Annotated in this window: 86 protein-coding genes, 1 rRNA gene, 2 pseudogenes and 2 riboswitches; of the genes and pseudogenes, 23 read left to right on the top strand and 66 right to left on the bottom strand. The window is 49.3% G+C overall.

Going from position 1 to position 81,616, the window contains the following annotated elements; genetic code table 11:
- The 26 genes from L9W92_RS09440 to tilS form a co-directional block, all read right to left on the bottom strand.
- Positions 1–92, bottom strand: a 16S ribosomal RNA gene (locus L9W92_RS09440); the annotation flags it as partial.
- Between the two features lie 328 nt (positions 93–420).
- Entirely contained in the window at positions 421–1,941 is a 1,521-nt protein-coding gene (gene lysS / locus L9W92_RS09445; RefSeq protein WP_240083511.1) for a lysine--tRNA ligase, read from the bottom strand.
- A gap of 25 nt (positions 1,942–1,966) precedes the next feature.
- Positions 1,967–2,443, bottom strand: a complete 477-nt coding sequence (gene greA, locus L9W92_RS09450) for a transcription elongation factor GreA (RefSeq protein ID WP_240083512.1) — start codon at positions 2,441–2,443, stop codon at positions 1,967–1,969.
- Positions 2,444–2,677: 234 nt separating this feature from the next.
- Positions 2,678–3,757, bottom strand: a complete 1,080-nt coding sequence (locus L9W92_RS09455; RefSeq protein WP_240083513.1) for a saccharopine dehydrogenase NADP-binding domain-containing protein — start codon at positions 3,755–3,757, stop codon at positions 2,678–2,680.
- A 12-nt stretch (positions 3,758–3,769) separates the two neighbouring features.
- Positions 3,770–4,303, bottom strand: a complete 534-nt coding sequence (locus L9W92_RS09460) for a helix-turn-helix transcriptional regulator (protein WP_312038084.1) — start codon at positions 4,301–4,303, stop codon at positions 3,770–3,772.
- A 133-nt stretch (positions 4,304–4,436) separates the two neighbouring features.
- Entirely contained in the window at positions 4,437–5,411 is a 975-nt protein-coding gene (gene dusB / locus L9W92_RS09465) for a tRNA dihydrouridine synthase DusB (RefSeq protein ID WP_240083515.1), read from the bottom strand.
- Positions 5,408–6,178 (bottom strand): type III pantothenate kinase, encoded by a 771-nt coding sequence (locus tag L9W92_RS09470; protein WP_240083516.1) that lies wholly within the window; start codon positions 6,176–6,178, stop codon positions 5,408–5,410. Before L9W92_RS09470 ends, dusB begins: the two co-directional genes overlap by 4 nt.
- Before the next feature lie 103 nt (positions 6,179–6,281).
- Positions 6,282–6,563 carry a late competence development ComFB family protein gene (locus L9W92_RS09475; protein ID WP_240083590.1) on the bottom strand — a complete coding sequence of 94 codons (282 nt, stop codon included), beginning with the start codon at positions 6,561–6,563 and terminating at the stop codon, positions 6,282–6,284.
- Positions 6,564–6,689: 126 nt separating this feature from the next.
- On the bottom strand, positions 6,690–7,268 hold the full coding sequence (locus L9W92_RS09480) for a biotin transporter BioY (protein ID WP_240083517.1): 579 nt from the start codon (positions 7,266–7,268) through the stop codon (positions 6,690–6,692).
- A 258-nt stretch (positions 7,269–7,526) separates the two neighbouring features.
- Entirely contained in the window at positions 7,527–8,507 is a 981-nt protein-coding gene (locus L9W92_RS09485) for a biotin--[acetyl-CoA-carboxylase] ligase (protein ID WP_240083518.1), read from the bottom strand.
- 84 nt (positions 8,508–8,591) lie between these two features.
- A complete protein-coding gene (nadC, locus tag L9W92_RS09490) occupies positions 8,592–9,446 on the bottom strand; it encodes a carboxylating nicotinate-nucleotide diphosphorylase (RefSeq protein WP_240083591.1) in 855 nt (284 codons plus the stop codon).
- 22 nt (positions 9,447–9,468) lie between these two features.
- Entirely contained in the window at positions 9,469–10,536 is a 1,068-nt protein-coding gene (locus L9W92_RS09495; RefSeq protein ID WP_240083519.1) for a hypothetical protein, read from the bottom strand.
- Between the two features lie 52 nt (positions 10,537–10,588).
- Positions 10,589–12,169, bottom strand: coding sequence for an L-aspartate oxidase (gene nadB / locus L9W92_RS09500; RefSeq protein ID WP_240083520.1), 1,581 nt, complete (start codon positions 12,167–12,169; stop codon positions 10,589–10,591).
- 28 nt (positions 12,170–12,197) lie between these two features.
- Positions 12,198–13,100 (bottom strand): quinolinate synthase NadA, encoded by a 903-nt coding sequence (nadA, locus tag L9W92_RS09505; protein ID WP_240083521.1) that lies wholly within the window; start codon positions 13,098–13,100, stop codon positions 12,198–12,200.
- 145 nt (positions 13,101–13,245) lie between these two features.
- On the bottom strand, positions 13,246–13,629 hold the full coding sequence (gene panD / locus L9W92_RS09510; RefSeq protein WP_240083522.1) for an aspartate 1-decarboxylase: 384 nt from the start codon (positions 13,627–13,629) through the stop codon (positions 13,246–13,248).
- Positions 13,610–14,479 (bottom strand): pantoate--beta-alanine ligase, encoded by an 870-nt coding sequence (gene panC / locus L9W92_RS09515; RefSeq protein ID WP_240083523.1) that lies wholly within the window; start codon positions 14,477–14,479, stop codon positions 13,610–13,612. Before panC ends, panD begins: the two co-directional genes overlap by 20 nt.
- A gap of 235 nt (positions 14,480–14,714) precedes the next feature.
- A complete protein-coding gene (gene panB / locus L9W92_RS09520) occupies positions 14,715–15,551 on the bottom strand; it encodes a 3-methyl-2-oxobutanoate hydroxymethyltransferase (protein WP_240083524.1) in 837 nt (278 codons plus the stop codon).
- Positions 15,548–16,483, bottom strand: a complete 936-nt coding sequence (locus tag L9W92_RS09525; RefSeq protein ID WP_240083525.1) for a Rossmann-like and DUF2520 domain-containing protein — start codon at positions 16,481–16,483, stop codon at positions 15,548–15,550. Before L9W92_RS09525 ends, panB begins: the two co-directional genes overlap by 4 nt.
- Positions 16,484–16,745: 262 nt before the next feature.
- Positions 16,746–17,252 (bottom strand): 2-amino-4-hydroxy-6-hydroxymethyldihydropteridine diphosphokinase, encoded by a 507-nt coding sequence (folK, locus tag L9W92_RS09530; protein WP_240083526.1) that lies wholly within the window; start codon positions 17,250–17,252, stop codon positions 16,746–16,748.
- A complete protein-coding gene (gene folB / locus L9W92_RS09535; RefSeq protein WP_240083527.1) occupies positions 17,245–17,604 on the bottom strand; it encodes a dihydroneopterin aldolase in 360 nt (119 codons plus the stop codon). The genes folK and folB overlap by 8 nt, the downstream gene beginning before the upstream one ends.
- Positions 17,597–18,802, bottom strand: coding sequence for a dihydropteroate synthase (folP, locus tag L9W92_RS09540; protein ID WP_240083528.1), 1,206 nt, complete (start codon positions 18,800–18,802; stop codon positions 17,597–17,599). Before folP ends, folB begins: the two co-directional genes overlap by 8 nt.
- Before the next feature lie 128 nt (positions 18,803–18,930).
- On the bottom strand, positions 18,931–19,347 hold the full coding sequence (locus L9W92_RS09545; RefSeq protein ID WP_240083529.1) for a universal stress protein: 417 nt from the start codon (positions 19,345–19,347) through the stop codon (positions 18,931–18,933).
- Between the two features lie 67 nt (positions 19,348–19,414).
- Entirely contained in the window at positions 19,415–21,175 is a 1,761-nt protein-coding gene (locus tag L9W92_RS09550) for a formate--tetrahydrofolate ligase (RefSeq protein WP_240083530.1), read from the bottom strand.
- Between the two features lie 53 nt (positions 21,176–21,228).
- Positions 21,229–21,684 carry a nucleoside-diphosphate kinase gene (gene ndk / locus L9W92_RS09555; protein ID WP_240083531.1) on the bottom strand — a complete coding sequence of 152 codons (456 nt, stop codon included), beginning with the start codon at positions 21,682–21,684 and terminating at the stop codon, positions 21,229–21,231.
- A 118-nt stretch (positions 21,685–21,802) separates the two neighbouring features.
- A complete protein-coding gene (ftsH, locus tag L9W92_RS09560) occupies positions 21,803–23,632 on the bottom strand; it encodes an ATP-dependent zinc metalloprotease FtsH (protein WP_240083532.1) in 1,830 nt (609 codons plus the stop codon).
- Positions 23,633–23,916: 284 nt separating this feature from the next.
- The gene (gene tilS / locus L9W92_RS09565; protein ID WP_240083533.1) at positions 23,917–25,350 is read right to left on the bottom strand and encodes a tRNA lysidine(34) synthetase TilS; all 1,434 of its coding nucleotides are present in this window, start codon (positions 25,348–25,350) and stop codon (positions 23,917–23,919) included.
- A 166-nt stretch (positions 25,351–25,516) separates the two neighbouring features.
- Between tilS and L9W92_RS09570 the strand changes: the two genes are divergently transcribed.
- Positions 25,517–25,678, top strand: a complete 162-nt coding sequence (locus L9W92_RS09570; RefSeq protein ID WP_240083534.1) for a hypothetical protein — start codon at positions 25,517–25,519, stop codon at positions 25,676–25,678.
- A 79-nt stretch (positions 25,679–25,757) separates the two neighbouring features.
- Here L9W92_RS09570 and spoIIE read toward each other — a convergent pair whose 3' ends face one another.
- The 5 genes from spoIIE to L9W92_RS09595 form a co-directional block, all read right to left on the bottom strand.
- Positions 25,758–28,241: a stage II sporulation protein E gene (spoIIE, locus tag L9W92_RS09575; protein ID WP_240083535.1), complete on the bottom strand. Its 2,484-nt coding sequence runs from the start codon at positions 28,239–28,241 to the stop codon at positions 25,758–25,760.
- A 90-nt stretch (positions 28,242–28,331) separates the two neighbouring features.
- Positions 28,332–29,207: a Ppx/GppA phosphatase family protein gene (locus tag L9W92_RS09580; protein WP_240083536.1), complete on the bottom strand. Its 876-nt coding sequence runs from the start codon at positions 29,205–29,207 to the stop codon at positions 28,332–28,334.
- An 87-nt stretch (positions 29,208–29,294) separates the two neighbouring features.
- Entirely contained in the window at positions 29,295–29,672 is a 378-nt protein-coding gene (locus L9W92_RS09585) for a S1 RNA-binding domain-containing protein (RefSeq protein WP_240083537.1), read from the bottom strand.
- Between the two features lie 208 nt (positions 29,673–29,880).
- Positions 29,881–30,294 carry an FtsB family cell division protein gene (locus tag L9W92_RS09590; RefSeq protein ID WP_240083538.1) on the bottom strand — a complete coding sequence of 138 codons (414 nt, stop codon included), beginning with the start codon at positions 30,292–30,294 and terminating at the stop codon, positions 29,881–29,883.
- Positions 30,291–30,539, bottom strand: a complete 249-nt coding sequence (locus L9W92_RS09595; RefSeq protein ID WP_240083539.1) for a helix-turn-helix transcriptional regulator — start codon at positions 30,537–30,539, stop codon at positions 30,291–30,293. The genes L9W92_RS09590 and L9W92_RS09595 overlap by 4 nt, the downstream gene beginning before the upstream one ends.
- A gap of 212 nt (positions 30,540–30,751) precedes the next feature.
- Here L9W92_RS09595 and spoIIR point away from each other — a divergent pair, with 212 nt between their 5' ends.
- Positions 30,752–31,462, top strand: a complete 711-nt coding sequence (spoIIR, locus tag L9W92_RS09600) for a stage II sporulation protein R (protein ID WP_240083540.1) — start codon at positions 30,752–30,754, stop codon at positions 31,460–31,462.
- 53 nt (positions 31,463–31,515) lie between these two features.
- Here spoIIR and yabQ read toward each other — a convergent pair whose 3' ends face one another.
- From yabQ to L9W92_RS09635, 7 genes are all read right to left on the bottom strand, one after another.
- Positions 31,516–32,070 carry a spore cortex biosynthesis protein YabQ gene (yabQ, locus tag L9W92_RS09605; RefSeq protein WP_240083541.1) on the bottom strand — a complete coding sequence of 185 codons (555 nt, stop codon included), beginning with the start codon at positions 32,068–32,070 and terminating at the stop codon, positions 31,516–31,518.
- Between the two features lie 79 nt (positions 32,071–32,149).
- Complete coding sequence (yabP, locus tag L9W92_RS09610; protein WP_240083542.1) at positions 32,150–32,428, bottom strand: sporulation protein YabP; 279 nt, start codon at positions 32,426–32,428, stop codon at positions 32,150–32,152.
- A gap of 172 nt (positions 32,429–32,600) precedes the next feature.
- Positions 32,601–33,554: a SpoIID/LytB domain-containing protein gene (locus L9W92_RS09615; protein ID WP_240083543.1), complete on the bottom strand. Its 954-nt coding sequence runs from the start codon at positions 33,552–33,554 to the stop codon at positions 32,601–32,603.
- A gap of 62 nt (positions 33,555–33,616) precedes the next feature.
- Positions 33,617–34,063: a MarR family winged helix-turn-helix transcriptional regulator gene (locus L9W92_RS09620; protein WP_240083544.1), complete on the bottom strand. Its 447-nt coding sequence runs from the start codon at positions 34,061–34,063 to the stop codon at positions 33,617–33,619.
- 268 nt (positions 34,064–34,331) lie between these two features.
- The gene (locus tag L9W92_RS09625; RefSeq protein ID WP_240083592.1) at positions 34,332–35,708 is read right to left on the bottom strand and encodes a phosphomannomutase/phosphoglucomutase; all 1,377 of its coding nucleotides are present in this window, start codon (positions 35,706–35,708) and stop codon (positions 34,332–34,334) included.
- 95 nt (positions 35,709–35,803) lie between these two features.
- Positions 35,804–36,799 carry a UDP-glucose 4-epimerase GalE gene (galE, locus tag L9W92_RS09630; protein ID WP_240083545.1) on the bottom strand — a complete coding sequence of 332 codons (996 nt, stop codon included), beginning with the start codon at positions 36,797–36,799 and terminating at the stop codon, positions 35,804–35,806.
- A gap of 107 nt (positions 36,800–36,906) precedes the next feature.
- Positions 36,907–37,086, bottom strand: a complete 180-nt coding sequence (locus tag L9W92_RS09635; RefSeq protein ID WP_240083546.1) for a hypothetical protein — start codon at positions 37,084–37,086, stop codon at positions 36,907–36,909.
- A 256-nt stretch (positions 37,087–37,342) separates the two neighbouring features.
- On the opposite strand from L9W92_RS09635, the gene L9W92_RS09640 reads away from it, so the two are divergent.
- The 4 genes from L9W92_RS09640 to L9W92_RS09655 all read left to right on the top strand — a co-directional run bounded on the left by L9W92_RS09640 (position 37,343) and on the right by L9W92_RS09655 (position 41,371).
- The gene (locus L9W92_RS09640) at positions 37,343–38,650 is read left to right on the top strand and encodes a BaiN/RdsA family NAD(P)/FAD-dependent oxidoreductase (RefSeq protein WP_240083547.1); all 1,308 of its coding nucleotides are present in this window, start codon (positions 37,343–37,345) and stop codon (positions 38,648–38,650) included.
- 47 nt (positions 38,651–38,697) lie between these two features.
- Entirely contained in the window at positions 38,698–39,903 is a 1,206-nt protein-coding gene (locus tag L9W92_RS09645) for a THUMP domain-containing class I SAM-dependent RNA methyltransferase (RefSeq protein WP_240083548.1), read from the top strand.
- Entirely contained in the window at positions 39,896–40,816 is a 921-nt protein-coding gene (locus tag L9W92_RS09650) for a radical SAM protein (RefSeq protein ID WP_240083549.1), read from the top strand. Before L9W92_RS09645 ends, L9W92_RS09650 begins: the two co-directional genes overlap by 8 nt.
- Before the next feature lie 384 nt (positions 40,817–41,200).
- A complete protein-coding gene (locus L9W92_RS09655; protein WP_240083550.1) occupies positions 41,201–41,371 on the top strand; it encodes a YegP family protein in 171 nt (56 codons plus the stop codon).
- Here the strand turns inward: L9W92_RS09655 and L9W92_RS19320 are convergent.
- Both L9W92_RS19320 and L9W92_RS09660 read right to left on the bottom strand, forming a co-directional pair.
- Positions 41,368–41,520, bottom strand: a pseudogene (locus L9W92_RS19320) (toxin-antitoxin system HicB family antitoxin); the annotation flags it as partial. The gene L9W92_RS09655 and the pseudogene L9W92_RS19320 overlap by 4 nt on opposite strands.
- Before the next feature lie 44 nt (positions 41,521–41,564).
- A complete protein-coding gene (locus L9W92_RS09660) occupies positions 41,565–42,830 on the bottom strand; it encodes a hypothetical protein (protein ID WP_240083551.1) in 1,266 nt (421 codons plus the stop codon).
- A 482-nt stretch (positions 42,831–43,312) separates the two neighbouring features.
- Here L9W92_RS09660 and L9W92_RS09665 point away from each other — a divergent pair, with 482 nt between their 5' ends.
- The 5 genes and pseudogenes from L9W92_RS09665 to L9W92_RS09685 all read left to right on the top strand — a co-directional run bounded on the left by L9W92_RS09665 (position 43,313) and on the right by L9W92_RS09685 (position 44,932).
- A complete protein-coding gene (locus tag L9W92_RS09665; RefSeq protein ID WP_240083552.1) occupies positions 43,313–43,498 on the top strand; it encodes a hypothetical protein in 186 nt (61 codons plus the stop codon).
- Positions 43,499–43,511: 13 nt separating this feature from the next.
- Positions 43,512–43,751 (top strand): annotated as a pseudogene (locus L9W92_RS09670) (spore coat protein); the annotation flags it as partial.
- A 273-nt stretch (positions 43,752–44,024) separates the two neighbouring features.
- Entirely contained in the window at positions 44,025–44,249 is a 225-nt protein-coding gene (locus tag L9W92_RS09675) for a DUF1659 domain-containing protein (RefSeq protein ID WP_240083554.1), read from the top strand.
- Between the two features lie 214 nt (positions 44,250–44,463).
- Positions 44,464–44,700 (top strand): DUF2922 domain-containing protein, encoded by a 237-nt coding sequence (locus L9W92_RS09680; RefSeq protein ID WP_240083555.1) that lies wholly within the window; start codon positions 44,464–44,466, stop codon positions 44,698–44,700.
- A gap of 70 nt (positions 44,701–44,770) precedes the next feature.
- Positions 44,771–44,932 (top strand): YvrJ family protein, encoded by a 162-nt coding sequence (locus L9W92_RS09685; RefSeq protein WP_240083593.1) that lies wholly within the window; start codon positions 44,771–44,773, stop codon positions 44,930–44,932.
- Positions 44,933–44,965: 33 nt separating this feature from the next.
- On the opposite strand, the gene L9W92_RS09690 is transcribed toward L9W92_RS09685, so the two are convergent.
- From L9W92_RS09690 to L9W92_RS09735, 12 genes are all read right to left on the bottom strand, one after another.
- Complete coding sequence (locus L9W92_RS09690; RefSeq protein WP_240083556.1) at positions 44,966–46,030, bottom strand: amidohydrolase family protein; 1,065 nt, start codon at positions 46,028–46,030, stop codon at positions 44,966–44,968.
- Positions 46,031–46,362: 332 nt separating this feature from the next.
- Positions 46,363–46,497: a hypothetical protein gene (locus L9W92_RS18855; protein WP_282442330.1), complete on the bottom strand. Its 135-nt coding sequence runs from the start codon at positions 46,495–46,497 to the stop codon at positions 46,363–46,365.
- 28 nt (positions 46,498–46,525) lie between these two features.
- A complete protein-coding gene (locus L9W92_RS18860) occupies positions 46,526–46,648 on the bottom strand; it encodes a hypothetical protein (protein ID WP_282442331.1) in 123 nt (40 codons plus the stop codon).
- A 124-nt stretch (positions 46,649–46,772) separates the two neighbouring features.
- Entirely contained in the window at positions 46,773–49,286 is a 2,514-nt protein-coding gene (locus L9W92_RS09695; protein ID WP_240083557.1) for a CHASE4 domain-containing protein, read from the bottom strand.
- Positions 49,287–49,648: 362 nt separating this feature from the next.
- Complete coding sequence (pstA, locus tag L9W92_RS09700) at positions 49,649–50,533, bottom strand: phosphate ABC transporter permease PstA (RefSeq protein WP_240083558.1); 885 nt, start codon at positions 50,531–50,533, stop codon at positions 49,649–49,651.
- The gene (pstC, locus tag L9W92_RS09705) at positions 50,530–51,432 is read right to left on the bottom strand and encodes a phosphate ABC transporter permease subunit PstC (protein ID WP_240083559.1); all 903 of its coding nucleotides are present in this window, start codon (positions 51,430–51,432) and stop codon (positions 50,530–50,532) included. Before pstC ends, pstA begins: the two co-directional genes overlap by 4 nt.
- A 50-nt stretch (positions 51,433–51,482) precedes the next feature.
- Positions 51,483–52,139: a phosphate signaling complex protein PhoU gene (gene phoU, locus L9W92_RS09710; protein ID WP_240083560.1), complete on the bottom strand. Its 657-nt coding sequence runs from the start codon at positions 52,137–52,139 to the stop codon at positions 51,483–51,485.
- A gap of 22 nt (positions 52,140–52,161) precedes the next feature.
- Positions 52,162–52,920 carry a phosphate ABC transporter ATP-binding protein PstB gene (gene pstB, locus L9W92_RS09715; RefSeq protein ID WP_240083561.1) on the bottom strand — a complete coding sequence of 253 codons (759 nt, stop codon included), beginning with the start codon at positions 52,918–52,920 and terminating at the stop codon, positions 52,162–52,164.
- A 235-nt stretch (positions 52,921–53,155) separates the two neighbouring features.
- Complete coding sequence (locus L9W92_RS09720; RefSeq protein WP_240083562.1) at positions 53,156–53,863, bottom strand: response regulator; 708 nt, start codon at positions 53,861–53,863, stop codon at positions 53,156–53,158.
- 18 nt (positions 53,864–53,881) lie between these two features.
- Complete coding sequence (locus L9W92_RS09725) at positions 53,882–55,552, bottom strand: GAF domain-containing sensor histidine kinase (protein WP_240083563.1); 1,671 nt, start codon at positions 55,550–55,552, stop codon at positions 53,882–53,884.
- Between the two features lie 146 nt (positions 55,553–55,698).
- Entirely contained in the window at positions 55,699–57,933 is a 2,235-nt protein-coding gene (locus L9W92_RS09730; protein WP_240083564.1) for an S-layer homology domain-containing protein, read from the bottom strand.
- 192 nt (positions 57,934–58,125) lie between these two features.
- The gene (locus L9W92_RS09735) at positions 58,126–58,341 is read right to left on the bottom strand and encodes a transcriptional regulator (RefSeq protein WP_376741799.1); all 216 of its coding nucleotides are present in this window, start codon (positions 58,339–58,341) and stop codon (positions 58,126–58,128) included.
- 616 nt (positions 58,342–58,957) lie between these two features.
- Between L9W92_RS09735 and L9W92_RS09740 the strand changes: the two genes are divergently transcribed.
- Positions 58,958–59,209, top strand: coding sequence for a hypothetical protein (locus L9W92_RS09740; protein ID WP_240083565.1), 252 nt, complete (start codon positions 58,958–58,960; stop codon positions 59,207–59,209).
- 256 nt (positions 59,210–59,465) lie between these two features.
- Here the strand turns inward: L9W92_RS09740 and L9W92_RS09745 are convergent, their stop codons facing one another.
- The 3 genes from L9W92_RS09745 to L9W92_RS18865 all read right to left on the bottom strand — a co-directional run bounded on the left by L9W92_RS09745 (position 59,466) and on the right by L9W92_RS18865 (position 61,492).
- A complete protein-coding gene (locus L9W92_RS09745) occupies positions 59,466–60,317 on the bottom strand; it encodes a copper amine oxidase N-terminal domain-containing protein (protein ID WP_240083566.1) in 852 nt (283 codons plus the stop codon).
- Positions 60,318–60,560: 243 nt separating this feature from the next.
- A complete protein-coding gene (locus L9W92_RS09750) occupies positions 60,561–60,944 on the bottom strand; it encodes a hypothetical protein (RefSeq protein ID WP_240083567.1) in 384 nt (127 codons plus the stop codon).
- A gap of 170 nt (positions 60,945–61,114) precedes the next feature.
- Positions 61,115–61,492, bottom strand: a complete 378-nt coding sequence (locus L9W92_RS18865) for a helix-turn-helix transcriptional regulator (RefSeq protein ID WP_240083568.1) — start codon at positions 61,490–61,492, stop codon at positions 61,115–61,117.
- 69 nt (positions 61,493–61,561) lie between these two features.
- Here L9W92_RS18865 and L9W92_RS18870 point away from each other — a divergent pair, with 69 nt between their 5' ends.
- Entirely contained in the window at positions 61,562–61,684 is a 123-nt protein-coding gene (locus L9W92_RS18870; RefSeq protein WP_282442332.1) for a hypothetical protein, read from the top strand.
- A gap of 181 nt (positions 61,685–61,865) precedes the next feature.
- On the opposite strand, the gene rlmH is transcribed toward L9W92_RS18870, so the two are convergent.
- The 6 genes from rlmH to scfA form a co-directional block, all read right to left on the bottom strand.
- Positions 61,866–62,348 carry a 23S rRNA (pseudouridine(1915)-N(3))-methyltransferase RlmH gene (gene rlmH / locus L9W92_RS09760; RefSeq protein ID WP_240083569.1) on the bottom strand — a complete coding sequence of 161 codons (483 nt, stop codon included), beginning with the start codon at positions 62,346–62,348 and terminating at the stop codon, positions 61,866–61,868.
- 4 nt (positions 62,349–62,352) lie between these two features.
- Complete coding sequence (murA, locus tag L9W92_RS09765) at positions 62,353–63,609, bottom strand: UDP-N-acetylglucosamine 1-carboxyvinyltransferase (RefSeq protein ID WP_240083570.1); 1,257 nt, start codon at positions 63,607–63,609, stop codon at positions 62,353–62,355.
- Positions 63,610–63,703: 94 nt separating this feature from the next.
- Positions 63,704–64,555 carry a peptidase MA family metallohydrolase gene (locus L9W92_RS09770; RefSeq protein ID WP_240083571.1) on the bottom strand — a complete coding sequence of 284 codons (852 nt, stop codon included), beginning with the start codon at positions 64,553–64,555 and terminating at the stop codon, positions 63,704–63,706.
- A gap of 190 nt (positions 64,556–64,745) precedes the next feature.
- Positions 64,746–65,336 carry a tetratricopeptide repeat protein gene (locus L9W92_RS09775; protein WP_240083572.1) on the bottom strand — a complete coding sequence of 197 codons (591 nt, stop codon included), beginning with the start codon at positions 65,334–65,336 and terminating at the stop codon, positions 64,746–64,748.
- A 126-nt stretch (positions 65,337–65,462) separates the two neighbouring features.
- Complete coding sequence (locus L9W92_RS09780) at positions 65,463–66,860, bottom strand: peptidoglycan DD-metalloendopeptidase family protein (RefSeq protein WP_240083573.1); 1,398 nt, start codon at positions 66,858–66,860, stop codon at positions 65,463–65,465.
- 339 nt (positions 66,861–67,199) lie between these two features.
- Positions 67,200–67,352 (bottom strand): six-cysteine ranthipeptide SCIFF, encoded by a 153-nt coding sequence (gene scfA, locus L9W92_RS09785; protein ID WP_240083574.1) that lies wholly within the window; start codon positions 67,350–67,352, stop codon positions 67,200–67,202.
- 341 nt (positions 67,353–67,693) lie between these two features.
- Here scfA and L9W92_RS09790 point away from each other — a divergent pair, with 341 nt between their 5' ends.
- From L9W92_RS09790 to L9W92_RS09800, 3 genes are read left to right on the top strand one after another with little or no spacing between them, the layout of a single operon-like run.
- Entirely contained in the window at positions 67,694–67,951 is a 258-nt protein-coding gene (locus L9W92_RS09790) for a hypothetical protein (protein ID WP_240083575.1), read from the top strand.
- Entirely contained in the window at positions 67,948–69,180 is a 1,233-nt protein-coding gene (locus L9W92_RS09795; protein ID WP_240083576.1) for a glutathionylspermidine synthase family protein, read from the top strand. The genes L9W92_RS09790 and L9W92_RS09795 overlap by 4 nt, the downstream gene beginning before the upstream one ends.
- Positions 69,181–69,216: 36 nt before the next feature.
- Positions 69,217–69,615, top strand: a complete 399-nt coding sequence (locus L9W92_RS09800; RefSeq protein WP_240083577.1) for a DUF350 domain-containing protein — start codon at positions 69,217–69,219, stop codon at positions 69,613–69,615.
- 115 nt (positions 69,616–69,730) lie between these two features.
- Here L9W92_RS09800 and L9W92_RS09805 read toward each other — a convergent pair whose 3' ends face one another.
- The gene (locus L9W92_RS09805) at positions 69,731–69,958 is read right to left on the bottom strand and encodes a hypothetical protein (RefSeq protein ID WP_240083578.1); all 228 of its coding nucleotides are present in this window, start codon (positions 69,956–69,958) and stop codon (positions 69,731–69,733) included.
- A 233-nt stretch (positions 69,959–70,191) separates the two neighbouring features.
- A riboswitch (cyclic di-GMP riboswitch) is annotated at positions 70,192–70,274 on the top strand.
- Between the two features lie 148 nt (positions 70,275–70,422).
- On the opposite strand from L9W92_RS09805, the gene L9W92_RS09810 reads away from it, so the two are divergent.
- Complete coding sequence (locus L9W92_RS09810) at positions 70,423–70,797, top strand: response regulator (protein WP_240083579.1); 375 nt, start codon at positions 70,423–70,425, stop codon at positions 70,795–70,797.
- A gap of 137 nt (positions 70,798–70,934) precedes the next feature.
- On the opposite strand, the gene L9W92_RS09815 is transcribed toward L9W92_RS09810, so the two are convergent.
- Positions 70,935–71,135 carry a hypothetical protein gene (locus L9W92_RS09815; RefSeq protein ID WP_240083580.1) on the bottom strand — a complete coding sequence of 67 codons (201 nt, stop codon included), beginning with the start codon at positions 71,133–71,135 and terminating at the stop codon, positions 70,935–70,937.
- A gap of 58 nt (positions 71,136–71,193) precedes the next feature.
- The gene (locus L9W92_RS09820) at positions 71,194–71,562 is read right to left on the bottom strand and encodes a response regulator (protein ID WP_240083581.1); all 369 of its coding nucleotides are present in this window, start codon (positions 71,560–71,562) and stop codon (positions 71,194–71,196) included.
- 188 nt (positions 71,563–71,750) lie between these two features.
- On the opposite strand from L9W92_RS09820, the gene L9W92_RS09825 reads away from it, so the two are divergent.
- From L9W92_RS09825 to L9W92_RS09845, 5 genes are all read left to right on the top strand, one after another.
- Positions 71,751–72,062 carry a hypothetical protein gene (locus tag L9W92_RS09825; protein WP_240083582.1) on the top strand — a complete coding sequence of 104 codons (312 nt, stop codon included), beginning with the start codon at positions 71,751–71,753 and terminating at the stop codon, positions 72,060–72,062.
- 33 nt (positions 72,063–72,095) lie between these two features.
- Positions 72,096–74,315 carry an ATP-binding protein gene (locus L9W92_RS09830; protein WP_240083583.1) on the top strand — a complete coding sequence of 740 codons (2,220 nt, stop codon included), beginning with the start codon at positions 72,096–72,098 and terminating at the stop codon, positions 74,313–74,315.
- A 149-nt stretch (positions 74,316–74,464) separates the two neighbouring features.
- A riboswitch (cyclic di-AMP (ydaO/yuaA leader) is annotated at positions 74,465–74,600 on the top strand.
- 127 nt (positions 74,601–74,727) lie between these two features.
- A complete protein-coding gene (gene kamA, locus L9W92_RS09835) occupies positions 74,728–76,011 on the top strand; it encodes a lysine 2,3-aminomutase (protein WP_240083584.1) in 1,284 nt (427 codons plus the stop codon).
- Entirely contained in the window at positions 76,001–76,894 is an 894-nt protein-coding gene (ablB, locus tag L9W92_RS09840) for a putative beta-lysine N-acetyltransferase (RefSeq protein WP_240083585.1), read from the top strand. Before kamA ends, ablB begins: the two co-directional genes overlap by 11 nt.
- A gap of 45 nt (positions 76,895–76,939) precedes the next feature.
- Positions 76,940–78,055 (top strand): mechanosensitive ion channel family protein, encoded by a 1,116-nt coding sequence (locus L9W92_RS09845; RefSeq protein ID WP_240083586.1) that lies wholly within the window; start codon positions 76,940–76,942, stop codon positions 78,053–78,055.
- A 68-nt stretch (positions 78,056–78,123) separates the two neighbouring features.
- Here the strand turns inward: L9W92_RS09845 and modD are convergent, their stop codons facing one another.
- A complete protein-coding gene (modD, locus tag L9W92_RS09850) occupies positions 78,124–78,972 on the bottom strand; it encodes a ModD protein (protein WP_240083587.1) in 849 nt (282 codons plus the stop codon).
- A gap of 874 nt (positions 78,973–79,846) precedes the next feature.
- On the bottom strand, positions 79,847–80,425 hold the full coding sequence (locus L9W92_RS09855) for a TetR/AcrR family transcriptional regulator (protein WP_240083588.1): 579 nt from the start codon (positions 80,423–80,425) through the stop codon (positions 79,847–79,849).
- Positions 80,426–80,700: 275 nt separating this feature from the next.
- Between L9W92_RS09855 and L9W92_RS09860 the strand changes: the two genes are divergently transcribed.
- Positions 80,701–81,027, top strand: coding sequence for a hypothetical protein (locus tag L9W92_RS09860; protein ID WP_240083589.1), 327 nt, complete (start codon positions 80,701–80,703; stop codon positions 81,025–81,027).
- Positions 81,028–81,616: the final 589 nt, after the last annotated feature.

The following is an 81,616-nucleotide window of genomic DNA, read 5'->3' on the forward strand; positions in this document are numbered from 1 at the left end:
ATTCGCAAGCTTCCTCGTAACCTCCGTTCGACTTGCATGTGTTAAGCACGCCGCCAGCGTTCGTCCTGAGCCAGGATCAAACTCTCCATTTAATATAGAAAATTTGATTTGCTAGCTCGCTTTTTTTCCTCGGAATGTACTGCTCGCTTCTTGCTTTCGCTTCGACGAGAGTTCATGTGTTTCTTGATTTCCATCCATCCACTGTTTAGTTTTCAAAGACCTGTTTGTCGCATATTGTCGCGAAGATTTTCGCAGCACATTTGCTACTTTACCACTTTCAATTTCTCTTGTCAAGAAACTTTTATCCTGTCAAGAAAACTTTTATCCCGGAGCATAACCATAAAATGTCCCGGGTGATTATATTATCATAAAGCGATAACCATGTCAACATCTCTTACCCATCATTATACTTATAATTTATCAATCACGCGGCCTCATCAACGGGAATAATATGACATCCCGGATCGAGGGCGAGTTCGTCAACAGCATTACCAGCCGGTCGATTCCGATGCCCAACCCGCCGGCCGGCGGCATACCGTACTCCAGGGCGGTGATATAATCTTCATCCATCATATGCGCCTCTTCATCCCCGGCGCTTCTTTTTTCAACTTGTTTCAGGAAACGCCCTTTCTGATCAATGGGATCGTTTAGCTCCGAAAACGCGTTGGCCATCTCACGGCCGTAGATAAATAATTCAAACCGGTAGGTTAATTCAGGATTTTCAGCTTTGCGCTTGGCCAGCGGCGATATTTCCACCGGGTAGTCCATTATGAAGGTGGGCTGAATCAGCCTGGGTTCCACCACTTCTTCAAAAACTTTATTTAAAATGGAGCCCCATGATTCGGCGGGATCGATTTCCAGTCCGATTTTCGCCTGCTTCACAGCGTTTTTAGCTTCCTCAGCGGTTTTTATCACGCCAAAGTCAATCCCGGAGTGCAGTTTGACCGCGTCAAGCATGGGCAGTCTTGTCCATTTTGGGGACAAATCAATTTGGGTGCCCTGGTATTCTATCTTCGTAGTTCCGAACACTTCAAAGGCAACATTAGCAACCAGTTCCTCGGTCAAATTCATCATATCGTCATAATCAGCGTAAGCCTGGTATAATTCCAGCATGGTAAACTCGGGGTTATGTTTTGTGGAAATTCCTTCATTACGGAAATTCCGGTTAATCTCATACACTTTTTCAAAACCGCCCACAATCAGCCTTTTCAAATAAAGCTCCGGGGCGATTCTTAAAAACAGCTTCATATCCAGGGTGTTATGGTATGTGATAAACGGCCTGGCTGCGGCGCCGCCGGCAATGGCATGCATCATCGGCGTTTCCACTTCCAGGAAACCGCGGTTATCCAGATAACTGCGCACGGCGCGGACAATTTTACTTCTGGCTTCGAAAACTACCTTTACTTCCGGATTAACGATGAGGTCTACATAGCGCTGCCGGTAACGGAGTTCTACATCCTTCAATCCATGCCATTTTTCAGGCAGGGGGCGCAATGATTTCGACAGCAGTTTTAAGTCTTCCGTCGCCACAGTAATCTCACCCATGCGAGTTTTAAAGACCTTACCGGTCACACCAATAATGTCGCCTATGTCCAATTTGCCGAACAATTCATATGCCGGCTGGCCGATATCATTTAACCGGGCGTAAATTTGAATTTGGCCGGTGGCATCCTGGATATGAGCGAACGACGCTTTGCCCATCCCCCGCTTGGACATAATTCTGCCCGCCACTACAACATGCTCATTTTCCAATTTCTCAAAATTAGCTAAAATATCGCCGGCCATGTAAGTGCGCTCATAACGCCCGCCGTACGGCTCAATACCTTTGTCCCGCAGTTCGGTGAGTTTTTCCCTGCGCACAAGCATTAAATCATTAAGTTCCTCTTCAGGCGAAATTTGTTCCTTCCCATTTGCAACGGTTTTTTTTCCCTGTTCAGACATAAATACAATTACCTCCGGTACTTACTTACCTCAAGATATCCACAATCTGGTACTTCAACACTCCCACCGGCACTTGAACCTCCACCACACTGCCCTTGGCCATGCCAAGAATTGCCTTGCCCACCGGCGATTCATTCGAAATTTTATTTGCCGCGGGGTCGGCTTCGGCGGAGCCTACTATAGTGTACTTAAACTCGTCGTCAATCTCCAGATCCTTTAACAAAACCACCGAACCAATGGAAACAACTTCAGTGCCCAAGTTCTCATCATCTATTATTTTAGCATTGCGAAGCATCTTTTCTAAAGTTAAAATGCGGCCCTCTATAAAAGCCTGCTCGTTTTTCGCGTCTTCATACTCAGAATTCTCGCTAATGTCGCCAAAAGCAATGGCCTGCCTGATTCTCTCAGCCACCTCCCGCCGCTTCACCGACTTAAGCTGTTCAAGCTCCTCTTCCAAGTTTTTAAGACCGTCAACTGTCAAGATTACTTCTTTTTCTTTCATTAAGCACTGTCTCCTTATCTCTGGAATCCTTTCAAAACAATATATGTGCCATGCCTTCAATTCATACAGGTAGAAAAAGCCCCCATACTACACTTAAGCACTGCAAAAAGCGATTTCTCCGCAGTGCTCCATGAAACTGTGATTTATTTATTACAGCCAGGACTTTAGTGACATTATAAGAAGATGCCTCTAATTTGTCAAGGCTATCTTGACTCTTGATGTAATTGCAAGTGATTATTTCGCCGTTGCACCGCTCCTGGCGCGGCTCTTGATCATTTCGATTTCCTGCGGGGGTATCGCCCTGCCGAAGCTGCGGAAACCGGCCAGTTTAAAACCGTGTTTTTTAGCCAGCGCGGCAATTTCTTCAACCTTTTCTACGCACAAATCCCGGCCGAGAGTAAAGCTTTCGTAGCGTTTTTCCAGGGCCAATACCATTGTCTCGGCCATACAGGCGTAAGCCGTCCCCGGCGGAAAACCGAAGTTCAGGTTGAATTCAACCTCGCCGGGCACTTCCACAACCCCTCCCTCAATAACCAGGACATCGTCGCGCACTTCAGCAACCCGCCGTGATACATCACGCGGCCGGGCCACATCACAGACAACCGCGCCTGGCCGTAAATCCTCCGGTTCAATGACCGTGTCCAGGGCGCTGGTCACCGTGATCACGATATCGCCGGTGCGAAGCGCTTTCTTATTGTCGGATGTAACCTTGACAGCCAATCCGGTGTCATAAAGCACTTTCGCGGCCAGTTCTTCCAATTTGCGCTCTTCCCTGGCCACCAAGGTCATACTGCGTACTTCCCTGGCCAGGATCAAGGCGCAAACCCGGCCGATGGAACCGGTGGCGCCGAGAATCACCACCGCCGCCTTCTTCAGGTCATGCCCCATTGCCTTGGCAGCCTCCCTGACCGATTCGACAGCCGTGGCCACTGTGTAACTATTCCCCGTGGTAACAGGTATTTTTAAACTCCTGGCGACCGTAACACCGGCATCGCCCACAATTTTCGTAAAGGCGCCAAGGCCAAGTATCTTGGCGCCAAGCTTCTCAGCCATGCGTCCGCCTTGAATGATTTTGTTCATAACATATGCCTGCGGCATGCTCATGATTAAGCTGGCTGTCAGCGGACAGGCGATAAACCACCCTTCCGCCTCTCCGTACCGGGAACGAATCCCGGTGATTTGAGACGCCTTTATCGGGGGCAACAGAGCAAACGCCCGCTCTATTATGCTATCCGGTATAAATTTAGCAAACTTGAATTTCATGGCCACATCCCCGGCAGACATGGGGTGCAGCATGAAGGCGAACCTATGCAAACTTTTTACCTCCTATTCTTTGATAGCCCTGACCAAATCCACTAATTCGTCCGGGTCGACATACTTATCTTCTTGAATTGGCGACTCACCAATCTCAAACCCCACCACATCTTTGTCCAATACCGCCTCAAAAATTTTGATCCGTTGATTTGAACCGAGCACAAGCACCTGATCAAAAGAGTGGGCTTTCGCAATCAAGTCCATGATGGCATCAAATAAATCGACACCACTTTTTTGTTTCACAAATTCCCAACGCTCTTCTTCGGACATCAGGAAAATAAAGTCCACGCCTTCCCGCTCCAGGACTTCCTGAATCTCTACTTTATTCAGAACAGGGAAGCCGAAGACAGCCAGCCGGCGGCCTTTCCTGATTTCACCCAGATTTTCCAAACGGCAGACCAGAGTCCGGTCAACACCCAGCCTGGAAGCTACTTCAGTCTGTGAAAGACCCTTCCTCCTCAAACTTAACATATTGTTAAGAACTTGATTAATTTTTCTTTTGCTTATGATCTTTTCCCCAAGACGGATTAATTCCAAGATACACACCTTCAATTACAGGTATTCAGAAACCAGAAGTCAGCATTCAGAATATTTCAAGACTATAAAATTCTGACTCCTGTCTGACTCCTGGCTCCTGCTCATGTGCACACATTTGTGTACATAAAAATATTAACAAAGCTTACCTTTCTTCGCAAGTACCACATAGGATTATTTTTAAAATCTTTTCCAGTTCCTCTTTACTGCCGGCTTTATTGATTCTGTCCCTCAACTTCGCCGCGCCGCGCACCCCCTTGGTGTACCAGGCGGCATGCTTGCGCATCTCCCGCACGGCCACCTTTTCCCCCTTGTTCTCGATAAGCAAGTTCAAGTGCCGCAGGGCCGCCATCACCCGCTCTGCGGGCGCGGGTTCAGGTAAAACCACGCCGGTTTTCAGAAAATGCGCCGTCCTTGAAAACATCCAGGGGTTGCCCAGGGCGGCCCGGCCAATCATAACCCCGTCACAGCCGGTCTGCTCCATCATCAGTAAAGCATCTTCCGGACACCTGATGTCGCCGTTGCCAATCACCGGCACGTTTACAGCCTTTTTTACCGCCGCGATGATTTCCCAATCCGCTTCCCCCGTATAAAATTGTGAGCGGGTGCGGCCATGTACGGTTAATGCGGCGACACCCTCACCGGTTAACAGTTTCGCCATTTCGACAGCGTTTATTGATTTTTCATCCCAACCTTTACGCATTTTAACCGTTACCGGAACCCTGACCCGCTCAACCACCGCCCTGACAATTTTAACGGCTAACCCCGGATTCTTCATCAGGGCGGCCCCTTCTCCGTTTTTCACAATTTTTGGCGTAGGACATCCCATATTGATGTCAATAAGATCAGCACCGCGGCTCTCCGCGATTTCCGCCGCCATAGCCATATACGCCGGGTTGGAACCAAAAATCTGCACGCTTAACGGGCTGCTTTCACCAGCCAAGTTCAGCATGCCGCAGGTCTTCGGATTACCATATAAAAGGGCCTGGTCGCTCACCATTTCAGTGCAAACCAGGCCGCATCCAGCCTCTTTGGCCAATATCCGGTAGGCCTTGTCGGTAATGCCCGCCATCGGAGCGGATATCACCGGATTGGCCAGTTTAATTTGTCCGATTTTCATCTCGGTGAATTCCTCTCGTATATCAAACGCAGCCCGGTCAGGGTCAGGAAAGGGTCCACCCGGTCAATTCCCGTGCTTTCCTGGGCAATCAGTCTGGCCAGCCCGCCTGTGGCAATAGCCTTAGCATTTTCACCCAGTTCTTTTTTCATCCGCCTGATAATCTCATCAACTTGCCCGACATACCCGTAAAAAATACCGGACTGCATACTTGTGACAGTGTTTTTTCCGATAACAGAAGGCGGTTTGACAAGTTCAACCCTGGGCAGCTTGGCTGCCCGCGCAAAAAGAGCTTCCGTGGAAATGCCGATACCGGGCGCGATCGCCCCGCCCAGGTATTCGCCCCTGGAGTTAATAGCGCAATAGGTTGTAGCTGTTCCGAAATCAATTATGATCAGCGGACAGCCGTATAATTCAATACCGGCGACAGCATTGACGATACGGTCGGCGCCTACCTCCCTGGGATTCTCGTAATTAACCGGAAGGCCCGTTTTGATGCCGGGGCCTACGATCAGTGGAGTAAGACGAAAATACTTCTGACAGGTTCTTTCCAAGGTGAACGTCAGTGGCGGAACCACTGTGGAAATAACCGTGGCTTTAATTGCACTCATCTCAATCTGCGAGATAGTAAACAACTCTTTAAGCATGATCCCATATTCGTCAGCCGTACGGTCACGTCTTGTGGATATTCGCCAGTCTGCCACCAATTCGCTGCCGCTGTATACTCCAAGCACAATATTCGTATTGCCGACATCAAAGACTAGGATCATTCCCGTCCCCGCTTTCATGTGAAATGGCACTATAAAAAATATCACCTTCCATTTTACCAAAGAGTTTGCCCAGGTGCAACCCGTCAAGAAGAATATTCAAATCCTAGCTGTCTTCTCTTGAATGGTGCGGTTTTTTGCCTACAATATCAATCGCCTCAGTTACAACCCTGATAATATCTACCTTGTTCTGTTGTTTTAAGGAACCTACCCTCAGCAAAACTTCACCCTCCGCGGTAACCACATAGGAAGGAGACAGTTTGTTCAGTGCAATCGCCGCCATGTCAAGCTTACAGCGTTCACACTTGCATAATTCCTGGCAATTCTTCAGGATGTCTTCAATCGTCTCCTTTACAAGTATTTCCATTACATTTATCAGACGGAGCATCTGCAAATCAATCCCCTCTTCTCAGTCTGGTAAATTAATTCTTCATGATCTTAATTATTCCTTTTACTAAGAAAAAAAACAGCTAATTAGTCTATACAAACCTTTGGACATACAACGCGGTTCGCCTCAGACCTGACCTTTATTAACACCATACGCGTCCAGCCGCCGGTAGACCGCCCTGGACAGTACCGAGGCGGCAACTGCCTTAATCAAGTCCAGGAGAATAAAAGGAGTAAAACCAATAGTCAACAACTTCGCTAAAGAAATGTTTTGCCCCATATAAAATGTCAAGATAGCATAAAGGTAAGACAACCCTATCAGATCGTAAACCGCCACACCGGCGAGCATGGCAAAGAAATAGCGGGTGATACTGCTATTTTCCCTGTCTTTAAGCAATAAGCCGATCACATACGCGCTCCCGATAAATCCAATTAAAAACCCGAAGGTTGGTTGAATCACGTAAGAAGGTCCTCCGAAAGGAGCGGTAGCAAACACCGGCACCCCCACCAAACCAATTAAAATGTAAACAACTATGCTTAGCGCCCCCAGGCGGGGGCCCAACAAACCGCCCGCAAGCATTACCACAAACGGCAGAAGGCTAAAAGGCACAATAGAACCGGCATAGCGGACCAACATGGCGGCGACTACCGCCATGGCGGCGAAAACCGCGGTCATAGTGATGTCACGCGCTGAAAACCTGGACATAAAAACCCCCCTTAATAAAAGTAGTCAGGAGTCAGAATAATATATAAAACATTAAACAACTCTTAACCATTCTTTTATTCTTATTCCTTAGCTCCAAACTCCTTAGTCCTTACTTCCTGAAAATAAAATTTTCATCTGCTGCTGGTGCCACCTCTGGCGGCATGAATATCTGACTCCTGACTCCTGAGCATTATACTGCTTGGGCAATTAATGCGTAAACCATTGCTTGCAACAAAGTTGACATTTAAAGCAAAATTTTTACACCCGCAAAGAAACGTCTCCTACTATCAGCCGCTGCAATCCGCCGTCCGGGAGCCGCAGCAACAGCGCTCCGTCATAATCGACATCTTCGGCCCAACCCTCCCAGGATTTATTCAAGGTATGGACTCGTACCGGACAATGCAAAGAAACGGATAACTCCTTCCATTTCGCCAGGACTACCGGAAAGCCCTGCTCAAGCCAAAGCTGGTACCATTGTTCATACTCCTCCAGCATAGCCTGCAGCAAATCGACCCTGGCTAGCTCCGCGCCAGTTTCCACCTTCAGGGAGGTGGCGATATCGCGCACTTCTTCAGGCAATTCAATAAGTTCCTGGTTGACGTTCAGACCGGCGCCCACCACCAGATAATCAATTCTGTCCAATTCGGCGCTCATTTCAGTGAGGATGCCGCAAATCTTCCTGCCGCCCACGAACAGATCGTTCGGCCACTTGATGCCCACAGGCACGCCTGTTTTTTTTCTAACCGCCAGGGCCAGGGCTACCGCCGTCACCATAGTCATTTGCGACGCCTCGGAAGGATTGACGGACGGATATAGAATCACGGAAAAACAGACATTTTTGTACTTCGGCGAATGCCATTTCCTGCCCAGCCGGCCCTTGCCGCCGGTCTGCTCCTCGGCAACCACAATCGAGCCGTCACGCGCGCCTTGACGGACTAATTCCTTAGCCATGTCGTTCGTGGAAGAAACGCTATCGTAATAATAAACCTGCTGACCGAAAAATTTACTGTTCAGACCGTCCAGAATCTCCTCGGCATAAAGTCTGTCCGGAACACGGACCAGTGAATAGCCCGCGCGCGGACGCGCGTCGATTCCATACCCATCCTCCCGCAAGGTCTGGATGTGCTTCCAGACCGCGGTCCGGGTTACGTCAAGTTTTTTGCATATGTCTTCACCGGATACGAATTCGGGCTGGAACTCTTTTAAAAGCCGGAGAACAGCTCTTTTCAAAATAACCACTCCCGAAAGTTATTCTAATCGTTTGCCACTAAAACGTCAACATTTATTATCATTATAAGTTAACGTTGACGTCAGAGCACTTTTTTAATAATCAGCTTTTATTTCTGCCAAGTCCAGGCTGATATCAAGTGATTCAACCGAATGAGTCAACGCTCCGACCGAGATCAGGTCTACGCCCGCCGCCGCGATTGCCCGGATATTTTCGCCGGTGACATTACCGGAGGCCTCCACCAGCGCCCGGCCCGCCACAAGCGCCACGGCCTCGCGCATCATCTCCACAGCCATGTTGTCCAGCATAATAATATCAGCCTTTACTTCCAGCGCCTCCCCCACCTGCGCCATGCTCTCCACTTCAACTTCAATTTTCGCGGTGTGAGGGCTGGCCCGCCTGGCCGCCTGCACAGCCTTGGCGATACCACCCGCTGCTTTTATATGATTGTCCTTAATCAGTACGGCGTCATACAAGCCGAAGCGATGATTATATCCACCACCCACCCTGACGGCGTACTTTTCCAGCATTCTCAACCCCGGTGTGGTTTTTCTGGTATCTATGACATGCGCCTTTTGACCGGCTACTAATTCTACCAGTTGGGCTGTTTTTGTGGCAATCCCTGAAAGACGCTGGAGAAAATTCAGCGCCAGCCGCTCACCGGTCAGGATTGCCCGCGCGTTGCCGCCGACCTCGGCCAGCACCCGGCCACGCTCGACAAATTCACCGTCAACAGCCCGCGCTTGAAACAGCAGCGCCGGGTCAAGACAACGAAAAATCTCCTCCGCCACCGGCATCCCCGCCAACATGCCTTTTTCTTTAGCAACAATATAGCCGTTTGAAACCGCGCCCGCGGGAACAATACTATTTGTGGTCAAATCTCCGGCGCCGATATCTTCATTTAAGCAATCCCTAATCAGTTTGCGCAATGCCAACACGTTAAAATCCATGGCCGTCCCCCGTTCCGTCAGCTCAGATATCATAAGTTTTCTTCAAATAATTTACAGTAAACTCCTTCAAAGAGGTTTTCTGGGGATTAAAACTACTAACAAGCGCCTGGGCATATTCCCTGTCAAAAACATAAGACCCTTCTCCCAAATCCTTGGTTATCCCTTTGCGGACAATCAGATATCTGGCAAAGCCTTCGGTTAAATTTTCTTTTACCCACCCTTCCCAGGTATAGGGAATATCTTCCTCATACCTGGCCGCAAGCTTTTCATCTTTTTTCAGCTTCCGGGCCAGGTACTTGAACGACCAGCCGTCAGTAAAAGTTTCGTAAATTGGCGCGCTGAATTCATTAAAGACCGCAGTCCAGATCTTTTCCGGAGTCTTGTTCCACTGGACTGTTGTTATCGTGTCCTTATTCCGTGAAAAAACCGACATGCCGATAATTCTCATATTTAACTGCAGTTCAACGTTGCGCTGTTTTTTCTTTTGCTGAATACCGGTTTCCTTTTCTATAAAGCCGACAATATCGAAGCTTTTATCGACTATGGACATTGTTTTATCGACCTTCCGCTGCAGAAGCGGCTTAATCTGCTCATAATGCGGCAGGGCGTAATTAGCGCCGTACCAGGAATAAAAGTCCAGCAGCAAATCTCTTTGATTTCTAAAACACCGTTCCTCACGGATAAACTTGACGATTTCGTCAAAGCTCGCCCCTTGTTTGCCGTCCTGAATCAAACATTCAATCATATACTGCGCGTCATAATTAGCCAGTATGGTTTTTAACTGGGCGCGGCGGTGTTCGTCCCAACCGCCGTAAGAATTATAGAGCCAGTTATAATGCACGGCGTATTCCGCGTCACTGATGGCTTTCTCCTTTAGCCCCGCCCACATTGCCTGATCTTTTACGTTCGCCCGGTAAATTTCCTCAGAAGATTCAAAAAGAAAAACGCTAAAATCTTCCACTTTTATCACCAGAGGGCCGCCTGCTTGATCAACCCCGGCAGTCCATAATGAACAGCCTGATAATATAAACGTTGCCGCCGCGAACAAACATACATAAGGCGCTAAAACCTTAATAAATCTGTTTTTCAACTACTGCCCCACTCCCAACACGACATAATAGCCCGTCCTTTTCCCGCCGCGTTTACCGTCTGAAGATAATATGTTTCTGCCAGCGCCGGGAGCTGTCGGGATAATCCACCCGGTAGTGGCCGCCGCGGCTTTCGCGCCGCGCCAGGGCCGCTTCAGCCACCAGTTCGCCAACCTGCAGCATGTTCTTCACTTCCATTTGTTCGGCATTTTCAGCACTGTGTCGCCCCAGGTACCCCCAGGAATCAAAAAAGTTCAGCGACTCCTTTAACCCCTGACCGCTCCTCACCGGACCAACCTTGCTGCCCATCAGGACTTCCAGCTTTTTGCGCAACTCCCCGAAATCTATTTTCAACGGCTCCAGCAGCCAGTCGCAGGCAAACTCCGGACGGCGCGGGTGGTAGGTTTTTAAGAACTGCCTGGTTTCATCTACAATTCGGCCGCCGAACACCAGCCCGTCCAGCAAAGAATTGCTTGCCAGGCGATTGGCTCCGTGTACTCCCTGACAGGCGACTTCGCCGCAGGCGTAAAGACCCTTGATGCTGGTTTCTCCCACAAGATTGGTTTTCACCCCGCCCATCATGTAATGGGCGGCGGGAGCCACTGGAATCTTGTCGACATATATATCCAAACCGTATGCCGCACAGGTTTTAGTAATATTAGGAAAGCGTTTTTTAATCACTTCAGGATCAAGATGGGTCAAATCGAGGTATACTTTATTAGCGCCGGTCGCGACCATTTCCTTCAAAATCGCCCGCACGACGATATCCCGCGGCGCCAGTTCCAGCAGGTCATGGTAGCGGGGCATAAAACGCACACAATCGCTGTTGCGCAGGTAGGCGCCCTCGCCGCGCACCGCTTCAGAAATTAAAAATGGCGGCGCGCCCGGCAGGTTCAGCACAGTGGGGTGAAACTGGATAAACTCCATGTCCATTACTTCAGCCCCGGCCCGGAAGGCTATCGCTATACCGTCGCCGGTAGCGATTTCCGGATTGGTGTTGAACTCAAACAAACGGCCCAGCCCACCGGTGGCCAGGACTACCACTTTACCGCGATAGATTTTCAAACTATTGTTATCCCGGTCAAAAGCCAACACGCCATAACAGGTGTTATCCCAGACCAGCAGGTCCACCACGAAGTGGTTTTCCCGCACACGTATATTCTTTTCCCTGATGCGCTCAGTCAGCACCCTTTGGATTTCAGCGCCTGTGGCGTCACCACTGGCGTGCAGGATGCGCCTCTGACTGTGGGCACCCTCTCTCGTCAGGGCCAGCCCGTGACTGTCATAATCAAAAATAGCGCCCATCTCGATCAATTCTTTGACCCGCTTCGGCCCCTCGTTGACCAGTGCCGACACTGCCTCGTCATCGCACAGGCCGGCACCCGCCACAATGGTATCCTCTCTGTGTAAAGACGGTGAGTCACTGTCACCGAGAGCGGCGGCAATGCCACCCTGGGCTTTGTCCGTGCTGGTGTCCATCATGTTGTACTTGGTCAGCACGGTAACCGAGCCCCCCGCTCCGTAAGCAGCCAAAGCAGTATACAACCCGGCAATTCCGCTACCCAGGATAATATATTCATCTTCCTCCTGGAGCAGTTCCCTGGAGTCGAAATTCACCATATACTTATCCGGCAAAAGGAAACCCCCTCAATTAAGCGGCGCGTCAGACCGCCAGCATCTTGTCCAGGCAACGGACAGCCCTCTCCCTTATCTCCCGGGGAACATCCACCCTGGGTGCGAGACTGATTAGCGCCTGGCGGACCTTTTCTAAAGTAGTTTTCTTCATATTCGGGCAAACCAACTTGTCTGAGGCCAGGTAAAACTGCTTGTCCGGGCAATGTTTACGCAGCGGGTGCAGGATACCCATTTCAGTGCCGACAATAAATTCATGTGCGCTGCTTGCCCGGGCAAAATTAATCATGCCGGTAGTGCTGGCAACCACGTCGGCCAGGGCAACCGCTTCCGGGCGGCACTCGGGGTGAACCATAATCAGGGCGGCGGGGTGCGACGCCCTGGCCGCCAGAAGGTCATCGGCGGCAAGCCGGTCATGAGTGTTGCAGCAGCCCTCCCAGACAGTCATTGCACGCCCGGTTTTTGAGGCCACATAACGCCCCAGGTTCTTATCCGGAACGAACAGGATCGGCTTGTCCTCCGGCAGGGAATTAATCACTCTCTCAGCATTGGCGGAAGTACAGGCAATATCGCATTCCGCTTTCACTTCTGCGGAAGTATTCACGTAACAGACCACGACAGCGTCCGGCATCTCCTGTTTTTTCCGCGCCAGCGCCACTTCGTCGACCATGTCCGCCATCGGGCAGCCGGCATGTTCGTCCGGCAGGACCACAATCTTTTCCGGTGATAGAATGGACGCGCTTTCTGCCATAAAATGCACTCCGCAAAAAATAATCACATCGGCATCCGTTCCGGCCGCTTGTTGGGCAAGCCCCAGGGAATCACCGACAAAATCAGCTATATCCTGGACTTCCGGGCGCTGGTAGAGATGGCTTAAAATAACCGCGTTGCGCTCTTTTTTCAACCTGATAATCTCTTCGGACAAATCTTGCATAAATTCACTCCCTGACACAAAATTCAATCCTCTCCAGTAAAAATACAGTAATAATAAAATTACAAAAAAACGTTGCCAAACCACCTCTGTTTTAACAACGCCTATTTATCAACATCCCCAGTCAGGAGGTTAAATAAGAATTATATCAGCCGATTTCACCAGGGGCCTCTCCGTGTCTTATCCCGACAACTTTATTTTTTTCATCAACATTGACGATAACAGGCTGAAAAACTTGCGCCTCGGCACGGTCTAAGATGACATATGAAATAATGATGACAGTATCGCCAGGCTGCACCAGCCGTGCCGCCGCGCCGTTCAGACAGATCACGCCCGACCCGCGGGAACCCTTGATCACATATGTTTCAAACCGGGCGCCATTATTATTATTAACAATCTGCACTTTTTCATTAACCAGGATGTCGGCCGCTTCCATCAGGTCTTCGTCGATAGTAATACTGCCCATATAGTTCAGGTTGGCATCGGTAACAGTGGCCCGGTGAATCTTTGACTTAAACAATGTTAGAAACATGATCCCGTACCCCCAAAATAATGTTGTCAATCAGCCGCGTCCGCCCAATTTTCACAGCCAGCGCCAAGAGAGCGGGTCCGTTTAATGTGGCAACAGGCTCCAGGTCCGGGTGACTGTAAATTTCCACATAGTCAATCTCCGCCAGCGGCTCCGCTCTGATCGTGCCGACAACCAGTTGGCGAATAGTTGACACGTCCCGCCGGCCTGCCGCCACCGCTTCCGCCGCGGCTTGCAAGCTCCTGAACAGGACCAGGGCGGCCTGCCGCTGCGCCGCGTCCAAATATACATTGCGCGAACTCATGGCTAGGCCGTCTGCTTCGCGTACAGTCGGCACCGTCACTACCTCCAGATCCATATTCAGGTCGGCAGCCATTCTCTTGATGACCAGAACCTGTTGGGCGTCTTTTTGCCCGAAAAAAGCCTGGTCGGGGCAAACGATGTTGAACAGTTTGGCCACCACCGTAGCCACTCCGCGAAAGTGTCCCGGCCGGGATAGCCCGCATAGCCTTTCCGTAATCCGCTCTACTTCAACATAAGTGCAATAGCCCGCCGGGTAGATCTCCTCGACAGGAGGGTTGAATACGGCATCCACGCCCACTTCCCCGGCCATCTCGACATCCCGCTCCAGGTCTCTGGGATACCTGGCAAAATCCTCTTGCGGACCGAATTGAGTCGGGTTGACAAAAATGCTGATCACTACGATATCACAGCTTTTTTTGGCCTGGCGCATCAGTTCCAGATGCCCCTGGTGCAGATAGCCCATGGTAGGCACAAAGCCGACGGTCTGGCCCCGATTTTTGGCTTCGCGGACATACTTGCGTATTTCAGCTACGGTGTGGCAAATAAACATGTCCAACCTCCATCTGGTAGTTGGTTGTTGGTCGTTAGATTGCTTGTTGGGATTCGCTTCCGGCGAATCCCTTCCACCCCCAACCACCTGCCGCTAATTTGGTCGTCAGTCGTTGGTCATTGGTTGCAGTAAGCGAGTATTATTATTCAGGCACCCAGAATTCAGAATACTCCGGGCCGACCAATCCTTCCTTCATTCCGACTCCTGATTATTGACCCGTAAGCATCGCTTTCTTTTAGTACAATTTCTCCAGCACTTCCTCCGACATGCCGAAACAGTGCTCGGGGGCCGGGAAGGCGCGCGCTTCCACTTCTTCTTTATATTGCTTGACGGCAGCGGCCGCCTGCTCATGCAGGTTGGCGTACTGCTTGACGAATTTCGGTGTAAAGCCCGGGTAAAGGCCCAGGATATCGTGAATCACCAGCACCTGCCCGTCACAGTACGGACTCGCGCCTATCCCGATGGTGGCCACTCCGATTGATTCAGTAATTAATTTTGCCAGGGGAGCGGGCACACACTCCAGCACAACAGAGAAGACCCCCGCTTCTTCCAGGGCTTTGGCGTCGGCAATCATTTTTTTAGCCACCCGCTCATCTTTCCCCTGCACCTTAAAACCGCCCAACTGGTTGATGGATTGCGGCGTCAGTCCCAAATGGCCCATTACCGGGATACCGGCGTTAACAATTTTGCGGACCACTCCCACAACTTCCGCACCGCCCTCCAGCTTAACCGCCTGCGCCCCCGCCTCTTTTAAAAAACGCCCGGCGTTCCGCACCGCTTCTTCTTCAGAAGCCTGGTATGAGAGAAAAGGCATATCCGCGACAATCATTGCTCTACGCGCGCCGCGGCATACCGCCTTAACATGGTGGACCATATCATCCATGGTCACCGGTATGGTGGAGTCATAACCCAAAACCACGTTGCCCATTGAGTCGCCTACCAGGATTATGTCGATCCCGGCTTCGTCCACTATTTTCGCCATGGGGAAGTCATAGGCGGTGAGCACGGTGATCGGCCTGCCTTCCGCCTTTTTTTGTTTAACGATCGCGGTGGTGATCTTTTCTTGTTTCACTTCACATATGCCTCCTTGAAGATCTCTTTCAGCCTTTCCTCCTGGTCCTGATTAATGCTTCCTTTCTCCAACGCCACTTTAATAGTATAAAGACCGAGTACGCAGTAGAGATCCATCTCTTGCTTCCCCACTTCTCTCAGCGTGGCCAGATGCCCCTCCAGGGTCGTTCCGTCACCCCGCGCTATGGGACCGGTCAACGCCGGGGCGGGACTCACTTGGGCAATATTGCTTACCGTCCCTTGCACCAAGGGCAACAACGCTTGAAAAGCCTCCTCCCGGGAAAGCCCGAAACGGCTGAATAATCCCGTGGCCAAATGCATCAGAGAAACAAGGTAGTTGGACGCGATACACGCCGCTGCGTGATACAATGGCTTGTCCTTGGCGGCTATGGTAAAACTCCTGCCCCCAAGGTCCCTGACGATTTGTTCAGCCACAAGCAGCGCGCCGGCATCCCCTTCCAGCGCGAAATATGAGCCTTCCAGGTTTTCCATGGCCATTTTCACATCGGCGAAGGACTGGAGCGGGTGCAGCGACGCCGCCAACGCTCCTGAACGCCGGACCGCCCCCACCGCTCCAGCGGGATGAGCCCCGCTGGTGTGGAACACAACCTGTCCGGCTTTGAACCCTTTCTTTTTACTTATCTCCTCAGCAACCGGGGCTATTATCCGGTCGGGCGTTGTGATAAAAACTATGTCCGCACCACTGGTAATCTCCTCCGGCTTGCCGGTGGCGGGCACTTTTAATTGCCCTGCCAGACGTTCGGCTGCTGAGAAGCTTTCATCGGCTACTCCCGTCACCAAATAGCCCCGCCGGCTCAAAAGCAGCGCCAGCGCAGACCCGACTTTACCCGCTCCCACCACTGCTATTGACGGTTTATTAAAGGGTATCATCTCCTTTAAACGGAATAGCCAAAAGAACACAACACACATCATTTGTTAAAATTCATGAAAAAAATAAAAATCTTCCGGGGGACCCCGAAAGACTTCGTAAAATCAACCTCCCGTCTCGGTCCATCCGGCTCCAAGCGATAAGTTGTCACTTATAAGCAAGGTATTTGGTCAAATTGTCTAAAATACGCTGAACACGCCAGGTACGGCTCCTAAATGGATACCACCCTTGTCCGCTACCATTTTAACACAGGCATAACAAACAGGCAATTAATTTTTAACAAAATATTTAGTAATTTAAGACAATTTATATATTATTAGCCATCCGTTCTATTAACTGTGCTTTTGCCAGTGACAACGCCAGTCCCTCTGCCTTTCCCCGGCCCGGTATGACCAGACCGGGCGCCAGATCGGCCAGGGGCGCCATCACAAAAGCGCGCTCGTGCATGCGCGGGTGCGGGATTACCAGTTCAGGGGTATCGATTGCCACCTTGTCATATACAAGTAAATCGAGATCTATTGTCCGCGGCCCCCAGCGCCTGCCGCGCACCCGCCCAAGGCGGTCTTCCAAGGCAAGCAGCAATCTGAGCAGATCCAGCGGCGGCAAATCCGTCTCAACTTCCGCAACGGTGTTGATAAACCAGTCCTGCCCGGCATAGCCGATGGGAGCGGTGCGGTAGCAAGGCGCGACCCGGACCACCCGCAGCCCCGGCGCAGCGCCGAGCAGATTTAACGCTTTGCTTATATTGGCTGCCTTATCGCCCACATTGCTCCCCAAGCCCACATAGGCGACAACAAGCAAGGAATTATTCATTTTTTCGCCTGATCTCCACTGCCATCCAGTTAAATTTGAAAGGCAGGGGCGCCTGGGGTTTTTTTACCCGGACCAGCACTTCCCGCACCGGAAAGTGTTCAAGAATACCGGACGCGACGCTTTCCGCCACCGACTCAATCAATTTGCGGGGGCGGCCTTCCACGATCGCCCTGACCAATTCGGAAACACCGGCATAGTCTACGGTGCATTCCGGCTCGTCAAAGCAGCCCGCCTGCCTGAGGTTTAAAAAAAGCTCCACATCGACAATAAACCTCTGTCCCAAAGTCTGTTCTTGAGGGGATAACCCGTGGTGACCATAAAATTCCATTCCTTCCATAATTATTTTATCCATCCGCAAAGGCTCCTCGCTCCCGCACGATAGCGTCCGTCATTCTGGCCACCCGCGCCATTTCCTTCACGTCGTGCACACGGACAATATCCGCGCCGTTGACAATGCCCACCGCCACGGTCGCCGCCGTGCCTTCCACCCGCTGCTCCACAGGCAGGCCGAGCACCTTGCCGATAGTTGACTTGCGGGAAGTGCCGATCAATACCGGGAGTCCCAGACAGCGCAGTTCTCTAAGCCGCCGCAGCACTTCCAAATTTTGTCCGGCTGTTTTGCCAAACCCGATGCCCGGATCAATAATGATTTTATCCCTGACCATGCCCGCTTCCAGGGCAAAACCAATGCTTTCTTGAAAATACGCGATCATATCGCCGGTCAAATCGCCGTATCCGGTCCCCTCCTGATTGTGCATCAGCACCACCGGCGCGCCGTATTCCGCGGCCAGCCCGGCCATGGCCGGATCAGCGCGCAAGGCCCATTGATCGTTCAGCATGTGGGCGCCTGATTCCAAAGCCTGCCGCGCTACCGCGGCCTTAGAAGTATCAATTGAAATGGGAACCGGCAACTCTTTAACCAGTTCTTTCAGCACCGGGATCACCCGCGCCGCTTCTTCACCCGCGTCCACCGGCGTGTGTCCCGGCCGGGTAGACTCGCCGCCCAGGTCAATGATATCGGCCCCGTCGGCTACCATTTGTTTTGCCCGGACAACAGCCGAACTGCAGTCGAGGTATCTTCCCCCGTCCGAAAAGGAATCCGGCGTGACATTCAGAATTCCCATAACAAGGGTTCTCTCGCCCACACGGACAGTTATGCCCCGGCAGTCCAGATCGCCGGGCAGCCTTCCCTCCCGGCCGGCCAGGACCGCCCCAATCCGGGCGGCCAATGCGGACAAACCGTAAGGCTGCAGGCGGAGCTTGGCCATAAAGGCGCTATATTGTTTCAACGTACCCATCAAAAGCACTTTGGTTTCACTCACTGAACAGTTTACAGCACCTCTGGCGACAGCGGCTTCCCCACCTTTGCCGAGCATTTCCTGTTTAATGATATTAGCCTGCTCCGGCCGCACCCCTTCCAGCATCACCAGGCGGTGCACCATTTTGGGGGCCATCCACCTGCAGCCGGCTTGATCGGCGCCGACTGATTCCAGGATTCGCATCGCCTGCTTCTGATTATCAACCTCGATGCCGAAAACCTTGATGGCCAATCCGCCACCTCCATCTTCTGAAGTCTGATTATATTTTTCTTCAATGTGGGAAATATTATATCACGATAGGCTAGACGGCAGCTGCCTGTTGGTCTTTCAGGTAATGAGATTATCATCAAACCAGGCTCTCAGTCGGCGGTGACGTGAATAACAATAACAGGACAGACGGCCCCGGAACATACTTTATTGCTGACACTGCCCATCAGCAGGCCGGGAATTTTCCCCAGGCCCCTGCTGCCCATGATAATCACATCATAGCTCTCTATTTTTGCCTTTTTAAGAATTTCCTTGGAAGGATTGCCGAGCGCCACGGCGGTATCGATTTTTACGTCATTGCCGCTGATTTCTTCCCTCAACTGCTCAAGCATTAGCTGTGCGTTTGTCCTCAGCACTTTAATCTTTTCTTCAGAATGATTCGCAATATCCTGCACTATATGGAAGAGCGTAACTGTTGACTTAGACACCAGGGCGAGCTTAACAGCATGCTGCGCGGCTGAAATAGCCTGCCTGGAATTATCGAAAGGTACTAGGATCTTTTTATACATTACACATGCCTCCCGCAATATTCGCCGGTAACTATCGTTCTTGACAATACTGTCTGAGGCGGATATCCTAAAATAGACCTGTCACCTTCCCGGTATTTACATTTACGTCAATTCTTCTAAACGCCGGATTAGAGCCGGTACCAGGCATCAGGCTGATTGAACCGGTTACTGGACACAGAAACCTCGCCCCGGCAAAAACTAAAATATCATGCACCGGCAGAACCCAATCCTTGGGCACTCCCTTTAGTTCCGGATCATGAGACAAACTCAGATGTGTTTTTACCATTACGGTTGCGTAATCACTCATCACGGGATCAGCTTCCAGCTTTTTGGCTTTGGCTTCAGCTTCCGCGGCCCAGGCGACACCTTCAGCTCCGTACACTTCCCTGGCAATTGCTTCCACCCTCTGCCGCAACGGCATTTCCCGCGGGTAGAGGAATTTAAAGTCAACTTCTTCATTACAGGCGTCAATAACCGCGTCTGCCAGCTCAAGAGCGCCTTCCCCGCCGGCCCGCCAATGTCTGGAAAGCGCACAGCGGGCGCCGGCCTGCTCCGCATACCGGCGCACCATGTTAAACTCCTCTTTGGTATCCGTGCCGTAAGCGTTAATGCAGACAACCGGCTTGATCCCCGCTTTTTTAACGGTGTTTATATGATGCAGCAGGTTCGGAATACCTTTTTCCAAAAGACTCAGGTTCTCTTTCCGGTACTCTTCAGCCAGCGGCCGGCCCGGCACAACCCTGGGTCCGCCGCCGTGCATCTTCAAAGCCCTGATGGTAGCAGTGACAACTGAAACGCTGGGCACAAGCCCGCTTAACCGGCATTTTACATTCCAAAATTTTTCAAAACCGATGTCCGCCCCGAAACCGCTCTCGGTTACGTGATAATCGAACATCTTCAAGCCGATGCGATCGGCGATAATGGAAGACTGTCCCACGGCAATATTGGCGAAAGGTCCGGCGTGCACCATGCAGGGCTGGTGCTCTACCGTCGACATCAGAGTCGGGTTAATGCTGTTGCTCATCCAGGCGCACATGGCGCCGGCAACTTCCAGGTCGGCAGTGGTAACCGCGTTGCCCCGCTTATCGTAAGCCACAACGATTTCGCCCAGTCTTTCCCGCAAATCCCGCAAGTCACGGACAATAGCGAGAATAGCCATGATCTCGGAACTGCCGGCGATGTGGAATTTGGACGACATCATGAAGCCGTCCATTTTGCCGCCTATGCCCATAACAATATTACGCAGGCCCTGAGCGCAAAAATCAATGACCCAGCCCATTTCCACCCGTTTCGGATCGATGTCCAGGCGTCTTAGATTCCGGCTTGCCAGTTCCCCGTCACTGTAGTTCGCCTCGTGCTGCATCCGGGCGTTAAGGGCTACCATGGCCAGATTATGCGCATTCATGAGGTCGTTTATATCACCGGTAAGCCCCATGGAAAACTCGGTCATGGGAACAAGCAAGGCGTTGCCGCCGCCGGCGGCCGTACCTTTGATATTCATGGTAGGTCCGCCCGACGGCTGCCTGACACAGCCGCCCGCATTCTGGTGCCTTTTGCCCAGCCCCTCCAGCAAACCCACGGTGGTAGTCGTCTTCCCCTCACCCAACGGAGTGGGCGTGATCGCGGTAACTTCAATATACTTGCCGTCCCGCCTGTTCTTTAAGCGGTTGATAATCTTCAGGAAATCAAGCTTGCACACTCTTCCGTAAGGGATAACCTCGTCTTTTTCTAAAAAAAGCCTGTCCCGCCATTGCTCCGGCGTAGGCATATGTTTTTCCGCTTCTTCGGCAATCTGCCAATCAGCCATTCTTGTCGCGTCATACGGCATAAAATGTTCCTCTTATGAATGTTCCTCTTAATATCTTCTTGTATCTTCGGGGATTATTCGTAGATCCACCGGTCGAGATCCCGGTCGTATACAACTAATTCCTCTTCTTTGAAAAACAGGCCGATTTCCCTGGCGGCGCTGGCAGGCGAATCTGATCCGTGGATTACGTTTCTCCCCATATCAATCCCAAAGCTGTTTCTAATCGTTCCCGGCGCGGCTTTCAAAGGATCGGTCGCCCCCATCATCTCTCTGGCGGCGCTGATCGCGTTTTTCCCCTCAATTACCATGGCCACAACCGGCCCGGAAGTAATGAAATCCACCAGTGGCTCAAAAAAGGGCTTGCCGGCATGTTCACCATAGTGTTTTTCTGCCAATTCCCTGGTTATTTTAAACATTTTCAGGCCGATAATTTTAAATCCCTTTTTCTCAAACCTGGAGATAATTTCTCCCGCCAGATTGCGCTGCACGCCGTCGGGCTTAACCATAAGATATGTGCGTTCCTTTTGCATTCCTGTAATTACCTCCTGTGACTATTCAGCAGTCTCCGGCTCCGCACCGGCATCAATTACACCGCGCGACCCGGGAAATGATCAAAAAAACAGGGCCTGAATCGGCCACGAATATACTTTAATTAACTCTGTCCAGCCGCTCCGCCTCGCCGGCTTGCTTCATCAACTCCGCAAATTCATCAGCTTCAACAGTCTCTTTGGCAAAAAGCGTTTTCGCCACCAGATGCAGGGTTTCCAGGTGTTCCTCCAGGACTTGCTTCGCTTTGTTGTATGAACTGTCAATCATTTCCCGCACCTGCACGTCAATGGCGTTTGCCACCTCTTCACTGTAGTTGCGGTCCCTGGACAAATCCCGCCCAAGGAACGGGGTATCCTGTTTATGCCCGAAAGTCATCGATCCCAGGTCGCTCATCCCGTATTCCATGACCATTTTCCGAACTATAGCGGTGGAGCGCTCCAGGTCGTTTTGCGCGCCGGTGCTGATTTCTTTCAGCACCACGGCCTCGGCCACACGCCCGCCCAGCAGCATGGTTACCTGATCGATGAGCTGTGATTTGGTGGCGTAATAGCGGTCCTCTTTGGGCAGGAGCAGAGTGTAACCGCCGGCGCGGCCCCTCGGTATTATTGAAACCTTGTGCACCGGATCGGTATTAGGCAGCAGGTAGCCCATCACGGCATGGCCGGCCTCGTGGTAGCAAACCAGCCACTTTTCTTTTTCGCTGATTACCTTGGATTTCTTTTCAGGTCCCGCGATCACTCTCTCAATGGAATTCTCCAGGTCGGCCATCGTCACCTTTTTGCGGTTTTGCCGCGCCGCCAGAAGCGCCGCCTCGTTGGTCAGGTTGGCCAGGTCGGCGCCGGTGAACCCCGGGGTCCGGCGCGCGATAATCTCCAAATTTACCGCTGTATCCAGAGGTTTGCCGCGCACATGCACTTTGAGAATTTCTTTACGCCCGTTGACATCCGGCGCGTCTACCACTACCTGACGGTCGAATCGCCCCGGCCTTAAGAGCGCCGGGTCAAGAATATCCGGACGGTTGGTGGCCGCCAAAATAATTATGCCCTCGTTCGGCGAAAATCCGTCCATTTCCACCAGAAGCTGGTTCAAGGTCTGCTCGCGCTCGTCGTGGCCGCCGCCGAGGCCCGCGCCCCGCTGCCGCCCCACAGCGTCTATTTCATCCACAAAAACGATGCAGGGAGCGTTTTTCTTTGCTTGCTCAAAGAGATCCCGCACCCGCGAAGCGCCTACGCCCACGAACATTTCCACAAAGTCCGAACCGCTGATGCTGAAAAAGGGAACACCCGCCTCGCCTGCCACCGCCCGGGCCAGAAGAGTCTTGCCGGTGCCGGGCGGCCCAAAGAGAAGCACCCCTTTAGGTATCTTGGCGCCAAGCTCGTGAAACTTCCGCGGACTTTTCAAAAATTCGACTATTTCCTCCAGTTCTTCCTTTACTTCATCCGCCCCGGCCACATCAGTGAAGGTGACTTTCTTCTTTTCGTCATTCTGCAGCCTGGCGCGGCTCTTGCCGAAAGACATAACCCGGTTGCCGCCCCCCTGGGTCTGCTGCATCAGGAAAAAGAACAGCACCACAAACAAGAGAATCGGCAGCAGCGTTGTCAGCAGCCCGGTCCACCAGCCGGGTTGGGCCGGCTCTTCTGTTCTCCAGTCAACCTTTTTTTCTTTGAGGGACTCGTACAGGACAGTATCCATGGCGGGCCCTATGGTCTCAAACTTGCTCCCGTCTATTCTCTCCCCGGTGATTATATTAGTATAATTCTCCGGCTGGATTACAACAATTTTAATCTGGCCGTTGGCCAATTCATCTAAAAATTTGCTATAACCCTCCACCTCGGCGGGATTCTTGGGTGGCACCGCATATTTAAGCAAAAAGATAATAACGACTACGATCAACAAATATATGCTAAGGTTTTTTACAACCTTATTCAAATATGCCACTTCCTCTCCAAAAGTCGGGACAGAAAAACCCACAATTATAATTATACCATGATGCGCAAAATATTAAAGGTTATTTTTGTTACTCTCTCAGAAGCCGGAAGTCAGGAGTCAGCATTCAAAATAATTCAAAGAAGAATAAACTGTTTCTCTCATTCTGCCCCGAAAATAAATCTTTACCATTTTCTATTTTTCAGATGGTGAAGTGAAGCTTCACGTACGTTTGGCTCCTATTCCCAACTCTTCACTCCTGTCTCCTGATTCCTATCTACTGACTACTAACTTCTGTCTCCTGACTCCTGAGAGTCAGGCGCGCCCCGCACCAGTTCCAAATGCAGTATTTTCGCAGTGTCATTATCAATTTTCCACTTTTCCCCCACCCGTATACCCCCAATCCAGATTATTTCTTCCGGCGTGCAAACCAGTGGCAGGCAGTCTCTTTGCGCCTGGGGAACCTTCTGTTTGATTAAAAAATCTTTTAATTTTACCGCGGACCTGTGCCCGTAGGGACAAAAAACATCCCCTTTCAAACGCCGCCGCACGAATATTTGCGGCGGCAGCTTGGCAAAATCCAACAATGCTTCCGTAGCCGGCAAAAAACGCGGCTCCGGGGCGTCCTCAACAGCTGTCAAGGAAGCGCGCACAGTGCGGTCCAACTCAGGTATGTAGGTTGAACCAGGCACTTTCAGCGGGTAAAGGTAATGGCCGGGCTCCGGGTTTTTCCGCTCCGCGCGCAGCTCGAGAGCCGCATAAGACCGGATTGCCGCAATACCCGCCGGCAGGGACGCGCTCAAGCCGGTTGCTTCACTGTCCAGCAAATCCAGCACGGCTTTTGTGTGCGTAAAAGACAGATCACGCCCTGAACCGGTCAAATCGCGCCAGGCCAGCCTGACCACCCTGCGCACGACGGCCTTGGGCATCTCCCGCAAGCGGGCTAGAGACAATCTGATTACCCCGTCGCCGTCATTTAGCCCGGCTTGCCGGTACGCTTTCAGCGCCTGTTCCTCCAGGTAGCCGTCCTCCTCCCGGCAAATCTCGCCCAGCCTGAGCAAAGAGGCAGTCAGACCCGGGTTATACGCGTTTTTCAGCAGAGGAATCAGTTCCCTTCTGACCCTGTTCCGCAAGTATACAGGCTTCAAATTTGAGGAATCATTGCGAAAGGGCAGGTTCATTTCCGCGCAGTAGCGTTCGATTTGAGACCGCCGTATCGCCAACAGCGGCCTGATAATATAATTATCCCGCACCGGCATGATGCCCTTTAGCCCCGTTGTGCCCGCGCCCCGCAGAAAATTGATTAAAATAGTCTCGGCCTGGTCATCGGCCTGGTGGGCCAGCGCTATTTTACCCGCCCCGTTTTTTTTCGCCACCTCTTCAAGAAAGCGATAACGCACCTCCCGCGCGGCTACCTGGGCGGGAAGTCCTCTTGCGCTCCGGTACGCCGGTACGTCAACAGCTTCAACTGTGGCGGGCAACTGGTAGCGCCCGGCCACCCCGGCCACAAACAAAGCGTCGGCCTCTGATTCAGCCCCGCGGAACATGTGGTTAAGATGAGCCACGTGCAGGGAAATCTCCAGATCGCGCGTTAAACAGTGCAGCAAATGCAGCAGCGCGACTGAGTCGGGGCCGCCGGAAACCGCCACCACCACCCGGTCACCCCGCTCCACCATCCGGCAGCGTTCAATATATGCGCGAACCTCGCGGAGCAGATCCATCAGGCTCCAACCTCTCCACAAAATACTTCACACGATAGTTCATTGATATTCAACAATGATGAAAGTTTTTCCTGCAAATAACGGAAAATAAGACCTTTGGGCTGTCATGCGCGGCTCATGTTCGGGGATCCATAATTGTTCGGGCTCTTTCGCCTCTAAGAGACAATTGGGAATACAGGCTATTAAACGTGCCGTTGGCCTCGGTCTGCAGCTTTCTTTACGTGACGGTTTAGCTGCGGAAGCAGAATTATTAGGACAATTGTGTAAAGGTGAAGATATCAGTGAAGGTGTTAAAGCTTTTTTTGAAAAACGATCACCTGCATTTTGAAGCTAATCTTCTTCATATAAAGAGGACTGTAATTCGATCAAGGTTTTTTGGCATTAGCTCTCTGAACTATTGTGCCGGGCTAATTAGGCCCGGCTTGTCGCTTTACAGTCTCTTTTTGTTTCTCCAGCCTTGCCACCACTACGGTCATATCGTCCGGCACCCTGGCGGCGCCGCCCGAGCCTGTTTGGGCCAGCTTCAACAGCAACTCGGCCATCTCCTGGGGCGGCAGGCCGGCCGCATCCTCCAGCACACCGGTAATCCATTCCCCGTGCTCGCCCCCGCTTTTGCAGGCTTCGAGCATGCCGTCCGTGAGCATCACCAGCATGTCCCCTGGTTCCAGCAATCTGGCCTGGGATACTATTTCAAACTCCTCAATAATCCCCACCGGCAGGGAACTGGCCTTGATTTGGCTTACCTGCCCGTCACGCAGCAGATACGTCGGCACAGCGCCAATTTTTAAAAAATCCGCCTGGCCGTTGTACAGGTCAATCATGGCCAGATCCACCGTGGCGAAGCTTTCTCCGGGTGAGCGCAGCACCAGGATGGAGTTAACCGTCTTGATCGCCAACTCCTGGCCAAATCCCAATTCCAGCAAGTGCCGCAGGAGAGAGAGCGTGGTGCCGCTTTCCAGGGCCGCTCTTGGCCCAACCCCCATGCCGTCACTCAGAGCCAGGCCAAATCTCCCTCCCTTCAGATAAAAGAAGGCATAGTTGTCTCCCGAAACCAAACTCCCGCCCTTGCCCATGCCGGAAACGCCCAAAACAAGACGGTAATTCAAGTCACTATAGAACCTCAGCCGGCAAACCGAACCGTCCTCATTAACGGCGCATCCGGCTGCTGCGGGGAAAAAAGCACGCTCCAGCGCCGCGGACAAGAGCGGGGCGATTGTGCTGCGGCACCGCATCTTGCCGCCGCAGGCGGGATGGGTCAGCGAAACTTCAATCCTGTCTTGACCCTGGCCGCTGATCGATAAACTCTCCACCCTCACACCGGCATTCTTTAACTTCTTGCGCAGGTAGAACCCCAAGTCTCCCGCTTCCACATTGAATTCCAACTCGCCGGGCAGTCCGGCGACCACTTCCCCTATTCCTCTAAGCTGCTCCGATACTATTTCCCTGCTTTCCAGCAGCCGTCCGGACCAGTAGCGGTTAATCTGATAAGTTTCATAGAGGCAGTTGACAGCGACGGCAAGCTCCTTTGTTCTTGCGCACCGCTTCTTGATCTCCTCCGGGAGGTCGTCCCGGGTGATGCTGCCGTACACCTCCACCTGAGCAAGAAGATCTATCAGAGACTGGTAAGTCCTGTAAAACTCCCTCTCCCAGCAAGTACGGCAGAAAGAACAGCCGTCACAAACTTTTTGCCCAATCTGATTGATCAATCCTTGTATTTTCTGTTCCTCGCGTGATCCGGCGGTAGATGAAAGCTGTTCAAAAGTTTGAGACAATTCCTGAAAAACCAGGGTCCAATTCCTTATCTTTTCTTTAAAAGCCTCTTTCAATAATAACTTCCCCGACGGATTTTCCTTATCGTCAGCCACCTCCAGACCCACGGACGAAATTGCTTCTTTAATGATAAAAGGCGGGACCAGCAGGAAAAGCATTGTGGAAAGGCCGCTCTCGACCAGGGTTGAAACGATATTTCCGTAACCGGTTACGTAAACCGTTAAGATGATATTAGCCAGCAGAAACCCGGTGGCGACTCCGGCCTTGCCGAAGCTCCTGCAAAAGCCGGCTAAAAACCCGGCGAAGGAGTAAGCGGGCGCCAGCGTTGGGATCGCAGTATAAGCGAGCCCCGGGATCACTCCCAGCACCGCGCCGGCCGCGGCGCCGGCCCCGGCGCCTCCCACCAGGGACGCCAATAAAATAGCCAACCGGCTCAGCGTGCCTTTCACACTGGCCAGTTCATTCCCCAGGTCGCCGGTTCCCGCGATCAATCCCCCAAACACAAGCAACACGCAAAACACATCTTCACTGTTCAAGATGTGTCCGCTCCTGGCCCTTTTCTTCAACGCCGCGAGACCCTTCATCGTTACAAGGGTGAGCAGCGCCGCGAATATCGCTTCGAACAACACACAAAAATAACTGTAAGAAGCCGCTAACGGGTTGGCAATAACCAGCAGCGAGGTTTTAATAATTATCGTCACAGCCAGGACGAGGCAGGGCAGGATTAACCACCGCCTTCCCGGCTCAAAAGGGATCACCCTCATTAACAGCAACGCGCAAACCACTGCCAGCACAGAACCGGCCAGGGGCATGCCCCTGCTGATTGTCATCAAACCGGCGATTACAGCCGGCGCCGATACCAGCCCGGACCGCCCGAAAACTTGAACGGCGGCGACGGCAAAGGCGATTCCGAAGGGCACCAGATCACCCAGCAAAACCGCCCGCCCCAGAAAAAAACCTGCGCAACAAAAACAAAGCCCGCCGGCTAACGTTAGCTTCCCAAGTTTAACGCGGGGGAAATGGTGACGTTTTTCCGCATTTTTTGAGCGGAAAAACGTCCGCCGTTTATACCCGTCTTCTCCGGTCCTCCGGTATGGATAGATTTTGAAATTTTCGAGCACCAAGTCCACCCCTTGTACTTTTCACCAATAGGGTTATTATAGTACAACAGGCAGGAAATATTTGTCATTTAGAGTAGATGCAAAATAACTTTATATCGACTTTTCCAGGACCAATCCGTGAAGAATGTCACACTCGCTGACAAGCAAGCTATCCAGCCCGATCCCATCCAGCACCGCTTTAACAATGGCAACACCGGCGGCAATGATATCCGCCCTTTCCGGCTGGAGGCCGGGCAGCCGCTTGCGTTCATTAATATTCATAGATTTCAGCATGTCGTAAATACGTTGAACAGATTCCGCGGTTAAGCGATACCCGTGGATAAGCAGCGGGTCATAGACCGCTAATTCCAGATCCACCGCCGCCAGAGTGGTAACGGTTCCCCCAACTCCCGCCAGACAACTTGCCCGGCACCCCTGCAGCATATCCAAAGCCGGCTTTAAAACTTCTGCTATAAGCTGTTCGCTCCACCCGGAACCGCTCATCCGCACCGCCCCGGCCTTCACGCTGACACATTCCGGCCGGCCGTTTCCGTTCCAAATCAGTTCGGTACTGCCGCCTCCCACATCCACAACTACGGTAGAGCGCGGGTCGACAGGCAGCCCGGAAAGAACTCCCCGGTAGCTCAAAGCAGCCTCCTCCGGCCCGCTGAGCACCCGCACCGGAAGGTCAAAACGCTGTTTAACCAATTCCAAAAACGCCGACTGGTTGGCCGCGTCACGCACCGCGCTGGTGGCGGCTGCAACCACTCGCTCCGCCCCTAATTGCAAAGATGCTTCATAGCATGCGCCAATCGCCTCAAGCGTTCTCTCCATAGCCGCGGGCAACAGCGCGCCTGCGTTAATACCTTCCCCCAGCCGTGTTGTCATGAGTTTTTTCTCTACTGCCCGCGCGCTCCCGCCGGATACGTCCGCGACCAGCAGTCTGGTCGAGTTGGTACCTATATCAATAGCCGCGACCCGGACCATTTAATTTACCCCCCTTAACAATAAAAAAAGCCGCTTTACGGCAAGTAATGTCAATAACTCAATTTGTTGTCAATAATCCCCTAATACTTACCGGCAAGAGCCGCGCCCTCCTCTTTTGGACTCGTTGCCCCGTTTCAAAACCTGCTGACGCTCTTCGCTTTCTTTCAGAAATTTCGCTAATTTATCTTCAAAAGAAGCCTGTATCTTCTTCTTTGGCACACGGTTCGGCGCCGGATTTGCTTTTTTTATTGAAAGACCTACTTTTCCTTTTGGATCTACTGAAATTACCTTTACTTTTACTTTATCGCTTGTTTTTAAAAAATCATTTACATCCTTCACATAAACCTCGGCAATTTCCGAGATATGAACCAGTCCTGTTTCACCCCCGGGCAATTCGATGAACGCGCCGAAATTGGTTATTCCGGTAACAGTGCCTTCCACGACGCTCCCCAGTTCGATCGGCATAATGAACCAAATTCCTCCCCTTAATCACAGCAAGAAACAATCAAAATAACCTAGAGCAATTATATGCGAACTAAACAGAAAGTGTCAAGAAGCACCTGCGTTTTTCAAAATCTTATACTACTAAAAAAACTTAACAAATAAACATAAACAAGTTAGTATTTATGGAAATAGCAGATAATAGCAATAAACATTTTAATACCTGCCGTCCCTAATGAGCCGGGCCGCTATCATCGGCGGGAGGCTCTATCTTTTTGATCTCGGTTCCCTCAGGCACGGGAATCACCCTGGTCTCACCGGCCTTAACCAGCCCGAGTTTCTCACGGGCCGCTTTTTCGATAAAAGAATCGCTTTGCACCTGCTGCAACTCGTTGCGCAAATCTTCATTTCTTTGTTTCAAATCCTGCACTTGCTGTTCAATACTGCTCACATCTCTCCGCATGGACGCGAGTGAGCTAAACTGGCTGCCGAAGGTAAATGCCAAATAAGTCATCAGCAGCACAATTACCAGAGCCGGGAGCCTGCTCCTGGATAAATTGAAAGTTACCTGTTTTTTAGGGCGTTCAGCCTGCCTTGCAGGAACGGAAACATACATTTCCTGTTCTTTTCTCGCTGATTGATTCAATCCTCATTCTCCCCTTTGGCTTCGTTTTCATCATCAACTCCGAATAAACCCAGGTTGTTGCCGGGAATTACTATTACCACCTCGTAGCCCTTGGTTCTGGCACGACTAAACAGAGTGTTCACTGTACTGGCGCTTAAGCCCAGCTGCTTGGCAATCCGGTTGGAGGAGTAACCCATTTCCTTTAGCGTTACTACCTGCCGCTCCCGAAAGCTTAATCTCTCCACTCCTCTTATTTCGATCTTCATACTACACGCCCCAGCACCTTTTCAACCTGGTTGTCCACAAAATAAGTACAAATAAATTACATATTTTCTACATTGGTTATGATATTCCTGCTTGCAAATGAAAATTTTTTACAGTAAGTATAATTTTATTAACCAACAATATGGTTAAATATCAATAAATTGGCAATGATATTATTAACAATAAACCCGGGCATGGAATGGGGTGGATTACTTTGAATTTGAGCAGGAAGCAAAAACTCATACCGTTGGGCCTGATCATTCTAACAGCAACTCTCTCTGTAGCTGCCTGGCATAATAAAACTTCGGATACGACATATCCGCCCGATCGTTTAATCCGCCTGCATGTTGTGGCTAACAGCGACTGCGCGGCCGACCAGGAACTAAAAAGAAAAGTGCGCGACGAAATAATCCGGAGTGTTTCACCGGAATTTCTTAAAGCGCAAAATATTCTCGCGGCCAGGGAAATCGCCGCGGCCAACCTGGGCAACATCAAAGAAATCGCTTCCAGGGAAATCAACGCTGCAGGAAAAGATTATTCAGTGGAGGTCAGGCTTGAGAATTTCACTTTCCCAACCAAGCACTACGGTCCTTTTGTGCTCCCGGCGGGTGATTACGAGTCGGTGCGGGTAGTCATCGGTTCGGGCGGCGGGGCTAATTGGTGGTGCGTTCTCTTTCCACCCCTTTGTTTTGTGGATATGCCAAGAGAAACGGCGGTGGATTTACCGGAAAACTTCAATTCAGCCTCATCTATACCCGCGCCCGCCGGAAACGCCGCGGCAGAACGAACACCGGCCGGCACGGCAGTGGAAAAAATCGCCACGGCCGAAGAAAACGTTAATGACGCGGCATCCATCGATAATCATGTTCAGGTGGAATTTCGATTCAGGATATTGGATTTACTAAATAAATTTTTCACCTCCTAGTCGTCTGATCCTGTTTTCTTAGGAGAACAGGATCAGTTTTTCCTAAAGCTTAGCTAATCTTTTTTTCTTTTCCAAAAAACCATGGCGGACAATCTCGGCTTCAGTTTAATAATTATTATATTCAATCGTTTCCCCACAAGGTTGGAGAATATCCTTTTGAGCCCGCGTCCGGGTTTTTTTAAAAGGAACCACATAAAATTCAACGGGTAAGATAAAACAAGAATTACCAGCCGGACAGGCAATAGGATGATTTTCCATAAGAACAGCGTTATTCTTACTACCGACTTCCAGGCTTCGTGAAACACGTAAAATTTAAACCTGAGCAACCGCCTGATCACACCGCTGAGAAACTGGAAATAAAAGAAAGCGCCCAGACCGAGACCGATAAAAACATACAAACGGACAACTCCCCAGTTTCCCAAAACGAGCAGAAAAAACACCAAGGCGGTGGTAACCAGCCAGAAAACCATATCTCCCAGGCAGGTACCCACTTTTTTCAGCTTGAATACTCCTCTGACCACCCGGTAATAATCGTAGCAAAAGCCGGCCACCATCCCGATCACCAAGGTAGCCGCGAAAGCGCATACCTGATTTGCAAGCGGTTCCATGGCAATACTCCTTTAGACAAACCAGCAGATATACAACACCAGCTTATGCAATGAAGTGAAGAAAAAGCGCCTCAGCGCTTTATTTTAATATTCTGCCCAGCAATCTTTTCCCTTTGCCTTTGCCTTTTCCCTTACCTTCCACATACTGAAGAGAAGCAAAAAACCCTTCCGCTTCAATGGAGCCGGTTTCCAGGTTGAGTTGGGTAATATGCAGCCCTTCACCTTTTAGAATCACCATACCCATGTTGGTTTCCAGGGTTATCTCCGACTCGTTGAAGCTGTCAACGTGCTGGACGCCTTCCATGATCAACTGTTTGCGCCCGTAAATGGCCGCGCTGTGACCAACCTGTTCATTCATTTTCCATCACTCCTTATTAATCATTGAGCTGGCAAGGTCTCATTTCCTTCAAGCCGCCCGCTTTCGCGCGGGTGGCTTGCAAAGTGATGGAGAAACCTACTTCAATCATATGCCGGGTCAACTCATTTATGCCAAAAAAAAGAAGGCGTTTCGCCTTCTTTACTTCCCTTTTTTATTTCCACTGTTTTTGAATTTCAATGTCTTTAAAATAAGTTTTTATTATATCTTCCGGGGATTTGCCCTGCTCCGCCAGCAGCCTGGCCCCCCACTGGCACATGCCGACTCCGTGTCCGAAGCCCTTCCCCGTCAGAACCAGCTCGCCGCCTTCCACCCGGATGTCCGAGAGAAGCATGGACCGTACCTTTTCACTGCCCAGGGCCAGTCTCAAAGCAGGACCGCCTACGGTTTCACTGCCTATTTTGAGCCGCTCCGCCCGTCCGGAAGGCCCCTTTTGCGCTATGGAAGCCGAGGTGACCGGGCCGGGGTCCTTGCCGGTTGTTTTCTGCACCGCCGTCCTGACCTGGCTGACGGGGATTCTCACTTCCCAGGACTTGTTTTTCGGGTCGGTGATAGCCAGGCAGCCGTCCTGGACGCCCTCCTTCACGTAAGGGGTGGGTTCTTTTGTATAGGCCAGTCCTTCTTCCGCGGTGGCTGAAATCCCGCCGTCACATGCCGAAAACCAGGCATGAATAAAGCTGCCGCCGTAAGTAACCACCTTGCCCCGCGTCCGCTCTACCGCCTGGCGGACATTATCGTTGATTTTGGACGGATCATAAGCCTGAAACTCTTCCACACTGGTGGAGGCATCTGTGCCATGCAGCTGTTTAACCCGGCCGGCCTTAATATTTTCCATGGTAAAAGTACGGGCCAGAATCGCCTGGGCGGCAAGGGCGTTAACCGGCCACTTGGTGTCCATTTCCGCCGCAACCACTCCCTGGACGTATTCCTCCAGCTTAATGTTTTTTCGCTCGCCAGTCTTGTTGTCGAAAAGGGAAATCGTCGGCTCGTCACCTTGCGGTACCTGGTCGGGCGCCGGTTTGGGCGCCGGCCCGGCGGCGCAACCCGCGGCGAGTATCATGGTGACAAGCAGGAGCAAGAGCATTCTGGTTAAAGGGTGCCGGAACATATGAACCCCTCCGCTTTTTTATTTTATTTTAAGCCAAGGGGCAGCAATTTATGTACCTATACTCATTTACCTTCAGCCCTCATAATGGCCAAGATTTTCTCGTATATCTGAATAAGCCTTTCAAGATCTTCTTCCGGCAACTGGCCCACGTATTTTTCAACCACCTTCGCGCGGGATTTCCGGCAGTTCGCAACAGTATTTTCCCCTTCTTCGGTTAACGTAAGCCATACCAGGCGCCGGTCCTGTTCATCGCGGCTCCTGTCCACCAGACCCGCTTTATGCAGCCGGTCGGCCAGAGCGGTAATGGCGCTCAAAGAAACGTTCAAATCTTCGGCAACTTCAGAAACGGTGACTCTTCCCTTGTCTCTGAGCTTTTTCAACACAACAAACTGACTCATAGTTATGCCGCTAATCATATTTTGAGCCAGTTCGGCATGCAACCGCCGGGCTATGTGTTGAAAAACTTCATCCAGTCGCTCCAAATAAAGGATTAGTTTTTCTGAATTCATATCTGTCCCTCATTTAAAAAATAGTTAATATTTTGAATGTTTCATGAGTTAAAGTATATCTCTCATTTTTTACCGTTGTCAAGGATTAACTTTAAATATATTAACGAATCTAACAATTATATTAACAAGACAAACAATTACCGCTCATATTCAATAACATGAATTAACCTTCCGGCACTTTCGGGCATATAACGCGGCTAAACAATAAAAAAGCCGACTTTTACAGATCGGCTTTTCCCGGGCATATTATATATATCTACAAATAAACTTAGTAATCCCACTCAAATTGCTCAACCTGCGGAAACTTCTCCAGCGCTTCCCGCATAACCGAGCAGATCCGCTGCAGGCCTTCCGGTGATTTCGCCTCACAGCGGGCTACTAAAACCGGCTGGGTGTTAGACGCGCGCACCAGTCCCCACCCGTCGCCGAACAGTACCCGCACCCCGTCGACGTCAATTACCTCATATTCTTTTCTGAACTGCTCCACCAGCCCCTGCACCACCGTAAATTTATCTTGATCGGCACAGGGAACCCTGGTTTCCGCCGTGGAATAATATTTAGGCAGGCCCGCCAGCATTTGCGAGAGCCTTTCATCAGCACGTGACAAAATTCTCAGCAGACGCCCGGCGGCATAAAAAGCGTCGTCGAAACCATAATACTCGTCGGCAAAGAACATGTGCCCGGACATTTCACCGGTAAAAACAGACCCGACTTCTTTCATTTTCGCCTTGATCAAAGAGTGTCCCGTTTTATAAAAGAAAGGTTTTCCGCCCAACCGGACAACCTCGTCCACCAGGGCCTGGGAGCATTTTACCTCGATAATCGCCTGCGCCCCGGGATGCTTAGCCATAATCTCCCGCCAGTAAAGACACATCAGCAGATCGCCCCAGATAATCCCCCCGGACTCGTCCACCACCCCGATCCGGTCCGCGTCACCGTCAAAGGCCACTCCCAGGTCCGCCCCCTGCTCCGCCACAACCTTCCTGAGTTCAACCAGATTCGCGGTCTTGACCGGGTCAGGCTGATGGTTCGGGAAGGCTCCGTCTGATGTACAATACAATGGGACAACCTCACAGCCCCAATCGTGTAAAACCTGTTCGGCAAACAAAGCGGCCGTCCCGTTGCCGCAATCCACCGCTACTTTTAACCGGCGCGGTCCAAGATGGATTTTTTCCTTCATTATGGCCTGGTAAGGCAGTACCCCATCACGCCGCTCCAGTCCGCCTGAACCCGAAATAAAGTCTTTTTCGTCCATTAGAGATTTCAGCTTTTGAATATCCGCGCCATATATGGTACCGCTGCCGAGAGCAAGCTTGAACCCGTTTTCATCGGGCGGATTGTGGCTTCCGGTAATCATTACCGCGCCGTCAATCCCGTAATGAACCCTGGCGTAGTATAGCATCGGCGTTACTACCAGGCCGATGTCGATTACGTCACACCCGGTAGAGCGCAGGCCGTTGATAATGGCGCTGCGCAACCGTTCAGAGCTGAGGCGGTTATCCCTGCCGACCAAAACCTTGCCGGTGCCGGATGCCCTGACATATGTGCCGAAGGCTTTTCCCAGCAGCTCAACAGTGTCGTCCGTCAGATCACGCCCTGCCACTCCCCGGACATCATATTGGCGAAATATTTGCGGGTTGACCATAGCCGCCACCCAACCTCCTCTAAATAGTTTGAACTAATTATAACATAGTTGCTCCTCTTTATCCATTTTTTAACTCTATGCTTACACGTCTCAAATCAGGATTCAGGAATCGCATATCCCCCGGGATGACTGCCGTGCCACCGCCAGGCTGTCGCAATAATATCCTGCAGGCCGGGAAAAGATGGCCGCCATCCCAATTCATTCTTGATTTTTTCCGCTCCCGCCACCAGCACGGCCGGATCACCCGCCCGCCGCGCCGCGTATTTTACCGGAATGGGTTTGCCGGCCACTGCCTCGGCCGTCTTGATTACCTCCAGGACAGAGTAGCCGTTGCCATTGCCCAGATTGTAGATCTGCGAAGCGGCGCCGCCCGCCATTGCCTCCAGGGCCAGAACATGAGCATCCGCCAGATCGTTGACGTGAATATAGTCCCTGACACAAGTGCCGTCAGGAGTGGGATAATCCGTGCCAAACACATCCAACCGCGGGATCAGCCCGAGGGCCGCTTTCAGCACCAGGGGAATCAAATGGGTTTCGGGTTCGTGGTCCTCACCGATATCCCCGGCGGGGTCGGCTCCCGCGGCGTTAAAATAGCGCAGGGAAGCGTAGCGCAGGCCGTAGGCCTCCCCGTACCAGCGCATGGCTCCCTCCAGAGCCAGCTTGGTCGCCCCGTAAGGATTTAACGGAGCGGCCGGGTGGTTTTCCGTTATCGGCACTTCCATCGGCTCGCCATACACCGCCGCGGTTGAAGAAAACACAAAATAAGGTACTCCGGCCTCAACAACGGCGTCCAGAAGCGTCAGCCCGTTTACCACATTGTTCCGGTAGTAATCAGACGGCAGGCGAACCGATTCGCCCACCAGGCTGCTGGCGGCAAAGTGCATTACCGCTCCAATATCATACCCGGCGAGAAGACGCTTCAGCAATTGCTTGTCGGATGTATCCCCCCGCACAAATTCCAAGTCCTTGACAGCCGCCTGGTGCCCTTTGGTGAGGTTATCCAGCACCACCACCCGGTGTTTTTTATTTACCAGCACACGGGCGGTGTGGCTGCCGATATAGCCTGCGCCGCCTGTTACCAGAATATTCATTGCTCCACCCTCTTTTTCAATTATCCCGATCAATTGACCAGGCGATCGGGTTCTTCAAACAGATTATAGCTTATGTTTTTTTCCGGAATATGTCGGGCAGGGAGCAATCAATAATCGGCTTCCTGGTTATATAATGGTAAACCGGTCAAATTTGACAAATCCTTTGCTTGTTCAACCGCTTCCTCCTTCGTAGCGGCGGTCCCCATCACCGGACCGTCCTGCTCCGTGGAAATGGCGATACGCTGGCCTGCGGAAGTTATGACGAGAATAATAAACCATTCAGGCATTTGTCTTACCACCTTTCTTGTCCACCAATAGTTGTAAGCAACTGGTATAGTTCGGCACAGCTGAAACAATTTCCTTTTCACATGGGGCAACTTTTTTTGCTCACTATTATTGTCAACAACTTGTGTTTTTTTGTTTTATAGATTAAGATCCCTTAAAAGAAAGCGCCTTTTTGCCCTGATAATTTCCGGCCTTACTTATAAATGCAATTTCTGCGCCAACTTTATTCACGAATCTATAAATGATGAGGATCAATTAATGGGCGGACCAAAAAACAACCCGGCCCAGGCGGACGTCCTGGTGATCGGCGGCGGCCCGGCAGGCATGTTCGCGGCGGCGGCCGCCGTGATGTCGGGGGCAAAAGTGACTTTACTGGAGAAGAATGATCGCTTGGGACGCAAAATGAGCATCACCGGAGGCGGCCGGGGCAATTTGACCAATACCGCGTCGCTGCATGATTTTATTAACAACGTTCCGGGAAACGGAAGTTTCCTGTTCAGTGCTTTAACCCGCTTTTCCAGCGCGGACTGCAGAAAATTTTTCAAAAACCTGGGGGTGCCCACAAAAGAAGAGGAATGCGGACGGGTTTTCCCGGTTCGTGAACGAGCCGGCGAGGTCGTGGACACGCTGGCGGAATATCTGGCGGCCTCGGGCGTGCAGGTAATTTATCAAGTCAGGGCGGCTGGCTTGTTGCTGGCGAATCGCCGCTGTCAGGGAATAATTACCGGCGGGCGGCGCGTATTTTCCGGCAAAACAGTGGTTATCGCCACCGGCGGGGCTTCCTATCCGCAAACCGGCTCAACGGGAGACGGTTATTTGCTGGCGAGCCAGGCCGGCCACCAGGTTGCCCCGCGGCATCCCGGCCTGGTACCGCTATGCCTCGCCGAACAGCATTTATGCAGACATTTGCAAGGGCTGTCCATTACAGATGCCTCTCTCACATTAGCTACCGCCGCGGGGAAAACAATCGCCGCCGAACGGGGAGATGTTCTTTTCACCCATTTCGGCATTTCCGGGCCGGCCGCGCTCAGGTTAAGCCGGGCGGTTGCCCCAAAAACCGCTGCCGCCGGCGCTGGCGGTCTGCGCCTGCTAATGGACGTTTTACCCGATATAAGCGAGGAAAACCTGGCCGCGTCGCTGCTTTCCATGGCTGCGGAACAGCCGCGAAAAGCGGTCATCAATATTATCAAACAAATACTGCCCGGCCGTCTCGCAGCCGCGTGCGCCAAAATGCTCCAGGGAAGCGAACATCAAAAATCCGGTGAAACAAGCAAAGGAGCCTGGCGTGAAGCCGCCCGGCTGTTCAAAAACCTGCCTTTCACCGTAACGGGAACACGGCCGCTTGCCGAGGCGATGATCACCATCGGCGGGGTAAGCGTGCGGGAGATTGACCCCCGCACCATGGCTTCACACCTGGTCGACGGCCTTTATTTCGCCGGCGAGGTGATCGACGTGGACGCGCACACCGGCGGTTATAACATGCAAGTCGCTTTTTCCACCGGCTGGTCGGCCGGACTGGCGGCGGCGGAAGAAGCAGGCTTTCCGGCAGCAGCAATACCCAGGTAATTACCGCATCATTTTAGAAATTTAATGACTGAAGCAGGTGATCATCAATGGCTGAAATTGAATTAATCGCCACCGCCGCTTTCGGCCTGGAAGCGGTAGCGGCACGGGAAATCCGTGCGTTGGGCTATGAGCGGACCGTTGTGGAAAACGGCCGGGTGACCTTCCAGGCCGACGAACGCGCCATCTGCCGGGCCAACCTGTGGCTGCGCAGCGCGGACCGGGTGCTCGTCAAAATGGGCGAGTTCCAGGCCCTTTCGTTTGAAGAACTTTTTGAAAAAACCAAGGCCCTGCCCTGGCCGGACTGGATTCCGGAAAACGCCGCCTTCCCCGTGCAGGGCAAGTCGATAAATTCCAAGCTGTTCAGCGTTCCCGACTGTCAGGCCATCGTCAAAAAAGCGGTAGTTGAGAAAATGAAACAGCGGTACCGCAGGCAGTGGTTTGAAGAAACCGGCTCCCGGTATACGATTGAAGTCGCTCTGTTGAAAGACATGGCCACCCTGACCATCGACACCAGCGGCGCGGGCCTGCACAAGCGCGGCTACCGCAAACTGACGGGCGCCGCCCCGCTCAAGGAAACCCTGGCCGCCGCCATGCTCAGCTTAAGCCGCTGGAAACCTGAGCGCGTACTGATTGACCCCATGTGCGGCTCGGGCACGATCCCCATAGAGGCGGCGCTAATCGGCCTGAACCGGGCGCCCGGCTTGAGGCGGGAATTTGACGCCGAAAAGTGGCCGGCCGTGCCCGCCCGGCTATGGCGCGAAGCGCGCCAGGAGGCGGAAGACGCGATCCGCCGCGAGCGGCAGTTAACTATCCGGGGAACGGACATGGACAAAGATGTCTTAAGTCTGGCCCGTTACCACGCCCGCCTTGCGGGAGTGGAAGACCGGATCCACTGGCAGCAGTCGCCGGTGGCCGGGTTGCGGGCGCGGCAGAAATACGGGTACATTATCTGCAACCCTCCTTACGGGCAGCGCCTGGAAGACCTGCCGACCGTCAGCCGTCTCTACCGGGAAATGGGGCAGGTTTTCCAAACCCTGGACACCTGGTCATTCTATATATTGACCGCTCACCGCGACTTCGAGAAGCTGTTCGGCAGGCGGGCCGATAAAAAGCGCAAGCTGTACAACGGCCGGATTCAGTGCAACTATTACCAGTTTTTCGGGCCCCGGCCGCCGCGCCGGGATTCCGCGGCTGCCCGGGAACCAGGCGCGGAACCGGATTATATGGAAAGGAGGACCATAAAAGATGGTTGACCAGGCAATGGCGGCCTTACGCCGCTGCAGCCTTTGCCCGCGCCGGTGCATGGCGGACCGGCTGCGCGGCGAAACCGGCTTTTGCGGCGCGGGAGCCGCCGCCACAGTCGCCCTCGCCGCGCAGCACCACGGGGAAGAACCGTGCCTCAGCGGCAGCCGCGGCTCAGGCACAGTCTTTTTCTCCCGCTGCAACCTGCGCTGCGTATACTGCCAGAACCACGAGATCAGCTGGGGAAGCGCCGGAAAAGACCTGTCAGCAACTGAGCTGGCGGATGTATTCATGCGGCGGCAAACCGCCGGGGCGCACAATTTGAACCTGGTCTCCCCCACCCCATACATACCCGTCATTGCCGCCGCCCTGCGCCGGGCGAAAAACCGGGGGCTGAAAATACCTGTCGTATACAACTCCAACGCCTACGAAAACGTGGCAGCCCTGCGGCTGCTGGAAGGATTGGTGGACATCTACCTGCCCGATCTGAAATATTTCACGGAAGAAGCGGCCTTCCGCTACAGCGGGGTAAAAGACTACTTCGCAGTCGCCGCAGCCGCTGTTTTAGAAATGCACCGCCAGGCGGGAAACCTGACCTTCAATAAAGAAGGTCTGGCCCGGCGAGGCCTGCTGATCCGCCACCTCGTCCTGCCCGGCCAACACGACGCCGCCTGCCGCGTTCTGGATTGGATACACTTCAACCTGCCTGCCGCCACCCACGTCAGCATCATGAGCCAGTACGTGCCGCTCTGGCGGGCCCGCCGGTATCCGGAAATCAACCGCCGCCTCTCCCCCCGGGAGTACCGGGCCGTACTCGAGCACTTTGCTCAAACCGGCCTGCAAAACGGTTACATGCAAGATTTAGCGGCGGCAACGGAGGAATACGTGCCCCGGTTCGACCTCAGCGGTCTCAGCGGGCATTGAATATACTGAAAGCGGGACGTTCTCATTTTTATTGTTGGATTTTCCAAGAAAAAATTAGTCATCCGGAAGGATGGCTTTTAGCTTTGCCCAAAAGCATTATTCGGATATAAATTGCTGCATTGCATTTAACGTGGCCGATTGGAAAAAGTGGAGGTATAAAACAAAAAAACGCAAAATAACGCCATAAAACAGGTTAAATAATTATATACAGAGATTTTTGAGCTTGACAACGAAAAATCAGAAATTTTAAATTATAATTGATTTTACACCCTCCCCTTGGAAGGGCGCTATTGATAAGCCAAAAAGCAGGTGGCGTGTATTTATGTCTGAATGTTTGTTCACCTGTTTTTTGCCAAGACTTGATGGTGGAAAGGGGGTGAGCAATTGGATAAGTGGGAAGATAAGTGGGAGTTTTATAAAGATAAAAGGGGATTTTGGCAATGGATGCGCAAAATATCAGATGGAACAACTATTGCTTCATCTACTCGAGGATATGAAAACAAGGATGACTGTATTGAAAATGCCAGATCGCGCGGGTATACTGATAATGATTAAAAATTAGAGCCTCCGGGCTCTTTTTTTTTTGTAAAAAATACGCTCACCATCCGCATTCCTGGCCAGAGCCAAGGTGTTAAATCCCAGGGAGTTGCGACAAGGGCACGGTGAAAAGACTTAGGTATACGAATATTAAACTTGCCGGAGCAGCAAAACTGTCACCGGTTATATACCTAGTTGAAGACCGGCGAAGTCAGTCGTTAATCTGGCAGTCTGATTTTCCCGCATTTAGATAATTACATATTTTTGTCCAAACACGTTGCGTCTCAAGGAATTCTTCGTAATGCTTTTTTACATCATTATGATAACGTTCTAATTCGGTTACTATATTCATAAATTCCTTTCTTTTAAAGTAATTACAAAGCTTAGGCAGTGTTTCGGCCAATTGCTGCCTCATCTGTTTGATTCTCTCATCGTAAATATTTCGTTGCGCTATATATAAAAGAAGTGGTTTATATCGAATCCAGCCAATACAAGCGTTATAGAAGCGGGTGATAATTTGCTCAGAGTCAATCTTAACATATTTGAGATTAATAGGAAGTACCCCGTCAAGCAAATGATTATAGGTAGAAAAACCATCATGGAATGTATAACATGGTATGCGCATCACCCGGTGTTCGCCAAGACAGGTGCTTAAAAAAGTGTCTTCACCACGCGCATCCGGTGGATTGTAAAACGGTCTGACCCGTCTGGGATTGGTTAGATTAATACAAAGGTTCCCGCCCGAGATGAATTTGCAATGATTAATTTCCTTTACTTCCTCCACCGTGTCGCTGGTGAGTACGTTTGTATCGGCATAAGTAACTCCGCCGTTGTCCATAACCGCTCGTATCGAATCCCAGTTAATGATATCATTGCTTATAGCTTCTATGAATAAGCGAAAATCCCTTTCGGTCAGGATATCGTTGAACTCGATATACGGAATAGGTGAAACATACCCGCAATGGTATCCGTGAGTGATATCAGCTTGATCAATATAACGCAAATGAGTACCCAAAACATGCTGACCACCCCATATAACGTTGGAGCGTGTCTTGGTTACTGCCATGGGATATTCGTCATCGTCCAAGAAAATAAGATAGTCAAGGTTGTTTTTAATAGCAATGTATAGAATGGCATTACGCTGAGATGCATATCCGGTACCAAAGAAACGAGCTTCTTTTTCATTAATAACATTGTCGCGAATAAGCTGTTTAATTTCTGCTCTCATCTCTTTTTTACCAATAAAATAGGCATTATCAATCAAATCAAGCACTTCTTGTCTTATTTCAGTATAATCACTTGGTTTGGTATTTGAATATTTCAGATCATACGCAATTAAAAGGTTTAGACTGATTCCTTCTCTTTCAGTCAAGCCATTTTCTCTCCAGTTGTATACATAGGTTTTTAAAACCTTTCGAAAACTCTTACGCCCTGTTGCGAAACCTATTCCCACCTGAATATTTCTGTATTTCCCCATTATGAAACCTCCTTTACCATTCTTACAACAGCGTAATAGTAACAAAGGCTCATTTCACCTAGTATGAACCAGTTGGAAAAACTGCCAGCAATCTTTAACGTTCCCACCCCCCGTAAAGGTGATATTAAATTCAGAATATATTCCGCATTCTATTACCTGGTATAATTTATCAAAAAATATTTAATTTAGGATACCAAAATCAATAGATATTAGTCAATTCCAGGGATAGAAGCCTAAAGATAAATAAGCGCGATTATTTGTGCTTTTTAAGGTATTTTTCAACGATCGGCCGGGGTTTGCTTTAGTTCGACAACTATACTGAAAAGCAATAAATCTAAATTTAAGCGAATCCAAATACTGTTAATAGGTTTGCAGAGCTTTCCGGCTTTCAAGCGGAAATTTTTGTTTTTCATACGAATAGTAAAAAACCAAACGGAAAAAATAATACCGCTATAAAATAATCCGTGAAAGGAGCAATATCTGTGGCACATTTAAATCAACTTGAGCTTCAAAACTTAAGGCACCTGATCGGCTCCCACGAAACAGCTCATCAAAAACTGCAGGCGTATTCCCAGCAGGCCAGCGATCCCCAGGTCAAGCAAATTTTTGAAAAGTCTGCGCAGGACGCCAGAAACACCAAGCAAAAACTAATGTCATTCTTAAGTTAAGGAGGAAAAATTCATGCGCGAAAAAGACATGGTAAACGACGTGCTGTCCATGGTTAACAGCAGTCTGACCGGTTACGCCAGTGTCATTTCCCAGACAGCAGACCAGCAGTTAAGACAAACCATCCAGCAAATCAGGGATAACGACGAAAAATTCCAATACGATCTTTTTAAACTGGCGGAACAAAAGGGGTTTTATCAGCCCGCGCAGCAGGCTGACCCGAAAGATATCCAGCAAATCAAGTCCCAGTTGAGCGGCGACATGGGCGGCATCAGCGGAACAGGCGCTGAAATGAGCGGCAGAGGCCGGATGGACTGGTAGCAAAATTAGTTTCCAGAAAACTAAAATTTGGTATTGACACCATAATTATCGCTCGTTATAATAATATCGAACGTAAGTTCGGGGGCAGGGCAAATGGTCAAACATTTTACCTGCCCAAAATGTTTTGTGCCATAGCCCTCCTCATTTTAATCAAAAACAACACTGAAGGCGCTTTCAACAGGCCTTCCCGGAGAGGAGGTGAACCATATGGCTGTAAACAAGGTCCCCGCCGCTTCAACACTCAGGCTGGAACTCCGCGTGGGTGTCAGCGCCAGCGGCAACCCGGTTATCCGCAACAAGAATCTGGCCAACGTCAAATCCACGGCGTCCGACCAGGATCTGTACGACGTCGCGGCAGCGCTGGCCGCCCTGCAACAGTACCCGTTGAACGGCATCTCGCGCGTCGACAACGCCCAACTGGTTCAGGTTTAGATAAACCGAAACAGTATCCGGCAATTGTGATCGATTGATAATCATCACACAATTGACCAACAAAATAACGAAGAAAGGAGAAGGTTTCCGGCAGTTGCTTGTCAAAAGAGCGTCCTAGTGTCGCCGGCATGTTTAACTGCCTCCCGTGTAGTCGGACGGGGGATATATTTGAGCGGTTAACGGCTCAGGTATTTTTAGGAAACCGGTAAACGGATTGGCTACTACGACTGAGCAAACTTTGCGCATGGTTTTCCGCAACCAGGAAGGCAAAAACGTTACCATTACTCTGGGTAATCCCAAGGAAAACTTGACAGCGGCAGAGATCGAGACAGCCATGGACTTGGTTGTCGCCCGGAACATTTTTGCCAGCGCGGGCGGAGACATTGTCGCCAAGCAGGACATCAGGGTAATCAGCAACACCACAAACGATATGTATGACCCGTCCGCCTAGAATCCGGGCGTTCATATAAAGGCGGGGGGCCAGAGGCCCCCGCCGCATCTGATTTAAAGGGGTGATTGGACTGGAAAATATCCTGCAGGCAGTGGGCAACGTTGGCTTTCCCATAGCCGTGGCCGCATACCTGCTGGTGCGCATCGAGGGCAAGCTGGAGACTCTGGCCGCCAGTATTGCCAGATTGGCCGAAGCGGTAGCCGGTGAGCGGCGGCAGGAAGAGAAAAATTAACGAAGAAAGTGAGTCAGGGGACGGTTCCCTGACTCACTGACAGTGCCGCCGACTATGTTCTACCGGGCCAATCGAAAATTTCAAACCTTTAAACAAAGTTTTATCTGGAGTTTGTTCGAAAATCTTTTTCATTTCTTTTTTAGTTAAAGGAAAATTCTCTGAAAAAGCCTCGATATAATCATCTGTAGAATTATATAGTGGAGTATCCGAACCAAAAACAATTTTATCCAGACCAAAATCTCTTATTAATGCAGCTGCTTTCTGATAATCGCCAGCAGTAGGAGTAGGGACCCCTTCAGCTAATGCAGGGTTGGCCTGATCAGTCAAAACAACCCCTGATAAATCCAAATAAACATTTTTAATTTCCGGGTGTGCTTTCAATTCTTGAACTAATGTCTGCAAGTATTCATAGGAAGCATGGTCAAATCCCCCCCAACCACCAAGATGTGCTAATTGGATTTTCAGTTCCGGATATTGTGCCAGCAATCCAACAAGCTTTTTAGCATCTGCTGAGCCATAAGGTTCTTCAACATTTCTTTGATGCACCAATAATGGGATTTTATTTTTAGAAGCATACGCGAAGATTTTTCTAATCTTATTAAAATGTTCGGGATTTTTCAGGTCTACGCCGGAATTAGCGAAATGCATTTTTAACCCTTTCAAATTTAATTCCTCACGGCATCTTTCAATCTCCTCAAATGCGTAATCCTTTAAAGGATTGATACTTCCATATGGAATCAACTTATTAGAGTAAACTGCACATTGGACAGATACATAATTATTAGACCTTTTAACAGTCTCATACTCATCCGAAATTAATCCGTAGTCTGCAAGCCTTGAAACCATGTAGGCATCAGATAGAACAATTGCTTTACTTCCATGGGGAACATTATTTATGATATCTTCACCAGTCATTATATTAAGTGGAATCCCTAACATTCGAAGTGCATTGCCAACATCCGGGCTGATAATGTGTTTGTGGAAATCTGTTCTCAACTTTAATGAATTAGAATCGCATTGTTCTGCATTCACAGTAACAACCATCAATGGGAACATAAGAACAACTGTTAAAATACCGATAAATGTTTTCTTTAACAAGTGATATTCCTCCTTTGTAATTTAAGTAAGTCTTCTCGGATCGGGATGGCACCGGGCCCACTATTTTTGTCGAACTTTAATAAAATTGTTGAATATTTAGATGTATATTGTCGAAATACGCTCAAACAACAACGACCGCCGTTTTACGGGCGGTCATCTACCTGTACTTATTATATTATCAAAACATTCGACAATGTTTCAGTAATCCCTGCTTAAATTCTTAAATTAATATTTACCCCTGTTACCCGTTTTCGACTGACTGCCTGCCGCACATAGCAAAACCACCGGCATGATGAGGACCGGTGGTTACAACCTTAGATTTAGGTTTTAGCTTAAATGCAGCCTCCGAAACACCCCACGCCAAAAACGAGAAGGATCAGAATCAAAAAGATAATGAACGCCGGGTTGCCAAAACCGAAACCACAGGCTTCTTCAGCTTTAATCTCTTGAGATTGAATATCTGCCATGGAATTACCTCCTTATAAGACTTTGAGCTTATATACAGCCACACAAACCCACACCAAAGATGAGCAGGATGAAGATCAGGAAAATAATAAAACCAAAGTTGCCAAATCCAGTTCCACAACCCGTGCCGCATCCACCTGCGCCGAATGCCATATTATTAACCCCCTTTTTGATTTTTTATATAATATGCGGCCGATGATAAAAGTGTTAAACAATGGGTATTCACCCATGTTAAGGGGATATATTTTGAGAGTTGTTTAATCCGGTAATTCGCCGATCACTGCAACACGGTATTCACCTTAAACCTGACAAAGAATGAGGTTCCCGAGGTGCTGGTTTCAAAATAAATTTTAGCTTTATGTCTGGCCGCAATACTGTAACAGACCGACAAACCCAGGCCGGTCCCATGGTCTTTAGTCGTAAAAAACGGGGTGCCTATCTTATCTGCTATTTCAGAAGGAATGCCGCTACCCTGGTCCTCCACCGTCATAACCACTTCTCCATCTTCCGCATACGTTTTTATCCTTAAGGTTTTGCCATTAGGCATTGCCTGGTAGCCGTTGTGCACAAGATTAAGAATTAGCTGGCGAATTTCTTTCTCATCCAGAAGCAATTCCGGAATTTCCGCCAGTTCCAATTCGATATACTTGTCTGAGTTCATAGCGTCTGCCTGTATTAGCGGAAATAGGGTTTGGATCAAATGATTAAGATTCTGTGATTTTAAATCAACCGGCTTGTTCTTAGCCATGGAAAGATATTCTGTAATAATTGAATTCGCCCTGTCAAGTTCCTCGATCATCAGACTAAAGTACCTCTTGTGATTATCGTATTCCTGCTTCTTATAAAGCATCTGCAGGAAACCACGCACTGTAGTCATTGGATTTCTTACTTCATGCCCGATCCCGGCCGCCATCTCACCGATCAAGTTCAGGCGGTCGAGCCTGGCTATTTCGGTTTCCATCTTCCTTTCATTGGTTATGTCTTTCATCATAACAACACGGCAGTTTTCACCATTTAGATTAATACGTTCGGATGATAATAATATATTTATTACCTTACCTGATTTATTTTTTACTTTTAGATCAAGGTTTTGCAATCTTCCCGTTTCCTTAACCGCAGCAAAAGAAGACTTTATTACATCGTTCTGTTCACTTAAAAAATTCAATTCTTGATATGTGCGGCCCAACACCTCTTCCCGGGTATACTCTGAAACATCCAGGAATCTCTGGTTTACTTCCACAAACCTGTTATCTTTCACCCTGATGATAGCGATCAGGTCCGGGCTGTTTTGAAAAATCTTTTGAAAACGCTCTTCTGATTGGCGCAGGTCCACCTCCCGCAGCTTTTTAGCAAGGTTGCGGTAGCGCTCTTCACCCCGCTTGCGTGCGGTGATATCTAAAAGAGCCATCACAACCTTTTTCGTGCGTGGAATAACGGCGGCAGTTGTATAAATGTCCTTAATGTTTCCCTCCCTGTCTATAAACCGGAATTCATAGTTGCGGGGAGCGGCATTCTTATTAATTCTTATCAAATAATAGTCATTTATCCTATCCAAATCCTCTTTTGCAACAAATTCAGTTATTCTTTTCTTGTTTTCCACTTCCTTTTTACTACAACCAGATAGTTTTTCAAATTCTGTGTTCACCAGAGATATTACTTTATTTTCCTCCAAGATTAATATCGCGGTTCCGGTATTTTCAAAAATCGTCCGGTAATTGTCTTCGCTTTCCTGAAGCTTGTATTGAGACCTCTCAAGCGATGACAACATCTGGTTGATTTGACCCGCCAAGGTGGATAACTCGTCTCTTCCCGTCATTGACACACGGCCCGCGAGGTCACCGTTCGTACTGATCTCCAAAACACTGGTGCTCAGCCGGGCCAACCGGTACAACACCACTTTTTCCAAGAGCAACAGGGCGATCACAGCAAACAACAGGCCGACCACAAAAAGCGACAAGATAAAATACTTTATGCTGGCCTGGCCCTGCTTATAAATCTCCCTGGACATGTCGGTTCTTAAAATAAGCGCCGGCTTGCCGTAGATATCATCCAGTAAAGCATATCCCTCAATAGAATCCGGACTTAGCGGTTGAACAAATATCGGCGACTCTGCCGATAAAAAGGAACGGGCGGCCTGGGTGTCGGGGAACATCTGAGCATCATTCAACCGGCATATAGCCAGAGACAGATGCGCTGTATCAGCCAAACGATTGATTTCAGATGAATTCAGATAGCGTCCCATAATGAGCGTGCCCTTGGCCGGCCCACTTTTTTCACTTGTCAAGATAGGCCGCGAAGCAATAAGCATGGGCCCTTCCGGAAGAATAATAATTCCTGCCATGCCGTCTTTTTGTTCGCGATGATTTAATAGATCATCGCTTAATGAAAGATGCTCTATTATACTGCCGGGAACAGGCGCTTCATTGCTTTTTTCCGGATCAAAACCTTTGCCGTAGACAATCCGGCCGGAGGAGTCGATATATAAAATCAGGTTCAATTTAAGCGAGACGAAAGTATTTTTAGTAAGATTCATATTGATATACTCGTTGCTTGCGTCTTCAATAAATTTATACGTGCTGTCCCATTCAGCCCAGTCGCCGGCCAGACAGTTCAATGTGTCAATATCGTTTAATAAGGCGTCCCGCGCTCTTTCCACGTTCACAGTGACACTTTGTTTCTCAAGATTGGCAAAGCTGGCTGTCAATATGCATTTAGAGATAATGAATAAAATCACAATCAAGCAGACAAGTATCGCACTAAAAGTAATTATTGTTTTTTTACGCAGCGTCATTCGTTTACCACCACACATTAATCACCTGGAAAAACTGATCACATAAAGCGGTATAGCCGAAATAAACATGCACCCATGACCTTGCGCATGCTTAAATCATCCCTGTGCTTCGTCTTGTTGATTTTTGTCGATAATTATCGAACAATAATTTTAATTCTGTATACATCTTCAATATCCTGCGCTCTTAAAAAAAACTACCCGCAAAAATCCATATAATATTAATATTGGCTGATTAACCAAAGCGAGGGACTTTGAGCCGCAACAATTGTTTTAGAGGCTGGAGGGGAACTATATGGCGATGAAGAGGCCGTGCGAGGATGAAAAGACAAGGTCCGGGAAGCGGCGCGGCGACGACAGAAATGCTACGCCGCCGTCATTTGCCGGTATATTTTTCTGCCCAGCCAGCGGGCTGCCAAGTTGAAGCCAAGCACCACCAGGATCAGCACCGCCGCGGAACCGTCCGCCACTCTTCTCAAGTCGGGGATGAGGCCCTCCGTGTTGACCTTCCAAATATGCACCGCCAGGGTTTCCGCCGGGCGGAACGGATTCAGCGGCGAAGCCGGGTGGAAGATGTTCCACTGGCTGAAGTCCAGGGCCGGGCTGGACATGCCGGCGGTAAACAGCAGGGCGGCCGCCTCGCCGAACACTCTGCCGGAAGTGATGATGGCGCCGCTGATCAGCCCGGGGAAGGCGCTGGGCAACACCACCCGGTAGATCGTCTGCCAATGGTTTGCGCCCAGGGCCAAGCTCGCTTCGCGCAGGCTGTCCGGCACGCCGCGAATAGATTCCTCAGAGATTCGCACCATCAGCGGCAGATTGATCACAGCCAAGGCAAGCGCCCCGGAAATAAGCGTGTAACCCCAGCCGGTCATGTTGACGAATACCAGCAGCCCGAAAAGGCCGACCACTATTGAAGGCAACGAATTCAACGTTTCGATGGACAGTCTGATTGCTTCCGTCAGCTTGTTGTTCCGGGCGTATTCAGCCAGGTAAACCCCGCCAAGCAAGCCCACGGGCACGGTAAAAACCATGGATAAAAAGAGCAGGTAGAACGAGTTGAAAATCTGCGGTCCAATCCCGCCTCCGGCGCGAACCACTTGCGGGGGTTTGGTCAAGAAATCCCAGCTGATGTATTTTCCCCCGTGGTAGAGGATATACACGATCATCGCGCCAAGAACCGTAATCACCAACAGTGCGCCGGTCCAGAATATAAAAGTGGCGATTCTGTCGGCAAGGCGGGAATTCATCTGCTTATCCCTCCTTTTCGCACTCCGTAGCGAACTACCAGGATGAAAAAGAACGACATTAACAGGAGAAACAGACCCATGGACCAGAGGGTGTTGTTCCAAAGGGAACCCATGGGGGTGTTGCCCATGTCCATGGTGATCGCGCTGGTTAAGGTGATCACCGGATCAAGAATGGACGTTGGAATTTTTCTGGTATTGCCGATAACCATCTGGACGGCCAGCGCCTCGCCGAAAGCCCTGGCCAGGCCAAGCACGACACCGGTGACCAGGCCGGAACGAGCGGCCGGAATGAGCACCAGGCGGATAGCCTGCCAGCGCGTGGAGCCCAGGGCCAAGGCCGCCTCCTTGTACTCACGCGGCAGGGATTTCAGACTGTCGGTCAGGATGCTGACTATCGTGGGCAGGATCATCACGGACAGCACCAGAAAGCCCGCCAGAACACTAAAGCCCAGGCCTCCGATGTTGTCGCGGATAAAGGGAACCAGGACGCTTAAACCGATATACCCGTAAACAACCGAAGGGATGCCTGCCAGCAATTCGATAGCCGGCTGCAGGAAGCGCTGTCCCCAGAAAGGCGCGATTTCCACAATGAACACGGCGCAAGTGACACTGAGCGGCGCGCTTAATAAGACAGCCAGCATGGAAACAATTACCGAACCGAAGATGAAGGCCAGCACACCAACTTGCGGGCCGCCTTCCCCCGGCGGACGGTCCGGCAGCCAATTGGCTGAAAACAAAAACTCCTTGATACTCACACCGTATGCTGTAAAGGTTGACAAACCTTTTATGGAAATAAAAATAACAATGGTGATCGTGGAAACAATGGCTATCAGCGCCGCCCCGGTAGCCAGACTCTTGCCCAGCAACTCACTGCCGGCCGGATTAATTGACTTTAACATTCCTTACTACCTCGTTTCACAATTCCGGGACTATGATTTTCGACATTTGTTTAGTTTAATTCTTTGCGTTCACCGGTCACAAGGTAGACGATCCGCTCGCCAATGTTGGTGGCATGGTCGGCTATCCGCTCCAGATGACGGCTGGCGAACAAGAGAGCGGTAGCTTGATTGATGACCTTGGGATTCTCCATCATTAACACCAGCAGTTCCCGGAAAACCTGGTTGTGCAGGTCGTCTACCAGTTCATCGTCCGCCGCCATTTTCAAAGCAAGCTGGACGTCCCCACGCACATAAGCGTCCAGCGCCTCTTTTACCATTATCTGGGCCAACTGAGCCATCCGGGGGATGTCGATCAGCGGCTTGATCAGGGGCTCGTTCGCTATCCGCCTGGCTGACTTGGCAATGTCACAAGCCAAGTCACCCATCCGCTCCAGGTCGGTGATAATCATAAGCCCCACCGCGATACGGCGCAGGTCCTTTGCCAACGGCTGCTGGGTGGCAATCAGCTTCAAACACTTGTCCTCGATTAGCATTTCCTGATCGTCGATCAGAACATCTCCGTCGATAACACTCTGAGCCAAACCCAGATCTTGTTTAACCAGTGACTCCACCGCCCGGGAGACTGATTCTTCAACGTAAAAGCCCATGCGTAAAATTTCCTGCTTAAGCTCGCTCAAAGCCTGGTCAAAAGTCGTTCTGGTAGCCATATAGTTTCCCCTCTTTTTTTTCCTAGCCGAAGCGGCCGGTGATATAATCTTCCGTGCGCTTGTCCGTGGGCTTGGTAAATATTGATTCCGTAACGCCGTATTCAATCAGGTCGCCGTTCAGGAAAAAAGCGGTGACGCCTGAGACACGGGCGGCTTGCTGCATGTTGTGGGTCACAATGATTATCGTGTAGTCCTTTTTCAATACTTGAATCAATTCTTCAATTTTCATTGTAGCCAGGGGATCCAAGGCTGAAGTAGGCTCATCCATCAGCAACACTTCCGGTTCCACCGCCAGCAGCCGTGCTATGCAGACACGCTGCTGCTGACCGCCGGAAAGACCCAGGGCGGACTTGTACAACCTGTCCTGGACCTCATCCCAAAGAACCGCGGCGCGCAGGCTCTTTTCCACAATTTCATCAAGCTTGCGCTTGTTTTTTGTACCGTGAATGCGCGGCCCGTAGGCTATGTTATCGTAAACCGACATCGGAAAAGGATTGGGGCGCTGAAAGACCATGCCTATCCTCTTGCGCAGGCTGACCACGTCTTCTTCCTGGCGGTAGATATTCTGGCCGTCAAGGAGAATCTCCCCATCAACCTTTACTCCCTCGATCAGGTCGTTCATCCGGTTCAACGTGCGTAAAAACGTCGATTTGCCGCAGCCGGACGGTCCGATTAGCGCTGTAACCTGGTTTTCTTCAACTTCCAGGTTGACATTTTTCAGCGCGTGGAAATCGCCGTAATGCAAGTTTAAATTGCTCACAGAAATCTTGACCTGTGCCACTTTGTTTGCCCCCTCAAGGAGGTATTCTAACCAAATTAAATTCAAAAAACCTCTTATTGCGCGCCTTGATAATTACCCATTCATATCATAGCAAGGCCAGGTTAGATTAATGTTATAGAATTGTTAAGATTCGATTAAGTAACAAAAACGCAAATACCAATCCCTACCACTTCAATAGTAATCCGGGATTGGTATTTTGCATCAAACGCCGGCTGACAAGTAACTCTCAATTCCGTCATTCTTCTTTAAAACGGTAACCGACTCCCCGCACGGTCTCCACAAGACGCGCCCCGCCCGGCAGTTGTTCAAGCTTTTGCCTGATATGGCGAATATGAACATCAACAGTGCGCGAATCACCAACATAATCGTAGCCCCAAACACTTTCAAGCAACTGCTCCCGCGAAAACACTTTTCCCGGCCGACGGGCCATAAAACGCAGGAGTTCAAATTCTTTTAATGTGAAATCCTGTTTCAGGCCATCGATATAAACATCAAAACGGTCTTCATCAATGACCAATCGTCCGAAATCCATCAGGTTTTTTTTCGTTGATTCCTTACCACGCTCTTTTTCAAAACGGACATTGCGAAGCCTGGCCTTAATCCTGGCCACCAATTCCCTGGGACTGAAAGGCTTGGTGACATAATCGTCAGCGCCTATTTCCAGCCCGAGAACGCGGTCCAATTCCTCTGCCTTGGCGCTCAACATGATTATTGGAATGTTTCTTGTCTGGTTATTCTTGCGCAATTCCCGGCATACTTCCAGGCCGTCAATTTCCGGCAGCATGACATCGAGCACAATTAAATCAGGCGCCTGAGTCCGGGCCAGTTCAAGGCACTGAGCGCCGTCAACGGCTGATATCACCCGGTAGCCTTCGCGTTCCAGGTTAAAACGAACCAATTCCAAGATATTTTTTTCGTCATCCACTATCATAATTACGGGCATTTTACCACCCTTTCTCCCTCACAGCCTGAAGCGGACATAAAAGGTGGTTCCCGTGGCACAGGTATCCACCTTTATCGCAGCTTTGTGCCTGGCGGCAATACCATAACAAACCGCCAGCCCCAAGCCTGTCCCGTTATCCTTGGTAGTAAAAAAAGGAGTGCCTATCTTTTCCAGTATATCCGGCTCGATCCCGCTGCCCTGATCCCGCAATGATAAAACCACTTCTTGGTCATCCGTATATGTTCTGACAGTAAGACTGCCGCCGGACGACATCGCTTCCAGCCCGTTGCGAACCAGGTTGAGGATGAGCTGGCGAATTTCTTTCTCGTCCATAAGCAAGTCCGGGATTTCTCCCAGTTCAATTTCAACAGATTTATTCATGTTCATGGCGTCGGCGGCGAGTATCGGAGACAGCGACTTAATAATGGAATTGAGATTCCGCGCCTTCAATTCTACCGCCTTGTCTCTCGCCAGGGAGAGAAATTCCGTAATTATTGAATTAGCCCTGTCCAGCTCTTCGATCATGATGCTGAAATATTCCTTGCTTTTATCATCCTTATTATTTCTTTTTAACAATTGCAGAAAACCGCGCACCGCGGTGATCGGGTTTCTGATTTCATGGCCGATACAGGCGGCCATTTCTCCCACCAGGTGCAGCCGGTCGAGGCGGACCATTTCTCCTTCTACTTTTTTACGCTCGGTGATGTCATTTATAATGCCCAATATACATCGTTGACCCGCTATGCTTATTATTTCCCCGGAAAACAACCCCACCCGCACTTCGCCCGTTTTCGCGCGGAAACAGGTCTCCATATTGTTAATCCTGCCTTGTTCACTTAACATCCGGATGATTCTGTCGCCTTCTTCCGGCTTTGCCAAGGTGTCCAGCTCAAATATCGTATGACCCAGGACTTCCTCACGCCGATAACCGGTAAAACGTAGAAAGCTGTCGTTTACATCAATAAAGCGCCCCTCGAATGTACTGATTGCCATCAAAGTAGGATTGAAATTAAAAGCTTTATAGAAACGTTCCTCTGACAAATGCAGCGCTTCCTCCGCCCGCCGGCGTTCCAGCGCACCCCCGAAGCTCGCCGCCACTGCCGTCAAGATTGATTCTTCGTTTTTTGACCACCGGCGCTCCGAGCGGCAATCATCAAAGCCGATAAAACCCCAGTATTTATCGTCAACGATTACAGGCACTGCTAACAGCGAGACGATCTCCTGCCGCTCCAATAATTCACGCTCAGCCATCGGAAACTCTTTGACAGGACCGCTAATCGATCCTCCGGCTGAGAACACTTCATACCACCGGGCCATACCTTGGGCATCATATGAAGCGTTTTGCAAATAGGGGTTGTCAATTTGCGGTTCAACGGAATCACGCGACCACTCAAAACGCTGGCTGACAACTTTTTTCCCGGTTATGGGGTGCAGGTGATGCTCAAAAATATAAACCCGGTCGACATTTACCGCTTCGCCCAGGATTGCCAGAGCGTCGGTTATTGCTAAAATATTATTGTCGGCCGCTAAAAGACGCTTTGTTGAATCGGCAACCCCTTTTAGCAATTTATCCAGTTTACGGAGCTCGTCCTCCGCCCGCCGGCACCGGTCTTCCATAGCGCCGAGCTTTTGCCGCGTTTCCAACAATTCATTGATGAGCCGCTCTCCCGGCTTATCTTCATCGCTCATTTTGGTCCTCCCCAAAATCAGAACAATCCACAAAACATAAGTTCCGGCACCAGGCAAAAAAAAACCTTAACAATAACACGTTACGGTTGTAAGTTGCGGAAGGCATATCTCATGCCTCCCGCCGGTCCGGCATCGAAACGCCAAACTTATTCCTGGGTCAACCGGCTAATCTTGCCTCCCGCCAGTTTCAGCTCCACTTCCCAGTCTTCTTCAACGTCATAAAGGTCGATGCTGCGGTTGCTGCTATCCTTCAGGACGGCGCCGCTCGACAGGTAATAGCTGAATTCATTGCCGCTTATTTGCTCAATGGTTATTTTTTTGCTGCTGGTGCTGACTTTGGTCACCGTACCCGACACCGTGATATCCTCGTCGTCGACAACCTCGATTTTTTTCACTTTCCCACTTCCGACCCGTACCTTAACCTCGCTGCCGATTACTATATCCCTCAAGCGGAGGCTTTCATCGTCCTTCTCAATAGCAACGCTGTCCGCTATATTGTACCGTTTCTTATCGCCGCCGCTTTTCTTAATAATGATCTTGGGAGAGTCGCCGGTGATCAGATCCGCTACCTCGCCGCTGACAGTGGATTCATCTTCGTCAACAACCTCAATATAATCCACATGGTCCTTGCTGTTCAGTTCCAGCTTGACCCAATCGCCTATACTGAGTTCATCGAAATCAATATGGGAGCCATCCTGTAAAACTTCCACATCGCTTTCCACCACGTAGTCAAGAGTATCCCTGTCATCATTGCGTATGGTTATCCCGAAAGTTCCGGTGGTGTCCAGTTCTCTTATTTCACCGGTTAACTTATATGACTCTGATCCCACTATTTCAATGTAGACAACCCGGTTTTTGCTGTTCAGCTCCAACCTGACCCGGTCCCCTTCCCGCAGGCTGCTGAAATTAATGCGGGACCCGTCCTGCATCACTTCCGCGTCTTCCAACACGTAGTCCTGGTTATACCCGTTGTCGTCGCGGATAGTAATGACGTCAATGCCGTTGTCGTTCAGTTCTCTTATTACCCCCTCCACATTGGGGGCGCTCAAGATGTCAATCCGCAGTGCCGTATCATCCAGCATCGTGACTTCGACCCGGTAATCTTCTTTGACATCAGCATAGGTTATGACATAGTTGTCTTTAACTACTACAACGCTGTCCGGCACCTCAATGTCAGTTTTCGATCCATGGTCATCGCGCACTGTCAATTCGGATGACCGGACAGATGTTACCGTTCCTTTAACCGTTTCCGGTATTAATGTATCGATACTAACAATTGCCTCACCGGCGATCTTTATCTCCACATAGTCTCCCTTGCTCAAAGATGATACTTCCTTTTGACTGTCCGATTCATTTACTTTAACGCCGCCGGTCACCGGACGGGTTATCTTAGTACCGTCGGAACAAGTGATGCCGAGCCAGTATTCCGCCCCCACCGCAAGCACGGACTCCACCTTGCCTTTGTAGCTCGCCGTATCGTTTATCTCGACACTCGTGCTGGTATTTGTCTCAGCAGACCTCGTCGCGTTGATAAAGACAATCTGCTCGTTCTTATTCAAAATCAGGTTGATTTTGTCATTCACCTGGAGATCGGCCAGGTGCGAGGTCTTTCCGTCGAGGAACACCTCGCATTCGGGAGCAGTGTTTTTTCTAATGTTATTGTCGATAGAAACCTCCCAGCCGGACTGGTCCAGGGATAAAATGTCCGTAATAGTGCCGCTGTAACGCCTGGCCTGGATTTCCGAACCACCATAATTAACTTCTAAAATCCGGGACAAAAGAACAGCCATTTGTCCCCGGTTAATCTCGTCATTCGGCTTAAACACGTTGCCGGGGAGCCCTTGCATGAGCCCGCTCTTGACCACCGCGGCCACATAGCTCCGGTATGCCTGGGGAATATCGCCGGCGTCGTCAAAGGTGAGGGTGCTTTCATCCTCACTGAGTTTCAGGGCGTGGTAAACCAGTACGGCCACTTCCGCCCGTGTCGCCGGCTCGGCCGGCCCGAGCTGGGTCAAGTAATCCTTGTCCAGCATCCCCAGCTGGACGCCCATAATCAGGTAGCCTCTGCCCCAGTATACGGCAGGCACCTGATAATCCACAACGGCCCCTTCCTTCTCTTTCGCCTGCTCCTCCAGTCCAAGCACCCGGATTAACATGGCCACGGCCTCAAGTCTGGTGACACTTTTATAAGGCTGAAACAACCCGCCGGGATAACCCGAAATAATTTCACCAGCGTACATCTCCGATATGGCCTGTTGCGCCCAATGCCCCTCTATATCCACCAGTTTGCCGCTCGTCGCTTCCGAGGTCAAAGCTCCGGCCGTTAATAAAACCGCCGCCAGAACTAAAATCAAAAGACCCCTTCTCTTATCTCTCAGCAAAATAGTGATTCCCCCTTACCACTTTTTCAATTTCCAATTTTATAATCAATTAGTTAAAGCATGCATTGTATCTTTTATATATCATACTGGACGATTTGATTCAACAGTTAAATATTTTTCCAAATAAAAAAACGGCGGAAAGCTATTCTTTAGTATCCGCCGCGTTCGCAATAGCCAGGATTAGCCAAAACTTTATAACCAGGGTATTTTCTCAAGATAATCCCCCCTTAATATGGGAATAATTTTTGTTTTTAGGGGCTCTGACAAATCTCTAACCCTTTTATCATCAATTTTCAAAATATCCACCGTATCCAATTTTAAAATTTGCGCCAGTTCTTTGACTGTCAAGCCCTGGTTTTTCCGAAGTTCTTTTACCGTCTTATTGTTTATTCCAAAACCAAAAATTATCGTTCCCCCCTTTCCACATTAAATATTTATTTCGTTGCATAAAAGTTTACTCCTTTATTTTAATGTTAATGAGATTTCCCAAAAGCCACCCATGCTTCTCTACAAATTCCTTTTATCCCGGAAGCGCTCTGATCCTGAGCCATTAATTATTCTGCAGCAATTGCCCGCCTCTTTTGGAAAACATATACAGGATTTCCTCCCTTTATGTCGAAGTATGGTAATTGTCTATATTACCAATTCGAGGAAGGGAGGGAAACATATATGCCGGACAACAAATTATGCCCGCTTTTAGGTAAGGACTGTACACCTGATTGTGCTTGGTACGACCACGAAATAAGGAAGTCGACCGGTAATCAAAGCTATCCAACGTGTTCGGTTTTGATAATTAAGCACCGGTTAGGCTACATTGAAAATCAACTTGAATATATTAGGCAGAAAGACTAGGTTTGCATCGCCTTTCAGAAAATCCTGGGCTGGACCTATGTCTTCATTTGCTTCGGCGCAGCTCAGGCTGTCATCTGAAATAGCTTCCATCCTGGCAGGATTCCCATTCACTTCTGTTGAATAAAGCATTTCTTGAGTTGTCGAAATATGCCTTATTTGAAAGGGTGATTTTTTGGACGAAAAGATTACGCTCAGAAGAGATGTTGACTGCAAAATACTTGGGAAAAAAGTTAGCCAAGAACTCCGGTTTCTTAAAATTAAAAATCTTGGCAGTCTCATAACCCAAAACAGGCTGGTAAGTACATTTTGTACGGGCTATCCCGAATGTAGCGTCCAGGATTGCCAGTTGGTGGCCGGCTGGTCAGGAAAAATCTATAGCCAAAAAATTGACGAACAAGTAGATATTGCAGCTGTCGACAATTGACTGGCAACCTTGCTTTACGGCTTCAGTAATGCAGGAGAGAAAAAAGCCACTCTCAGGAGTGGCTAAAGCGCAAAAAGGTTCTTCTAATTGTATTATTACAATTGTATTATTGATTATGTGATTAAACAATAATCCTCTTGGTTAAATTATCTACTACTTTAGTGTTAGCCCAATCCCAAACCTTGACTGGATTTGGGTGTCTGCCGACATAAAGAATACTTCCTCGGAGCATGTTCCGGAGACATTATGGCAAAACTCAATCCCAGCTGAAGGTATACGAACTGCCATTATACCTGACATAATAACTCGCCTGATCATTATCAACGAGCTTTCCAGTAATATCTGCGTCTTCGTAACCGGTTCCATCAATCTCAGTATAAATTTTTGATCTTACAGCGTCTAAAAATGTTTTTATTTTATTCGCGCTGACTTCTGTTAAATCATCGTGAACGTCTGCATCGCTGAAATCAAGCTTAATTGCATATGCCAAATCATCCTCGTCACCAGCCAAGCTTATTGCCACATCTATACCGTCGTCAGCGAAATAATCATTTCCGCCATCTTCAAAATAATCATTGAGCGTATCTTCAATATCTTTTATGCTGGCATCATTGCTGACATTATTGTCACGTTGCTGAAATCTATGAATAAAAGATTTTGACTCATTAGCATTGACCTTGAAGTTATTTTTTCCGCCTGCGTTTGTGATGCTCACAGTCTGGGTGGCATCATCCCAGGAAACCTGGCAACCGATCGTTTCTGAAACAAAGCGCAGCGGAACCATAGTTCTACCGTTGATAATTTTTGCCGGCACATCCAGGTTGACAGGTGTGCCGTTTTTAAACGCCTTGCCGCCTATAGCCAGCTTTAATTCAGTATTATCCCTCCTTGCCGTCACCGTCTGTGTAGCATCGTCCCAATTGACTTCCGCGTCCAAAGCTTCAAATATCGCCCGGAGAGGAACCATTGTTCTGTCGTTTTCAACAGTCGGCGGAACATCAAAGTTAAGAGCCTGCCCGTCAAGAACTACACGAGGCGCAGCTTGGGCTAAACCAGCAAAGGAAAACGTAGCAAACAAAACGAGGACAAGCAGAAAACATTTACGCATGGTATCACTCCTTATGTTAAATTTAAAAGCTATATATAATCCGGCGGCCGGCCGGTTTTTTTTGTATTTGTTGATTTTTATATTAATACCATTTACTTAAACCAAGCTGAGTGCTGTCTGTGAATTCCATGAAAATTATTTGAACATTTTGTGTACAAAAAAGCCCTCTCCTTAGAGCAGGGCAGAGAGAAATAAAACCCGTCTTAAAAAACGGGCAAACATTGCCTGCGCACCAACGGCGTATTAACCGGTTAACTCCCAAATCTTCCGCAGCACCTTTCCCATGGTCCCAATCATCAGCCCGATAGATGAAAGCAGAGTCACCGTTTTCGCCATGCTGCCAAGCTGTTTATGGCCGGTCGCTGAAGCAATCCGGTCAATCATATAACCAACCACTGTCAGGAGTAAAATTTGAAGCAACACAAACCCGGGTCCGCCAGGACCGAAAGTTGCGCCTGCCACAGCGTCCTGGCTCATTTTATCCCCGGTCACCGCTGCGGCCAGCACCGGAAATCCACCCGGAGGATATTTCTTTCCGAAGTAATTCACAATAGCTGATATCCACCAGGTATGCTCCAACTTAAATTTTGCACCTTTACCCCTAACATGCCATGCTATAATTCTCACTTGTTGCTCAGCTCCTTTATTAAATCATTTAAATTGTCAGCCTAAATCTCAAAATCGTTAATTCCAGGGTTCACCTCCTGTTTGTTGTTGCCTACGAAATTTGTTTTGTAAATTATACGAGTATTTGTTTGTCCAATATTCTAAAATAAAAAACCCATCAACAAGGTATTTTATTCCTTATTAATGGGCTTGAGGTAAAACAATTCTTGTAACTTTGCGCCAACTGCCTGCTCCAACAGTAACGCGACAGTGACGGAAGGTTCTACTTTGCCGTTTGCGATATTGCTAAGGTGGGGGCGGTCGATTCCGATCATGGCCGCGACCTCTGTAATAGTTTTGCCGCGGGCTTTAAATATCAGTTTTAACCGATTACAAAGCTTAACGTTGCTCTTTATATTAGCAGGTTGACATTCCGGACGTTCATATTGTTCCAGCCAAAAGGCCAATATCTCTCGAAAAAATGTTTCTTCAGTCAATCCTGGATTTAATTTTTTGCCTTTGCTGTAGATAGCTAAAGCAATCTCGGCAACATCAGGCGATAAGTTCACAGCGACACACCTCTGTATAGTATATGCTACAGTTGTCGTGGAAATAATTCATTATGGAGGTGTTCAAACATGATCAGACTTATCACTACTCCTTACAAGGACAAGCCCCTAGACCGCGATTCCTACGACATTAACAAAGCTGCCAAAGACATAGCTGAAAGCACCAAGAAAAAAGACAGCGGCAAAAAATAAAAATCCTGAAAATCATACCCCTGAATTCAGGCGGCACTTGCGAAGTAATAAATAAATGCAGGCCATGGAAACCACCTCAGCCTGCGTTCAGTAAAGGCCGCCTCTATCACCCGGGCGGCCTTTAATACTTACGTCGCTTCCCAATAAAACTTAAAAGGATTATTAACATTTTAATTATGCGTTACTTGTGGTACGGTTCGCTCCGGCTGATTTTAAACCAGCGGTAAAGCTGCTCCAGCAAGATCAGCCTGAACAACTGGTGAGGAAATGTCAGCTGCGAAAATGACAAGCGCAAATCGGCGCGCCGTACGATCTCCGGTGATAATCCGAGCGAGCCGCCGATGACGAAGGTCAGGTCGTTCCTGCCCGCCAGCGCCAGTTCATCCAAAAGTGCCGCCATTTCTTCTGAAGATCTTGATTCCCCATTTTTGTCCAGAGCCACTAAAAAGGTGCCCGGCCTCAAATGGTTCAACAAACGCGCACCTTCTTTTTCCCGGACCTTTCGCCGCGCGTCCGGGGAAGGATTGTCCGGTATGCCCTCGTCTTCCACCTCGTATAATGCCACTTTGGCGTAAGGGGACACTCTTTTCAGGTATTCCCCCACACCCACGGTCAGATATTTCTCTTTCAGACGGCCAACGGCAAGGATGGCGATATGTTGCATGCGCTCATTTTCTCCAAACTTTAGCCCCGAGGGAATTCAGCTTTACCTCCAGGTTGTTGTAACCCCGGTCAATATAAACGGCGTTTGATATTTCCGTGTCGCCTTTCGCCAGCAACCCGGCCACGATTAGCGCGGCGCCGGAGCGTAGGTCCGTGGCTTTGACCTGTGCGCCGTGCAAAGCCGGCACACCTTCGATCACCGCCATTCTTCCCTCTATCTTTATCCTCGCGCCCATGCGCTTGAGTTCATTTGCCACCATGAACCGGTTTTCAAATATATTTTCCACAATCATGCTGGTGCCGGGCACAACAGAAAGCATTGCCATTAACTGGGACTGCATATCGGTGGGAAAACCGGGATATGGCATCGTCTTGATGTCAATGGGCCGGAGTTTTTTTCCGGCCGTCACCCTGAGAGTGTCCTCCTTCTCGAAAACATCGACATTAGCTTCCCGCAGTTTGGCGCTCAAAGGCTCCAGGTGGGTCGGAATCAGGTTCTCCAGAGTAACGTCTCCGCCCGTTGCGGCCGCGGCCACCATAAAGGTCCCCGCTTCAATCCGGTCGGGAATCACCGAGTATCGCCCATCGGTTTCCAGGCTGGGCGCACCGTCGACTTTTATCACATCTGTACCCGCGCCCCGCACTCTCGCTCCAATGGTATTTAAGAAGTTGGCCAGGTCAACGATTTCCGGCTCCTTGGCCGAGTTCTCAATCAACGTCTGTCCCTCGGCGAGACAAGCCGCCATCATTATGTTTTCCGTCGCTCCCACACTGGGGAAATCAAGGTAAACCCTGGTTCCCTTCAATTTTCCGTCAACACTGCCGCGCACGAAGCCGCGTTCCATGACAAGCTCCGCGCCCAGCCCGGCGAGGCCTTTGAAATGCAGGTCCATCGGTCTCAACCCGATGTTGCAGCCGCCCGGCAGGGCAACCAGCGCGCGGCCAAACCTGGCCAGCACCGGTCCGAGGAGGAGGTTCGACGCCCGTAGTTTCTTTACCAGGTGGTAAGGAGCTTCAAAATTGACCTGCTCAGAGGTAACAATCTTGAGCGCTTCGGCACTTTCCCAGGACACTGTGGCGCCCATGCTTTTGATTATATCTATCATTACCCGCACATCGCTGATATCGGGAATATTCTCCAGTACTATTTCTCCCCGGGACAATATGGTAGCGCACAGAATAGCCAGGGAAGCGTTTTTTGCGCCGCTAATTTTCACCTTTCCCCGCAGTGGCTTTCCCCCGGTAATAACAATCTTGTCCATATGTTCCTCCTAATAGTACACGTAGAAAAACCTATATAAATAATAATAAAAATATTCGCCCAAAAAAATGTAATCCCTGTTACATTTCAATTATTTATTTAGCAAAGGAAACCTGCCAATTATGACAATTATATCCAAATTGCCACATGTCTACATTTAAAACATTCTCCATAGCCTGGCTCAAGCTGTGCCCCCGGCCCAGTTCATCGATTAATTCGCGCAAAGCGTCTTCTCCGTATTTTTGCGCGATATAGTCCACCGCTGCAAACGAATCCTTGTACGCCTGGGCTTGTTCCGGCAGGCTGTCAAAATCAGCTTCCAATTCCTCTATGGAGTAATGCTGTTGTCCCGGTAAACCCGCCTGGTCGCCGATGACAAACCCGGTCAGCTTATAATCTTCGTATTGCGCGACACCTTCGGTAAACCAGCGCGGGTAATTGCCCCCGGTCAGGTAATCCACCATTAAGTGAGTGAGTTCGTGCGCCATTGGCCCGGAAGAAATGAATTTTTCTTTAATCCGCTCCGGCTCAACACCGCCGGCCCAAACTGCGGGGGAAAGCACCCTGATTGTGCCGGCCCAATAAACACCCATGGCGCTTTCTTTTGCTTCCCAGCCGAAACTTTTATTTAATTCTTCCTTGGAGGAATAAAGAATAATTGGAATCTTGCCACGCGTGGAATAGCCAAAATCAGCCCTTACCGGGCCATAAAACTGCTCCGCCACGGCGAGTACCAGTTCCGCTTCAGCGCGTTTATCCGGCAAAAACCGGATATAAAAATGCTCCGAGGAAATTTTATCCATCCCCCATGTCCCAATGACCGCGTGGGTCTTCATCAGTTCCCTGATTGCTCCATAGCCATAGAATTTCGCGCCGGCGGGGAGCTTCAAGAACAGTGCCGTCACTATAATAACAGCGGTTGTGAAAAACCCCAGCAGCTTATTCATAGTATATTCCCCTACCCCTCGAACCGCCGCCTAAATTGCGGCACTCGACATCAATAAATCATTTGATTAATTAATTAATTATAAAGTCCGAATGAGGCCCTTCCTAGCGGAAATAGCTGGAGGGCAAAATAAAAAAGACGGGAACATACGCGTTAAGCCGCATTGGATTCCCGCCGGGTATACCGCCATATCATTGTTCTTGAGCTGCCAGCGCCTTCCATTCCTCAATTGCCTGCTTGGCGTGCTCAACATCTGTTCCCTGCTTGGCCAGGGCGATAAACTTCTCCAGCTCCTGGATGCCCGCCGCGTAATCTTTTTTCCCTTGGCCAAGCACATAACCATAGATCAAGTGGGCTTCCCCGTTGTCCGGGTTATTCTTAATTATTTCGTTCAGCTGGCCTATAGCCAGGTCATATTGGCTGGTAAAATAATAAATATATGCCATTTCTAAACGGACCGTGATGTTATTGGGCTCAACGGCAAGCACCTGTTCATAGGTCTTAACAGCCTGGTCCGGCTTGCCGGCACGGATGTACGCCTCACCCAATTCCATCAGAACAGCTGTATCACGCGGGTTTTCTTTAGCCCTGGCCTCAAGGGCGGGCAGATCATCCAGGGCTGTCTGTCCGGTCTGCTCCGTGTCTGGCAGCCCGTTGCCAGCCGGCTGTTCTTGAAAAAGCCCCGCCAGCGGAAACACCAGTCCAACAGCAATTAAAACAGTGATCGTGATAAAAACAATTTTTTGAAATTTATTTTTCTTGATAGCTTTGTTAAGGTACAATTTTTCTCACCCCAAATTTTTAGAGATCAACTTGTATTATAACATCACATTAAATGTTGACAAGTATTTTCATGAATAATAAAAAGAGCCGCCCGGTAATATGCCCGTGCGGCCCCAATAGTTAGATCATGGTAAAAAATTGACCGGGTTGCGCTGCTGCCCGTCGATGATCACTTCAAAATGCAAGTGCGGTCCGGTGGAATAACCCGTCGATCCTACCTTCCCGATAAGCTCCCCCCGGTCAACCGACCGGCCGACGGCAACATTGATTGTGGAAAGGTGCGCGTATTTGGTTACCACGCCGCTGCCGTGGGATATTTCCACCGCTTTGCCGTAGCCGCCGTCCCAGCCGGCGGCTGTCACCGTACCGCCCGCAGCGGCGGCAACCGGGTCGCCGTAGTCCGCGCCAATATCGATCCCCTCATGCATCCTGCCGCCGCGCATGCCGAACGGCGAAACGATGCCGCCGCCGCAAGGCCAACTGACGCGCGCCGCGCCGCGGGAAGCGAGCATTATCTGAGATCCTTTAACAACTACCTCACTTGCTGGCTCGCGTATTATATTCTGCTCACAGATTTCCCTGCCTGTTTCCAATCCATTTTCTTTGGTAACCAGATAGGTTACTATTCTTTGACCGGGCACCCCTGGGCGGATAATCTTCTTTTCTCCCGGCAATAAACTGTCGTCCTTCTTTTCCTCAACCTGGTACGGCATTTCTTCCTCGACAGTTTCCTGCCGGGTCGCCACGACAGTGATCAGCGGCACCTCCATGCTGAGTTTCAGCACCTGTCCAATACTCAGACGCCAAGTATCCACACCCGGGTTGCTCGCCTGCAGCTGTTCAGGACGAATATCGAACGCCGCGGAAATATCCCACGCAGTGTCCCCTTCTTTAACCGTATACTGCTTAATCTCACTTGTCCCCAGTAAAACCACATCTCTGGCAACGTCAAACTCAAGCAGATCACTCGCCTTAACAGGTTTTTCCGTCAACTCAACTTTTTCCTTAAAGCCAACTTGTTCTCCCGGCTCAGCGGGATATACAGATTTAAGCCAGTCAAGCAGTTTCTGCGCGTCGTCCTTTTGCTTCAGGCACAGCTTATCCTCCCCGTTAATCACGATCACAGCGCCTTTTGCATTAAATGACAAGGTCTTGCTCAAAACATCTTTCAGAGCTTCGCAGTCTAATATTTCCTCTTCCTTTACCCGCACTCCGTTATATGAGACTTTTTCTCCAACCGTCAAGGCCGTGCCGGCCTGTTCGGATTTTAACTCAATCAACTCGCCCAGGGCTTTTTTCGCGTCATTCTCGTGAGCGACAACAGCTACCACTTTCCCATCGACAGTCACGGCGCAGGCGTTCCCTCCCAAAAAACCGTAAGCCGTTATCGCCAGGATAAAATACAACGCCACGCCCAACCCTAACTGGCAGGCGACTGACTGCTTGGAAAGCCACCGCTTCAAACCGTTCAGAGACTCCCCTAGCCCCGGAAGGCGCCGCAAGCCTTCATGAAATTGCGGCAACTGCTTCAACTCCTTTCCGCATGCTGAAATCAACCAGCCCTGATTTGGGAAAAACCACAAAGATTATAGCATATACTATTAATCCTGGTAAACTAATTAATAAAATAGAAAACGGCCCAATTACAGCCGCAGAATGAGAATTTTGAGAATATTCCACTTTGTTGGCTTAATTGACCGGGCTATTTACAATCAACCGGACATTTCCGCTTCCCGCGCCTTTAAAAAATGGCGCGCTCCAAGCGCTTTCGCGCCAATATGCAACCATGTTTGTACGGCTTAATAATGAACCTATGCACTCATTTAGAAAAAGAACCTCATCCCGGCGGGACAAGGTTCTTTTTATCTTTCATTCTCTTTTACGCAGACCTGATTGCCGACTGTGCAAGAAGTCTTGCAGGCTGACTGGCAGGAGGTCTGGCACTCGCCACAGCCGCGATCCTTAATAGTTGCCGGCAACCGGGTGCTGTTCAAGGTTTTAATGTGTTTCTTCAAATTTCCCACCCCCGCTAAAACATTATAAATGATTCGGAAAAAAGGCGCAATAAAAATGAAATAAATTTTAACAAACAAAAAATCGGAATTAATCGTAAAACTTTTCAGAATAATATGTAATATTCCTATTGATTTGTTTACCATCCCCTGTTATAATTAAATAAAGTTTCATAATATTCTAGTAATTTAATCAATTTAAAATACTGCTTGAAAACCCTCATTCCTCTCCTTTTCTATGGTACCCGGGCAGCCGGGTATTTTTTTTTGCGCATTTTTATTGATATTAAAGGATTACCCAGGTATTTTATCGAATAAAACTCTTGATAGGAGTTGGTGTATCAATGAACCGTCAAAAACTTTTAGGTGTTCTCGTGGCCGGCATCATCGCTTTAACCGGGTGCAGCCAGACGGCATCCAACGATCCTCCGGCGGAGGAAGAGGAGCAGCAGGAAGATGTCTACTATGATGACGAAGGCTACTATGATGACGACGGCCATTTTATTCATACCGGCAAAATACACTCCGGCGGCAAGTCAAAGATAACATCGTCCTCTTCAAAGGGGCTGGGCTCGTCAGCCAAAGGAAGTGTTTCTTCTTGAACAGCCGGGCAAACCAGCCGCTCTCTATAACGGATCAATTGCATTATGAAAAATGGAAAGCGGTCATGGACCACCCCGCATTGCATTTTTTTAACTGGGGCGTTATGCACAACTGTCAATACGCCACTATAGAGCCGCTTGCAATAAGCAAGGAACTGTTAACCGAGATAAAAACGGCGACAGAGGCCTGCGGCAAGATTTATCAAAAAGCTGTCGACTTCGCCTTGAACAGCGCTCAGATTCTCCGTTTATTGGGCATTCCTGAAACAGCGATAGAGTTCTGCCGCTTGGCATATGATCCGCATATGCCCGTCACGGTAATCGGCCGGTTTGATTTCGCAGTCAACGGAGCCGGCGAAAACGCGGAAATAAAATTACTGGAATTCAACTCCGACACCCCCACCGGAGTTGTCGAGGCAAGTGAACTGAATGCCTTAATCACCAAATTACGCCACGTGAAAAACCCGAATGAAATGTTTGCCGGCAATGTAAAAAAAGCTTTTCACCAATTCATCTCAAAGAAATATGAAAATATTATTTTTACTTCACTGGGCTGGCACCAGGAAGACAAAGGCACTGTTTTAGCCGAGTTGGCGTTTTCCGGCCTGCCGGCTAAATACGTTCCGCTAGATAGCATAAGGGTAACCGCCGACAGGGTTGCGGACGACCGGGGAAACCGGATCGACCTGCTTTACCGGCTTTACCCGGTTGAGTGGTTTGCCAGGGAGATTGACGGGATAAAATTGCTCGAACTGGCAGCCAAAAGCAAGCTTGATCTTTTGAATCCCCCCTCGGCATTTGTGGCCCAGTCAAAAGTCATGCTGGCAATTATCTGGGAACTATATAAAAATACGCACTTTTTTAATAAAGCCGAACAAGAAATTATCACCCGCTACTTTTTGCCGGTCTACCTGGACAACATTTATTTCAAAGGCCGGCCGCACGCGGTCAAACCGGCTTTTGGCCGCGAAGGCGGCGGTGTGTGCCTCTATGACGAACAAGGTGAAATAGAAGCTCTTGTGGAAAACCAAGAATACATAAACGACCTGGTTTACCAGGAAAGAGTCACCCTTCCGATCCACACAATCAGCACATGGTCGGGTGAATTCACCGGGCGATTGCTGGTGGGAAGTTTTCTTATCGGGGGAGAATTCAGCGGGGTGCTGCTGCGGGTGGGAGAAGCCATAACCGGCGATCTCGCTTATTTTCTTCCCGTAACAAGCACCTGAGACCATGTGTTCTAAGGAAGGAGGTGAAAGCAAAACATGTTTTCGCAACAGATCCAATCATCACTGATTTGCCTGCTTGTCGCTTCATTAATTATATTACTAACCATCCTGGTTTTTGTGGCAATCACCAGATACAATGACTGGGAAGAAATCCGCAAGGGCAACATAGCCGCCGCCCTGGCCCTGGGAGGCAAGATCTTTGGGGTGGGAAACATCATGCGCTTTGCCATAATGTCAAACAGCGCCGCCGGGGAAACCATCCTCTGGGGGACGATTGGCCTTGTCCTATTAATTCTGGTATACCTGCTTTTTGAATGGCTGACGCCACGCTTGAACGTCAACAAAGAAATTGGTTCGGGCAACACGGCGGTCGGCCTGCTGTCACTGGTGTTTTCCATTACATTCAGCTTTGTAATAGGAGCCAGCATTTCGTAGCCGGTTCGTTGTTCATCCCCTTACCGACTCCGGCAGACTGATTGCCCCCCTGCCATAGGCAAACCCTTTGTTGCTGGCACAGTCTGCCGCATAGCCGGCCGGCGGCACAATAAACCTAATCCCTGCCGCCGTAATCATCACCGTCCCGGTCATAATCATCCCATGAAAAATGACTGTGAGGCACGGCGTAACGCATATGATGCCAACGACGAAACCGTTTTCTAATAAATAAGAAAACCATGGCTACAATTCCAAAAATGAGCAGGAATAGAATCAACACGAACAAAAATCCCAGCTTTAATAACATCAAACCTGACCCCTTCTTTACAATAATCAAAATCATATGACCCGATTTCCCGACATAACATCTGCCAGCGCCATCACGCCCATGCGGCAACCGGGTTTTCGGCACATAATCACCGAACCCGGCTGTACAGTATTATTCTACACCGCCGGCCGGATTCCTCGTCTGCTTCGTTTCGCAGGACAAAAGTCCTGTCGATAGGACAATAGTCCTATTTAGGACAATCGTCCCATTTACAATGGCTGCCTCACAATTTATAATACACTCAGGAAAAAAGAAAATGGCAAATCAGTCGAAAGACCGGGGCGCCAAATTACGGATCTAAGGCTTTCAGCAAGATGGTTGGACTATCGTGAATATCTAAAGACAAACAACTACCTTATTTCACGGTAAGGTGTTTTTTTTTAAATCGCGGCTCATACGGACAGGCTTCGGGGAAAATCTTCACTGCGAGACGCGGAAATTTCCACGTCATCAAAATTGCATGGGTGGGATGTAGATTCATGAAAGAAAATGCCTCAAATCTCCTTATCGTTGATGACAATAAAGGAATTTGCGCTTTATTAAACGAGCTGTTCAGTGAAGAGGGCTACGTGGTGGAAACCGCTTCCAGCGGTGAAGAAGGGCTCCGGAAAGTCCGCGCGAAAAGGCCGGCGTTAATCCTGCTGGATATTAAAATGCCGGGCATGAACGGTATCGAAGCTCTCGAAGAAATCGGGAAGTTGGCCCCGGGGGTACCGGTAGTGCTGATGACGGCATATACGGAACTGGATACAGTGCTCAAGGAAAAAAAGAAAACCCCTCAGCAATACTATATCGCAAAACCTTTTGCCCTAGAAGACATAAGTCACCTGGTTAAAAAAATTTTATGCGGTTAATCCGGGCGACGGTGTCCCGCACCGGCCATGAACACCCGTGTGCCCGCCGAATGGCTGTTGCCGTGGCAATAACGGCTTTTTCACGCCCAAGTTTATAAATGCTTTTATCCTCTTCCGGTTAATTTTACACCTCTCCGTTAATACCCAACACGCCACAGATAAGCTTGCGTCAAGGTAAAAATAATCAGAAACCATAAAATAGTGCCGTAAAGGAACTCATTCTTTAAGAAATGTCTGCGAATAAGGTACTTCAACTTTTTACGACAGCGCACGCTAAAGAGACTATTACCTTCGACCATGCTTTCAGCAGCGCGCTGGCTGTATGTATACGCGGACATTTAAATACCCCCTCGAATATATGTTCTAAGGGTATTGTAGCAAACAAATGTTTGACAGTCAAGACACATTGCGTAAATCATTTACCATATCGATAATCTCGTCCAAATCGAAAGGCTTGCTGATTAACGCTTTATAACTCCCGCGCGGCGGCATATTATCCAGCTCCGGCAGACAGCCTGAAATGATCACAACCGGTATTTGCCTGAGATTGGGATCGGAATTTATTTTTTCTATCACAGCCCGTCCGCCTAAAACAGGCATGTTCAGATCGACAAAGATTATTTCAGGCACAGGTTTTTGTTTTAAACGCTCGAGTCCCAACAAACCGTTGGGCACTGAGATCACTTCATTGCCTTCTTCAGTTAACGCAATCTCAAGAACCAGAGTAATATTGGGCTCATCTTCCATTATCATCACCAATGCCATACCAATCCCTCCAAGATTTATTAAATAATACCTGTTTTATTAATATTACCACACAGCTTTTCAGAAATTTGTCGGAACCTGTTGCCGCTGTTTATATTTATTATTTTTTTTAATCTAAGCTTCAAGGCAGGATATAAGAAAAACATGTCGAAAACAATGTTGTTTTGGCGTCTTGGAGGTATTAAATTATGCATAGATATAAAGAAATGACCATGGAAATATTTCAGTCTGTCACCCAGGCGATCGGCATTCACGCGATGCTCCTGGTTTTGGAACATGCCCGGTGGAAAACCAGGCAGCAATATGAGGAAGCCGCCTTGATAGAATTTTCAGAAGAAGGTATTTCTTTAGTACGGCTTGAGCAGCTGAGTCCCGAAAAAACCGAGGAGATTGCCCACTTCTTTTTAATGTCCATTGTCGCCACACTTGGACGCCTGGTTGGTATTCAGATCGCCAGCCAGTTGACAGAACAGCTCAAGGTATATGCTGGTGAGTCTTAAGTGCCGGAAAGAGTTTCGACAGGAATAAGCATTTTGGACAAAAACGAGGAGGACAATTATTGCATGGGCAGTTTAGCCAGGGTCAAAAAATATTGGGAATCAAAACGCTGGACCAGCTTTCTGGAAAGCACGGCGGCGGGACTGCAGTTAAACCTCACCTTAATTATTCAATATGGAAATGATTTTTCCCGATCATTCCATCACCCGCCATACTGCCCGGCCTGCCGGACTCCAATCGCCGACATCAATTTGCCGGATATCATTATCTCAATTAAGTCACAAAATGAAATTGTTGAATTAGATATAAATGGTGCAAAACTCGTCGTCGCGCCACTCGGCGGAGATCCCTGTCACGGCAATCTCTACGTGGTCGCCGGGGAATTAACATGCTGCAAAAAGGCGGCGCATCCTACCTTGCTGGAACGGGCCGTGCTGGCTCAAAAACTTTTAACGAGTTTCCGGCACGCGTTAAATGAAGGATTTGAGGGCGGCAGACTGTCCCTGCAGCTTTCCGCCCTGCGCCAGGTAAAAAACATCGTCCTGTCGCTTTTCAACGGCGAGGAGAACATATTGGCGCAAGTATTCGACCTCATCCTGAGCGCCTTGATCATCCTGTCGGACGCCCAGGGCAGTTGGATAGAATACGGCACCGCGGAAGTTTCCGGCGGCCTGCTCATTAAAGGGGATGAACAAAGGGTCAAAAACCACATCGCCAGTCATGCCGGCCACGCGGACACAGCAGAAATAAGCAATGGCGAAAACCGGGTCCGGCTGGGTGTTTTCGCCCCGGCCGACGGCAAACAAACGCAAGACTTGCTAAATTTGATGGCCCAGGAATGCACTTTGGTTTTAGAGATAGACCACCTTTTCAAATTGTTGCACAAGCAGCTGCCAATGATTCTTGGCGCTGTTGGAAGCGCCGTCGTGCTGGTCAGCAAAGACGGCATTATCACCTATGTCAACCACGCCGCGGAACTTCTCCTGGAAGGAAAAGCGCCAAACTTAATCGGGGAGCCGGCTGACGCCGCGCCGGGGCCTTGGTCCGCCTGTATTCAAGAGAAGACAAGCCGCCGTGTGAGCGGACACATGGACAATTTAATCCAAAAACAGGAATTGCGGTGGGTGAACTGGCAGGTCAGCCCCCTCCTTGATGATGAGCAGATTGCCGGGTGGCTCGTTTTAGTCGATGACAGAACTGATCATCACAACTGGCAGGAGGCCGCGCGGAGAGCGGAACGGCTGGCCGTAACAGCCGCCCTGGCGGGATCCCTGGCCCACGAACTGAGGAATCCCCTGGGCGCGGCTAAAGGAATGCTCCAATTAATCGGCAGAAAAGAAAAACCGGAACAGGTAAAAGGATACGCCGACCTTATCCTGCGGGAAATTGACCGGGTTACTAACCTCTTAAACGAGTTTCTGCTTCTCGGGAGACCCGCCGAGATGACAACCGAGCCCTTGGACCTGGCGGCTTTCCTGCAGGAAATAACGCCTTTGCTAAAGAGTGAGGCAAACAATTACGAGGCAGATATTTTTATTAAAACAGAAGAAATCCCCATGATCAACGCGGACCCCGGCCAGTTTACCCAGGCGGTGCTGAACTTAGTCCGCAACGCCTTAGACGCGGCGGGGCGGCGGGGTCGTGTTTTGTTAAACTTATCCAAATCCGGAAACAATGTAATATTAACAATTAAGGATAACGGGCCGGGCTTGTCCGCCAAGGTCTCAGGAAATTTATTCAAGCCGTTTTTTACCACCAAAGAGCGCGGCACGGGACTGGGGCTGCCCGTGGCTCAGGCGATTGTGCACAATCACGGAGGCAATATAACTATTGAAAACGCTCCCGGCGGCGGGGCGATTTGCCAGGTGACGCTTCCGTTTTACGCCAGGCAAGATGGAAAAACAACCGATATTGATGTGCTGGTTACCGTGGCGGACAACCTTTTACGCTATCCGTCCGAACAGGCGCTCCGTACCGCCGGCTTCAGCGTTATTTCAGCCGCTGATTTGAGTGAAGCGCTGCTGTTGAAAGAGCGCTACTGTCCGGCAGTCTTAATAGCGGATAAAATTATTTCCGAACCCCAAAATATTGAGATAATCAGCCGGACATGGCCTCAGGCGAAAACTTTCGCCATTGCTGAAGATGAACATTTCCATGAACATTTTATAGAAGCGAATGTCTTCCAGATTGTAACAAAACCATTGGACTATGTGCGCTTGATCGGACAAGTACGCAAAGCGCTTAATGAAATATAAGCCGTCCATTGCGTTATAGCCCGAATATGTTGCCATGACAGGCATCCTGCAGCAGAATTCAGGCATTATCAACCCCGCAAGCTGCTTGACCTCTATGATAATAATAAGCTATAATTTGATTATAGCAATAATTGTAAATATTATAAACCGTTCTGTTAACGCCGAATCTTCTCCAAGGAGAAGAACGGGGAAACCAATTTTTAGGGGTGAATCCGGCCATGGCCGGTAGGGCTGCCCTTAGCCCAAACCCGTCAGCTAACCTCGCAGGCGTACAGGGAAGAATGGACAGCATTTTATTGGCTGGGCATTCCCGGCCAATTTTATTTTTATTAACTTCCTAATTATTCTTCCTAAAATACGTTTTTCCAACAGAACCGGTTACTATTGAAGAAGAAAACTAGGAGGTGCGGCATTGAAGACCAATATTTTGCCTATAAGAACCCAAAACAACGCGGACTGGTCAGACTGGCGCTGGCAAATGCAGCAACGGATTCACTCAGTAAAGGAGCTCGTAAAATGTTTTGACCTGAACCATGACGAAGAACTGAATATCCAAGAGGCATGCGAAGTATTTCCCATGTCTATTACTCCGTATTACGCTTCATTAATCAATAAAGAAGATCCCAGATGTCCCATCCGCCTGCAGTGCATGCCAAATCTGCAGGAGCTAGTTAATGGATGCGGCGACATGGACGACCCCCTATATGAAGACGCCGACTCTCCCGTGCCGGGATTGACCCACCGCTACCCGGACCGGGTGCTTCTTTTGATTACTAATGAGTGTGCCATGTACTGCCGGCACTGCACCCGCAAGCGCAAAGTTGGTGATCAAAACAGACGGGTCAGCGAGGTTGACATTGACCGGGGCATTGAGTACATCAAATCCCGCCCTGAAATACGCGATGTCCTGCTGTCGGGAGGAGATCCCTTTGTTCTGTCCTGCGCCCATCTAGAGAAAATCATCGCCAAAGTCAGGGCAATCCCCCATGTGCAGGTAATTCGCATCGGCACCCGCACTCCGGTGGTGCTGCCGCAACGGATCACCAACGAGCTTGTGAAGATGCTCAAGAAATATCACCCCATTTGGATAAACACTCATTTCAACCATCCCCGCGAATTTACGCCGGAATCCACCCAGGCCCTGGCGAAACTGGCTGACGCCGGTATTCCCCTGGGAAATCAGACAGTCCTTTTAAAAGGAATCAACGACTGTTCAGAGGTAATGAAAAAGCTGTCGCATCTTCTCGTGCAAAACCGTGTGCGCCCGTACTATCTCTACCAGTGCGATCTATCCCGGGGCATTGAGCACTTCCGCACCCCCATAGCCAAGGGGATAGAAATCATGGAGGCGCTGATCGGGCACACTTCCGGTTTCGCCGTGCCTACTTACGTGGTCGACGCGCCGGGAGGCGGGGGCAAGATTCCGGTTTTGCCGAATTATCAGCTGTCTATGACAGGAACGAAAACAATCCTGCGCAACTATGAAGGAGTGATCTGTGTCTATGAAGAACCGGCATACTCCGGCTCAACCTGTTCCAAAGCTTGTTCTCTGTGCAAGGACGGCAATGTCAAGCATAAACCGGTCGGCCTGCAAAAGCTGGTAGACCCGAACAACCGGACTATCAGTCTGATACCGGAAGGAAACATTCGCAGGGCACGCTTTTTCGGACTTAAGGGTGATCCTCATGGCAGATAGCCTAAAAGCGCATGAACAGGTGCAGCCGGATCAATGGGAGATAATAGAAGGTCACTATTTTAAATGCCATATTTTAATTTCACCGTACAACCGGAGAATTACCGTCTATAACTTTAGTCTGGCTCTGGACGAAGGAGCTTCCGCAATGGTGCAAACCCTTTCAGAAAAGGCTGCCGCGCAGGGTTTTGATAAAGTGTGGCTTAAAACCGGACTTAAATGGGCACATTCTTTTTTAGGCGCGGGAGTCAAACTGGAAGCAGCTATCCCCGGTTATTTCGCCGGGGAAAAGCCGGCCTTGCTCTTCTCCGGTTTTCTGAGCGAGCAAAGGAAAATTCCGTCAAACAGCAAAAACTTGGACCAAATCAAAAAATTGGTTCTCGCCCGCAAGGACGGCGGCGGCCAGCGCCCGCTCCCGGCCGGAATTACGCTGAGATGGGGACAGACCGGACACTGCGGGGCGCTGGCAAATTTATATAGCAGGGTTTTCGCCACCTATCCTTTTCCGATCTTTGATTCCGGCTACTTGAAGCGCACCATGCGCCACAATGTTTGCTATATAACGGCCTGGCACGGCCGGGAACTGGTGGCCGCGGCTGCGGCAGAGATGAATCCTGCAGAAAAAAACGCTGAGGTGACAGACTTTGCAACCGCACCCGGGTGGAGAGGACATGGTCTGGCGGGCTGTCTTTTAAACCAATTGGAATCCCGATTATTGAGTGACGGCATCCGGTGTCTTTATACTATCGCCCGCAGCAGTTCCACCGGCATGAACAGGGTGTTCGCCAATGCCGGCTATGAATATTGCGGGGTGCTGATTAAAAATTGCAATATAAGCGGAAGTTTCGAAGACATGAACGTCTGGGCAAAAATAATTGACGGCTAACTGCTTCCCATACCGGAAAAGATAGTAAAGCGAGGCAAACTTGTTATGCAACAATATTGGGAGATAATCGCAAACTTTTTTAATGGGTGGCTTACGCCTGAAAAAATCACCTACTTTTCCACTAATTTGCTCCTCTCCGTGGCGGTCCTGTTCGCCACTTATCTGTTCATAAAGCTTTTTTCTTATTTATTGGACAGAACCTTAAAAGAAGGCGGCAAGGAAAAACAAATTTTCTCCGACAACTTTATCCGCTCTTCGCGAACTTTTCTGAAAGCGCTGCTCCTGTACGGAGGTTATTTTATCGCCGCAATCATCATATTGGAAATATTCAACGTCATGGTGATTTCACCTGGAGATTTAAAATCTTTAGGCGCTAATGTTTTGAAAATCATCAGTGTGCTGGTGGGAGCAAGGATTGTCATAAATTTCGGGAAACTGGCCATTCAACAGTTTTTCGAACGTCATGAGCTAAAGGAAAATATTATGGAAAACCGCCGTGCGCAAACCCTGGAAATATTGCTGCAAAGCGTGTTGACCTACCTCATTTTTTTCCTGGCCGGCTTAACCATCCTGCAAATTTTCAATATCAACACCAGCGCCATTCTGGCCAGCGCGGGCATTCTGGGGCTGGCCGTGGGCTTCGGCGCCCAGAACCTGGTCAAGGACATCATCAGCGGATTTTTCATTTTATTAGAAGATCAGTTCGGCGTGGGGGATTTTGTGGAAACCGCCGGCGTAGTCGGCACGGTCGAGGAAATCGGCCTGCGCACCTGCAAGATACGGCGGTGGACAGGCCAGCTGCATATTATCCCAAACGGGGAAATAACCAAGGTAACCAATTACAACAAGGGACCAATCCTGGCATTGGTGACGGTAGGGATTGCTTACGAAGAAGACATAGATCGGGCAATGGAAATCTTACAAAATGAATGTGTCAAAGCCCGCCGGGAGATTGAAGCTATCGTTGATTTACCCCAGGTGCAGGGAGTAACAGATTTGACCGACAGCTCAGTCAACATTCGCGCCGTCGCCCCATCCATCCCCGGAGAGCAATGGACTGTGGAGAGGGAACTGCGCAGGCGGTTTAAATACGCCTTGGAGCAAGCAGGCATCGAGATACCCTATCCAAGAAGGGTGCTTTACATACATGAAGAAACCTGATGATATGAGTTATTCAAGAGTGATCGCACAACCAGCTTACCCATATTTCCACCAGGCAATGAGGCGACCTATGCCAAAGCAGTGATCTTGACGCCGATATCAATGGGCTTGGCATTGTAAAGGCTTGTTGTGACCAGCGCATCAACACCTGTTTGGGCATATTCCGCCACGTTTTTTTCTGTGATCCCACCCGCCGCCAATAGGACCAGATGGGGATTGATGGCCTTTAGCTGCGGTACGGCAGCGCCCAACACGTCAGCAGACAGCTTGTCGAACTGCAAGCCGTCCACGCCCGCCCGGCAAAGCTTGATGCTTTCCTCCACAGACCGGGCTTCGACGATCAGCTTCTTTTCACAGACATGCTGCTTGATATCAGGTACCGACGCGATAAAGCCGTCCAGGCCCCCCATAAAATGCATATGCTGCTGGAACACCAGAACAGTTTCAGACAACCCCAAACGGTGGGGGAAGGCGCCGCCGACCATTACCGCTTTGATGGACAAAGCCTTTGTGCCCGGGAAGCCTTTCCTTGTCGTAACGATGGTGATGCGGGGATTGACCGCTCGGGCCAGCTTGGTCATTTGTCTGGTTTTGGTGGCGATAGCGGAGCAATGGTCAAAAATATTCTGGCAGACCTTCCAGGCCATATGCAGGTCTGCCGCCCGGCCACGGGCCCGCAAAAAAACTTCGTCGGCCTTGATCTCGCTGCCGGAAGGCAACGACAGGTCTACCTCGATATGCAGACGCTCCATGATGCGCAGCGCCTCCTCGGTTCCGCAGAGCACCGCGCTCTCCCGCGTGAAGTAAACGATTTCGCCCGTGCGTTCGCCGATTCCCAGCACCCAGGTGGTCAAGTCGATGTAGGGCACATCTTCCGCCAGCAGTCTGTCAATGACCTCGTCAGGTATATACATCATTTCCCATCATCCTTTACTGATTGGTCTGCCGTACAACAAATTCCTTGTCAGGTATGGTCTCGATAATCTCTTTTGGATAATTTTAAGATATCCGCGACCTCCTGAGCCTATAAATCGTTTTTTTATGCTTTTCCTAAAAATAATGCGTTTTGTTCAGTTTTAATGCTTTTTGTATTGATTGTATTTTCTTAGGATATTACTGTCAATGCGTTTTGTTTAGGAACAAAAATTTTATATTGACAACTATTTGGATATTTTTGCAAAATTGATATGTACAAAAAAACATAAAATAAATTTTTATATTAAGTTATTTGGTGATAAATATGATGGAAACAAGATGTAAAGATTTTAATGAATGCATCAACAGAAAATTTCATTTTGAAAGAAAATTTTAGATAAATTCTATATACCACTCCTTGTTTCATGGCTTTATATATTATATAATACATATTTCGCCGTAGCAATAAAACAAGGTGATGACTACAGTCATTTTCCAACTGACAAGCTTAAAAGTAATATTGATCCAAACTTTATTTTGCAGAATATGTATTTACATTTGGCCAATCTAGTTTTGTCGGTTATACATTTATGCAAAAAAGGTCAGGATTATTTGAACGATACTATACTCTTAGATGAATGTGCATTTAATATGCTGAAATATAGGAAAAGTATTCTTTAGCGCTCTTGACTCCTAAAAAATATCATTATAAAACAAAGGTTTTCTGCACTATAAAATTATCATAAAATCCAGTTATATAAAAACAGAATTTGACACAATCAATATAAAAATCAACTTCAATAAAGGATACTTTCATGGTATCCTTTTTATTTTTGGGGTAGACTAAAGCTATAGCCGTTATCGGCAGGAGCAAAATTATGTGCTTTTTTCATTACGCTGGAGTCCCCCGCGTATCTGGTCGTTAATAGCGATGTCTATAAACTCTATGAGTTTCTCCGGCGTCTGTTTTATTTCTCCAAGAAGCCAACTCTCCATCAGGGCAGCCAAAGCTATAGAATAGTAGTGAATCAAAAACTCAGCATAGTCTTTGGGGACATTGGGTACCCCCTCCGTAATCGAAAGGAATGTTCTTTCGATAGCCGCGTGAATATCGTCATAAAAAAATCTTTTCAGATGTTGGTGACCCAAAGAATTGAGCGTGCAAAGGCAAACTGCTTTGTTTTCCTCAATATAGCGAAAAAGCTGAAGTATTCCATCCTGCCATAAGAGGACGCCTTCATGCTCTACAACAAGCTTTACGGCTTCCTCTTGGTACATCCACTTGACCATATCATATATATCTTCAAAATGATAATAAAAGGTTTGCCGGTTAAAGCCGCTGTCCTCCGTGATCTCTCTAACAGATATTTTTGCCAGCGGCTTTTTCGCCATGAACTTTTTGAGCGACTGAACCATCAGCCGTTTTGTCACATCGCTGCTCATGGAGTTTGGCATAGCATTACCCCCTTTAAAATATTCACATTTAATAAGGAAAAACAAACATCAAAACCAGCTAGACAATCAGGGCCTATTTGTCTGGAAGCTTGACAAGTAGGCCCTGATTGTCTATAGATGTACGCTCACTTCGGAATTAAGATATAAATCAAGATCAAATGGCAAAGTTATCTCGGGGCAGCAATTCTGACTATGTTTTTTACATGGATCGTCAATCAATGCATGAAACCGAGAATCAAAAGTATTGATATGCTGGAATCTCTAAAATCAGTGGATTGAAACGACTCAACGCGAAAGAATATAAGGTTATCCCACAATGCGATTGCCGGATTTTAACGCTCATTCATCAGCGAAATATTATACCTGTTATAGGCCGGAAACAAAAACATGCCTTGAGCGGCCTGATTAAATGTGCTAAGTGCGACCTATTCTCTTACGTTGATAACTTTCTCATATCTTTTGACGCGGAGGACAACGAAAAGGCCGAGGCGCTTCAGGCATCACTATCTGAAAAAGAAGCCACGTTGCAGAAGCACAAAAGGCTTTGGAGCTGGTTAATGACGCATATGAGTTTGGTGAATATACCCGTAAAGAATAGTTAACACGCAAAGACAAGTGGTAAAAAATCTATTGAGCAACTAAAAACTATGTCTTGCATAAATGGTCATCTCCTTATATGGTAAGTTTAACCATCTACACAAAATTAATTACGTTCTCATATATTTTTAGTTTTTATCTTTATCTGGTCAATAACTCATAACTCCTGACAGTGTACTTGCTGTACTTGCTTTTCACATTGTGAAAGCTCCTGTCTTTATCCAATGCTTTTATCTTACATATTTTGGGGTATTTTTCTGCTAAAACTAGGCTTTATTCGCGTTCTGTTTCCCGCTCTTTTGTCTGCTATGGGGACTGACGCAAAATACTGTCAATATTCGCCTTGATAACGTCGTATTGCTTCACCTGCTTTGACAATATTGCATCTACATTAGCTAATCAGCAAAGAAACTTTTTGATAGGCTCTCGGCATTAGATGGGAGGAATCATTAAATCTGGAATAAAGTAACTGGAAATTCTGGCATGCCAGGCTAAAAAGACTGTCCTTTTCACGACATTCCTAAAAATGGGCATGGCAAAGAAGCCTAACGGCCTCTATTAAAAATAGCCTTAAGCAGCCGTTTGGAAAATAAG

Source organism: Pelotomaculum terephthalicicum JT (assembly GCF_022410535.1).
GTDB classification, from domain to species: Bacteria; Bacillota; Desulfotomaculia; order Desulfotomaculales; family Pelotomaculaceae; genus Pelotomaculum_D; species Pelotomaculum_D terephthalicicum.

Bases quoted from the DNA above. Each gene is read 5' to 3' on its own strand.
- L9W92_RS09810 (WP_240083579.1), top strand. From the start codon at position 70,423: ATGAAAGAAAATGCCTCAAATCTCCTTATCGTTGATGACAATAAAGGA.
- L9W92_RS09820 (WP_240083581.1), bottom strand. From the start codon at position 71,562: ATGGCATTGGTGATGATAATGGAAGATGAGCCCAATATTACTCTGGTT.
- L9W92_RS09855 (WP_240083588.1), bottom strand. From the start codon at position 80,425: ATGCCAAACTCCATGAGCAGCGATGTGACAAAACGGCTGATGGTTCAG.
- L9W92_RS09675 (WP_240083554.1), top strand. From the start codon at position 44,025: ATGGCTGTAAACAAGGTCCCCGCCGCTTCAACACTCAGGCTGGAACTC.
- yabP (WP_240083542.1), bottom strand. From the start codon at position 32,428: ATGAATGAACAGGTTGGTCACAGCGCGGCCATTTACGGGCGCAAACAG.
- L9W92_RS09845 (WP_240083586.1), top strand. From the start codon at position 76,940: ATGCAACAATATTGGGAGATAATCGCAAACTTTTTTAATGGGTGGCTT.
- L9W92_RS09635 (WP_240083546.1), bottom strand. From the start codon at position 37,086: ATGCCTGAATGGTTTATTATTCTCGTCATAACTTCCGCAGGCCAGCGT.
- L9W92_RS09660 (WP_240083551.1), bottom strand. From the start codon at position 42,830: ATGGGGAAATACAGAAATATTCAGGTGGGAATAGGTTTCGCAACAGGG.
- nadA (WP_240083521.1), bottom strand. From the start codon at position 13,100: ATGCAAGATTTGTCCGAAGAGATTATCAGGTTGAAAAAAGAGCGCAAC.
- modD (WP_240083587.1), bottom strand. From the start codon at position 78,972: ATGATGTATATACCTGACGAGGTCATTGACAGACTGCTGGCGGAAGAT.
- L9W92_RS18855 (WP_282442330.1), bottom strand. From the start codon at position 46,497: ATGGCAGATATTCAATCTCAAGAGATTAAAGCTGAAGAAGCCTGTGGT.
- yabQ (WP_240083541.1), bottom strand. From the start codon at position 32,070: ATGGAACCGCTTGCAAATCAGGTATGCGCTTTCGCGGCTACCTTGGTG.
- phoU (WP_240083560.1), bottom strand. From the start codon at position 52,139: ATGGCTACCAGAACGACTTTTGACCAGGCTTTGAGCGAGCTTAAGCAG.
- L9W92_RS09695 (WP_240083557.1), bottom strand. From the start codon at position 49,286: ATGACGCTGCGTAAAAAAACAATAATTACTTTTAGTGCGATACTTGTC.
- L9W92_RS09595 (WP_240083539.1), bottom strand. From the start codon at position 30,539: ATGAAGATCGAAATAAGAGGAGTGGAGAGATTAAGCTTTCGGGAGCGG.
- L9W92_RS09645 (WP_240083548.1), top strand. From the start codon at position 38,698: ATGGCTGAAATTGAATTAATCGCCACCGCCGCTTTCGGCCTGGAAGCG.
- L9W92_RS09770 (WP_240083571.1), bottom strand. From the start codon at position 64,555: ATGAATAAGCTGCTGGGGTTTTTCACAACCGCTGTTATTATAGTGACG.
- ablB (WP_240083585.1), top strand. From the start codon at position 76,001: ATGGCAGATAGCCTAAAAGCGCATGAACAGGTGCAGCCGGATCAATGG.
- greA (WP_240083512.1), bottom strand. From the start codon at position 2,443: ATGAAAGAAAAAGAAGTAATCTTGACAGTTGACGGTCTTAAAAACTTG.
- ndk (WP_240083531.1), bottom strand. From the start codon at position 21,684: ATGCAAAAGGAACGCACATATCTTATGGTTAAGCCCGACGGCGTGCAG.
- L9W92_RS09470 (WP_240083516.1), bottom strand. From the start codon at position 6,178: ATGATCCTAGTCTTTGATGTCGGCAATACGAATATTGTGCTTGGAGTA.
- L9W92_RS09640 (WP_240083547.1), top strand. From the start codon at position 37,343: ATGGGCGGACCAAAAAACAACCCGGCCCAGGCGGACGTCCTGGTGATC.
- L9W92_RS09525 (WP_240083525.1), bottom strand. From the start codon at position 16,483: ATGATGTGTGTTGTGTTCTTTTGGCTATTCCGTTTAAAGGAGATGATA.
- L9W92_RS09585 (WP_240083537.1), bottom strand. From the start codon at position 29,672: ATGCCGATCGAACTGGGGAGCGTCGTGGAAGGCACTGTTACCGGAATA.
- L9W92_RS09480 (WP_240083517.1), bottom strand. From the start codon at position 7,268: ATGTCCAGGTTTTCAGCGCGTGACATCACTATGACCGCGGTTTTCGCC.
- L9W92_RS09650 (WP_240083549.1), top strand. From the start codon at position 39,896: ATGGTTGACCAGGCAATGGCGGCCTTACGCCGCTGCAGCCTTTGCCCG.
- rlmH (WP_240083569.1), bottom strand. From the start codon at position 62,348: ATGCAACATATCGCCATCCTTGCCGTTGGCCGTCTGAAAGAGAAATAT.
- tilS (WP_240083533.1), bottom strand. From the start codon at position 25,350: ATGGATCTGCTCCGCGAGGTTCGCGCATATATTGAACGCTGCCGGATG.
- L9W92_RS09550 (WP_240083530.1), bottom strand. From the start codon at position 21,175: ATGCCGTATGACGCGACAAGAATGGCTGATTGGCAGATTGCCGAAGAA.
- pstA (WP_240083558.1), bottom strand. From the start codon at position 50,533: ATGAATTCCCGCCTTGCCGACAGAATCGCCACTTTTATATTCTGGACC.
- L9W92_RS09625 (WP_240083592.1), bottom strand. From the start codon at position 35,708: ATGGTCAACCCGCAAATATTTCGCCAATATGATGTCCGGGGAGTGGCA.
- L9W92_RS09545 (WP_240083529.1), bottom strand. From the start codon at position 19,347: ATGTATAAAAAGATCCTAGTACCTTTCGATAATTCCAGGCAGGCTATT.
- L9W92_RS09815 (WP_240083580.1), bottom strand. From the start codon at position 71,135: ATGTCCGCGTATACATACAGCCAGCGCGCTGCTGAAAGCATGGTCGAA.
- panC (WP_240083523.1), bottom strand. From the start codon at position 14,479: ATGTTTATTTGCCACACCGTAGCTGAAATACGCAAGTATGTCCGCGAA.
- L9W92_RS09805 (WP_240083578.1), bottom strand. From the start codon at position 69,958: ATGATTTTGATTATTGTAAAGAAGGGGTCAGGTTTGATGTTATTAAAG.
- lysS (WP_240083511.1), bottom strand. From the start codon at position 1,941: ATGTCTGAACAGGGAAAAAAAACCGTTGCAAATGGGAAGGAACAAATT.
- L9W92_RS09800 (WP_240083577.1), top strand. From the start codon at position 69,217: ATGTTTTCGCAACAGATCCAATCATCACTGATTTGCCTGCTTGTCGCT.
- L9W92_RS09790 (WP_240083575.1), top strand. From the start codon at position 67,694: ATGAACCGTCAAAAACTTTTAGGTGTTCTCGTGGCCGGCATCATCGCT.
- nadC (WP_240083591.1), bottom strand. From the start codon at position 9,446: ATGGATTTTAACGTGTTGGCATTGCGCAAACTGATTAGGGATTGCTTA.
- L9W92_RS09580 (WP_240083536.1), bottom strand. From the start codon at position 29,207: ATGGTCCGGGTCGCGGCTATTGATATAGGTACCAACTCGACCAGACTG.
- L9W92_RS09745 (WP_240083566.1), bottom strand. From the start codon at position 60,317: ATGCGTAAATGTTTTCTGCTTGTCCTCGTTTTGTTTGCTACGTTTTCC.
- L9W92_RS09615 (WP_240083543.1), bottom strand. From the start codon at position 33,554: ATGTTCCGGCACCCTTTAACCAGAATGCTCTTGCTCCTGCTTGTCACC.
- folB (WP_240083527.1), bottom strand. From the start codon at position 17,604: ATGGATAAAATAATTATGGAAGGAATGGAATTTTATGGTCACCACGGG.
- folK (WP_240083526.1), bottom strand. From the start codon at position 17,252: ATGAATAATTCCTTGCTTGTTGTCGCCTATGTGGGCTTGGGGAGCAAT.
- L9W92_RS18870 (WP_282442332.1), top strand. From the start codon at position 61,562: ATGATCAGACTTATCACTACTCCTTACAAGGACAAGCCCCTAGACCGC.
- dusB (WP_240083515.1), bottom strand. From the start codon at position 5,411: ATGAAAATCGGACAAATTAAACTGGCCAATCCGGTGATATCCGCTCCG.
- L9W92_RS09825 (WP_240083582.1), top strand. From the start codon at position 71,751: ATGCATAGATATAAAGAAATGACCATGGAAATATTTCAGTCTGTCACC.
- L9W92_RS09725 (WP_240083563.1), bottom strand. From the start codon at position 55,552: ATGAGCGATGAAGATAAGCCGGGAGAGCGGCTCATCAATGAATTGTTG.
- L9W92_RS18860 (WP_282442331.1), bottom strand. From the start codon at position 46,648: ATGGCATTCGGCGCAGGTGGATGCGGCACGGGTTGTGGAACTGGATTT.
- murA (WP_240083570.1), bottom strand. From the start codon at position 63,609: ATGGACAAGATTGTTATTACCGGGGGAAAGCCACTGCGGGGAAAGGTG.
- galE (WP_240083545.1), bottom strand. From the start codon at position 36,799: ATGAATATTCTGGTAACAGGCGGCGCAGGCTATATCGGCAGCCACACC.
- pstC (WP_240083559.1), bottom strand. From the start codon at position 51,432: ATGTTAAAGTCAATTAATCCGGCCGGCAGTGAGTTGCTGGGCAAGAGT.
- L9W92_RS09720 (WP_240083562.1), bottom strand. From the start codon at position 53,863: ATGCCCGTAATTATGATAGTGGATGACGAAAAAAATATCTTGGAATTG.
- L9W92_RS09475 (WP_240083590.1), bottom strand. From the start codon at position 6,563: ATGCTCCGTCTGATAAATGTAATGGAAATACTTGTAAAGGAGACGATT.
- panD (WP_240083522.1), bottom strand. From the start codon at position 13,629: ATGTTTCTAACATTGTTTAAGTCAAAGATTCACCGGGCCACTGTTACC.
- L9W92_RS09620 (WP_240083544.1), bottom strand. From the start codon at position 34,063: ATGAATTCAGAAAAACTAATCCTTTATTTGGAGCGACTGGATGAAGTT.